Genomic DNA, 112,920 nt, shown 5'->3' on the forward strand with positions numbered 1-112,920 from the left:
CGTCGCGGCGGGGCTCCGAGCCGCCCAGGAGGAATCGCCCGCTGCGCGCGTCGACGTGCCGGTTGACGCGGAACCAGTGTTCGCCGACCTCCTCGACCCGCTGGTCCGGGCGCAGCCGCTCGAGCACGTCGGTGGGTCGCCAGCCGAGATGTCCCGCGACCTCGTCGGCTGACCCGGTGCGGCGAACGAGGTGACGCGGAGTGCCGGGCGTGACCTCGAAGTACCGTGGCGCGGCTGCCTGCCTCTCCCTGCTGATCCGTCCGATCTCGTCACGGCCGACCGGCAGGACGTGCGCCTCCCGCGGCTCCACGCCCGGCAGCCACTCGCCTTCGCCCAGGAACGTCTCCCACTGCCCGTCTCCGGCGGCGGGACACCGGATCAGCGACCGCGCGCGGCCGAGGTCGGCGACGTCGCCGAGGTCGTCGAACAGCGCGAAGCAGTAGTGGCCGTCGACCGGCTCGGCCCGCCGCCGGGCCGCGAGCAGGACGCCGACCTCCGCCGGTTCGTCGCGAGAACCCACCGGCACCTGCCGGGCGTCGGCCCTCCGGATCAGCAACTCCACCTCGGCCGCACTGGCCTCGCGGTAGTCCTCGTAGGAGTTCCAGTCCTCCGTGGTCGCGAGGTCCCGGCTCCTGGACCACACACCGTGGCCCTCGTACCTCTGCTCGTCGCCGGCGCTGACGGAGCGGAAGAGACCTTTCGCCCTGCCGATGTCCGGCATGTCGCTCTGGGCCTCGAACAACGCGTAGTAGCGGTAGTCGGCCAGATACGGCTGGAACACGCGATCACCCCCAGGTGAGAACCCGACTTTATCTCCCGAGGTGGTCGGCGCCCCGTCAGGCGTAGGGCGCCGTCAGCTGGGCGAACTCCTCCTCCGAGATGGGCAGGAGGCCCTGGCCGCCGGGCAACTCGACCGGTTGCCAGCCGTCCGGCGTCCACCGCTCGTAGGTCGACCACTCGTGACGGCCGTAGTAGGGGTTGTAGTGGCGCCGCACCACGAAGAGGACCTCGGCGAAGTCGTAGACGTCGTTCCAGTCCTCGAAGACCGCGAAGTAGTCGTTCGCGCGGAGGCCGTACTTCTCACCCAGCCTGCGTGACCGGGCCACCTTCGTGGTGAACGCCCGGTGGTGGACGAACCCGGTCTTGCTGTACTCCTGCACCCGCCAGGACGGCTCCAGGTGCCCGAGCACGTCGGCGGTCCGCCAGACGAGGTCGTCGGAGATCTCGTCGGCCGTGGCCGTGTGGCGAACGAGTTCATGGCTGTCGGGAGAGCGGTCCCAGATCTCGAAGTACCTGGTCGCCGCAGCCTCTTTGGCCCGCATGACCCGGTCGGCGTCCTCAGGGCCGATCGGCAGTGTGCGACTCACCGACGGCACGTAGCCACGCGTCCACACGCCCTTGTGCACGTACGTCTCCCACGACCCGCGGCCTTCGGCGGGGCACCGGACCAGGGCGTGTGCGCGAGCCAGGTCCTCGACATCGGCGAGGCGGTCGAACTCCGCGAAGTAGTAGTGGCCGTCCACCGGTTCCGCTCGGCGGCGTGCCTCCAGCAGCGTCAGGACGCCGGGCTCTTCCCCGTACGGCGACGACGGCTCGGGCCGCTCGGCGTCGATCCGCCGCGTCAGCAGCTCGACCTCGCCCGGCAACGACTCACGGAAGCCGTAGCGGGGGTCGTAGTCGCGGGCGTCCGCCAGGTCGTGGCTGTACGTCCAGACGCCGTGGCCCTCGTACTTCTCCTCGTGAGAGGAACCGAGTGAGCGGTGAAGCCCTTTCGCCTCGCCGATGTCCGCCATGGAGCTGTCCTCGAGGAACAGCACGTAGTAGCGGTAGCCGGCCAGATACGGCTGGAACACGCGATCACCCCCCAGATGATCACCCCACCTTATCGGGCACAACGGGCATCCGGGACGCACACTGGGCCCTCCGGCCTGGAGGCACCCCGATGACGCAGCTGCCCCAGCTCGACGCCCCGCTCTTCCTCACCGACGGCGGCGCCGAGACCACCCTCCTCTTCGACGACGGCATCGACCTGCCCGACTTCGCCGCGTTCCCCCTGCTCGACGACGCCGACGGTCACGCGGCGCTCACCCGGTACTACGAGCGCTACGCGGGCATCGCCGAACGGGACGGCGCGGGCATCGTCCTCGAGACCGCCACCTGGCGCGCCAACCCCGACTGGGCCAGCCGGCAGGGTTATGACGCGGAACGTCTCGAAGCAGTCAACCGCAAGGCCGTCGACCTGCTCCTGGACGTGCGGCAGCGGTTCGCGATCCCCGTCGTCATCAGCGGGTGCGTCGGGCCTCGCGGGGACGCCTACCGGCCCGAGTCGATCATGAGCAGGGACGAGGCGCGCGACTACCACTCCGCCCAGATCCGGATGCTCGCCGGCACCCCGGCGGACCTGGTCACCGCCATGACGCTGACGAACATCCCCGAGGCCACCGGCATCGTCGACGCCGCAAGGGAAGCGGGCGTGCCGGTCGTCATCTCGTTCACGGTCGAGACGGACGGCAGGCTGCCGAGCGGGGACTCGCTGGGCGACGCGATCGAGGCCGTCGAACGCGACACGGACGGCTACCCGGCCTACTACATGGTCAACTGCGCGCACCCGACGCACATCGCGCCGGCGCTCGATCCTCAGGCCTCCTGGGCGCCGCGGCTGAGGGGCATCCGGGCCAACGCGTCGAAGCTCAGCCACGCGGAACTCGACGAGGCCGAAGTCCTGGACCGGGGCGATCCCGACGAACTCGCGGACGACTACCGACGGCTCAAGGCGAGCTTCCCGCAGCTCACGGTGCTGGGTGGGTGCTGCGGCACCGACCACCGGCACATCGACGCGATCAGCCGGGCGTTCAGTGGTTGAGGTCGGTCCTCAACGCCGCCGCCCCGCGCAGGTAGACGTGCTTCACCGACGACCGCGGTAGATCCGTCTCGACGTGCGCCAGCAACCGGATGACGCGCGGCATCGCCCCCGGCACCGCGATCTCGGTCGCGGACAGCAGCGGCACGTCCGAGAGCCCCGCCTGGCGCGCGGCGTAGGCGGGGAACTCGGACACCAGGTCGGGTGTCGCGGTGAGCACCACGCTGATCAGGTCGTCGGCCGTCAAGGCGTTGCACGACAACACCTCCCGCACCAGCTCGGCCGTGGCCTCCAGCAGCAGGTCCCGCGAGTCCGCGTCGATCTGCGTGGCTCCCCTGATCGCTCGCACCGCCATGCGATCGACCCTAGCAGCGGTCCGAAGTGGACCTCAGTGGTCGACGACGATGTTGGGGAACTTCGCGCTCAGCCCGAGCAGGTTCACGACGTAGGCGCCCCAGCCGCCGCCGAGCAGCACCAGGCGCCGCTCCCCCAGCTCCGTCGCCGTCTCGATCAGCACGTGCAGGCCGCTCGAACCGATGAACGTCAGACCGGTGAAGTCGACGACCACGTCGCCGTCCCCCGCCGCGCGGGCGAGCGCGAGCTCCGCGCGCAGCAGGTCGCTGGTGTTCAGGTCGACCTCGCCGGTGAGCGTCACCAACGCGCCTTGGCGACGTACCTCCAACAGGCCTGACTGGGGTTCCATCGTGAGTGCCTCAAGTGTCGGGATGCAGCAGGTCGCGCACCGCCGCGAGCACACGCAGCGGGTGCACCGGTTTCGCCAGATGGGCATCGGCAACGTGAGTGGCCGGCTCGATCGCCGAAACGGCTACGACCGGCACGCCGAACGTTCGTGCCGCCGCCGCGAACCTCGTCCCCTCACCATGAGACGTCAGCAGGTCGACGATCGCCAGTGCCGGTGGACTCTGAAGTGACTCCTCCGCGGCCTCGATCGTCGTCACGAGCGCGACCTCGTAGCCCTCGGCGTGCAGGAACGCGGCCAGCGCCTGGCCGGAGAACCGGTCGCCGTCGACGAGCAACACGCGCGGGCGTCCCGGAGGCGCGGGCAGGTCCGGGACGCCCGCGCGCGACCAGACCCGCACGAGCGCGCTCACCACCGTGCCGGGCCAGGTCGGTTTGCCGGGCCGCACCTGCACCTCGTCGGCGACGCCGAACAGCAGGCGCAGCCCCAGCGGCCGGGCCGAGGTGCCCGCGGCGAGGTCGAACACGCCGTCGTCCTCGATCGTCAGCAGCACGGCGTGGTCACGCGGCTCCCACGTCACCCCGACGACGGACGCCCCGGCGCGCCGCACCGCGTTGTCCGCCGCCTCGGACACCGCGAGCAGCACGTCCCGCGCGTCGTCGCCCTGCAGTCCCGACTCCCCGGCGAGGCCCCGCACGAAGTCCCGGATCTCCGGCAACGACCCTGGTGTCGCCGGGAACCACCGGGTCCGCGGACCCATCACGCGGCGATCGGCGAGGCCGCCAGCAACGGCGTGATCAGCTCCCGCAGCATGGTCGCGTGACGTGTGCCCGCCTCGGCGTGCAACGGTTCGAGCTTCTTGCGCGTGCGGGCGGACATCATGTCGCCGGTCTGCGCGACGGCCAGCCCCGCCGTCACCGCCGCCTCGTCCGCGTCCCCTTCCACGAGGTGGTTGAGCGACAACGCGATCAACGCGAACGTCCGGCTGCGCGCCATGTCGTCGCGATACCCCGTCACGGCCTGACGCAACGCCGTGATGGCCGGCCGCGCGAACCCACGGTCGACGGTGCGTGAGAGAGAGGTGTAAATGGCGCCGGTGATGCCCGAGAGGTCGTGCACGTCGAAGAACGCGGCCCACGGCGCCGCAGCGTCGACATCCGAACGCGCGAACTCGTCGTGCGCCCGCCCCAGCATCGCCAGCGCGGGCACCCGCTGCCCCATCTCGGCGTAGCACCACGCCTGGTTCGCGGCGAGGATCGCGTTGGTGTGGTGGCTGTTCGCGACCATTCCCGCGAGCCGGAACATGCCGAGCGCCTCGGCGGGTCCACCGTGGTGCAGGTGGACCCGCCCCATCCGATAGCGGATGTTCGCCACCAGGTCCTCGTCCTGGGCGAAGTCCAGGGCGAGGAGGAAGTGGCGGTGCGCGGACCCGCCGAGACCGGCGTCGAAGGCGGTCCACCCCGCGAGGGCGTGCAGTTCCGCGATGGCAGCCCGGAAGTCGCGGCGCACGGCGGCACTGGCCGAGTGCGCGAAAGCCTTGTCACACCACGACAACAGAGCCTCCACCTGCGTTCGGCACGACCCACCGCCGTAGCGGTAGTCGACCGCGCGCAACGCCGACGTCATCGCCCTCAGGTGCCTGACGTGCACGAGCCCGACCCGGGAGTGGGGCGGCGGCAGTGAGGGTGACGCGTCGTAGTGCATGCCACGATTTTCAACGCGCGTTCGACAGGCGACCAGGGCCGAACGAACCCGCCGCACAGGGCCCTACGGTGCCAGGTCGGCCAGCAGAAGTCCGCTGCGCGGCTTCGGGGTGAAGTAGGTGCTCTTGCGCGGCATCTTGGTGCCCGCCAGCACTTCCCGCAGCGGCACGGGCGCGATCAGCAACACCGCCTCGGCCTCCACCGAAGGGTCCACGACCGCCCGCACGCACGGGCTCTCCGGGTCGAGCCCGAGCGCCTGGTCCAGCAGCAACGACTCCACCACGGCGTGGTCGATCCCCCGCCCCGCGGGCAGTTCGACCCGCAGCACCTCGTCCGCGCACCGCACCACGACCACACCCGGTTCCGGATCGACGACGTAGGGCAACGACGACACCGTCAGCCCGGCCCGTTTCCACGCCGCCACCAGATCGGAGGCGGTCAGCCCGCTGCCGACGATCGCCCGGTGGATCGGCCCGACCCGCAACCCCGGCCCGGACGTGACGAGCGCCAGCAACCCGGACAGCCCCGCCTCCCGCGCCGCCGCCACCCGGTGGTTGCCGTCCGCGACGAGCAACGGGTGCGCGCCCGCCGCCTCGACGAACGCGTCCTGCTCCGGCCCAGGCCCGACCAGCCACACCCAGTGCCGCCGCCCACCGGAGTCCACGAGCGACACCGCGGGCTCCCCGGTCATGCCGAGCACCAGGTCCGTCAGCCCGTCGTGCGGGGTGATCGGCACCAGCATGGCCGCGCTCGTCGCGATGCCCAGCGACGCCAGCACCTGCCCGCGTTCGGCGACGACGTCCGGGTAGACGTCCTCGGTGTGCTCGATCCCGTCCGGGTCGACCAGGCACAGCAGCCCGCACGCCGTCCCGTCCGGACCGTCCACCCGGTACGGCGCGACGACGTCGGTGACCTCGGTGTACGCCCTGCGGATCAGTGCCGCCAGCTCGGCGCGAGCGGCGGGCAGCGCGTCGAGCAGCCCGGTTCCCGCGGCCAGCGCGGCCGGTGTGCGGTGGGGGTGCTGGACGGCCAGCAGCGTGCCGTGCGGGGCTCTGGCGAGCGCCCCGATCACCTGGCCGGGTTCGGCGAACTCGTCGACGTCCGGGCCGGGCACGCGTTCGCGTACCACCCAGCCGCGACGCACGGGGCGTACACGAAGAGACATCCACGTATCATGATCTGTGTGAACGTAGAGATCACGCCCCTGCCGGGCATCGGGACGCGTCAGGACTTCACCATCCGCGCCGGACGCCGAGTCGGCGTGATCACGTACCGGGACGGCCGGTTCGAGCTGATCCTGTCCAAAGCGACGGATCCCGACTCCTGCGCCGCCTCGATACCCCTGTCACCGGAAGAGGCGAACACGCTCGCGGGCCTGCTCGGCGCGCCGCAGCTCGTCGCCCACCTGCGCGAGGAGACCCGGGACATCGCGGGCATCACGACGCGGCAGCTCCCGGTGACGGCGTTCGTGAACCACACCCTCGGCGAGACCGCCCTGCGCACGCGGACCGGTGCGTCCATCGTGGCAGTCGTGCGCTCCGGCAACGCTCACCCGTCGCCCGGCCCCGACTTCATCTTCGAAAACGGTGACCTCGCGGTCGTCGTCGGTACCGCGGACGGCCTCGACGCCGCCGCTGAGATCTTCCACGGCGGTTAAGCACTGTGCATGAGACGACAATTGCAATGATCCAGCTCGGCGCGGTCTTCTTCGGCCTCGGTCTGCTGGGTCGAGTGGCTCGGCGTGCCGGCATCTCCCCGATCCCGCTCTACCTGATCGGCGGGCTCGCGTTCGGCGAGGGCGGATTGATCCCGTTACACGGCATCGAGGAGTTCACCCACCTCGCCAGCGAGATCGGCGTCGTGCTGCTGCTCCTCCTGCTCGGCCTCGAGTACTCGGCCTCCGAGCTCACCACCGGGCTGAAGAAGTCCTGGATGGCGGGTGTGCTCGACCTGGTGCTCAACGCGGCACCGGGTGCGATCGCGGCGTACCTGCTCGGCTGGGGGACGGTCGGCGCGCTCGCGATGGCGGGCGTCACGTACATCTCGTCGTCGGGCATCGTGGCGAAGGTCCTGGGCGATCTGGGGCGGCTGGGTAACCGCGAGACGCCGGTCGTGCTGTCCGTGCTCGTGTTCGAGGACCTGGCGATGGCCGTGTACCTGCCGGTGCTGACGGCGGTGCTGGCGGGCGTCAGCTTCTGGGGCGGGCTCACGTCGGTCGGCATCTCGTTGCTCGCGATCACCGTCGTCCTGGTGGTGGCGTTGAAGTACGGCCGTTTCATCTCGGCCATTGTGGACAGTCCGGACCACGAGGTGTTCCTGCTCAAGCTGCTCGGTTCGGCGCTGCTCGTCGCGGGCATCGCCTCGCAGCTGCAGGTCTCGGCGGCGGTCGGCGCGTTCCTGCTCGGCATCGCGATCTCCGGGTCGACGGCCGAGAACGCGACGCGCCTGCTCGAACCGCTCCGCGACCTCTTCGCCGCGATGTTCTTCGTGGTGTTCGGCCTGAACACCGACCCGCGCTCGATCCCGCCCGTGCTCGCGATCGCGGTGGCGCTGGCCGCCGTCACGACGGCCACGAAGGTCTTCACGGGCTGGTGGGCGGCGCGTCGTCAGGGCATCGGGAAGATGGGCCGCATGCGTGCGGGGGTCGCATTGGTGGCGCGCGGAGAGTTCTCCATCGTCATCGCCGGCCTGGCCGTGGCGTCTGGTCAGGTGCACAACGACCTGGCGGCGCTCGCGACCGCGTACGTGCTGCTCATGGCGATCCTCGGGCCCATCGCGGCCAAGTACGTTGAGCCAATCGGTGAATTCTTTCAGCGCAGACGGCAAATGGCCTGAAACAACTGCCCCGATGTGACGACTCTCTAGTGAGGGCTAGACGGAGAGTAGGGGCGAAGCGTCATGACCGAACCCGCGGAAGTGGAGACCACCGGCCGATTCCTGGTACTGCTGCAGGAGGACGCCGTCGAAGAGGGGCTGGCCGAACTCGGTGCGATCGCCGGGTTCAACCCGAACACCGGTGAGATCGGCTCGGACACGCTGCAGGTGTTCCCGGAGCTCGGCGTCGCCGTGGTGTCCGGCGACCCGAACCTGCTGCGCGAGCTGAACGGCGCGGCCGACCGGCCCGGCCCGGTCCAGATCGTCGAACCGGAACGTGTCGTGCACGTGTTCCAGGACGACGCCGCACCGGCCGCGGAGGCCGAGGTGCAGGCCGTCGACGAGTCCGTGCTGACCTGGGGGCTGCAGGCGGTCGGCGCGGACGTCAGCACGGCCACCGGCAAGGGCATCAAGATCGCGGTCCTGGACACCGGCTGGGAGAAGAACCACCCGGACTTCACGGGCCGCGCGATCACCACGAAGTCGTTCATCACCGGCGAGGACGTGCAGGACGGCCACGGCCACGGCACGCACTGCATCGGCACGTCCGCGGGCCCGCGCAAGCCCGCCACCCTGCCCGGTTACGGCGTCGCGCACGAGGCCGAGATCTTCGCGGGCAAGGTCCTGTCGAACGCGGGCTCCGGCTCCGACGGCGGCATCCTCGGCGGCATCGACTGGGCGGTCTCGAACGGTTGCGCGATCATCTCGATGTCCCTGGGCGCCGACGTCCCGGTGAACACGCCGTACTCGCAGATCTACGAGACCGTCGCCCAGCGCGCCCTGGCCAAGGGCACGCTGATCATCGCCGCGGCGGGCAACGCGTCCTCGCGCCCGGCCCGCGTCGCGCCGGTGGGCCACCCGGCCCGTTGCCCCAGCATCATCGCGGTGGCGGCGATCGACGTGCTCCGCGCGATCGCGTCGTTCTCCTCGGGCTCGGCGGACAAGATCGGCCAGGTCGACGTCTGCGGACCGGGCGTCGACGTGTACTCGTCGTTCAAGCTCCCGCAGAAGTACTCCCGCCTGCGCGGCACGTCGATGGCGACGCCGCACGTGGCGGGCGTGGCGGTGCTGATCGCGGAGAAGACCGGCGCACGAGGCTACGAGCTGTGGGCACGCCTGGTCGGCACCGCACTGCGCCTCCCCCTGCCGTCCACCGACATCGGCTCCGGACTCGTCCAGGCGCCATGACCGCTTCGGTGGACCAGGTGATGGTCTCCGTGACGGACGGCAGCCTCCCGCGGGTCCTCGACGACCTGCGGGAGGCGGGCCTGGTGGTCGACACGGTCCTGACAGCGCTGGGCGTCGTGACCGGCACCGCCGAGGTCAGGGCCATCCCGGCCCTGCAGGCAGTACCCGGCGTCATAGACGTCGAACGGCAGTGGCGCGTGCAGCTCCCGCCGTACTGACGATGCCGAACGCGTGTTCGATGGAGTTGTGTCCGTGCTGGCCAGATATCGCTACCGGATCGAACCCGCTGTCGCACAGCGGGAGATGCTGGCTCGCACGTTCGGCTGTGTGCGGACGGTGTTCAACGACGCCGTCCGCTGCAGGGAAGCGGCGTACCGCACCGGGGTCGAACTGACGCCGACAGAGGTACAGCGCCGGGTGATCACCGAGGCCAAGACCCGAGGTGATCGGGCGTGGCTTGCGGAAGTGGCGAGTGTCGCCCTGGTGCAGTCGGTGCGCGACGCGCACCGGGCCTACCAGAACTACTTCGAGTCGGCCGCCGGCACGCGCCGCGGCCGGAAGGTCGGCAAGCCTCGGTTCAAGTCCCGCAAGGACAACCGTCAGTCGTTCCGGCTGACCCGCAACGGTTTCACGATCAGGCCGAGTGGACAGATCCACCTCGCCAAGATCGGCGACATGCGGGTCCGCTGGTCCCGCGAGCTACCATCCGAACCTTCATCGGTCACGATCATCCGCGAACCGGACGGCCACTACTACGCCAGTTTTGTGGTCGAGGTCGAACCGACTCCGCTGGCACCGATCGCACACGAGGCCGGCATCGACCTGGGGATCATCCGGTTGGCTGTGGTCGCGACCACAGCAGGTCACCGCATCGACATCACCAATCTTCGAAGCCTGCGCCACAAACTCCGCAAACTGCGCCGACTCGAACAGGCGAGGACTCGCCGAGCCAAAGGAAGCAAGAACCGGGAGAAGGCGCGCCGCAAGGTGGCCGCCCTGCACTGCAAGGTTGCTCGGGCCAGGCTGGACCATCACCACAAGCAGGCCCTCGGGTTGATTCGCGAGAACCAAGCGGTCTACGTCGAGGACCTGAACGTCGCGGGAATGGCCAGAAACCATCGGTTGGCGCGCGCCGTTCACGATGCCGGTTGGGCCCAGTTCGTCCAGTTGATCGAGGACAAGGCAAAAAAGTACGGCCGGACCGTCGCCAAGGTTTCACGCTGGTTGCCCACGTCGAAGACATGCTCCGACTGCGGGTACATCGCAGGCGACATGCCGCTGAACGTCCGCAACTGGATGTGCCCGACCTGTGGCGCTACGCATGATCGGGACTACAACGCGGCCCGCAACATCCTCGCCGCCGGGCGGGCGGAGAGACTAAACGCCTGCGGAGCCCAGGTAAGACCACCCGTCAGGGAACGGCACAGGGCGATGAACCAGGAAGCACCCGAACGCGACAGAGCCGAGCGGGAAACCCCGGTTCTGAAGCTGAGGAGCAAGTCAATAGGCTCTGCGCTGACCCCTTTCACGGCTGATCGAACAAGTGTTCTATGCTGTGCGCGGGGTCACGTCGTTGCGCAGAGAGGAACCTGATCGTGTCGGACACGCTCACCGAGGTGCAGGCAGTCGAGGAGACCGTCGTGGAGACGGCGGCCCCCGAGGCCGAGGCCCCGAAGCCCGTCGAGGCTCCCAAGCCCGCCGAGGCTCCGAAGGCAGAGGCCCCCAAGGCTGAGAAGCCGAAGGCCGGCCGGCCGAAGAGCACGGCGAAGAAGACTCGCACCGTGGAGCTCACGCTCACCGTCACCGGCACCGCCGAGGGCGAGTGGCAGGCCGACCTGGTCCACGGCACGCAGCGCGTCGTGTCGGGCCTGGTCATCCCGGCCATCGCGGTGGCCAAGGCGGCAAAGGAGCTGCACGAGGACATCGCCAACGGCATCGAGTCGGTGCTGGAGGCGGCGCGCGACCAGCACCGCACCCGCATGGAGGAGCTGGAGGCCGAGCTGGCCAAGGTGAAGGCCCAGCTGGCGGAGCTCTCCGAGTAGGACAGCACGACGTCGAAAGGGCGGCCCGCGTGCGGGCCGCCCTTTCGCGTGTCCTGGACTAGCGCGACGGGTCGAGCACGAGCTTCCCGGAGGTCTTGCGGGAGCGCAGGTCCTCGTGCGCCTGCCGCACCTCGCCGAGCCCGTACTCACCGCCGGGAACGGCCTTCAGCTTGCCGTCGACGACGAGCTGGAACAGTTCGGCCATGGCCCGATGCGCCAGCGTCCCGTGCTCGGCGTCCCGGACCTTCAGGGCGTGCGGCAGCCACATGCCCGCAACGGCCGTGGAGTGCACCAGCAGCGCTCCGAGGTCAACCGGCTTCGGCCTCTCCCGCGAGGCCATGCCATAAAACGCAAGCCGCCCGAACGGAGCCAGCGCGACCAGCGACTGGTCAGTGGTGGTACCTCCAGTCATGTCCAGAACGACGTCCACGCGCCGGCCACCGTTGGCTTCCTTCAGCGCGGCGGTCATGTCCTCGGAGCGGGAGTCGATCGCGACGTCCGCGCCGAGGTCGAGCGCCAGCTTCCGCTTGTCCTCGGACGACGCGGTGGCGATGACCCGCCCGGCGCCCCACAGCTTGGCCAGCTGCACGGCGATCGTCCCCACGCCACCGGCGGCGGCGTGCACGACGACCGACTCACCGGGCTCCATGTGGGTCGACTTGCGCAGCAGCAGCCAGGCGGTGGCGCCCTGGACGATCAACGACAGCGCGGTCAGGTCGTCGACGCCCTCGGGAACGTCGAAGGTCGTCAACGCAGGCGCGACGGCCTTCTGCGCGTATCCGCCGGAGTTCTTGGTCAGCGCGACGACGCGGCGCCCGTCCTCGGTCGTGCCGACGACCTCGCCGCCGGGCACCAGTGGCAGGTCCATCTTCGCGAGGTAGGAGTTCTCGGCCTGGTGCGTGTCCGCGTAGTTCAGTCCGGCACGCGAGACGTTGATCAGCACCTCCCCCTCACCGGCTACGGGGTCGGGCAGTTCCACCTGCTGAAGGACCTCGGGCCCGCCGAACTCGGTGATCTGGATGGCACGCACGATCAGTTCTCCTCAAGCGCGATGGAAACGGGGTCCAGGGAGGCGGCGCCGATGCGCGAGCCGTCGGCGTTGCGAGGCCCGGGCGGGTTGCGGAACCCGAACGGCTCCGATGGGCGACCGGCCTGCACGAACCAGGCCTCGCCCGTCCCCGAACCCTCCACAATGGACATGAAGCCGTCCACGACGTCGGTCACCGGGATGATCGGCATGCCGATCTCCTCCAGCGTCGACCGCAGCGGCACGATGATGTTGGTGTCGGCGAAGCCGGGGCACAGCGCGTTCACGCGCACGTCGGGGTAAGCGCCACCGAGCGAACGCACGAGGCCCACGACAGCGGCCTTGTTGGCGCCGTACACGGGGTCGCCGGGCATCGCCATCAATCCGGCCATCGAGGCCGTGGCGATGATCTGTCCGCCGCGCTTGCGCACCTCGGGCAACGCGTAGTGCGCGCCATAGACGACACCATCGAGGTTGATGGCCATCGCACGGCGGTACGTCTCGACGTCGAAGTCGTCGCCCAACGAGCACCCGGTGCCGATGCCGGCGTTCAAGAAGGCGATGTCGAGCCCGCCGAACTCGCGCACCGCGAGCGCGACAGCCTCGGCCGAGTCCGAAGCGACGGTCACGTCGCACCGCACGAACACGCCGCCGATCTCATCGGCAACGGCTTTGCCCTGGTCGGCGTCCACGTCAGCCACGACGACGCGCACGCCGAGCGACGCCAGACGCCGGGCGGACGCGGCGCCGATGCCGTTGGATCCGCCGGTGATGAGCGCGACCTTGCCGGTGAAGTCCACGGGCACCTGCCTCCTCGAATTGCCACATTCCGACCAGTCGGTATGGTCGTCCGCACAGACCTGGACGTCAAGCGGACTGATAGGTACGTTACTAAGCGCTTGCTTAGCTCACCACCTCTCACCGAAATCGAAGGAGGACCCGTGGCCGACAGGGTTGCGATCGTCACCGGCGCGGCTCGTGGCATCGGCGCCGCGGTCGCGCAGCGCCTCGCCGCGGACGGCCTGGCCGTCGCGTTGCTCGACCTCGACGAGCAGGGCGTGCTCGACGGCGCCGACAAGATCGTCGCGAGCGGTGGGCGCGCCATCGGCCTCAAGGTCGACGTGGCGGACGAGGAGCAGGTCAACGCCGCGGTCACGAAGGTCGCCGAGGAGCTCGGCGCACCGACGGTGCTGATCAACAACGCGGGCGTGCTGCGCGACAACCTGCTGTTCAAGATGACCGCGAGCGACTGGGACACGGTCATGAACGTGCACCTGCGCGGCGCTTTCCTGATGAGCAAGGCCGTGCAGGCGTACCAGACGAAGGAAGGCTTCGGCCGCGTCGTCAACCTGTCGAGCACGAGCGCTCTCGGCAACCGCGGCCAGGCGAACTACTCCGCCGCCAAGGCCGGTCTGCAGGGCTTCACGAAGACCCTCGCGATCGAGCTCGGCAAGTTCGGCGTCACGGTCAACGCGATCGCGCCCGGTTTCATCGCCACCGAGATGACCAAGGCGACCGCCGAGCGCATGAAGATCTCGTTCGACGACTTCCTGACCGGTGCGGCGCAGGCGATCCCGGTCGCGCGCGTCGGCCAGCCGGAGGACATCGCGCACACCGCCTCGTTCCTCGTGAGCGAGGGTGCCGGGTTCGTGTCCGGCCAGGTCATCTACGTCGCCGGCGGACCGAAGGACTGAGGGCCATGCGCGCTTTCGAGAACATCGACGAGCTGGTCGCCGCCAAGGGCGAGCACCTGGGGTTCGGCGAGTGGCACGAGGTCACGCAGGAGCAGGTCAACCTGTTCGCCGACGCGACGCTGGACCACCAGTGGATCCACATCGACGTCGAGAAGGCCGCCAAGGGCCCCTTCGGCGGACCGGTGGCGCACGGCTACCTGACGTTGTCGCTGGTGCCGTACCTGGTGCGGGACGTCTACACCGTCAAGAACATCAAGATGGGCGTGAACTACGGCAGCAACAAGGTCCGCTTCCCGCAGCCGGTGCTGGTCGGTGCCAGGGTGCGCGGCGGGGTCGAGCTGCTGGACGTCACGGACATCGCGCTGGGCAAGCAGCTCGTGACCAAGGTCGTCATCGAGATCGAGGGTAGTGACAAGCCCGCGTGCGTCGCCGAGATCGTCAGCGTGATCGTGCCCTGATCAGGGCCTGAGGCTGTGGATCAGCAGGTCCGCGTAGTGCTCGGCCAGCCGTCCGGGCGGCATGTCGCCGTCCGGGCGGTACCAGGTGCCGAGCTGGTGCAACGAGCCGAAGAAGTAGTACGTGGCCACGTCGGCGGGCACGTCGGCGCGGAACGTGCCGTCCGCCTGCCCCTCCTCGACCAGGCCGCGGAACTTCTCGTGGTAGCGCCGCCGTTCCGCCCGCACCTCCCTCTGCTTCTCCTCCGAGAGGTGGTTCATCGACCGGAAGAACACCTTCGCGGCGTCGAAGTCGTCGACGCTGGTGACGATGACGTCGATCGCGGCCTCGCGCAGCCGTTCGGTGACCGGGCCGGTGCTGGACGCGATCTTCTCCAGGTGTTCGGTCTGCAAGCGCAGCAACCGCCCGTAGATCTCGTGCAGCAGGTCGTCCTTCGACCCGAAGTAGTGGTACATAGCGCCTTTGGTGACACCGGCGTGCTCCACGATCTCCTGCACGGCGACGCGTTCGTACCCCTTGTCCGCGAACAGGCGGGTGGCGGCGTCGATCAGTCTTTCAGGCACGGTCACGTTCGGAGCGTACCTCCCGACCAAGGAGAATCCAGGCAATGATCAGCAGCTGGACCGTGGTCGTCGACCGCGGCGACCTCACCGAAACCGAAGTGCTGCACGACGAACGTCCGGAGCTTGCCGAACTGTCGGACTGCGAGGTGTTGCTCCGCGTCAGCCGGGTGGGCCTCACCGCCAACAACGTCACGTACGGCGTGATCGGCGACCTCATCGGCTACTGGCGCTTCTTCCCCGCCGGCGGCGACGGCCAGGGCGTGGTCCCGGTGTGGGGCTTCGCCGACGTCGTCGACTCCACTGTGGACGCACTGCCCGCCGGCACGCGCGTCTACGGCTACCTGCCGATGGCGAGCCACCTCGTCGTGCGCGCCCGACTGACCTCCTCCGGTTTCGTGGACACAGCCGACCACCGCGCCGACCTGCCGGCCGTCTACAACAGCTACCTGGTCACCTCGCAGGACCCGGCCTACGACGCGTCTTTGGAAGACTTGCAGGTCCTGTACCGGCCGCTGTTCCTGACGTCGTTCCTGCTGGCCGACCAACTGGTGGACAACGACTTCCACGGCGCCCGCACGGTCGTCATCTCCTCCGCTTCCAGCAAGACCGCGTTCGGCACCGCCCAGTGCCTGCGTTCCGCCGGTGTGCGGGTCGTGGGCCTGACCTCGCCCCGCAACGTGGAATTCACCGAGAGCCTCGGGCTCTACGACACCGTGCTCCCCTACGACGCTTCGGTGGACGTCGAACCTTCGGTGTACCTGGACTTCAGCGGGTCGGCCGAGGTGCGCTCGGCGCTGCACGACCGGCTGGGCTCGTCGCTGGTGAAGGACATCTCGATCGGGCTGACCCACAAGACGGCGTCGCAGGACCCGCGGTCGGAGTTCTTCTTCGCGCCGGAGCAACTGCGCAAGCGCACCGCCGACTGGGGCTCTGACGGGCTGGCTCAGCGGTTCGGTGAGGCCTGGCGGGGCTTCACGGCTCAGGCCGGTGGCTGGGTCGGCGTCGTGCACCACAGCGGGCCGGACGAGCTGGTCAACGTGTGGCAGGCGGTGCTGGCGGGAAAGACGAACCCGGACAGCGCCGACGTGATCACCTTCTGAACAGCTCCTCCATCAGCGCTTCGCCAGCAGCCCGGCCAGCAGGCCCGCGATGTTGAACGCGTCGTCGTGACCGCGGTGGTGCGTGCCGTCGATCCTCTCCCCGGCGAGCCGCACCGCCTCGGCCATCCCGACCTCCCGGGGCAACGCGTGCACCAGCGCGAACAACGTCTTGACGTTGAGGTGCCGCGGCCCGAACGGATACCGGACCCCGAAGTCCGCACACTGCCGTTCGAACATCTTCCGGTCGTAGTCACCGTAGGAGGCCCACACCCGGCGATCCGACCGGAACTCCTTGCGCAGCACCGCACAGGCCTCCGCGAACGAGACCCCGTCCGCGACCTGCGGGGCGGTCAGCGTCGTCAGCTCGGTGCAGAACGGACTGACGGTGGACCGCGAAGGCCTCACCAGCACGGAGCGCCGCTCGCCCCGGACCCCGGTCGCCACCGAGAGCGGGCAGATCCCGATCTCGATGATCTCCGAGATCTCGCCGGGCGGCGGCGTCCCCTTCCAGCACGTCGACTCCACGTCGACCACCAGGACTTCATCCAGCACGATCACGCGCTGATCGTCCCCCACGCGTCTACTGGAATACGACGACCGGCAGCACCACGATCTCCCCGGTGGCGGCGTTCCACGACTGGACCTTGCCCAGGCAGCGCGCGTTGAACTGGCCCGGCGGCAGCGTGTCGCGCAGGCTTGCGCGGTCGCACTCCACCCGCACCCGGTGCTCCCCGACGGGTGCGATCAGCACCGCCGGGTCCTGGCCCGCGGCGGCCTCGAACCGGCCGTGCAGCGACACGTAGTCGCGGATGTCGTTGAGGCGCCGGGCTTTGGACCGTCGCCACGCGTCGTCCGCGCGGATGGTGGCGGTCGTCAGGTCGACGTCGACCACGCCGTGGCCCGCGCGCAGGCCCGCCAGCACCACGCCGATCACGTCGATCTCCGTGGCCGGTTTCTCGTAGGTGTCGGTGTTCTGCTCGACCACCGAGCCGTCGACGCCGATGCCGAACTCGCTCGGGCCCACCTGGAGCTTGCCGTTCTTGGTGACGGTGATCTGCTTGACGAACTGGCGGGTGACGGCGTCGTCGTAGCGGCCGACCTTGCAGAGGTTGATCATTCGCTGGCCGTGCACGTAGAACAGCAGGCCGGGGACCTCGGGTTCCTGCTCGCGGCGGCGCATCCACTGCCACGCCAGCACGACGACCACGACCAGGGCTACGAGCGTCGCCGCCCACAGCAGGATCCAGCCCCACGAGACCGACCACCAGAGCGTTCTATCGACATCCACGGATCTCCCTCACCGCCTCCAGCAACGACTTCGCGCCCGCCTCCACGAGACGGCCGCCGCTCGCCTGCGCGACCCGGTCCAGCTCCGCCGTCGAGGCCTCGCCGAACCGGATCGGGAACACCGGTACCTCTCCCCTGCCCACGCGCAGGAACTCGTCCACCGACGGGCCCGCGTTGTTCTCGCCGTCGGTCATCAGCACGACCGCCGTCTCGCCGCGGGCCAGTTGCAACGCGCGGTCCAGCGCGGCCCAGATCGCCGTGTTGTCCTGAAGGTCGTCGGACGCCACGACGGACAGCAGCGCGTCGAGGTCCTCCTTGCCCCGCACGGTGATCGAACGCTCCTCCAGCACCGTGCCCGCGAACCGCAGGATCGTCACGGTCTCGCCGACGTAGAAGCGGTCGAAACCGTTGAGCGACGCGAACGCCTCACGCAGGCCGGCGAGCCGCGCCCCGCGCATGGACGTCGAGTAGTCCAGCACGAAGACCACCTGACGGCCGTCGCCCGCGCGATCGTGGAACAGCAGCAGCCGGTCGATCACCTCGGGGCTGTCCGGGAAGTAGAGCGCGGTGCCGAGGTCGGCGCTCAGCTTCTCGTTGCGCACCACGGAGGGTTCGACCGGACGGCGCCAGGTGCGGTCGGCGATCATCTGTTGTGCGGCGGGCGAACGCAGCCACTCGACGACGCGGTCGTAGGCGGCCCGGTGCGCGGGATCCAGCAACATCAACGGGTAGTCCGACAGGACGATGCCGTCCCGCGGGTAGACGATCTCCAGCGGCTCCTGCAACCTACCCGAAGCGTTCAGGGAGAACAGTTCCGACTCGTGCGCGACCAGTCCGTCCACATCGGACCGCCGGACGAACTCCGCGACCGGGTCCGGCACGTCGAACGCCCGTCCGGCGAGGAATCCCTGCAGGCGGTCGCAACTCACGTCCTCGGGCCGCAGCGGCGCACCGGTGCCCGCCGCCGCCGTCGCCACGCCGATCAACGCGGCCATCCCGCCACCGGACACCCGCGGATCGGCCATGCCGTAGCGGAACCGGCCCTGCGCCGCCTGGTCCGCGACGTCCGCCCACGTGGGTCGCTCGCCCAGCTCAGCCCGTTTCGGCCGCTTCACCCCGAGCACCACCGGGGACGTCATGATGCTCGACGCCAGCTCCGGTTCGGCACCGCGCAGCCGCAGGAACCGGGCGGTGGACAACCACGCCAGGTCGAACCCGGCGAGCGACGCACTGGCCTCGACGGTGCCGCGGTGCTCCACCGCGAGGTCGACCCCGGTGGCCTTCTTCAGCTCCGCCAGCACCGGGCCGAGATCGGCCAGCTCGCTACTCGCCAGCACCTTCAACCGGACCGGCGGCGGAGTGCTCGAGGTGCACGCCGTCAGCAGGAGCAGCAGCGCGAGCAGAGCCCTCATTTGCAGTCGCCGACGACGTCGAGCATGTGCTCGAAGAGTTCCGCCTTGGGCAGTTGCACCCTGCCCTTCTCACCGGCCGGCGGCTCCGGCAGCCCGCGACCGGCGATGTGGCTGCCGAAGTCCGTGCCGGTCTCCCCGTTCCACCCCAGCGAGTGGAAGCCCAGTTCGACCGCGCGCTGACGCAGTTCGGGGTCGTTCATCATCAGCTCGCCGATGCGGTCGCCCTCGGGCGTGAACGAGATCAGCTCGGGCGTGCTCTGGTGCTGCTTGTTCGGGTAGAGCAGCACGCGTTCGGTGTCGATGCTCTTCTGCCGCAACTGGTACGCGATGTACTGGTGCTCGTAGATCACCGCGATGACGGCGTGCGTGCGGCCTTCCGGCACGAAGTACTTGGGGGCCATGTCCTCACCGGCCTGGCCCTGCGCGTCGATGAACGGTTTGACCCTGCGCGCCAGTTCCTCCGCGGCCTCGACGGTCTGCGGTGGATCGTCGCCGAAGGCCGTGGCGAAGAACCCGACGAGGGTCGCGCCCGAGTAGGCCTTGCACGGGTCAGGCGACTGCACGAGCACCTTGTTGCCGTTGTTCAGGCCCAGTTCACTCCACTGGTCCTTCTGCTCGTCCCCGGACAGTTCCTTGAACGCGACCATGTCGAGGTTGTAGTAGAGCGGCTTCTCGCTGGAGTCGGACGGCGTCGCGACGTTCGCCCGCTTCAACGCCTCGGCGTACTCGCGGAACGTCGCCAGCACGACCGGGGTGAAGAACGGCCGGTACGGCACGACGTGCTTGCCGGCCCGGCGCGACTTCACGTGCTCGTTCGCCACGTGCCCGGACGGGAACACGAAGTGGTACGAGTCGAGGTCGGGTTTGTTCGCCAGGTCCCGCGACCCGATCGGCGTCACGTGCACCTGGTAGCCGCGCGCCATCAGGATGCGCTTGACCTGCTCGTCCTGGAAGAAGTCGCGCTTGGAGGCGAAGAGGGCCCGCACGACGGTGACAGACCGGAACGGGCCGGTGACGTGCCCCGAGACGAGCAACGTCACCAGCCCGAACACGAACACCGCCAGCGGCGGCACGAACCACAGCAGGAACCGTCTTCGCGGGTCGACGATCTTGAACTCGGGCTCCCGCACGGCTCCCCCTGGAGTCAGACGATCACGGCACCACCGTCGACGACGAGCGTCTCGCCGGTAACGTAACCGCCTGCGGGCGAGGCCAGGAAGAGAACGGCCGAAGCGAGCTCCTCCGGGTCACCGATTCGCCCGGATGGCAGCGTCGCCTGGATCTTCTCCAGGTACCCCGGCGGGTACTGGTCGGTCATCTCCGACTCGAAGAACCCGGGACAGATCGCGTTGACCCTGATGCCCTTGCGCCCGGTCCACTGCTGCGCGAGGTCGCGCGTCAGGCCGAGCAGACCGGCCTTCGACGCCGAGTACGCGGCCTGGGGGATGCCGCCGGTCACGAGGCCGAGGACACTGGAGATGTTGATGATCGAGCCGCCGGACTTCATGACCGAGGCGGCGGCCTGCGCCATCCAGTAGGCGCCGTTGAGGTTCACGTCCATGACGCCGCGGAACTCCTCCGGCGTCTCGCGCGACGCCGGTACGGCCGACGCGACACCGGCGTTGTTCACGAGCACCGCGACCGTGCCGAACTCGGCGGCCGCACGCGCGACCTCACGGCAGTCCTCGGGCTTCGAGACGTCGGCCTGCACGACCAGGGCGCGCTGCCCGGTGGCCTCGACGAGCGCGGCCGTGTCCTTCAGCTTGTCCGCGCGACGGGCCGCGAGCACGATGTCCGCGCCCGCTTCCGCGAGTCCCTTGGCGAACGCGACGCCGAGACCAGAGGACGCGCCCGTGACGATCGCGACCTTCCCGTCCAGCCGGAATTTGTCGAGGATTCCCACTGCTGCCAGAACCTTTCAGCTCAGTCGTTCCAGGATGATCGCCATGCCCTGACCGCCGCCGACGCACATCGTCTCGAGGCCGAACTGGGCGTCGCGGGCCTGCATGCCGTTGATCAGCGTCGTCATGATCCGCGCGCCGGTCGAGCCGAACGGGTGGCCCAGCGCGATCGCGCCGCCGTGCACGTTGAGCTTGTCGATGTCGATGCCCAGCGCACGCTGGGAACCGAGCACCTGCACGGCGAACGCCTCGTTGATCTCGACCAGGTCGATGTCCGAAATGGACAGACCGGCGTGCCCGAGGGCCTGCTTCGTGGCCTCGACCGGGCCGAGGCCCATGATCTCCGGCGAGAGGCCGGAGACACCCGTGGACACGATGCGCGCCAACGGGGTCAGCCCGAGCTCACGCGCCCGCACGTCGCTCATGATCACCACGGCGGCGGCGCCGTCGTTCAACGGGCAGCAGTTGCCGGCGGTGATCGTGCCTTCCGGCCGGAAGACCGGCTTGAGCGACGACACGGCTTCCAGGGTCACCCCGGCGCGCGGGCCGTCGTCGGTCGAGACCACCGTGCCGTCGGGCAGGGTCACCGGCGTGATCTCGCGGGCGAAGAACCCGTCCGCGATCGCCTTCTCCGCGAGGTTCTGCGACCGCACGCCGAACTCGTCCTGGTCGTGCCGCGAGATGCCCATCTGCGTCGCGACGTTCTCGGCCGTCTGACCCATCGCGATGTAGTAGTCGGGCAGCCGGCCGTCCAGGCGCGGGTCGGTCCACGGCGCGTTGGACGCGGCCGTGTCCAGGGTCCGTTGCTGCGCCTCGGCGAACAGCGGGTTGAACGACGGCGCGCCCGCGTGCATGTACCGGGAGACGCACTCGACACCGGCCGAGATGAACGCGGTGCCCTCCCCCGCCTTGATGGCGTGGAAGGCCATCCGCGCGGTCTGCACCGAGGACGCGCAGAACCGGTTGACCGTCGTGCCGGGCAGACCGTCGTGCCCGAGCTGCACGGCGACGCGGCGCGCCATGTTCTGGCCGTGCTCGTCCTGCGGCTCGGCACATCCGAGGTGCAGGTCGGTGATCTCGGACGCCGGGAGGTCGCCCAGCGCGGCCGAGATGACCTGCGCGGCCAGGTCGTCCGGCCGCAACGACGCGAGAGAACCCTTGCGGGCACGGCCGATCGGCGAACGAGCCGTGGAAACGATGACTGCTTCAGCCATGCCGATCTCCTTACAGGCCCAGGTCGCGGCCGATGAGTTCCTTCATGATCTCGTTGGACCCCGCCCAGATCTTCGTGACGCGGGCGTCCATCCACGCGCGGGCGACGCGGTACTCGGTCATGTAGCCGTAGCCACCGTGCAGCTGCACGCAGGCGTCGATGACCTCGTTCTCGATGTCGGCGCTCCAGTACTTCGCCTGCGCCGCCTCGACCGAGCTCAGTTCGCCGCGAACGTGCTGCATGGTCAGCGTGTCGATGAACGCCTGCGAGACGTCCAGCTTCGTGCGCAGCTCGGCGAGCAGGAACTTGTTGTGCTGGAACTTGCCGATCGCCTGGCCGAACGCCTTGCGCTCCTTGACGTACTCCAGCGTCTCCTCGAAGACGCCCTGCGCGTGCGCCAGGTTCGAGATGGCGCCACCGATCCGCTCCTGCGGCAGGCGTTCCATCATGTAGATGAAGCCCTGGCCCTCCTCGCCGATGACGTGCTCCTGGCTCAGGCGCACGTCGGAGAAGAAGAGCTCCGCGGTGTCGGACGGGTGCTGGCCGACCTTGTCGAGCTTGCGGCCGCGCTCGAAGCCGGGCATGCCGTTCTCGACGGCGAACAGCGTGATGCCGCGCGCGCCCTTGGACGGGTCGGTGCGGGCCGCGACGACGATCATGTCGGCGGTGTAGCCGTTGGTGATGAACGTCTTGGAGCCGTTGAGGATCCAGTCGTCACCGTCGCGCACGGCGTTGGTCTTCAGCGCGGCGAGGTCGGAGCCGCCGGACGGCTCGGTCATCGCGATGCCGGTCTTGATCTCGCCGGTGCACATGCCGGGCAGCCAGCGCTGCTTCTGCGACTCGGTGCACAGGTCGACGAGGTAGGGCGCCACGACGTCGCCGTGGATGCCGAGCGACGACGCGACCGCGGCGTTGACGCGGCACAGCTCCTCGGCGAAGACGGTGTTGAAGCGGTAGTCGTTCGCGCCGCTGCCGCCGTACTCCTCCGGGATCTCCAGACCCAGCAGGCCCTGACGCCCGGCCTCCAGCCACACGTCCCGGTCGATCACCCGCTGCTCGATGAACTTCTCGACGTTCGGGGTGATCGTGCGCTCGACGAACGCCTTCGCCGACTCCCGGAACGCGACGTGATCCTCGTTGAACAGCGTCCGCTGCACGACTAACCTCCATACTAAGCGGTTGCTTAGCGCTAAGCGCACGCTTAGCGTGCAGTACGATCCATCACCTGTCAACACGCTGGGAGCCACCCGATGACGACGACCGGACTGGACGGGTTCGCGCTGCTCGACAAGACGTGGAGCACGGTCACGCCCGAGGCCGCCCGCCGGATGCTCATCGCGGCCGTCCAGGCGTTCGCAGGCAAGGGATATCACGCCACGACGACCCGGGACATCGCCTCGTTGGCCGGAATGTCGCCCGCGGCGGTGTACATCCACTACCGGTCCAAAGAGGAACTTCTCTTCAACATCTCGCTCGTCGGCCACGAGACGTCACTGGCGCTGCTGTCGAGCATCGAGGGCGACGGGGCGGTGCAGCGGCTGAAGAACGCGGTGGCGGCGTTCGCGGGCTGGCACGCGGAGTTCCACACGACGGCGCGGGTGGTGCAGTACGAACTGGGCGCGCTCTCTCCCGAACACCACGAGCAGGTGGCGGAGCTGCGCCGGCAGATCGAGCAGCGGATGCGGTCCTACATCGCGGACGGCGTGGAGGAGGGCGCGTTCGACGTTCCCGACCTCAAGGGCGCGACCCTGGCCGTGCTGTCGCTGTGCATCGACGTCGCGCGCTGGTACCAGCCGAGCGGGAAGCGGACTCCGGACGAGATCGGCGCGATGTACGCCGACCTCGTCCTGCGGATGGTCCGGCCTAACTGACCGACTTGCGGCCGTACATCCCGGCCACGACCGAGACGCCGATCGCGGCGACCACGATCTGCACGATCAGCTCGATCCAGTCGATGCCGGGCGTGTCCTGCACGCCGAGCAGGCGCGCGATCCACGTGCCGATGAACGCGGCCACGATGCCGACGATGATCGTCAGCCAGATCGGGATGCTCTGCTTGCCCGGCGCGAACAGCCGGCCGAGCACGCCCAGGATCAGACCGATGACGAGCGCACCGATGATGCTGCCGATGCCCATGACCGCCTCCTCCGCGATGATTTCGGAACTAGGCCGAGATCATCCCTTCAGCGGACGGATCGTGCAGCACGAGGCGTAGCGCGTTCGACCGTTCGGGGTCTACCAGCGGCTGCCGGAGACCTGCGCCATCCACTGGTTGATCGTCGCGGACCAGTCCGTGCCGACGGCCTGCTGGTGCGACACGGCGAACCGGCCGTACGCGTCGCCGCCCGCGCGGAGCAGTCCGGCGCGCTTGTCGGCCTCCAGGATCACGTGCAGCTCACCCGGCGTCGTGACGAAGGTCAGCTCGACCTGCTTGACGCGGCCCGCGAACTGCGGCGGCGGGTAGAACTCGATCTCCTGGTAGAACGGCAGCTGCTGCGGCACGCCGTGGATGCGGCCCTTCTCGTTGTCCGCCTTGGTGAAGCGGAAGCCCATGTGCCCGAATGCCTGGAGCACGGCGTCCTGCGACGGCAGCGGGTGCACCCAGATCGGGTCGAGGTCACCGGGGTCGACGGCGCCGCGGACCTCCAGTTCGGTGCGCAGGCCGAGCTGCATGCCGTTGAGCTGCATGCCGCCCACGACGTTGAGCGGGCACTCGAACGGCACCGGGACCTGGAACGGCAGCGAGATGTTCTGGTGCGGCTGGGCCATGATGCGCTGGCCCACGGAGAACTTGTGGAACTCCATGTTGGTGTTGTACTCGTTGTCGCCGCTCTCGACCTCGACGCGGGTGAGCAGCGCGAGCGTGACGTGGTCGATCTCGGCCGGGTGATCGCCGCCGGCGATGCGCACCTCGCCGGACAGCACCTCGCCGGGCCTGACGTTGGGATTGGTCAGGACCGTGTCGACAGTCGGCCCGCCCACGCCGAACGCGCGCATCATCCTCTTGAACACCACTGCGGCCTCCTGAAGCCCTTGCATGTTTGCGGGGAGTCTGCCAACTGGATCGCCCGTTTGCGGCGAAGTGTTCCGTTGACGCCTCAGTACCCCGATCGGTTCCGTATGGACTTCCGTTGACTTCAGATGGCAACATGCGACCGCCGTCACATACTAAGCGGTCGCTCAGGAGGTTTCCCGTGCTTCTCGTCGCCAACCGGGGTGAGGTGGCTGTCCGCGTTCTGCGTGCGGCTGCTGACCTGGGGATTCGTACCGTGGCGGTGTACGCGGAGGACGACGCTTCCTCGCTCCACGTGACCCTCGCGGACCGGACTGTGGCGCTGCACGGGCCCTCTCCGTACCTCGACGTCGATCAACTGCTGGACGCGGCGCAGGGGTGCGTCGCGGTGCATCCGGGGTGGGGATTCCTGTCCGAGAACGCCGAGTTCGCTCGGGCGTGTTCCGCGCGCGGCCTGGCCTTCGTCGGGCCGTCCGCTGACGTTCTGGAACTGCTCGGTGACAAGCGGCGAGCACGGGACTTGGCCGCGTCACTGGGGATTCCGGTGCTGGACGCGGAACCCGGCTCGTACCCCGTGATGGTCAAGGCGGTCGCCGGGGGTGGTGGCAAGGGCATGCGCGCCGTGCTGCGCGCGGAGGACCTCGACAGCGCGGTCGAGGCGTGCCGGGCGGAGGCGCTGGCGGCGTTCGGGACCGGCGACGTCTACCTCGAACGCCTGATGCTCTCCGCCCGGCACATCGAGGTGCAGCTCGTCGGCACGACGGTGATCGGCGACCGCGACTGCTCGCTGCAGCTGCGGCACCAGAAGGTCGTGGAGATCGCGCCCGCTCCCCTGCTGGACCCGGTGCTGCGCAAGGCCCTGCACGCGGCGGCCGTGGCGATCGCGTCCGCTGTGGACTACCGGGGCGTCGGGACGGTGGAGTTCCTGGTGTCCGGGGACTCGTTCGCGTTCCTGGAGGTCAACCCGCGGCTGCAGGTCGAGCACACGGTGACCGAGATGGTGTCCGGAGTGGACCTCGTGCGCACCCAGCTGCTGCTCGCGTGGGGCGGCGACGTCGACTACACGCCCCACGACCGCGGCGCCGCCGTGCAGGCGCGCCTGAACCAGACCTCAGGTGGCGTGCTGTCGTCGTTCGCGCCGCCGTCCGGGCCTGGCGTCCGCGTCGACACGCACGGGTACGTCGGTTACCGGGTCGGCACGCGGTACGACGGCCTGCTGGCGAAGCTCGTGGTGCACGGCGAGGACCTGGACGTCGCCCTGAACCGGGCCCGGCGCGCGTTGGGCGAGTTCCGCGTCGAGGGCGTGTCCACGAACCTGGAGTTCCTGCGAGGGCTGTTGGCTCGCGACGTCGTCGGCGCCACGACCGACTTCATCGTGGAGGAACCGGTGTCGGGCATGCGGGCTCCGCTGGCCGGCACGGTCGTCGCCGTCGACGCGGACTCCGTCGTGCTGGAAGCGATGAAGATGCAGCACGTCGTGCGGGTGTCCGGCGAGGTGCTGGTGTCGGTGGGCGACACCGTGTCCGAGGGCCAGGTGCTGGCGTCCGGTGCCGGTGAGTCCGCTGAGGACGTTTCTGTCGCGGACCTCGAACACGTGCGCCCGGACCTGGCGGAAGCACTGGTGCGCCACGACTTCGAACGTCCCGACGCCGCTGCTCGGCGGCACGCCCGCGGCGGCCGGACCGCACGCGAGAACATCGCGGATCTCTGCACCGACTTCGTCGAGTACGGCGGCCTCGCGATCGCCGCACAGCGCCGACGCCGGTCTCTAGAGGACCTGATCGAACGCACACCCGCTGACGGCCTGGTGGCGGGCATCGGCGTGGTCAACGGCTCGCGGGTCGTGGCGATGTCCTACGACTACGCGGTGCTCGCCGGCACGCAGGGCCTGCGCAACCACCAGAAGAAGGACCGTCTCTTCGCGCTGGCGCGGCAGGAGAACCTGCCGGTGGTGCTGTTCGCCGAGGGTGGTGGCGGACGGCCGGGCGACACCGACCACAGCATGGTCAGCGGCCTCGACTGCGGCTCGTTCCACGCGTTCGCGCAGCTCAGCGGGCAGGTGCCGTTGATCGGCGTGGTGGCGGGGCGGTGCTTCGCGGGCAACGCGGTGCTGCTGGGCACGTGCGACGTGATCATCGCGGTCGAGGGCGCGAACATCGGCATGGGCGGCCCGGCGATGATCGAGGGTGGCGGGCTCGGGGTGTTCCGGCCGGAGGACATCGGGCCGTTGGACGTGCAGGTGCCCAACGGCGTGGTGGACATCGCGGTCGGTTCCGAAGAAGAGGCGGTGGCCGTCGCCAAGAAGTACCTCTCGTACTTCCAGGCTCCCGCAGGCGTCCCCCACGCGAGCGCGCAGCCTTCGCCCGCGCCGCTGGGGGGACCCCTGGAATCAATTATCCCAGACAGCACCGACAATTCCTGGGCCTGCGAGGACCAGCGCCTCCTCCGCCACACCATCCCCGAGAACCGCCTCCGCGCCTACGACATCCGCTCCCTCATCACGACCCTCGCCGACACCGGCAGCGTCCTCGAACTGCGCGAAGGCTTCGGCAAGGCCATCGTCACCGCCCTGGTCCGCGTCGAAGGCCGTCCGATCGCGCTGATCGCCAACGACCCCAAGGTCAACGGCGGTGCCATCGACGCCGACGCCGCGGACAAGTGCGCCCGCTTCCTCCAGCTCGCCGACGCGTTCGACATCCCGGTCGTCTCCCTCACCGACACCCCGGGGTTCATGGTCGGCCCGGACGCCGAACGCACCGCCACCGTCCGCCACCTGACCCGCATGGTCGTGACGGGCGCGAACCTCACCGTCCCCTTCGGACTCGTCGTCCTGCGCAAGGCGTACGGCCTCGGCGCCCAGGCCATGGCGGGCGGAAGCCTGAAAGTCCCGCAGTTCGCCGTCTCCTGGCCCACCGGCGAGTTCGGCCCGATGGGCCTCGAAGGCGCCATCAAACTCGGCTTCAAGAAAGAGCTCGACGCCATCGCGGACCCCGAAGAGCGCAAGCGGCGCTACGACGAGATGGTCGCGATGGCGTACGAGCACGGCAAAGCCCTCAACGTCGCCTCGGTCTTCGAGATCGACGACGTGATCGACCCGGCCGACACGCGCCGCTGGATCGCCACGGCGCTGGCCCCCTCGACTTCCCGCTCTCCCGGGAAGAAACGCCCGTTCATCGACACGTGGTGAAGGAGAATCCGTGGTCAGCGTCGCCCCTGCGGAACAGAAGACCTTACGCCGGCTGATGGCAGCCGGACTCGTCGGTTCGAGTCTCGAGTGGTACGACTTCTTCATCTACGCGACAGCCGCGGCCCTGGTGTTCCCCAAGTTGTTCTTCCCCGAGGCGACGCCGATCGTGGCGTTGCTTCTGTCGTTCAGCACGTTCTGGGCGGGCTTCATCGCACGCCCGATCGGCGGCCTGGTGTTCGGGCACGTCGGCGACAAGGTCGGCCGCAAACCGGCACTCGTCATCTGCCTCGCGCTGATGGCGGGCGCCACGTTCCTCATCGGCCTGCTGCCGACGACGGCGACCATCGGCGTCGGCGCGCCCGTGCTGCTGGTGCTGCTGCGGTTCCTGCAGGGCATCGCCGTCGGCGGGCAGTGGGGCGGCGTGGTCCTGCTGCTCACCGAGTCCGCGGGACCTCGCAAGAGGGGTTTCGCGGGCACGTTCGGGCAGGCCGGCGTGCCGATCGGTGTGCTGCTGGGCAACATCGCCTTCATCAGCGCCACGACCTCTCTCTCGCCCGAGGCGTTCGCGTCGTGGGGCTGGCGTGTGCCGTTCCTGGCGAGCGCGCTCCTCTTCCCCGTGGTGCTGTTCATTCAGCTCAAGGTCGAGGACAGCCCGGTCTTCAAGGAGATGCAGCAACGCCGTGCGGACGCACCGGCCGTGAAGCACGCACCGCTGAAGGAGGCCCTCCGGACGCACCGCAAGCCGATCCTGCTCGGGGCGGGCCTGATGTTCGCGTCCAACGCGATCTTCTACGTGTCGATCGCGGGCGTCCTGTCCTACGCGACCACCACGCTCGGCCTCAGCCGAGAGTCGGTGCTGGTCGTGAGCTTGCTGTCCTCTCTCGTGAGCATCCCGGTGATCCTCTACGCCGGGCACCTCTCGGACCGCATGGGACGCCGTCCGCTGATCATCGCGGGCACCGTCGGCCTGATCGTGTGGGCGTTCCCGTACTTCCTGCTCGTGGACACGGGCTCGCTGCTGTTGCTGTTCGTCGCGAACACGGTCGGAGGCATCGCGTCCTCTCTCGTGTACGGGCCGATCGCCGCCTACCTGGGTGAACTGTTCGAGGCGCACGTCCGGTATTCGGGTGCCTCTCTCGCGTACCAACTGGCGTCGATCCTGGTCAGCGGCGGCACGCCGTTCGTGATGACGGCTCTGCTGGGCGCGACCGGGACGTCGATGTCGGTGTCGGCGTTCTTGCTGGTCATGGGGCTGTGCACGCTCGTGTCGGTGATCAAGCTGCCGGAGACGCACCAGCCGGAACGGGCCTGATCAGAGGCTGTGAAGGCCCGGCCGGAGGGACAAATCGGGCCTTCACAGTCAAGACCTCTGCGGAACCTGGAGCCGATGCCGTACGTTGGCGCGTCGTGACCACTCTCATGGCGCGCTTGAAGCAGCGGATGCGCAGGTTCGCGCAGAAACCGGGCTCCATCGACCTCACCCCGTTCCAGGCCATGCTCGCGGACGTGGAGAAACACGCGGACGCCTTCAAGGCGTTCAGCGACGAGGAGCTGACGGCCCACGCCGAGAAGCTGCGCGGGGAGAGCACCGACACCGAACTCGTGGCGCTCACCCGGGAGGCCGCCGAGCGCGCCATCGGGCAGCGTCCGTTCGAGGTGCAGGTGCTGGGCGCGCTGGGCCTGCTGAGCGGCCTCGTCGTCGAGATGGCGACCGGTGAGGGCAAGACGCTCGCGGGCGCCATGGCCGCGGCCGGGTTCGCGATCAAGGGCAAGCGCGTCCACGTGGTCAGCGTCAACGACTACCTCGCCCAGCGCGACGCGGAGTGGATGGGCCCGCTCTACGGCCTGCTCGGCGTCTCCGTCGGCTGGATCAACGGCAGCTCGAAGGCCGAGGAGCGCCGCGAGGCCTACCAGCGCGAGGTCACGTACGCACCGGTCAGCGAGATCGGCTTCGACGTTCTGCGCGACCGGATCGTCACGAGCCCCGACGACCTGATCGTGCCCGAGCCCGAGGTCGCGCTGATCGACGAGGCCGACTCGGTGCTCGTCGACGAGGCGCGCGTGCCGCTGGTGCTCGCCGGCTCGACCAGTTCCGAGGCGGCCGACCCCGTCATCGCCGACCTGGTGAAGCGGCTGCGGCAGGAGCTGCACTACGAGATCGACGACGAGGAGCGCAACGTCTTCCTCACGGGTGCGGGCTCCGAGGCCGTCGAGCGCGCGCTCGGCGAGATCGACCTGTACTCGCAGGAGCACGTCACGTCCACGCTGTCGAAGGTCAACGTAGCGCTGCACGCGCAGGTGCTGCTGCACCGCGACGTCGACTACATCGTGCGTGACGGCAAGGTGCACCTGATCAACGACACGCGTGGCCGTGTCGCGAAGCTGCAGCGGTGGCCGGACGGCCTGCAGGCCGCGGTCGAGGCCAAGGAGAACGTCCAGACCACCGAGTCCGGCGAGATCCTCGACTCGATGACGGTGCAGGCGCTGCTCTCGCGCTACCCGACGCGCTGCGGCATGACCGGTACCGCCGTCGCCGTCGCCGAGACGCTGCGGGAGTTCTACGAGCTCGAAGTGCTCGTGATCCCGCCGAACAAGGAGAACATCCGCGAGGACGAGCACTTCCGCCTCTACGCGACGCTGGAGCAGAAGGAGGACGCGATCGTCGAGGAGATCAAGGAGGTCCACACGACGGGCCGCCCGATCCTCGTCGGCACGCTCGACGTCGCCGAGTCCGAGCGGATCTCCTCGAAGCTGCGCGCCGCCGACATCGAGTGCGTGGTGCTCAACGCGAAGAACGACGCCGAGGAAGCGACGATCATCGCGGACGCGGGCTCGTACCAGCGCATCACCGTCTCGACGCAGATGGCCGGTCGCGGTACGGACATCCGCCTCGGCGGCCACGAGGGTGAGGACCACGACCGGATCGCCGAGCTCGGCGGCCTGTACGTGATCGGCTCCGGCCGCCACTCGTCCTCCCGCCTGGACGACCAGCTGCGCGGCCGCGCGGGCCGTCAGGGCGACCCCGGCGGCTCGGTGTTCTTCTCCTCCATGCAGGACGAGCTGATCACCCAGTACGCGCCGGACGCCGAGGACCCGTCCGAAGTGGACAACGACGGCCGGGTGCACGACAAGGGCCTGCTGCACACCTTCGAGCACGCGCAGCGCGTGGCCGAGGGCGTGAACCTCGAGATCCACCGCAACACGTGGCGCTACAACAAGCTGATCGAGCACCAGCGCGACCTGCTGCTCAAGCACCGCGACGTCGTGCTGCGCGGCGACGCGGCGTACGAGAAGGTCGGCAAGAAGGAAGGCGTGTCCGACGAGGTGGCCGGCGAGGCCGCCCGCAAGATCACGCTGTTCTTCCTCGACGACCTGTGGACGCACCACCTCACGTTCCTGTCGGACCTGCGGGAGGGCATCCACCTGCGCGCGCTGGCGCGGCAGAACCCGCTGGACGAGTTCCACCGCGAGGCCATCCCGGCGTTCAACAAGATCGTGCCGGAGTCCTGGGAGCTCACCAAGGAGAAGTACGAGGCGGCCAAGATCACCGACGACGGCTACGACCTCACCGACGCCGGCGTGAAGCGCCCGAGCTCGACGTGGACGTACCTGGTGCACGACAACCCGTTCGGCTCCGGACTGGAGGAGACGATGAAGGGTCTCGTGAAGATGGTGCGCGGACAGCGCCGCTGACAGCTACATCTTCCCGGGGACGACGAGGTCGTCCGCGGGTCTGGCGGGCCGGGGCAACGTCTCGGCCCGTCTGACGTTCACGGGCGCGGTGGCGGCCGCGGTCATCTCGTCGGTCAGCTTCTTGATCTCCGCGAGGATGTCAAGGTGCTGCTGCGACGGCGGAGGTCCCACGAAGTTGGACCTGTCGTGTGCCGTCCGTTCCGCGCGCTCGGCCAGAAGCCGGATGCGGCGCAGGTGTTCGTGCTCCCCGTTGGGGAGCAGAAAGTCCGTCTGCTCCATCACCCGTGCCAGCTTTCGCGTGCACGGGTGAGCAGTCGATCCCCTAGTCGGCTGATTCCAGTTTCTGGACGAGCCAGTCGTGGAAACCGCCGATGTGGTGCTCTGAGGGCACCAGCACTCCGCCCTGCGCGTAGGCACGGGAGGCCATCGCGGGCTGACATCGCTCGCAGGCTTCGAAGTCCTGTTCGTTCACCCGGTGGAACAACTCGACCGAGCGAGAGACGTCACGGCCGGTGTCGACCACTTCCTTGGCGTAGAGCCAATCGCACTCGACGATCGTCCGATCCGCCGCCAGCGGGTACATCCGGTGCAGGATCACGTGGTCCGGCACGAGGTTGACGAACACCTGCGGTTTGATCGTGATCGCGTAGTACTTCCGGTCGCGTTCCTCTTCCAGCGCAGAGAGTTTCTCGAACCCCTCGCCGCCGTCGACGGTGAAACCCTTGATCTCGTCACCGAACTCCGCGCCGTGCCCGACGTAGTACTGCGCCGCGTAGCCGTCGGCGAACTCCGGCAGCACCTCGGTGAGCTCGGGGTGGATCGTCGCGCAGTGGTAGCACTCCATGAAGTTCTCGACGATGAGCTTCCAGTTGGCCTTGACGTCGTAGACGATTCGCCTGCCCACGGACAACTGGTCGATCTCGTAGCCGTCGATGCCGTCGAGTGAGCCCAAACGTTCTGTCACGGCACTGAGGACGTCGTCCTCGAAGCTCGGAGGATTCTCGGCCAGGTTCACCCACACGTAGCCGAGCCATTCGCGCAAGTGCACCTTCGTCAGTCCGTACGCAACGCGATCGACGTCCGGCATCGAGGTGAGATTGGGTGCGGCGATCAGGTTTCCGTCCAACGCGTAGGTCCAGGCGTGGTAAGGGCACTGGAACGCCCGTTTGACGCTGCCGGCCTCCTCGACGCAGATCCGCGCGCCGCGGTGCCGGCAGACGTTCAGGAACGCGTTGAGGCCTCCCTTGCGGTCGCGGGCGATCAGCACGCTCTCCCGGCCGACCTGCACCGTGCGGAAGTCGCCCGCGTTCGGGAGGTCACCCGACTTCACCGCGCAGAACCACATCTTCTCGAAGATGTTCGCCTGTTCGCGCGCGAAGATCGCGGGGTCGGTGTAGTAGCGGCCCTCGAGGGTCCTGATCAGGCTCCCGGTCATTCTCCGCCTCTCAAGCGAGCAGGGTCGAACAGGGCGATCGGGTGCCGCGTGGCCCCGTCGATCGTGAGGTCGGCGAGGATCTCCCCGACGACGGGCGCGAACTTGAAGCCGTGCCCCGAGAAGCCGCACGCCACGGTCACGTCGTGCTCGCGGGCGATGACGAAGTGCCGGTCCGCGGTGTTGGTGTACATGCAGGTCGCGCCGCGCTGGAACGTGCCGGCGAGGCCGGGCATCGGTGACCTGGTGGCGTTCGCCATCGCCTCGACCTCGTGGGCGTGCACCGTGCGGTCGACGGTCTCGGGTGCGCAGATCTCGCCGCCGTGGTGGAACGCGACCTTCACCGCGCCGTCGTGCTCCGGGAAGCCGTAGAAGTTCGTGCCGTCCGCGCGGTCCCAGATGTAGATCGGGAGGTCCTGGAAGTCCTCCAGCGGCGTGAAGTAGAACTGCACCTGACGTTCGATCTCAAACGGGATCTGAAGGTCCCCCAACAACTGCGGCGCCCACGGGCCTGGGCACACCACGACGTGCCCGGCCTCGTACGTGCCACGGGCCGTGGTGACCTTCCCCGCCTCCCAGTGCGTCACCGGCTCCTCGAAGCGCAGATCGGCACCGGCACGCGCGGCAAGCTCCAGGTGCGCCGCGACGGACGTCTCCGGCACGACGAAGCCCGCGCCGGGCTCGTACAGCCCGATCTCGTCGTCCGCGGGCCGCAGCACGGGAAAGCGCTTGCGGAGCTGGGACGCGTCGAGCAGTTCGTGTGTCAGACCGAACTGCTCGACGCTCGCCCGGCTACCCGTGATGGCGCCGCTGTCCTGGTCGCCGACGATGAGCCCGCCGACGCGGTGGAAGATCCGCTCGCCGCTGTCGCGCTCGATCTGGTCCCACATCTCGTGGGCCCGCAGCAGCAACGGCACGTACGCGGGGTCCTCGAAGTAGGCCTGCCTCGTGATGCGCGACCCGCCGTGGCTCGACCCGAGCGCGTGGGCGGGCGTGAACTTCTCCAGTCCCAGCACGCGCTTCCCGCGCTGGGCGAGCCGGTACGCGGCGGCACTGCCCATGCCGCCGAGCCCGATGACGATGACGTCGTAGGTCACCCGCGGAGCCTCTTCATCTCCGGGTCGAACAAGGGCTCCGGCGCCGGACGGGCCTTGACCCTCTGCCCGAAGTACTCGATCTCGACCTCGTCGTCGATCTCGCTGGGCAGCCAGGCGTAGGCGATGTTGAGTCCGGTCGTGTACCCGTAGGCGGCGCTCGTGACGTACCCGACCGGTTCTCCCTGGTGGAACACGGGTTCGCTGCCGAGCACGACGCTGTGCGGGTCGTCGATCGTGAGACAGGTGAGCTTCTTGGTCGAGGTGAGGTTGTGCAGCGACCCCTTGCCGAGGAACTCCTTGTCCTGCCGCACCGCGAACCCCAGCCCCGCCTCGAACGGGTCGTGCTCGGTCGTGACGTCCGTGCCCCACGACCGGTAGCCCTTCTCCAGGCGCAGGCTGTTGAACGCGCCGCGACCGGCCGCGATGACCCCGTGCCGCTGCCCTGCCTCCCACAGCGTGTCCCAGAGCTTCGGGCCCAGGTCCGCGGTGGTGTACAGCTCCCAGCCGAGTTCGCCCACATAGGACAGTCGCAGTGCCGTCACCGGGACGTTCTTGATGAACGCCTTCTGCGCGGTGAAGTAGCCCTTCCGCGTGTCCAGGGTGTGCGGGACGTCGTTGATCAGGTCCCGGGCTTTGGGGCCCCACAGGCCGATGCAGCACGTTCCGGCCGTGATGTCTCTGATGAAGACGTCGTCCGGCGCGTGCCGGGTGAACCAGTCGAGGTCGAGGTTGCCGTTCGCACCGACCTGGAACGTCGTCGCGCCGAGGCGTGCGATCGTCAGGTCGCTGCGCACCCCGCCCTGCTCGTCCAGCAGCAGCGTGTAGACGACCGCGCCGGGCTTGCGGTCGAGGTTGTTGGTCGTCATGCGTTGCAGGAACTCGAGCGCCCCCGGCCCGCCCACCTCCAGCCGTTTCAACGGCGTCATGTCGAACAGCGCCACCCGCTTGCGCGTCACGAGCGCCTCGGCCCCGCAGATCGGCGACCAGAACCGGCTCGCCCACTCACCGCGTCCGGGTACCTCGGCCACCTCGGGCAGATCGGCGTTGGCCTCGTACCAGTGCGGCCGCTCCCAGCCGGACGCCTCCAGGAAGAACGCGCCGAGCTCCTGCTGCCGGCGGTGGAACGGACTCGTGCGGAGCGGGCGCGGGCTCTCCATGGGCTGCAACGGGTGCAGCACGTCGTAGACCTCGACGAAGTTCTGGCAGCTCCGTTCGAGCACGTAGTCCGGTGCCAGCTGCACCTGCTCGAACCGGTTGAGGTCGCTCGAGTGCAGGTCCAGCTCGGGCTGCCCGTCGACGATCCACTCGGCCACCGACCGCGCGACACCGGCGGAGTGCGTGATCCACACGGCCTCCGCGACCCAGAAGCCCTTGAGCCCGGGGTGCTCGCCCAGCAACGGCATCCCGTCGCTGGTGAACGAGAACAAGCCGTTGAAGCCGCGGTCGACACCGGCCTCGGCCAGCGCCGGGATGAGGTTCACCGCCGACTCCCAGGACGGTTCGAAGTCCTCCTTGGTGAACGGCAGCTCCGAACCGGTGATGTCCTGCGCGGCGATCGGCATGGGCTTGTGCCCGTACGCGCCGATGCCCAGCGCCCGGCCGTGCGAACGGAAGTACAGGTCGGCTTCCTGGTGCCGCAGGATCGGCTGCCGCGCCAACGCCTCCGCGTCGGCGTTCAGGTCGCCGGTGAACGCGTACTGGTGGGCCATGGGCACGAGCGGCACGGTCAGCCCGACCATCTCACCGAGCACCGGCCCCCACATCCCGGCACACGACACGACGATGTCAGCGGCGAAGACCTCGGTCTCGGTCCGCACGCCGGTGACCCGGTCACCCGTGGTCTCGACGGCGACGACCTTCTGCCCGAACTCGAACCGCGCCCCGCGTTCGACCGCGCGCCAGGCCTGGACCTCGGCGGCCAGCACCGGCTTCGCTAGGCCGTCGCTCGGGATCAGGAACCCACCGAGCACCTGGTCGCGGTCCAGCAACGGGTGCAGCCGCGCGACCTCGTCCGCGTCGACCAGGCGGCTGTGGACACCCCACGACGTGGCCCAGCCGTGCCGGCGGCTCAGGTCCGCGAGCCGTGCCTCGGTGGTCGCGATCTCCAGGCCGCCGACCTGGTCGAAGCAGCCCAGCGCGGTGTACTTCTCGACGGTGTAGCGGGCGAACTGCGTCATGCTGCGGCAGGAGTTGGTCTGGAAGACCAGGCCGGGGGCGTGACCGCTGGACCCGCCGACCGCGAGGCCCGCCGCCTGGTCCAGCACCGTGACGTCGGTGAAGCCTCTTTCGGTGAGTTCGTCGGCCAGCGCGCACCCGACGATTCCCGCCCCCACGAGCACCACGCGAGGCACTGCACCAGGCATCAGGACACCCCTTCGCCACAGTTGCGAGTAACAGAACTCGTTCCGCTATCAGCAACAAATTGCGGCTCACGGGTCCGGCTGTCAATACCGCCGTTCGCGCGATCAGTGGCCGGGCGTCCGTGGAACCGGGCAAACGCGTGCGTTCCGTGCATGGACTCGATCACCCTGCACACGATGGCGCGCAGGTACCTGATGAGCCGCAACGTCCGCGATGCTTTGCGGGACATGAGGGTGCACCGAGTGGTCGAACTCAGGGAGCACGGCTATCCGGGCTCCCTGAGCGACCTCCTGGCCGGACCACGCCGACTGGCGCTGGGCCCCCTGGTCGGATCAGCCCGCGAAGTAACCGAGCTGCGCCGACAGGTCCGCCGCCGCCGTCGACATGGTGGACACGATCTGGCCGACCCGCTCCCGCGACAACCGGTACGACGGCCCGGACGCGCTCATCGCCGCCACCACCTCACCGCGATGCCCGCGCACCGGCACGGCGACCGCGTGCAGGCCCAGTTCCAGCTCCTCGAAACACGCCGCGTACCCCTTGGACGCGACCTCCTCCAGTTCCGAGAGCAGCCGTGACGCGTCCACGACCGTGTTCTCGGTGTAGGAGTCGAGCGGCAACGACGCGAGGCGCGCGCGCTCGTCCGACGGCAGGTACGCGAGCAGGATCTTGCCGGACGAGGTGGCGTGCAGAGGCGTGCGCTGGCCGATCCAGTTCACGGCGGAGACGGCCGCGGAGCCGCGGGCCTGGGTGATGTTGATGGCGACGCCGGCGTCGTGCACGGCGATGTTGACGGTCTCGCCGAACGAGTCGGCGAGGGTCTGGCAGACGGGTTGACCGAGCTTCGTGAGGTCCATGCGGCCGGTGGCGGCACCGGCCAGCCGGACCACCCCGAACCCGATGGCGTACTTGCCCCTCTCACCGAGCTGTTCCACCAGGCCGCGGGCCTCCAGCACGGAGACGAGTCTGGACACCGTGGACTTGTGCACACCCAGCTCACCAGCGATTTCGGTGATACCGGCCTCGCCCTGGGCCAACAGTTCGAGCACGCTGATGGCTCTGTCGACGGACTGCACCTGAGCTGCCGAGTCGGAGTTGCCCATCGCGCAACAGTAATCGACAGGCAAAACAACCTGCTGGACTATTGACGGCGGGTCTCCTGAGCCGCACATTGTGTTGCGTCATTCGGAACGTGTAGCGCGTCACGCAACGGAGGCCGACGATGATCCGCGCCTGCGCTCTCATGGACCTGCCCCCAGGGGAGGCGGTTCGCATCGTCGGCCCTCACGCGCCGATAGCCCTGTTCAACGCCGATGGGGTCGTCTACGCCATCGACGACACCTGCACCCACCAGGACGCATCCCTCAGCGAGGGCTGGCTGGAAGGCTGCTTCGTGGAGTGCCCGCTGCACGCCGCGAGCTTCGACCTCCGCACCGGCGAGCCCACCTGCCTGCCCGCGAAGAGACCCGTGAGGACCCATCCCGTCCTTGTGCAGGATGGAGAGGTCTATGTCGAGGTCGAAGTGAACAAGGACGTGGCGTGAAGACCATCGCGATCATCGGCGCATCACTCGCCGGTCTGAGGTCGGCGCAGGCACTGCGCCAGCAGGGGTTCGACGGACGGATCGTCGTCGTCGGCAACGAGGTCCACCTCCCCTATGACCGACCCCCTCTCTCGAAGGACTTCCTCCTCGGCAAGGTCGAGGCGGTACCTCTCGCGGACCAGGAGGACCTCGACGCGTTGAACGCGGAGTGGCGCCTCGGCGTGCGGGCGACCGGGTTGCTCTCCGCCGGGGAGATCTCACTCAGCGACGACTCGACGATCGAGGCCGACGGCATCGTCATCGCTACGGGTGGGCTGCCGCGCACGATTCCGGGCACGCACGTCCTGCGCACGCTGGACGACGCGATCAACCTCCGCGAGGCGTTCGGGACGGCGCAGCACGTCGGCATCATCGGCGCCGGCTTCATCGGGGCTGAGATCGCCTCCAGTGCGCGCGCCCTGGGCAAGGACGTCACCGTCGTCGAGGCGCTCCCCACGCCTCTCACGCGCGTCCTGGGCGCCGAGATGGGCGCCGCGTGTGGACACCTGCACGGCGACCACGGATCAACGTTGATCACGGGAATCAATGTTGACTCCGTCAACGTCGACGGCGGAATCAACCTCGCTGATGGACGGATCGTCAACGCCGACGTCGTCGTCGCGGGCATCGGCGCGCGCCCGGCGACGGACTGGCTCGTCGGTGGACCGGTCAACGTCGACAACGGCGTCCTGTGCGACGCGGGCGGCGTGACCAACGTGCGGAACATCGTCGCGGTCGGGGACGTCGCGAACTGCGCGGGGCACCGCGCCGAGCACTGGACGAGCGCGACCGAACAGGCACAGGTCGCCGCCCGCAACCTGCTCGCGGGCGAGACCGTCGCCACGCACACCGGCGGCGGTTACGTCTGGTCCGACCAGTACGGGGTGAGAATCCAGTTCATCGGGCGAGCGACAGACGACGTTCGCGTCGAAGATGGGTCCATCGAGGACAGGAAGTTCGTGGCGACCTATCGAGACGGTGACAACCCCGACGACGTAGTCGGCATCGTGGCCATGAGCAACGCACGACTCTTCACCCGGCTCCGCCGGAATCTGAAGTAACGGTCGTCACGGTTTACCGCCACCGGCGGCCGGATATACCCGAGTGTCCTTCGTGGACACATGATTCAGGGAGGCAGTCCGTGTCGCCGGTGCGGCAGATCATCAACCCCTTCGACCAGAGCGTCATCACCGAGGTCGAGGAGCAGACCCGCGACCAGGCCGTGGCGGCGATCGCCAGGGCGAGAACCGCCTTCGACCACGGCGACTGGCAGCACTCCAGCCCCGAGCACCGCGCCGCCGTGCTGAACCACGTCGCGGACCTCCTGGAACGCGACAAGGAGGACATCGCCCGCACCGAGACGCTCGACACCGGCAAGACGCTGGTCGAGAGCCGCATCGACGTGGACGACGTCGCCGCCGTGTTCCGCTACTACGGCAACCTCGCCGGACTGCTGCACCCGAAGATCGTCCAGGGTGTTCCCGAGAACGTCATCAGCCGCGTCGACTACGAACCCGTCGGCGTCTGCGGCCTGATCGCGCCCTGGAACTACCCGCTGCTGCAGGTGTCGTGGAAGATCGCGCCGGCCCTGCTCGCGGGCAACACGATCGTGGCCAAGCCCAGTGAGATCACTCCGCTCACGACGATCAAGCTGTTCGAGCTCCTGCGGGAGGCCGGGCTGCCCGACGGCGTCGCGAACCTCGTCCTCGGCACCGGGCCCGAGGTCGGCGCGCCCCTGTCCGAGCACCCCGACGTCGACCTGATCTCGTTCACCGGCAGCCTCGCGACCGGCCAGCGGATCATGGCGTCGGCCGCGAAGACCGTGAAGAAGGTCGCGCTCGAACTCGGCGGCAAGAACCCGAACATCGTCTTCGCGGACGCCGACATCGACGTCGCCGTCGACTACGCGCTCACCGCCGCGTTCTTCCACGCGGGCCAGGTCTGCTCGTCCGGTACGCGGCTCATCGTGCACAGCAGCGTCTACGACGACTTCGTGCACGAGGTCGCGCGCCGGGCCGACCTGATCAAGCTGGGCAACGGTTTCGACGAGGACACCGAGTCCGGGCCGCTCGTCTCCGCCGAGCACCGGGCCAAGGTCGAGAGCTACGTCGAGGTCGCCAGGCAGGAGGGCGCGACGCTCAAGGCCGGCGGCAGGCGTCCGGAGGAGGCCGAGCTGCGGAACGGTTTCTTCTTCCGCCCCACCGTCTACGCGGACTGCACCCGGGACATGAAGCTGGTCCAGGACGAGACGTTCGGCCCGATCATCACCGCCGAGCGCTTCGAGACCGAGGCCGAGGCGATCATGCTCGGCAACGACACCGAGTACGGCCTCGCCGGCGGTGTCTGGAGCCAGGACCTCGACAAGGCGCAGCGCGTCGCGAAGAAGCTCCGCCACGGCACGGTCTGGATCAACGAGTTCGGCCCGTACCTGCCGCAGGCCGAGTGGGGCGGCTTCAAGCGCTCCGGCGTGGGCCGCGAGCTCGGCACCGCGGGCCTGCACGAGTACACCGAGCCCAAGCACGTGTACCAGAACCTCAAGCCACAAGCCCAGAACTGGTTCGCACGGGGGGACGCCCAGTGACCGCATACGACTACGTGATCGTCGGTGGCGGAACGGCGGGCTGCGTGCTCGCGGCACGACTCACCGAGGACGAGAACGTCACGGTCGCGGTCATCGAGGGAGGCCCCTCCGACGTCGGTGACGAGAAGATCCTGAACCTGCGCAACTGGATCAATCTGCTCGAGACCGAGTACGACTACGACTACCCGACGGTCGAGCAGCCGCGCGGCAACTCCCACATCCGGCACAGCCGCGCGAAGGTGCTCGGCGGGTGCTCCAGCCACAACACGCTGATCTGCTTCCAGCCGCTGCCGCAGGACCTCGACGACTGGGGCCACGGCTGGACGTGGGACGCGGTCGGCCCGTACTTCGACAAGGTCCAGCTCAACATCATCCCGGTGGTGGAGAAGGACCGGAACCCGATCGCCAAGGACTTCGTGGCCGCCGCGCGGCAGGCCACGGGCGTCCCGGAGATCGACGACTTCAACGCCGCGCCGTTCCAGGACGGCGTGGGCTTCTTCTCCATCGCGTACCACCCGGAGAAGAACAACCAGCGTTCGTCGGCGTCCACGGCCTACGTGCACCCGATCCTGGAGCGCAAGAACCTCACGCTGTTCCTGAACACGTGGACGAGCAAGATCGAGTTCGACGGTGACCGCGCCATCGGCGTGCACACCGACAAGGGTTATGTCGAGGCCGACAAAGAGGTTCTGCTCTGCGCGGGCGCGATCGACACGCCACGGCTGCTGATGCTCTCGGGCATCGGTGACGCCGAGCACCTGAGCAGCATCGGCATCGAGCCGAAGCACGACCTGCCCGGCGTCGGCGAGAACCTGCTCGACCACCCGGAGTCGGTCATCGTCTGGGAGACCACGAAACCGTTGCCGGAGAACTCGGTGATGGACTCGGACGCCGGTCTGTTCATCCGGCGCGATGCCTCCGACCCGCGGCCGGACCTGATGTTCCACTTCTACCAGATCCCGTTCACCACCAACACGGAACGCCTCGGCTACCCGGCGGTGGAGCACGGGGTCTGCATGACGCCGAACATCCCGCGCCCGCACAGCAAGGGCAAGTTGTGGCTCAGGTCCAGCGACCCCGCCGAGAAGCCGGAGCTCGACTTCGGCTACTTCATGAACCCCGACGGCTACGACGAGCAGACCCTCGTCGACGGCTTCCGGATCGCCCGTCAGATCGCCGAGCAGGAGCCGCTCAAGTCGTGGCTCAAGCGGGAGATCGCGCCGGGACCGGACGTCACGAGCGACGAGGCTCTCTCGGAGTACGGCCGGCGTGCGGCCCACACCGTCTACCACCCCGCGGGCACCTGTGCCATCGGGTCCGTTGTGGACGGTGACCTGAAAGTCATCGGACTCGAAGGCCTCCGGGTCGTCGACGCGTCCGTCTTCCCCACCATGCCCACCGTGAACCCGATGGTCACGGTGCTCATGATTGGAGAACGCGCCGCGGACCTGATCAAGGAGGCGTGAGTGACGACAGCGGAAGACAGGCTCAAGGATCTCGGCTACACCTCGGAGTTCAAGCGGGACATGAGTCCCTGGGCGAACTTCTCGCTGGGCTTCACCTACCTCTCCCCCGTGGTCAGCACGTACACGTTGTTCGGCGTGGCGCTCGCCCTGGGCGGCCCGCCGATGATCTGGAGCTTCGTCGTCGCGGGCATCGGCCAGTTCCTGGTCGCGCTCATCTTCGGCGAGCTCGTGGCGCAGTACCCGGTGGCGGGCGGCGTGTACCCCTGGGCACGCCGCCTGTGGGGCAAGCGCTGGGCGTGGATGACCGGCTGGGTGTACATGATCGCCCTGCTGGTCACCATCGCGTCCGTGAGCTACGGCGCCGGCCCTTATCTGGCGACACTTCTCGGCTACACCGCGAACGTCGGCAACACGGTGCTGTGCGCGATCGCGATCATCGTGGTCTCGACGCTCATCAACTACGCCGGCACGAAGGTGCTGAGCTGGGCCGCGATCTTCGGGTTCGCCGCAGAGATCATCGGCGCGCTCGTGGTCGGCATCTGGCTGCTCGTCGACAACCGCGTGCACGGCCTGGGCGTGCTGTTCGACAGCTTCGGCGCGGCCGGCTCCGGCAGCTACCTTCCCGCGTTCTTCGCGGCCGGCATCATCGGCCTCTACCAGTACTACGGCTTCGAGGCGTGCGGTGACACCGCGGAGGAGGTCAAGGACCCCGGCCGCGTCATCCCGAAGGCCATGCGCCGCACCATCTACATCGGCGGCGCGGCGGCCACGTTCGCGTGCCTGTCGCTGCTGCTGGCGGTGCCGGACTTCGGCAAGGTCATCTCCGGCGAGGACGCCGACCCGGTCACGAACGTCCTGACGAACGCGTTCGGGCCGGTCGGCTACAAGATCGTGATCGGCGTCGTGCTGATCTCGTTCCTGTCCTGCACGATGTCGCTGCAGGCGGCGGCCAGCAGGCTCACGTACTCCTACGCCCGCGACAAGATGGTGTTCGGGCACAAGGCACTCGCGAAGTTCAACAAGAAGCGCCACATCCCGCCGTACGCGCTGGCACTCGCCGGGATCATCCCGGCGGCCATCGTGGTCGCGTCGATGCTGTCCACGAACGCGCTGGACAAGATCGTGTCGTTCGCGACGCTCGGCATCTACCTGGGCTTCCAGATGGTCGTGTTCGCGGCGCTGCGGGCGAGGCTCAAGGGCTGGACGCCGTCGGGCGAGTTCACGCTCGGCCGGTGGGGTCTGATCGTCAACGTGCTGGCGCTCGCGTACGGCGTCGCGGCGATGGTGAACATGGTGTGGCCGCGCACCCCGGACGCACCCTGGTACGACAACTACGTCGTGATCCTCAGCGGCACGCTCGTGGTCGGCATCGGCCTGGTGTACATGCTGATCGCCAAGCCGTTCGGCAACTCCGACGCGGCGGCGGGCGACGCCGTACCGGCCTCAGCTCTGCAGACGAAGTAGCCGCAGGGCGAGCTGCACCTCCAGCACGCGGTCCGGCGACTGCCAGTCGCCGAGCAGCGACGAGACCCGGTCGAGCCGTTGCGTGACCGTGTTGACGTGGAGGTGCAGCTCCGCCTTGGCGCGGCTCAGGTTCGCGCCACAGCGGAAGTAGACCTCCAGCGTGTGCACCAGTTCCGTGCCGCGCTCGGTGTCGTAGTCGAGCACCGGGCCGAGCACCGACCGCACGTAGCCCGAGACGTCGGCCCGGTCGCCCAGCAGCACGCCGACGAACCCGAGGTCGTCCATGGTCGCGGCGTCCTTCTCCCGGCCCAGCTGCCGCAACGCCTTCAGGCACCGCCGCGCCTCCTCGTAGGCCGCCGCGATCGCCACCGGTCCCGCGACCGGCCCGCACGCGCCCACCGTCGCGTCCAGCGCCTTCGCCACCTCCCGCGCGACGTGCGTGGACACCGAGGGCAGGGCCAGCACGACATCCCGGCCACGTGACCCGGCCAGTCCCCTGTGGACGGACGCGTAATGCGTCGCGCCGGAAAGGTTTCCATCGGCGACCAGCACGACGTGCGGGTCGGAGAGCTCGACACCGACCCGGCGGGCTCGCGCCAGCAGCCCGGCCGCGTCCCGCCCGTCCAGGACGTCGGTGATCAGCTCACCGCGGACCTTGTTCTCCGCCTCGGCCACGGTTCGCCGCAGCAGCAACAACAACGCCGTCACCGCCGCCGACCGCTCGAACACCCGCCGGTCCGCGTCGGTCAGGTCCGGGCGGCCCGCCAGCACGATCCCGCCCAGCAGCTCCGATCCGGCCAGCACCGCGCACACCCACTCCCCGGAGAGCAGCACGGCGCGTCCGGCGGCCCGCACGGCGGCGGGAGGCACGGTGTCGAGCACCTCGACCGGCCCGCCGAGCAACTCCCCCACCGCGGCGGCGACCTCGGCCGAGGAACCGCCGCGCAGCACCAGGTCCGTGAGCCGGTCGTGGGCCTCCTCGGCCCGTTTCATGGCTTCGTTGTGGGACTGGATCGTCGCGAACAACGACGCCGTGTCGATCGCGATGGCCGCGTGGTCGGCCAGCGACTGCAGCAGCGCGACCTCCTCGGCGGGGAACTCGCGCGTGGTCCGGTCCGCCGCGTACAGCACGCCGATGACCTTCGAGTCGAGCTTCAGCGGCACGCCCAGGATCGCCGTGAGGCCCTCGTCGTGCACCGCCGAGTCGATCGGGTTCGTGTGGTTGAACCGGGCGTCGGCGAAGTAGTCGGACGTCGCGTACGGCCTCGCGGTCTGCGCGACCAGCCCGCCGAGCCCCTCGCCGAGTCCGAGCCTGACCTTCTGGAACAACGGCGAGAACGACCCGTCCGTCACCCGCATGTAGGTGCCGGCCGGGTCGTTCATCGACAGGTAGGAGACGTCGGTGCCGAGCAGCGTCCGCGCTCTGCGCACGATCGAGCGGAGCACCGCGTCCGGATCTCGCATGCCCGCGAGCTCGGACGCGGTCTCGAACAACGCCGCCAGTTCGGCCTCACGCCGTCGTGTCACACTCCAACCCTGTCACGTTCCTCCAGATCCGCACCACGGGTCTCCCGGGCGAACGCGATCGCGACCACGGTGATCACACAGGTGATCAGGACGTAGACGGCGATCGGGAACGAGGACTTGTAGGCCTGCAGCAACGCCGTCGCGATCAGCGGGGCCAGCGCACCGGCCACGATCGACGCCAGCTGGTAGCCGACCGACGCACCCGAATAGCGGACCCTCGTCCCGAACAGCTCCGAGAAGAACGCGGCCTGCGGTCCGTACATCGCGCCGTGCAGCACCAGGCCGACCGTGGTCGCCACCGTGATCAGGACGGGATCACGGGTGTCGAGCAGCGCGAAGAACGCGAAGATCCACGCGGCCATGCCGACGGCACCGACGAGGTAGATCGACCGACGCCCGAACCGGTCGGAGAGATGACCCCACACCGGGATCGTCACCAGGTGCACGGCCGACGCGATCAAAACCGCGTTGAGCCCCACCGACTTCGACAACCCGAGCCCGGTCACGACGTACACCAGGATGAACGCCGTGATCACGTAGTACGACACGTTCTCGGCGAACCGGGCGCCCATCGCGATCAGGACCTCGCGCCAGTTGTGCTTGAGCAGCTCCAGCGCGGGCGCCTTCTCCTCCACGGGCTCCTGGGCACGCTTCGCCTGCGCCGCCAGGAAGATCGGCGACTCGGACACCGACAGCCTGATCCACAGCCCGATCACCACGAGCACACCGGAGAGCAGGAACGGGACCCGCCAGCCCCACGCGAGGAAGGCCTCGTCCGACTGCACGGCGGCAAGGATCGCGAGCACACCGGTCGCCAGCAGGTTCCCGCACGGCACACCGGCCTGCGGCCACGACGCCCAGAACCCGCGCCGCTTCGGGTCACCGTGCTCCGACACGATCAGCACGGCCCCGCCCCACTCACCACCGAGCGCGAAGCCCTGCACGAGTCGCAGCAGCGTCAGCAGCACCGGTGCCAGCACACCCACCGACGCGTACGTCGGCAGCACGCCCATCAGCATCGTCGCGCCACCCATCAGCAGCAACGACAGCACCAGCAACTTCTTGCGTCCCAGGCGATCCCCGTAGTGGCCGAAGACGAGGCCACCGAGCGGTCGTGCCAGGAAGCCGATCGCGTACGTGGTGAACGCGAGCAGCGTGCCCGTCAACGGGTCCGCGGTCGGGAAGAACAGCTTGTTGAACACCAGGGCGGCTGCCGAGCCGTAGAGGAAGAAGTCGTACCACTCGACAGTTGTCCCGATGAGCGAAGCGCCTACCACTTTTTTGATCATCGACAACTCCTCATTGAGCTGACCAGCCGCCATCGACGGCCACTGACGTTCCGGTGACAAAACTGTTGCCGCACAACCACAGCACGGCGTCCGCGACCTCGGAAGGCTCGATCAGCCGCTTCACCGCGCTGCGCTGCAGGAAGATCTGTGACGAGACGTCGGCCTCGGAGATGCCGTGCAGGCGGGCCTGGTCCGCGATCTGCTTCTCCACCAACGGGGTCCGCACGTATCCGGGTGCCACGCAGTTCGACGTCACGCCGTGCGGGGCGCCTTCCAGGGCGGCGACCTTGGAGAACCCCTCGAGGCCGTGCTTCGCGGCGACGTAAGCGGATTTGAACGCGGACGCGCGCGTCCCGTGCACGCTGGAGATGTGGACCAGGCGGCCCCAGCCGCGGTCGTACATGTGCGGCACGACGTGCTGCGTGAGCCGGAACGCCGCCCCCAGCATCAGCTCGACCATCGCCGAGAAGCGCTCGGCGGGGAACTCGTGGATGGGCGCGACGTGCTGCACGCCGGCGTTGTTGACCAGGACGTCGATCTCGTCGGGCAACGCGGCGACGGACCCGGTCAGGTCGACGACGTGACCGACGCCGCCGAGTTCCTCCGCGAGAGGGAGGACCCGGGGGTCGCGGTCGACCAGGTGGACCTTCGCGCCTTCGGCGGCCAGTGCGCGGGCGCAGGCCAGGCCGATGCCGCTCGCGGCTCCGGTGACCAGCGCGCTGTGACCCGTGACACTCGACATAGCCGGAAACGGTAGGCGTCACACGGCGTCATCGACATGTGGTGCGTCCACATAACGCCTGGTCACAAGGTGGCTTTAGCCAACATTTAGCGTCGGGTAGGCATATGTGGCGAAAAGATCGGGTATAGAGGCGTAAGCTCCCGTCACCTGAACGGGGGAAGATCAGTACGAGGGGGCTACACCCATGTCCACAACGCCTATTTACGACGACCTCCTGCGCGAGCTCGAAGGCATCGCACAGGAGGCCGGTCCGACCGCTTCGGAGCCCACGCCCGAACCGGCCAAGTCGTAAGAACTACTTCGGAGGGGCGATCAGCTCGGCCGGCACCGGCTCGTCCTTGCTGATCAGGTCGAACAGCTGCGACGCCTTCTCCTTGTTCCACTGCACGACCGACTGACCGCCGATCGTCGGAGTCCCACCGACCGGCACGGTCCCGCTCGTCGCGTCGCTCATGTTGAGCGCGACGCTCAGCAGGTGCCACAGGTGGTCGTCCTGGTTGACCGACACCGATCCCGAAGCCGCGTTCATCAGCGGAATGGCGCGGAACGGGTTCGCGAGCGTCGCCGGGCTCTTCACCTTCGCGAAGAGCGCGTTCAGGAACTTGCGCTGGTTCTGCACTCGCTGCAGGTCGGCCGTCGCGAACGCGCGGGTCCGCACGAACCCGAGCGCCTGCGGCCCGTCGAGCTCCTGGCAGCCCGCGGGCAGGTCGATGCCCGCCAGCGGGTCCTTGATCGGCTCGTCGAGGCAGAGGTCCACGCCGCCGACCGCGTCGACCATGTCGGAGAACCCGCCGAAGCCGATCTCCATGTAGTGGTCGATCCGCACGCCGGTCGCGCCCTCGACGGTCTGCACGAGCATCTGCGGGCCACCGAACGCGTAGGCCGCGTTGACCTTGTTGCGGCCGTTCTCCGGGATCGCGACGTAGGAGTCACGCGGAATCGACAGCAGCACCGGCTTGGCCGCGCTGTTGTCCGGCAGGTGCAACATCATGATGGTGTCGGTGCGCCTGCCCGCCGCGTCACCGGTGGCCAGCGCGTCCTTCTGCTCCTGCGTCAGGCCGTCCCGCGCGTCCGATCCGACGAGCAGCCACGTGGTGCCCGGCGTCTCCGCGGGCCTGCCCTCGTAGTCCGGCAGCGCGTTGATCCGCGTCAGCGTCGAGTCGACGTAGAACCCGAACCCGACGGTGCCCAGAACCAGGACGAGCAGCAGCACCAAGATGACGCGTCCGGGACGCCTCTTCTTCTTCATCGGCCGCTGCGGCGGCATGGGACGCCGCGGCTGCTGGTAGCCGTGGTGATACCCAGCGCTCATGTGTCGCCAACCCCGATCGCTTTAGTTTCGCTTTGCACCTATGGACGCCGTTCGTCCGTTCAGGTTGCGAGGAAACCTACCTGGGTGGGAGCACCAACGCCTCGAAAAGGCGTTCTGCCTCGGCCGACGGGTCGTCCGTCCAGCCCGTGTGAGCCGGCGAGGTCTGCACGATCGTGCTGCGCGGCGCCGTCAGCCACCGGAAGCGCTGCCCGATCGTCGTCCGGCTGACCGGCCCGGCCGCCGCGCTGCCGTCGCACGAGTTCGTCAGGTGCGCGAGCGCCGACTCGAGCATCTCGACGTCGAGGTGCGGGTCCAGCACCCGCAGCCGGTCACCGTCCACAAAGGTCTTGGCACACAGGAAGTCCAGCGGCGCGCAGTAGACGAGGACGCCGACGTTCATGAACTCGCCCCGCTCCTGCCGCGGCACCGCGCGCAGCAGCGCGTACTCAAACACGTGCGGCACGTGCGGCCTCCAGCGAGTCGACCCAGCCGCGGTTCGCGAGGCGGTAGGTGAAGAAGTCCTTGTAACGCTGCCGCAGTTCTACCGGATCACCCTCGAGCCACTCGTCGGGCACCAGCGCGAGCACCTCGTCGAGCAGCTCCGGCGTGACCTTCGCGGCCAGCTCGCCGTCCACTTCGGACAGCGCGCCCGCGTTCGGCAGCATCGCGTGGTCCGACGAGTCGTAGCGGTACTCCTTGGTAGCCGGACGTTCCTCGCTCCACGAGTAGTGGAAGTACAGCGCGGCGCCGTGGTCGATCAGCCACGGTTCGCGGTGCCACAACAGCATGTTCGGGTTGCGCCAGCTGCGGTCGACGTTGAGCACCAGGGCGTCGAACCAGAGCAGCCGCGTCGCGAGCTCGGCGCCGGGGTCGCGCACGACCGGGTTGAAGTCGAACGAGCCGGGCAGGTAGTCGAGGCCGAGGTTGAGGCCGCCGCTCGCGCGCAGCAGCTCCTGGACCTCCTGGTCGGGCTCCGCGCGGGCCAGCTCGGGGTCGAGGTGCACCAGGACGATCTCGGGTATCCGGAAGCCCAGCCGCCGCGCGAGCTCGCCGACGACGATCTCGGCGACCAGGACCTTCACGCCCTGCCCCGCGCCGCGGAACTTCACCACGTACATACCCAGGTCGTCGGCCTCGACCAGTCCCGGCATCGACCCGCCCTCGCGGAACGGGGTGACGTACCGGGTGGCCGTGACCTCCCTCAGAGAACTCCCTGCCACATTCACCGGCGCATGATCACACGAACGCCTGCCCGAAGCCGAGCCGAATACGGGTGCCTAGGCGCTGTCCTGCAAGTTCGTCTGGTGAGAGACGCGGGCGAGAGTCCCGGAGGCGGTGCCGCCGCAATGCCCTCATACCGGGCGTATTCGGGCGTTGCGGCGGTGCCGTCTCCGGGGCCCTCGGCCGCCGCTCTCGCCCGACGAGACTTACAGGACAGCGCCTAGGAGGCCAGCGCCGCGAAGTACGCGGCCTGACCTGCCTTGTTCGGGTGGTAGGAGTCGGCGGTCGGGCTGACCAGCCCGTGGATCCACGGCTCGTCCGCGCACACGCCGTGGTCCGCAAACGCTTCCCTCACGTCCACGTAGCGCGCACCAGCGCGTTCGGCGGCCCGTGCGACCTCGTCGGACAGCTGGTCGGCGGCGTCGTTGAGCACCTGGCGCTTGGCCCTGGACAGGGTGCGGCACCCGTCGCCGGGCGTGAACAGCCGCGGGTAGCCGACGACGACCAGCTTCGCGTGCGGCGCCGCTGCCTTGATCGTGGCGTAGGTCGTGTCGAGCCGGCCGGGCAGCTGGGAGTGGATGAAGTCCACGGCCGTGGCGGCCCTCTCCGCGCACGCCCGGTCGCCGCTGAGCGTGCAGGTCGTCAGCACGTCGACGAACCCGAGGTCGTTGCCGCCGATGGTGATCGTGACGAACGTGGTGTTCGTGGTGAGCGCCCGGAACTGGGACCTGAGCGACTTCGTGGTCGCCCCGCTGCACGCGACGAACCGGAACGACGGGAACTCCTTGCTCCGCAACGCCGGGTAGGCGTTCGAGCTGCGGCGGCACGAGCCGTCCACGTAGGAACCGGCGCCCGCACCGGACGCGTAGGAGTCGCCGAGTGCGACGTACTCCGGCGCGATCGGTGCGGGTGCCAGCAGGACAACGGCGAGGACTCCGGCCATCAGACTCATGGAGCCGGAGTACCACTGTGGACGGTCGAGCTGAAGAGCGTTAACCCAGTCGGGTGGGCAGCACGCAGACGGGGATCGCGGTCTGCAGCGCCGTGCCGGACGGGGTCAGCCCGCCCGTGGCCTTGTCGACCTTGAACGACGTGACGTTGTTCGAGTTCTGGTTGGCCGCGAACAGCAACGACCCGGTCGGGTCGAACGTGATGTGCCGCGGGTACTTGCCGCCGACCGCCGTGGTGCCGGCCAGCGTCAGCCCGGTGGCGCCGACCGTGAAGTGCGCGATGCTGTCGTGCCCGCGGTTCGACAGGTAGACGTGCCTGCCGTCGGCGGAGACCAGCACCTCGGCCGGGTAGTTCGTCGGACTCCCCGCCGGCACCGTCTTGAGCACCTGACCCGGCGTGAGGATACCGTTCGCGTACGAGCAGGTCACGATGGTCGAGTCGAGCTCGTTCGCCACGTAGGCGGTCTTGCCGTCCGGGTGGAACGCGATGTGCCGCGGTCCGGCGCCCGGCTTGACCTTCGCCTGCGAGACCTGGACCAGCTTCCCGCCGGTGAACGAGTAGACGAACACCGAGTCCGCGCCGAGGTCGACCGCCGCGGCGTACCTGCCGGCCGGGTCGAACACGATGTGGTGCGCGTGCGGGCCCTCCTGGCGTTCCTTGTTCGGCCCGGACCCCTTGTGCTGCACCTTCTGCGTGCGCGCGCCGAGGCTGCCGTCCGCGTTGACCGGGAAGACGCTCAGCGAGCCAGACGAGTAGTCGGCCGTGATCAGGTGCTTCCCGGACGGGTCGAGCGTCAGGTGGCACGGGTCCGCGCCCCCGGTCGCCTGCTTGTTGATCACCTTCAGCGTGGCCGCGTTGATCGCGGTGACCTCGCCCTTGGTGTTCTCGTTGACGGCGTAGAGGAACCTGCCGTCCCGCGACTCGATCACGAACGACGGGTTGACCACGCCGCTGATCACGCCTGTCGTCCTGAGCTGCCCGGACACGGAGTCGTAGGTGCCGATGCCGATGCCCTTGGCGCCACCGCTCCACGTCGTGTAGGCGCCGAAGAACACTCTCCGCGTGGCGGCAGCCGCCTCAGCGGTCCCTCCGGTCATCAGCAGTCCCGCTCCTACGCCCATGGCTCCGAGAAAACGTCGCCGGTCCACACCCACGTCCGCACCTCCGGTAAGACTTTGCGGCGGCGGCGCAGCCCACACTGGCCTAGACCATGACGGCCAGGCAATAGGTGCAATCAAGATTGCGTCTAGCGCAACGGGTCGTTCGAGACCAACCGGGCCTTCTCGGCCTCGAGGTCGTAGGCGGGCGCCGGGAACTTCGGGTCCATCTCGCGCATGGTCTCCAGCAGCAACCGGCTGATCGCCCAGTTCCGGTACCACTTGCGGTCCGACGGGACGGCGTACCAGGGCGTGTCCCGGCAGTTCTTCAGCGCCTGCGTGTAGGCGTCCTGGTACTTCGACCACTTCGAACGGACGTCGATGTCGGCCGGGTTGTACTTCCAGTTCTTCCTCGGGTCGTCCAGGCGCGCGAGCAGCCGTTCCTTCTGGACCTCGGGCGAGATGTGCAGGAAGCACTTGACCAGCGCGATGCCGGAGTCCGCGAGCTCCCGCTCGAAGGCGTTGATCTCCTTGTAACGGCCACGAAGCTCCGCGGCCGTGAGCAGACGTTCTACTTTGGGCACGAGGACGTCCTCGTAGTGGGAGCGGTCGAACGCGCCGATGCGCCCCTTCTCGGGCAACACCTTCTTGATGCGCCACAGGAAGTGCTGACGACGTTCGGCGGGAGTCGGTTTCTTGAACGACGCGATGCGCACACCCTGCGGGTTCACCAGGCCCATGACGTGGCTGACCACGCCGCCCTTGCCGGAGGTGTCCATGCCCTGCAGCACGAGCAGGACCGCGCGGGAGTCCTCCGCGTACAGCGCCTCCTGCAGGCCGTCCAGTTCGGCGCCGGTGGCGACCAGGTCCTCGGCCGCCTCCTTCTTGGTCTTGGGACCGATGGGCCGGCCTGCCGGGTCGAGGGTGGAGAGGTCCACCTCATCGAGTCGCAGGGCATCACGAACCGACTTCTTCGCCATCAACTGACCGTAGCGATTCACCGCCCAGTCCGCCCGCTGTGCACGAAACGTCCACTGATCGGTGAATCTACGCAACGAACTGAGGCAGTACGCAATGCTTCACGGTCGATATCGCTTGTCCTGGACCCTAGCCTTGGAGGATGACCGCCATCGCTGAGCACAACTCCGCGGGAACCACTGATTTGGCTAGCGCTGACTTCGTCGCCTTGGACGAAGAGTGGAGCACGCACAACTACCACCCGCTTCCGGTGGTCATCTCGCACGGCGAGGGCTCGTGGGTCACCGACGTCGAGGGACGCCGGTACCTGGACTTCCTGTCCGGCTACTCGTCGCTGAACTTCGGGCACCGCCACCCCGCCCTGGTGGCCGCCGCCGTCGAGCAGCTCGGCCGTGTCACGCTGACCAGCCGCGCGTTCCACCACGACCAGTTCGGCCTGTTCTGCCAGGAGCTGGCCGCCCTGACCGGCACCGAGATGGTGCTCGCGATGAACTCCGGCGCGGAGGCCGTCGAGTCCGCGATCAAGGTCGCGCGCAAGTGGGCCTACCAGGTCAAGAAGGTGCCGGAGGGCACGGCGGAGATCATCGTCGCCGGGTCCAACTTCCACGGCCGCACCACGACGATCGTGTCGTTCTCGACCGACGACACCGCGCGCAACGACTTCGGGCCGTTCACGCCCGGCTTCAAGGTCGTGAAGTACGGGGCGCTGGACGAGATCGAGTCCGCGATCTCGCCGCGGACCGCCGCCGTGCTGCTGGAGCCGATCCAGGGCGAGGCCGGCGTCGTCGTCCCGCCCGCCGGCTACCTGGCCGGGATCCGCCGCCTGTGCGACGAGAACGACGTGCTGATGATCGCCGACGAGATCCAGTCCGGGCTCGGCCGCACCGGTGAGCTGTTCGCCCTCGACCACGAGGGGGTGCGCGCCGACCTCTACACGCTCGGCAAGGCGCTGGGCGGGGGCATCCTGCCGGTGTCCGCCGTGGTCGGGTCGCGTGCGGTGCTGGGCGTGCTCAAGCCCGGTGAGCACGGGTCGACGTTCGGCGGCAACCCGCTCGCGTGCGCCGTGGGCCGTGGTGTCGTGCGGCTGCTGGCGACCGGCGAGTTCCAGCAGCGGTCGCGTGACCTGGGCGCCTACCTGCACGCGGAGTTGAACAAGCTGGTGGGCCACGGCGTGGCGGAGGTGCGCGGGCGCGGGCTGTGGGCCGGTGTCGAGATCGCGCCCGGCGGGCCGGTCGGGCGTGCCGCGTCCGAGGCGCTGGCCACGCGCGGGGTGCTCTGCAAGGAGACGCACGCGTCGACGTTGCGCGTCGCGCCGCCGTTGGTCATCACGAGGGATGAGATCGACCTGGGTGTGCGGGCGATCGCCGAGGTCGTTCGTCCCGTTTAGGGTGATTCTCATTCGTAGCTAGGTCACAAATGCGGCGGACGAGCCTCCTGGTTCGTCCGCCGCATGCATCATGACTCTTATGGGTGAACCCATTGAGTAAGCAGAGTCGTGCTGAGGCCGCTGCCGCTTTGGGCAGATGGGTCGAGCCTGAAGAGGTCTACGCCGAGGGGCGCGCGTTGCGGTCCTCAGTGGACTTCAAGGCGCACCGCACGATGTCGCTCGCCCGGAAACGCCCGTCGGTGCTGGAGTTCCTGCGCGCCACGAACGAGGGCCGGCTGGAGCACCTGGTCCCGTTGCGGATCGGGCGGATGCTCGAGAACCCGTTCGCGTTCTTCCGAGGCTCGGCCGGGCTGCAGGCCGGTGACCTCGCCGCGGGCTGCTCGACGGGACTTCACGCTCAGTTGTGCGGTGATGCACACGCAGCGAACTTCGGGCTCTACGGCACACCCGAGGGCCAGATCGTCATGGACATCAACGACTTCGACGAGACGCTGCCCGGCCCGTGGGAGTGGGACCTGAAGCGGCTCGTCGCGTCCCTCGTGCTGGCCGGACGCGTCGGTGGCGTGTCGGACAAGGGCTGCCGCGACGCCGCCGAGGACGCGGTGAGCGCCTACCGAGCGGTGATCAAGAAGCTCGCGGAGGTCCCGTTCCTGGACTCGTGGACCGCGCTGGGCGACGAGTCGACGCTGTCGAAGGTGAAGGCCGACGACCTGATCAACGACTTCTCCAAGGCCGCCGAGAAGTCGCGCAAGAACACCAGCGCGAAGTTCGCCGCGAAGTGGACCACGCACGACGGCGAGAAGTGGCGGTTCATCACTAACCCGCCGACCTTCACGGAGGCCACTCCCCCGACCGCCGCGGCCGTGATCGCCGCGCTGCCGTCCTACGTGGACACCCTGCGCGAGTCGCGGACCAACCTGATCATGCGCTACGGCGTGTCGGACGTGGCTTTCCGCGTCGTCGGCACCGGCAGCGTCGGCCTGCGCAACTACCTGATCCTGTTGCACGGCAACGGCTCCGAAGCCCTGGTGCTGCAGGCCAAGGAAGCGCGTCCCTCGGCTTTGCAGCCGTTCCTCGACGTCGAGCCGGCCAAGCACGAGGGCAAGCGGATCGTGCACGGCGCCCGGCTCGTCCAGGCGGAGACGGACATCCTGCTGGGCTGGACGACCATCGAGGGCCGCCACTTCATCGTGCGGCAGTTCCGCAACCGCAAGGGCGAGATCGACGCCACCACGCTCAAGCGCGACGACCTCGACGACTACGGCCGCTTCGCCGGCGCCCTGCTGGCCCGCGCGCACACGCGCTCGCTCGACCCGCGGCTGCTCGCCGGGTACTTCCAGAACGGCGGCGGCAACGACCTCGACGAGGCGTTCGCGAAGTACGCGTTCGACTACGCCGACCAGACCGAGGCGGACCACGAGGAACTGACGAGGCTGGTCAGGACCGGCAAGCTGCCCGCGATCACCGAGGACCGCTGACGCGCCTTCCGGCTCACTCCCGGAAGTTGACCTAGCCTGGCGGTATGAAGATCCGCCGCGCCGCCTCCCCCGACGACGTGTTCGCCGCCGCGCACCTGTTCGACGCGCCGCCGCGGCCGGACGCGACCGCTCGGTTCCTGGCGCAGGATCACAGCCACCTGCTGATCGCCTACCTCGCCGACCAGCCCGCCGGGTTCGTGTCCGGGGTGGAGACCACGCACCCGGACAAGGGCACCGAGATGTTCCTCTACGAGCTGGGCGTGGACGACGCCTTCCTCCGCCGCGGCATCGGCACGGCTCTGGTCGAGGCGCTGAAAGCCCTTGCGGTGGAACGGGGTTGCTACGCGATGTGGACCGGCACCGCCGCGGGGGACGCGGCGGCGCAGGCCACCTACAAGAAGGCGGGCGGGTCGGTCGACGACGGCGCCTTCGTCAGCTGGGACCTGGACTAGGTCCAGACCGGTTCGTCCACTTCGGACACTTTGCCGTCCGCCCGGAAGTGCAGGAACCGGTCGAACGACTTGGCGAACCACCGGTCGTGCGTGACGGCGACGACCGTGCCCTCGAAGTCGTTCAGCGCGTTCTGCAACGCCTCCGCCGACGCCAGGTCGAGGTTGTCCGTCGGTTCGTCGAGCAGCAGCAACGTCGCCCCGGACAGCTCCAGCAGCAGGACCTGGAACCGCGCCTGCTGCCCGCCGGAGAGGTTCTCGAACTTCTGGTCGCCCGCCTGGTGCAGGCCGTAGCGCTGCAGCACCGACATCGCGGCACCCCGGTCCTTGCCGGAGCGCAGGCCCTCGCCGTGCCAGAGGATGTCCACGAGCGTGCGGCCAATCCACTCCGGGTGCTCGTGCGTCTGCGCGAACAGGCCCGCCACGACCCGTGCGCCGAGCTTCCACTTACCGGTGGTGCGCACGTCGTCACCGCCGAGCAGCCGCAGGAAGTGGCTCTTGCCGGAGCCGTTGGCGCCCAGCACCGCGACCCGGTCGCCGAAGAAGATCTCCTGCGAGAACGGCCTCATCAGCCCGGTCAGCTCCAGCTGCTCGCACGTGATCGCGCGAACGCCCGTGCGACCGCCCTTGAGCCTCGGGTGCACCTTCTCGTCCTGAGGGATCTCCGGTGGCGGGCCCGCCTGCTCGTACCGTTCGAGGCGCGCGGCCATGACCCGGTACTTCTGAGCCATCACTTCGGAGGACTTGGCCAGCTGCTGGAGCGTGCGGACGAGGTCCTTGAGCCGTTCGTGCTCCTCGTTCCAGCGCCGGTGATCTTCCAGCAGCCTGTCGATGCGTTTCGCCCGGGCGCCGTGCCACGTCCCGAACGAGCCTGCGTGCGTCCAGGCGGAATGCGCCTCGACCGTGATGACGTGCGTCGCGGCGTTGGCCAGCAGCTCACGGTCGTGGCTCACGACGAGAACGGCCTTGTCGGTGGCCTTCAGCCGTTCTTCCAGCCAGCGCTTGCCGGGGACGTCGAGGTAGTTGTCGGGCTCGTCGAGCAGCAGGACCTGCTCGTGGCCGCGCAGCAGCGTTTCGAGGACCAGGCGTTTCTGCTCACCGCCGGACAGCGTGCGCACCTCGCGGAACCGGGCCCGGTCGTAGGGCAGCCCCAGGGCGGCGACGGTGACGGTGTCCCAGAGGACCTCGATGTCGTACCCGCCGGCCTCGCCATAGGTGGTGAGAGCGTTCGCGTACCGCATCTGAGCGGCTTCGTCGTCGGTGTCCATGAGCGCGAGCTCGGAGTCGTCGAGCTCCTTCGCGGCCTTGCGCAGCGCCTCGGGAGCGACGGAGAGCAGCAGGTCGCGCACCAGGGAGTCGTCGCGGACCGAGCCGATGAACTGGGGCATCACCGCCAGCCCGCCCTGCACGTGCACGCTGCCCTGCTTCGGGCTGAGCTCACCCGACAGGATTCGTTGCAGCGTCGTCTTGCCGACACCGTTCGCGCCGACGAGCGCGACCACGGTCCCGCCGCTCACCTTGAACGAGACGTCGCGGAACAGCTCCCGGCCGTCGGGCAGGACGTACGCGAGCCCGTTCGCTTCCAGATAACCCACGCCGGAGATGGTCCGGGTTCGCCCGGTCCCGGCGCCAGTCAGTTTCGGTCAGCGCAGGCGGAGCGGGTACCTGCGGAGGACCAGCACGCCGCCGGTGACGAGCAGGCACTGGAACGCGGGGCCGAACGCGCCGATCACCGTCAGCAGCACCGTGAGGCCGCCGAAGACGATCAGGAGGGCGTAGAACAACCAGGGGCGCACCTGGCGGTTCATCGTGCGGGCGAATCTCGGCTCGTCCGCGAGCAACCGCTGTTCGATCTCCTCGAGCGAGCGGCGTTCGGCTTCACTGAGCATCGGTGCCTCCGGAGGACGTCGGGACGTCATCATTCCCGCCCGCCATCCAGTGGATACTCGAACGCCGCCGGAGTCAAACCCGAGAAAGCGCGACCAACCGGCTGACAGCTCGCAGATACTTCTTGCGGTACCCGCCGCGCAGCATCTCCTCGGTGAAGAGGTCCGAGAGCGGCTGCCCCGACACGGCGACCGGGATGTCGCGGTCGTAGAGCCGGTCGCCGAACGCCACGAGCCGCAGCCCGACGCTCTGGTCCGGTGCGGGCTTGACGTCCTTGAGGTGCACCGCGGTGACGCCGTCGAGCATCCGCCCGTACTTCGACGGGTGGATGCGGGCGAGCGCCCGGCACAGGTCGTCGAAGTCGTCGAGGGTCGAGCCCTCCGTGTTAGAGGCTCTAACGATCAATTCGGTGTCTGACAGGGGTGACGGGGCATCAGGCAGGCCGCGATGGCGGTAGTCGGGGCCGTCGACGCGGACGACGTCGAACTTCGACGACATCGACTGGATCTCGCGCAGGAAGTCGGCGGCGGCGAAGCGGCCCTCGCCGAGCTTGTCCGGCAGCGTGTTCGAGGTGGCGGCGACGCAGACGCCGGCCGCCATCAGTTCCTTGATCAGGCGGGTGACGAGCATGGTGTCGCCGGGGTCGTCGAGCTCGAACTCGTCGATCGCGAGCAGCTTGTGGCCCGAGAGCCGCTTCACGGCCTCGGGGAAGGTCAGGACGCCGACCATGTTCGTCAGCTCGACGAACGTGCCGTACGCCTTCGGGCCCGGCACGGCGTGCCAGAGCGAGGCGAGCAGGTGGGTCTTGCCGACGCCGAAGCCGCCGTCGAGGTAGAGACCGAGCTTGCCCGTGTCCTCTTCCCGGGAACCGAAGAGCGACCACTTCTTCCGCTTGACGCTGACCCGCGCGGCGAACAGGCGGCCGGCCTCGACGGCGGCGGCCTGGCTCGGCTCGTCCGGGTTCGGAATGTAGGTGTCGAAACTGACGGTGTCGAACCTCGGTGGTGGCACCAGGCTCTCGATCAGTTCGTCGGCACCGATCTGGGGATCCCGGTCGGACAAGCGCATGCCCGCACCCTATCGGCGTGATGGGATGGCTCGGTGGAGATGTTGTGGCCCTCACCGGGCGTTGAGATGACCGACACAGCCCTCGCGGCGCTGTACGGCTATCCGCGGGACCGCGCGTGGGTGACCGCGAACTTCGTGTCCAGCGTGGACGGTGCGGTGTCGGTGGACGGCCGGTCCGCCGGGCTGGGGTCACCGGCCGATCGGCGGATCTACCTGCTCGGGCGCGAACTCGCCGACGTCGTGCTGGTCGGCGCCTCGACCGTGCTGACCGAGGGGTACCGGGGCGCGCGGCGCGCCCGCCCGTTGCCGATCGCCGTGGTGACGGGACGCGGATCGCTCACGCCGGACCTGCCGCTGTTCACCGACACCGCCGTGCCGCCGATCGTGATCACGACCGAGGCCGCCCGGATGCCCGCGCTGCCGGCCGAGGTGATCATCGCCGGGGAGACGGAGGTCGATCTGAACGTCGCCGTCGCCGAGCTCACGGCACGCGGGTTGCGGCACGTCGACCTCGAAGGCGGGCCGCGGTTGTTCGGGTCCATGGTGGCCGAGGGACTGGTGGACGCGCTGAACCTGACGGTCGCGCCGGTGCTCGCGGTGGGTGACTCGGCGCGGATCGCGCACGGTCCGGTGGTCCCGCCGGTGGACCTCGCGCTGGCCTCGGTGCTGCGCGCGGACGACGTGCTGTTGCTGCGGTACCAGCGGCGGAATTCCAGCTGAAGAGGCAGGATGTGCCAGTGACCCTTGCGGACCTACCCGTGACGCCACCTCTGCAGCCGATGCTCGCCACCGCGGTGGACGGGATCCCGGACGACGCGAACCTGTTCTTCGAACCGAAGTGGGACGGGTTCCGGTGCGTGGTGTTCCGCTCCGGCGACGAGGTGCTGCTGCAGTCGCGCAGCGGGAAGCCGCTCAACCGGTACTTCCCCGAGGTCGTCGCGTCGATGCTGGACGTGCTGCCCGACCGGGTGGTCGTCGACGGCGAGCTCGTGGTCGCGAAGAACGACGAGCTGGACTTCGACGCGTTGTCCGAGCGCATCCACCCGGCGGCCTCGCGGGTGACGATGCTGTCCGAGTCGACGCCGGCCACGTTCGTCGCGTTCGACCTGCTGGCGCTGGGGTCCGAGGTGCTGCTGGAGTCGCCGACGATCGCGCGGCGCGAGGCGTTGCTGGGGCTGCCGGGGCTGAACGTGACGCCCGCGACGACGTCCGTCGAGATGGCCCGCCAGTGGTTCACGCTGTTCGAGGGCGCGGGGCTGGACGGTGTGATGGGCAAGCCGTCGGACGGGCCGTACACGCCGGGCAAGCGTTCGATGATCAAGGTGAAGCACGCGCGCACGGCCGACGTGGTGCTCGCCGGGTTGCGCTGGCACAAGGACACCGAGCCCGGCACGGCCGTCGGCTCGTTGCTGCTCGGGGTCTACGACTCCGCCGACGTGTTGCACCACATCGGGGTCTGCGGGTCGTTCAAGGCGGCCGAACGCCGTGAGCTGGCGGCCGAGCTGGCGCCGCTGATCACCACGGGTGATCATCCGTGGGCGGATCCTCAGCCAGGACAACGGATTCCCGGCGAGATCAACCGGTGGCGCGGCAAGCAGGCCGAGTACGTGGCGTTGCGTCCCGAACGGGTGCTGGAGATCCACTACACCCAGACCGAGGGCGAGCAGCCGGTGCGGCTGCGGCACAACGGGCAGTTCGCGCGGTGGCGGCCGGACCGCGAGCCGTTGTCGTGCCGTTACGACCAGCTGGAGATCCCGGCCCGGTACGACGTGGCGTCGGTGTTGAAGGGTGAGCTCCGGGCCCGTTAGACGTCGGGCCTGGCCGAGCGCGTCGCACCGACCGAGGCGATCACGACGCAGCCGACGGCGACCCACTGCGCCGGTGCCAGGTGCTCGCCGAGCAGCAGCAGGCCCGCGACCGCGGCAACCGCCGGTTCCATCGACATCAGGATCCCGAACACGCGCGGCGGCATGCGGCGCAACGCCTCCAGCTCCAGCGAGTACGGGACGACCGACGACATCAGGGCGACCGCGAACCCCGCCGCGAGCACCAGCGGGTCGAGCATCGCCGTGCCGGCCGTGCCGATCCCGAACGGCAGCGCGATCACCGCCCCGACCACCATGGCGAGCGCGAGTCCCTTGCCGTCGGTCGTCTGGCTGCCGAGCTTGGCCGTCACCAGGATGTAGGCCGCCCAGCACGCGCCCGCCGCGAGCGCGAACAGCACACCTGTCCACAACAGACCGCCCTGCACCCCCGTGAGCAACACCACCCCGGTGCCCGCGAGCAACACCCACACCGCGTCGAGCCAGCGTCGTGACCCCGCGACGGCCACTGCGAGCGGCCCGAGGAACTCGATCGTGACGGCCGCGCCGAGCGGGATGCGGGCGAGCGCCGCGTAGAAGCAGAGGTTCATCGCGGCGAGCACGGCGCCGTAGACAGCGACCGTGACGAGCGTGCGGCGGTCGAGCCGCAGGGACGGCCGCCAGATCACGACGAGGACGAGCGCGGCCATGACCAGGCGCAACGTCACCGTGCCCGCCGAGCCGGCGACCGCGAACAGTTGCTTCGCGAACGCCGCGCCGACCTGCACGCTGACGATGCCCAGCAGGACGAGTGCCGTCGGCGGGATGCCCCCCGTCAGACGGGCCGCGGGGAGCCGATCGGCGTGATCCATGTCCCCCATCCTGACTCACCTTCAATTCACCTGACGCGTGCGAGGCTCAGGCTCCCGGAACGTGAACGAGAGTGAGGAAATCTGTGCGTCGCGCTGCCTTGGCCCTACTGGCAGTGAGCGTGCTGACGGCGTGCAGCGCGGGTCCCTCGAACAGGCCGGTGATCGCGGTCAGGGGCGAGGAGAACCAGCCCGTCGACCAGAGCGCGCTCGCCGGGCCGCAGCCAGTGCCCCCGCTGGGCGAGTTCAAGACGGACTCGCTCCCGTGGTCGCCGTGCAACGAGCAGATGAAGGACCGCTTCGGCACCAACGCTCCCCAGGGTGACCAGAAGTACGAATGCGCGCGCATGACCGTCGTGCTCGACCCGCCGGGACGTCCCGGACGCGGCACGCTCGGCATCGCGCTGACGCGCGTCGGCACCGGCAAGAGCGCGCTGGTCGTGGTCAACGACCCCGGCGGTGAGCCCGGCACGCTGAAGGCCGCGCGGCTCGCGGCGGCGTTGCCGAAGGAGCTCCTCAGCACGTTCACGATCATCGGCATGGACAGGCGCGGCACGGGCCGTTCGGACGGCATGTCGTGCGTGCCTCCGGCCACGCGCGCACAGCTCGTCGAGTACGACCCGGCCGAGACCGAGCAGTCGAACCTCGTGGTCGCCGCGGGCGAGGCGTCGCAGGAATGCGTCCTCGACCTGGAAGGCAGGCTGACCGCGTTCGACTCGTGGCGCGCGGCCGCCGACCTCGAACGGCTCCGCGACTACCTGGGCACCGAGCGCCTCAACGCCATCGGCCTGGGCGAGGGCTCGCGCGTCGTCACGACCTACGCCCAGCGCTACCCGAACCGCATCGGCCGCACCGTCCTCGACGGCGCCCCGGACCCGACGCTCGACCAGGTCGGCGTCCTGGAGTCGCGTGCCGTGGCGGCGGAGGCGACGTTCGACGCGTTCGCCCGCGACTGCAAGACCCGCGGCTGCGCCCTCGCCAATCCGCGCGAGGACGTGAACGCACTCCTCACCCAGCTGCGCACCGGACGCGTCCGCGGCGAGTACGTGGACCTGACCCCGGGCTCCGCCCTGAACGCGATCCTGGCGGGCCTCTCCGATCGCGGTCGGTGGCCCGCCCTGGCCGACGCCGTGGTGAAGGCCAGGGCAGGTGACGGCAGCGGCCTGTTCACCCTGCTCGACCCGCTGGTCAACGATCTGGACGAGAACCCGCCGCGCTTCGACGCGGGCCTGATCGTCGGCTGCAACGACACCGCCACCCGCATCCCACCGGATCGGGTGAAGGCACTCACCGCCGACTGGCAGTCGAAGCACAAGATGTTCGGCGCCGTGTTCGCCCGCATGCTGCTGCACTGCAACCCGTTCCCGCCGCCCAAGGCCGAGAAGGTCGACGCCCTCAAGAGCGCGCCGCCGATCGTGGTCCTGAGCACGGCCAACGACCCCTCGACCCCCGCACCCGGCACCGAGCACACGGCGCAGCGACTGCCGGGGTCGGCGTTGATCGGGTGGCAGGGCAGCGGGCACGGCGCGCTGACTCTGTCAGGGTGTGCGACCACGGCGGTGCGGGACTACCTGATCGACGCGAAGGTGCCGTCGAACGGCACCGTCTGCCCGCCCTGATCCGCAGCCGCTCACGGGTCGTGTGGTGCCCACGCGTGAAACGCGCTTCTCTCTCCGCAGCGAAGTGCCCGGCCGCAAGGTCGGCTTCGCGTGCGTGGACGCGTGCTACGGCCTCACCCACGAGCTTCGCCGGCACCTGATCTCAGCCGACGGCACATCTGACCGTCGTGAACCGCAAGCGTCTGCGGCTTGGAGGCCGCGAGGTCGGGCCGCGCTTTCGCAGGCGTCCCCCCGAGCCGGGAACCCCTACATCTCACCGTACTCAGAGGGTCTGACAGAAACAGTCCGGACATGGCACGGGGAGCCTTTCGCGTGACCACGACGCGACGAGGCTCCCCGCCCGAATCTTCGTGTCAGCAGCTCGAACAACAGCCGCAGCCGGGCCCCGTGCACCCGGAACAGCACCCACACGTACCCATCAGGGCCTCCCCGTCCTAAGCCGGACCAGCGCGGGACATCCGCGCACCCCACGGTCCGCCCCGGCACCAGCCCTGGGAACCCCTCTCACCCGAACGCGTGTGGACAACCACCGGGGCGTCGCAGCACGTGATCGCGCTATGCGCCCAGGTCGTCCAGAGCCTTCTGGGCTGCCTCCAGTTCGGCGCGCAACTGCTCCACCCGAGCGAGTTGCTGGGCACGCGCCGCGTTCAGCACGCCCTCGACGATCTCGGCCACCTCGGGCGTGAGCAGCTTCGAGGCCTGGGCCACGGCGGCCGGCGGCACCGGGGTCGGGCGGACCGCCCTGCGGGTGCCCTGCAGCACCTCGACGCTCCACTCGCCCTCGCCCGTCGTCACCAGCGTGATGGTGACCTCGGGGACCGCGGTCTTCGCGGCCTGCTTGCGCGCGGCGGGCTTGGCCGGCGGCGGCGCCTGCTCGACGGGCGCGGGCTTCGGCTTGGGGGCCGCGGGTTTCACCGGCGCCTCCGGAACGTAGGGATGAATGATCTCAGTCTCTCGCGGCGGCTCGGGTGGCGCAGGAGGCGGGGGCGCCGGCTTCTTGCGCGGCGGCGGCTTCTCGAGCGTCAACTCGGCCAGCGAGAACGACATCTCGTCCTTCGAGCCCGTCGGCCGGACCTGGATGAAATCACCCTCCGGCGGATCCGTGACGGCCAGCAGCTTCGCCGACCTGCCCTCCTCCATGCCGACCGCGGCCGCCGTGAACCACACCATCGGCTGAGAGCCTTCGTCCAACTGCGCGCGCAGATCGGCGACGTCCTCCACCGACAGCCCGCTCTTCTTCGCCATCGCGCTGCCTCCCCAATCGAACACCTGTGCCCCAGCATGCCCTACACCCCCGACAATTCTGAGCACCGGGTGGGCAACAAGATCAACAGCAGGGCGTTCAGGCTATGAGAGCGCTCTCACGCCTCCTCGGCGGGCTCGACCTCTTCCGCGCGCAGCTGGTATTCGCACCCGTACTCGACCGCGTACGACAGGTCGTACACGTGCACGATCTTGGGGCCGCCGTGCAGATGCACGTACGTCACGGTCTGCTTCGGGTCCTCGGGAGTGGACGGCAGCGAGTCGACCCTGCCGTCGAGGGGACCGCCGACGTACCGCACCACATAAGGCTGTGACATAGCGACCTCCTCTCGCGTTTCGTCCATTCTACGAGGTCGCCGACTAGATTCGTTCCCGATACAGCCGGTTGGCTCACTCACGCCCCGAACCACCGCACGGCGAGTTCGTCGAACGAGTCCCCATCAGGCATCTCACGCAAGTACATCGGCATGTTGGAGTACACGTGCAACAGCGCGTAAGCCATCACGCGCCGAGGATCCGGCACCCGCCCGTACGCCTCCACCAACGCCCGCCAACACTCGCGGTCGCCTTTCGTCACGAACAGCCCGACACTGGCGAACTCGTACTCGAACGCCCCGCGCATGGCCGGCTCGAAGTCGAACAGCCCGGACAGCACCCCGTTCCGCCGCAACAGATGCGCGCTCATCACCTCGGTGTGCAGCAACACCGTCGGCTCCCGGCCGAGATCCACCGAGCCGAGGAACGCCGGAATCCGCTCCAGCCACCGCGCCTCCAGCCCACGCTTCCGTTGCAGCTCAACACAACCCTGCCGCTGCCGATCGACGAACGCCACCCAGTCCCCCGGCCCCAGCACGGCAGGCGGCTCGATCGTGTGCAGTGCCTTCAGCATCTCGCCGACCCGCGCGCTGACCTCGACATCGGGCACCGCGGGCTCCTCACCGCGCAACCGCGACATCAGCACGTAGGCCCAGTCGTCGAGCAACCCGGTGGCGCGCAACGCGGGGGTGGGCACCGGCAGTTTGCCGTGCACCGCCTCCATCACCGCGACCTCGGTCGGCACCTCGGCGTGGTAACGCGGCGGGAACAGCTTCAGCACCAGGTCGTCGCCGATGGCGAAGACGGGCAGCGACCCCTCCTCGAACCGCACCACGTCACCGCGCAGCCCCAGCCGATCACGCAGCAGTTCGCCGTCGGGCTCCATGCCGCGATCATCACCGATCGGGATCGACGAACGCCACCTCGCCGCGCCCCCAGCACTCGACCATCGAGCGAATCGGCTTCATCCCGTCGTGTGGCTCGCAGAGGTCCAGCAGCTGCTGGACGAGCTCGGGACTCGGCCCGGCGATCGCGGCCTCGATGAACGCGACGAGCGTCAGCGGTCCCGGGTTGCGCATCGCGCGCACGGCGGTCCGGTCCGGGCGCCGGAGTTCCTCGCTCATCGCGGGCAGGACGGAGGCGGGCAGCGGCAGCACCAGGTGCCAGCGCGTCTCCAGGAGCCTGAACAGGTCGTTCGCCAGCCAGCTGTCTCCGTACGACTTGACCGCGGGTCCGGGCACGTACCCGTCCACGCCCGGCAACCGGGTGTAGACCGCGGCCTGGATCCCGTGCTCTCGCACGAACTCGGTCGCCGACATGAGACCGTGCCGCGCTTCTCCCAGTCGCACCTCGTACGTGAGCGACGGCACGCGGACCACCAGTGCGGCACCGAGCCGGAGATCACTGCCGGGCTCGGCACGGGCCAGCACCACCCTTCCGACACTGGACGTGCGCGTCCGCTTCACCCGCCGCGCCGCCTTGAGCGCGGCGAGCAGGCGTTCGTCACCCAAGCGTCCCAGCATCCAGAAAGCGTGCTCCAGCAACGACTCCGCCGTAGCCCTGCGCAGATTGTTGTGCTCCAGGAAGGACACGCAGAAGGTGGTGACCTTGGGGTCATGCCCCGCCTTCCGCAGAAGCAGGCCGACGCACACGTCACCGCCATCAGCGCGATAGCTGTCGTACAGCTGCAACGAGATCTGCGGAACGACCATGCTCTTGCCCGACGTGATCATCGGCAACAGGCGGTCGACGACCTTCTCCGCGGTCTCGTTGGCGCGCAGCACGTAGCAAGCCGTGTAGTACTCCATGAACGTCCGGTGCGTGAAGCCGAACCGCCGCTCGCCGTCCAACGACGTGTCGACCTGCGTGAGCACCCACGCCCGTTCGGCGCAGTAGTCCAGGAACTCCCGTGCCTGCTGGTGGTACGACTGCGCGCACTCCTCCTCGCGCTCGCGCAAGTGAGCGACCACAAGCCGTTCCAGTGTCTTCTCGTCCTCGTCCCCCTGCCCGTTGAGGGCGAAGAAGAAGTGCTGCGCCAGTTCCTGCACGAGGAACTTCGCCAGCTTCACCGATCGGATCACCGACGGCACCTGGCTCACGGCGTCCCACCGCACCAGCATCAGCTCGGAACACTCGCGGTAGACGTCGGCGGTGTTCTCGGGGATGTAGCCCTCGCTCTGGTAGAGCATGCACAGCAGGGAGAGCATCAGCGGGTTCGACCGGAGATCGGCCAGGTGCTCGCTGTCCCGCAGGAACGCCTCCACCCGCGCCGGCGCGTGCACCAGGCCGAACCAGGTGCGCGCGTACTGCGCGACCTGATCAGGCTCGAAGTCCGGCAACCAGTGCACGGGGAACGTCGTGGCGTCGAGCTTCGCCACCGGATAGCTCTCCTGACGGCAGGTCACCACGATGCGCGCCAACGGAAAGCGCGCCGCGAACGCCTCGATCGCCGCCACCGCCGCACGCCGCGCCTGGATGTCGCCGACCTCGTCCAGCCCGTCGAAGACCACCATGGCCTCCCCCGCGGCCAGCAGGTCCGCGACGTGACGGGGGTCCTCCACGCGCTGAGTCAGCGTGCGCAGCTCCCCGGCGATGATCGTGACGAAGTCGCCCGCCAGCTTCTGGTGCTGCTTGAGCTGCACCAGCAACGGCACCAGGGCCGCGCGGTGCAGCAACCGCCGGATGAAGGTGCTCTTGCCCGCACCGGGATTCCCCACCACGACGAACCGCCGGTCGGCCACCTCGTCCTCGCCGACCAGGCGGTCGCCGCACCGCAGCTTGCGCGGCACGTAGATCTGGTCGACGGGAAACCGGAAGTCGGCCTTCGAATGCGGCATGACCAACCGGTCGTGGGCACGAACCGTCGCGGCGCGGATCACCTCGCCCGTGGCACGCGCGGTCATCCACCTGCCGACGTCGGCGGCGAGGCCGAGACGTTCCTCGATGGGCCGCCCCGGCCCGGTGACCTTGATGCGGATCCGGTCGCGGGCGTCGACAGCGCGAAACGGCGCGTTCTGCTCGATCACACCCCACAACGACGAGGCGAGCCCGGCGGACTCCGGGCTCTCCCGCCGGACCGCCCGCTGGAACTCGCGGCGAAAAGCCTCGGCGAGCTCACCCCGGTCCACCGTCTGGTGGAACCTGCCCTCTTCGGTGTGTTCGAGCTGGCACAACAACTCCAGCAGCGAAGCGCAGTCAGGTCCCCGCACGTAGTCCTCGACGCGCCGCCGCACGAGTGCGGACATCGGCACGGACGAGTCGCGCATCCACGAGAGAGCGGTCTCGGCCAAGTCCGCCACCACGGTCGCGATCGCTGTCACACGGACAAGATCGGCATCAAACGGTCGGCTGTTACTCCTGCTTGCGGGCGCGCGAAGGCTGCACCCGCAACGGCTCGCCCGGCATCTTCGGGGTGCCTGTGGGGGTTGCATCGTAGCGACCTGCAAACTTGCAGGTGACCAGAAAGCGTTGTGGCGCAGGTTATCAGGTGAATTTTGGAACGTCTACCGGGTCCGTCTGGGTCCACAGTGGACCTTCTACACGCAGACCCAACGCAACACTCACTCCTTGACGAGAAGCACTTGGCGCACCTGCTCGCGCGTCCACACGTGGTCCGTCGCACGGATGATCTCCGCCTGCTTCATGCCGTCCCCGGACGCCTCCCGCACGGCCTTCTGCAGAGCCTCACGCTCGACGGCGAGCTGGTCCTGTGCACCGCGGTAGGCGGCGGCCCGCTCGGCGAGCACCTTCGCGTGGTCGGTCATGCCCTAATGCTGACACAACGATGTTGGCCCATCAAGTTTGCCAATTAGCTTGGCCATGCCACTTGCGAATGCCAAGTAGCTATGCCAAGCTACTTGCACCACCGACGAGGAGGCACCGATGGAGACCACCCCCAACCCCGCGAAGTGCCTCCGCTGCGGTCGCAAGCTCACCGCCGCCCGCTCGATCGCCAACGGCTACGGCCGCACCTGCAGGGCTCGGATCATCGCCAGCGCCGGCAAGACCGTCGAGCGCGCCGAGTACAAGCCCGTCCAGGTCACCAAGGCCATCGAGGTCATCGAGTTGGGCGGCATCGTCCGCAGCACCCCGGCCCTGTACCTCGCCGTCAGCTCCGACGGCAGCGCCCGGTACGAGGTCGACCAGGTGGCGCGCTCGTGCACCTGCAAGGCCGGTGCCCGCGGGCTCCGCTGCTACCACCTCGCCGCCGCCGAGATCCTCGCAGCGGCCTGAACTCCCCCATCAGCAAAACGGCCCCCGGACGGTGCGCGAACACCGCCGGAGGCCTGGACCGAACACCCTCAAGGAGGTGTCGGCCGTGAGGTCGATTATCCCGAACGCTCGCCGAGTCCGCAGGACCGGCCAGCCCACCACCCTCGCCGCCAGCATGCCGCGCCCGGTCGTCCAGACCGCGACGCGCGGCCCGCTCGGTGACGTCGAGCTCCGCACCCTCGGCGGTGCCAAGTGACCACGATGCTCAACACCCTCCGCCACAGCGGATTCCTCAGAATCGAGTTGCGTGACGACCTCGGCGTTCCCGGCGTCGTCGACCCCGACGACAAGGTCATCTACGTGGATGGGACCCAGTCGGACGACGAGATCCTCGACGTCGTGAACATGGCGATGCTCCAGTTGCTCCGCCCGAAGCTCGCCGCCGTCGACTCCGAGGCGCCGCACATCCAGCCGACCGAGGAAGTCGTCACGCCCCGACCGCAACTGCGCCTCGTGCGCGCCGGTGGTGACCGGTGACCGCAAGCGGCATCGGGGTGGCCCCCGCCATGGGGGCCAACGGCCCGGACGTACGCGAGGAAGCCCGGCAGGTCATCCGCGACCGTGCCGCCGCTGGCCTGCCCGAGTTGAGCGGCAAGCGGCTCGGCACGATGTTCGAGCGCGGCGAGCGCTGGGGACGTGACCGCATCGCCGAGGTCCGCAGGTCGGACGGCGCGGCTCAGCCCGTTGCCGTCCCCGCGCAACTCGACGAGGAGGCGGCACCCGAGGCGGCAGGGAGCGAGCCCGAGGAGACGCCCACCCCTGCCGTCGAGCCGACCGCAGAGCGCACAGAGGACGCGCCCAGCGCGCCAGGCAGGCAGCCGCGGGCGTGGCCGGTACTGCTGCTTGCTCTGCCGGCGTTCGTGGCGATCTGGGGCGGCTGGGTGGGCCTCGGCGAGCTGACCGGGTTCGGTCCCGTGAACCTGCTGCCCGGCATCGGCGACGGCTGGACGATCAACACAGCGATCACGCTCCCGATCGGTGTTGAGGCCTACGCCGCGTACGCGTTGCGCGTGTGGCTGTCGGGCATCGCCCCGACGTTGCTCGCGCGCCGGTTCGCGATGTGGTCGGCGATCGGCTCGCTCGTGCTCGGCATGGCCGGACAGGTCGCCTACCACCTGATGACCGCCGCCGGGGTCACTGAGGCCCCGTGGCCCATCACGGCGTTCGTGTCGAGCCTGCCCGTGGTCGTGCTCGGCTGCGGCGCGGCTCTCGCTCACCTGCTCGGAGCAGACCAGGAACGGTCACGCCACAAGGCGTGACGCACCAAGGAGACGACCGACCAAATCCCCGGGAAGAAATGCAGAACACCCCCGTGCTGACCACGCGGGGGTGTTCTACTGCAGGCTTCAGATCAGGTCGATCTCTACATCCTCGCCAGCGCTGATCGAGGCGGCGACCGTATCGCGAATCTCGTCGCCCTCAACGCCAATGCTCGTCAGAGCAGCATCGACCGCGGGGCGTACTTCTTCGGCTGGCCTGCCAGCGTACTCCTGAGCGACCGGTTCGAGTGCTGCCTTGATCTTCTCGCCGATCATGGCGTACATCTCGTCGAGACCGTCCTGGTTGATCTTGATGTTGAACATCTGCGGCTCCTTCGCCAGCACCGCGGGGTGGTACTGGATCCCCAAAGGAGAACACGCGGCACCGACAAAACGGCGACACGAAGCGCCGCTACCGGCGCCTGCGGGTGCGTCGACGATAGCGGCGGTGGTACTCGCGCCCGTTCGCAACCGGGCGCAACCCTGACGGCTCGGCAGCGACCGCTGCAGGGACCTCGGCGACCACCTGTAGGCGCAACCGAGCGCGGTCCCGTCGAGCCCTCTCGTACCTAGCGTGCGCGTCCTTGCATTGGCGGCAGTCACAGCCGTGCTTGACCCGTCTCGCGTTGGTACCGTGGTCCGGCAGCACGGACGGCGGCGGAAAGCCGTGCTTCTTGGCGAGTTCGGCACGGTCCTTGCGGTCGAGCCCACCCCAGATGCCGTGCGGCTCCCCGCGCCTCAGCGCACCGAGCGCGCACTCGAAGCGAACCGGGCAGGCCGCACAGATCAGCTTGCACGCCAACCGCTTCGCGTCGTTCCCCTTGCCTGCTCTGAGGTGCCAGTCGAGCTCGTCAAACGACCGGCACGCTGCGTGCTCGTGCCAGTCCGGAACCCGGTAAGGGACACGGGGTAGCTCGGCCGTTGGTGAGACAGTCATGGTGCGAGCTACCCCCGATCATTTGTGCCTGAACATTCCCGTGCGCGACGCGCGATCTACCAGATGGCGCGCTCGGCTTCCTTGCGGCTGATCTTCCGCATGTTCGGGTCGTTCACCGGAGCCTTGTCCGCGTCGAACATGAAGGGGCGGCCCGTCTCGGCGTTCTTCCAGAACTCGACCTGAGGCTCAGGATCGGCGCTCTCCGCTGCGTCGATGGCCGCCGCCAACAGCATCGGGTTTCGAGTGAGGTCAGGGTTCGCGTCTCGCGCCGCAGCCTGCGCGCGCTGCGTCGCGAGCTTCACCCAGTGGTCGACCGGCAGCGCGGGCCGAGCGAGCCTGCGACGCCCCGCGATGAGTTCGGCGCGCGTCCAGCCCAGGTGAGCCGACGTCTTGTCGGGCTGGAACGGCGAGCGGTGCTCCGTGCGGCACAACGACTGCACCTCTTCGCCCCACGCGCTCACGCGCTCGTTTCGTTCGCGGGCCAGCCTGAAGAGATCGGTGAGAGCCTTCTCGGCCTTGTCGAGGGCAGCTGCCATCGCGGGCCCGTGCTTGGCGCTGCTCTCCTCGATCTCCAGCCTGAGCGCGTTGCATGCCTTCAGCCTTTCGGCCTGCTTGTGTCGTTCGGCCTTACGCGCGACGGCCTGGGCGCGCAACCGCGCGAACCGGGACAGGCCGCGCTGCTTCTCGATCGTGTCTGCGGTGACCGACTCGTCCCCGGCCAGCACGCGCTCCTCCAGCGCAGTGACCTCGGCTTCCGCGCCGGTTGCGTCCTGCTCGGCGGCCTCGACGTCTGCGGGGGTGACGGCCTCGACCTGCTCGGCTTCTTCGATGCTCTCAACGTCCCAGCTCATGGTGGGCAGATCCTCCGGTCTACTCGTTGTGCACGAATCTGTTGTCCTGCAAGGCCTGCAGGATCTCCGGCCGCAGCCGGTTCACTTCGTCGTATGGCATGGCGGCGAGCTGACTCCGGGTGAAGATCGGGCCGTCTCCGAAGGGTGCGGGCGGGGCGTCATCGACAATCCGGCCGTCGCGGGCAGCGGCCTGAATCTCGTCGGCCTGGGCGGCCAGCTGATCGTCCGACATCGCCGCGAGTTCACCGCGGGTATAGGTGCGTAATTCAGGCGCGGTCACGCGCTGGCCTCCTGGTGGCGTGCGCGGCGTGCCTGCTCAGCCTGCACCGCGTCGGACGGGATGTGCCAATCGCGGCCCTCACGGCGGGCGCCGAGCAGCAGACCGCGGGCAGCGTGCCGGCGCACGGTGCGTGCGCTGATGCCGAGTCGTTCGGCTGCTTGGCTGCTGGTCACGCCTAAACGATCAATGCCGCGTGTCACCCGGATGTCCGCGTGCGGACACGCCTTCAGCGGAACGCGCAGGCAGCCCAGCGGCTTACGCGAGCACGCCCTCATCGAGGTCGTGAATGACGTTGCGAATCCACTGCTTCGACGGCATCGACTTGATCTCGTGCAGGTGGAACTCGTAGTGGTTCCCGCCACGCGTCATTGAGGCGCTCTCGCTGCCAGTGTCGGCACGCTGCGCCGGAGCCTGGCCGGTCGACTGCGACCGGTTCGTCATCTGGTCGATCGCGCGCGTCTCTGCGGCGGTGAACATGTGACCGTTCGCCGGGAAGATCGCGTACTCTTCGCCGCGCTCGCCGACCTTCAGCAGCTGGTTCGCCGCGAACGCGCCACCGTCCGCACGCGGAGACGGCAGCGGCAGCGGCAGGTTGCCTGGGTTCTGGTTCGGGGCGCTGTTGCCGACGATCTCGTTGAGGAAGACGTTGACCCAGCGGTCCCGCATGTTGTCGAGCTTGTTCTGGATGCCGTCGATCTTGCTAGAGGCCAGGTCCTGAGCGGAGATCTTCACTTCTTTGCCAGGCTGCAGCGTGATGACCGCGTTGTTGGCGCCGTCGATCGTGCGCGTCGCGCCGAGCGCCGAGAGCGCCGTGTCGTCCATGTTCGCGATCACCGTCTGAAGCGCCTTCGGTAGCGGGCCCTCCATCGTGGACGCGAGCTCGATCGCCTTCGCCTGCTGCGCCTTCAACGCCGCGGTCTGCGCGTCCGCGCTCTGCTGGTTTGCGAAGTGAGCCAACGCCTCCTTGCCCGCCACGATGATCAGGTTCTGTCCGGCGGCCTCGACCTGCTCCTTGGCCGAGCGCAACTCCAGCTCGGTCGCCGTGCCGGTCTTCAACGTGTCGTTGAGGTTCTTGCTTGCCTGGTCGTACGAGGTGGTCGCCATGCGCAACGCCAAGTTGCTGCCCGCGAGCGTGAGCGACAGCGACAGCTGCTCCTGCATGCGATCTACGAGCGTCTGCGTGGCACGCGCCGCGTCGTACTGGACATCCTTCAGCCGGCCTTGGGCGACCGCGAGCAGATACGACGCCGACTTCGCTTGATCCGAGTTCTTGCCGAACCGCTCGACCGCATACGAGTGATCAGCAGAAGCCTTCGACGCGTCAGCCTGGGCGCGCTGCAGCGTCGTCATCGAGTTCCGCTGCGCCGAGATTTCCTCACGGGCGTACTTCATCGTCGGGATGAACTCTCGCGCGACCGTGCCAACCCAGCTGTACGTGTTCCGCTCCAGCGCCGCAACCATCTCGCCGTTGTCGTGCAGCTTCCATTTCGCCTGCTCTGCGGCGTTACCGCCTGCCATGAGCGACGCAGTGAGCTGTTCCATCGAGCCGAACAACCCGTCGATCGCAAGATTGACACCAACGAAAGTGGCGCCCGCAATCGCACCGTAGGTGCCAAGGAACGACAGCGCCGAGCCGACGCCAGCCACGGCCCCGCGCAGCCGTCCGCCCTTCTCTCCGGCGGTCTGCATCTGATCGCCGAACCGGCCGACCCCGTCACCGACCGCACCGAAGATCGCCGCACCTGCCTTCAGGGACAGGATGGCGCCGACGACGGTGCCGAGCGCGGGCGCCAGCGGGCCCAGAACAGTCAGAATGTTCGACACCACGCCAAGCACGGACGACCCGGTCGAAGCGAGCGCGGGGAACCCGTTCTCCGCCAAGCCTTCTGCGGCGTCGGTCGTCTGGTCGAGCACCTGGCGGGCGCTTGAGAACGCGCCCGCGAAGTTGTTCGACAGCATCGCCAGAAGGCTGCCGCTCGTGCCGAGCAGATCCTCGAGTACGAGGCCGAACTCGCCCGCGTTCCGGCCCGCGCTGGGCGCACCCTCTGAGATCTCCTCGAAGAAGTCCGACAGGCCCGTTCCCGTGTGGGCGAGCAGTGCGTTCAGTCCGGCGACTGCCTGGCCGGATTCCTGCACGCTCTTGCGCATGCCAGGCAGGGCGTTCGTGGCCAGCCGCACCACGCCGTCGACGAGCATCGTCACGGCCGGACCCGAGTCGGCGGCCATCGCCTTGAGCTCGGGACGCATGCGCCGGAACCCGGCCGTCACCTGATCGGCGGCGAGTACCAGCTCGTCCCGCAGTGGTGCCGTGATGTCCTCGGCACCGTCGGCAAGTTCGCTCGCGGTGTCGGTCCAGGTGCGCACCATGTCGTCGCTGGACTTCTGCATCCCGATGGCCAAGCCCGCGAGCAGCAACGGCACACCGAGGAGACCGGCCGCGATCGCTGTGCCAGCCAGGCCACCGGCCGCACCGGCGCCGATGAGCGTGCCGGTGAACGCGAGGGCGCTGCGGTTGCCGCGCTCCGATTCGCGCGTCGCGAGCGCCTCGGCGACCGCCTTCGCCCGCGTCTTGGCCGCGGCCTCTTCGTCCTTCTTGGACTTCGCCTCGACCGCTGCTGTCGCACGCTCGGTGGCGTCGGCTTCCTGCTGCTTGAGCCGGACGGCTTCCTGCTCGAGATGCAGGGTCGTCTGAAGCTGGGTGTCATGCTTGCGCCGGGCTGCAGCGAGCGCCTCGGTGGCGCGGACGAGTTGGGTGTCGGTCGCGTTCTCTTTGCCGCGCAGCGCTTCGAGTGCGGCTTCGGCGACGCGGACCTTGCCGGCCGCGTCCTCCTCGGCTTTGCGGGAGGCCTCGATTTTGCGGGCGTTCGCGGCGGCTTTGGTGGCGGACTTCTCGCCTGCGGCGTCGAGCTTTTCCATGTTCTGGCGCGCGTCGGACGTATCCGCCGTCACCTTCGCGTAGAGCTCGCCCACCAGCAGTGCCACGGGCGTCACGATCAGCCGGGGGTGTCACCCGGACGGGGCTGCGTTCAGTCCTGCGCGCCGAGTTCGGAGGCCATGCGCAGCAGAACAGTACGTGCGGCTTCGCCTGTGGCCGCGACCGTCCACAGGCGATCAGTGAGTCTGCCGTAGAACGCCACGATGTCCGGATCGGTCAGCCGGTCTTCGGCGTGCGCAAGTTCGACGACAACCTCGTCATCGACGATCCACCAGCCGTGAAGCAGCAGGTTCGGTAGCTCGGTGAACCGCGGGATCACGCCAAACCGGACGTTCTGCAGACCAACGACCGAGACGAGCCGGTCGATCTGCTCCAGCTTCTCAGCCTTCGTGAACGGGCCCATGCCGAGCGCGGCCTCGGTCGTGAGGATCTCGATCGTCTTGTCGTCGTCGTACAGCACCTGCTGCCGCTTCATGCGCGCTCGCACCGCCGCGTCAACGTCGTCCGCTGGCACGTCGTGAAGGTCAGCCTGCGTCATGAGAATCCGCCTCGCGCAGGCCGGCGTCTGAAGCAGGCCCGGCACGGCGAGTAGGTCGACAGCGCGGATGACCGAGGACGCGCCTTCCTCGCGTGCGTCGCGGTCCTGCCGAGCGCGATGACCTGAGCGCAGTTGCCGCTGCCAGTTCGCCGCGGCGAGGCGAAGATCGCGCAGTTCGGCCTGCGCCTGGGTGATCAACTCAGGTGCGGCATCGACGGCGTGGTGCCACTGCGACATGTCGGCGTCGCTCGGGAGCTGCTTGCCGTTCTCGATCTTGCTGACCTTGGAGGGCTTCCAGCCGAGCACGGCGGCGAAGTCTTTCGCCGCCGCATAGCCGGCCTGCAACCGCAGCTGGAACAGCCTCTCGGCGAGGTCCCGCTTAGCCTTCTCGTAATCGCCCTCGGTCACGTGCCCCTCATCGACTCAGCTGCGCCGCTCGCCACTCCAGGTAGGGCACTGCGGCTGCAAGCGCCTGCTGCTGGATGGCACGGTAGTGCTCGACCTCGGCGGGATGGTCGATCACCTCCGCTGAGCTGACGCCCGTGTCGCCGAACGTCATGGCCACGGCGGTCCGGTCGTCGAACAACCAGAAGTCCACACGCGGCAACCGCAACCGCTCGGCGTCGGTCGCGGCTAGAACACGGATGTCCTCGCCCGCCTCGACGGCCAGGCCGGTGAACGACAGCTCGAACCGCAGGTAGTCGGTGAGCGGCTCGGTCAGCACCCGCACGCGGCCGACACGACGTCCAGCGGCGGTGAGCTCGGCGACCCACTCGAACCAGTCGGCCATCCACGTGTGGTCGTCTGGTTCGCCGACCAGGAACCGCCGCAGCGGCTCCTGCTCCTCGGGTTCGCTGTAGGTGCCCTGGATCTCCAGGCGCCACGCCGACTCGGCGAACGTGTCGAACAGGGCCTCGAACTCGTCGCGGTCGATGCGGCGTCGGGTCACTGGCCGTCTCGCAGCGCGTCGAGCTGGTCCTGCGGGAGGGTGCGCACGTACTGATCCAGCAGGCCTTTCGGGACCTGGACGGCGGTCTCGTGGTCGGGCAGCCCCAGCTCGCGCATCGTGGCGAGCGCTTCGTCGTCGTCGACACGCCAGCCCTGCACGACGTACGTGTCGTCTTCGGCCTTGAACAGCGTCGGGCAGCCGGTCTTGCCGGACTCGACGGCGATGAGGGTCAGCTTCACGGCGTGCTCCTTGGTCGAAATCGATTTGCAAGCGCTTCGCAACTCGCATTCAACCGGAGGTCACCGGTGCGCCGGGTGGCTCCGAACGGGTGATTACGGACCCCGTGCGGCTAGATTTCTTGTCAGTTTCTCTTCAATTTCGCAATACTTGCCCTGCGGGTGGTGTCGGGCGCTTCCCTCTGGCCGGCTGCCACCCGCAACCCACGAGAGGGGGCATCGTGAACACTGCTGGCCGCACCCTGGTTCAGGCGGTGCAGTGCGAGAACCCCGCCTGTCGCCAGGTGATCATGCGTGTCTGGAACTTCCAGGGCCGCAGGCAGTGCGAGAACGTCTCGTGCTCGTGCGACAACGCCCTCGGCGACGCCTTCCAGTTGGTTCTATCCCGACGTCAGGTCCGAACAACCGCGAGGGCGGATTCGGCAGATCGGCACGCATCCGAGTGACTGGCGAGGTCGTGCCGCTGTACAGGTGGCGGCCGGTCGGCGAGGTCGAGCACGCGTTCTCTCGCTTCCGGAACCGCCGTGGCGCCCGGTGGCTGACGGCGATGTGCCAGTTGCGCACGACGCCGTACGTCGTGGCGCAGTCTGAGATCTACGCGAAGCTTCGCGACGGCGTGGCCGGCAGGTGCTTCACCTGCCTGGCCTTGACGGACGGCCAGGTCGGCTAGGCCTTGCCCCGCTTCGCGCGACGCACCTCGGCACTCCTCGCGGCCATCTTGAGGAAGTGCGCCTTCTTCGCGCTCTCGGCGCGTCGACTGCGCTCGGCGGGGTCCATGGTGCCGTCGGGGTCGACCTGCTTCTCGAACCGGTCGAGTGACGCCTGCCGTGCGGCAGCGGTGCGCGCTGTCGGGTCGGCCGTGTTCGCCCACGAGGTGTGTGCAGCGATGCGGGCACGGAGGGAACGATCTTGCGGCGTCAACTCGGAAGCCATGCGCACCAGCGTTGCGCTTCGTCGGCGCAACGTAAAGCCCTGTGCGTGACACGGGCGCCGCATGCTAGGCGAGGTCGCGTGCTGTGGTGGCAGGTTGTTCACGCGAAGAGGCCCCGGGCGCTCATGCAGCGCCCGGGGCCTCTTCGTTGCGCCGCAACGCTTGCGGGCCTGCTCGTGTGTTCATCTGCCTGACCGTGGTGTCGTCGCTAGCCTGGCTATTCACGGGGTGATGAACATCTGACTTCCGTAACTCGCTTTCGCGGCGTGTACCTGCACTCTGATCGTCAACCTCACGGCACGCGGGGTTGCGGTCGGACCTAGGAGCCGATCGGTCTCGACGGCCACGGAGGTGATCAGCTTGTCGTCCTCAAGCAGGCAGTGCAGAGGATCTTGCCCGGAGTCAGGAGCCCATCCCCTAGGGATTTGCTGGGCACTAGGCACCGTCAGTGCATCGAAAAGCGTCTTGAGTCGGTTGTCGATATCGCCACCATCGATCAACTGACCAGCGTCCCCCGAGCGCTGCATGAGGATGTTCAAACTTGCTCGGAGGTGCAGATACGGGTGTACGACCGAGGCAAATCTGAAGCCGCCTTGGGGTACAAGGTGCTGCCCGCCGTCGTGCGCCGAAGGATCGACAAACTCCGCGACGGAACTCAACCCGGTCTTGTCCCACAGGTCTTTGATCTGGGGATGCAGGGCTAGGCGAATGACGTTCTTAGCCTCCGCGGATCCGGTCGGAGGTAGGTCACCGTCGTAGTACAACGTGAAGCGCATGGACCGCCCTCCCGTGCCGCGTTCAATCTGCGGAACCCTACAGTCCGCACGTCGGGACGACGCCAGACGATCTGACCTCCGATAAGTGACCCTTACCGGCGGCTAGAACTGCCATTCCCAACCGCCGGACGGGTTGACCGTCGGCGGACGATAGGTGATGACGCCACCCGAGTTGCGGGTGTCGAGCGGAAGTTTCCCGCGGTAAGTCGAGGCGGGCGCGAACGGGTTCGTCGGCAGCCATTCCTTCTGGTCCAGGCACATGAACGCGGCGCCGGTCACGAGGGCCGTCTCGGTGACGCCGTCGGGTCCGACGATCGCGAAATCGTGGCCCGTGATCATCCACCCCTGATCCGCCCGGTACTGCGGCGTGGTCTTCACGGTGAACGTGAGCACGACGCGGTGCCCGTGCTCAGGCTTCTCCGTGAACTGGCTGGTGCACGGCGGGTCGACCTCGATCGCGTCGAGCGTGAAGTCGGCCTGCTGAGCTCCCGATTGCTGGTCGCTGAAGCCGGCCGTCTGCCCCTTGGCCTTTACGAGCAGCCCCCGAGGTGAACGTGAGGGCGCCGCAGAACTCGCGGTCGTGGCGGTCGTTGCGGTTGTCGCTGCCGACGACGTGGCGCTCGGTGGCGCAGCGAGCGGCGGCGGGGTGCTCGAGCACGCGGTGAGGGCTGCGGCCATGACGGCCAGGGCGGCGGCGGTTCGGCGCATGACTGCATGGTCGGATCAGAACGCTGGGTCGTTACGTTCCGTAGGGGACGCCACGCACAGAACGGTGCGCACGGCTCAGGTCCTGCCGTATCTGCCTCTCGACCGCGAGACGCTGGGTGGTCCGCTCAGCCGGCAACCAGTAGATGCTCGACAGCAGCTCGCGGCGCCGAAGCCTGCGCGTCCGCGGACGCATGTCCGCCCCGACGAGATCGCACAGCATGCGGTCGAGCTCCTGCGGCTCCTTGCCCTCCGGCGACAGTGCGCGGGCGAGCCACGCGACCTGCTGACGGGTCGGGCGGTGGTCGCCCTTCTCCAGGCGCCGGATGGTCCTCGGATCACACGACAGAAGCTCGGCGAGCGCCTTCTGAGTCAGGCCACGCTCGCCTCTCAGCGCCCGTACGCGGGCCCCGAACTCATCTGCGAGGTGCCGCTTCACCTCGGGCGCGAGAGGGCCGCTCGGAGGCCAGAAAGCGGACTGGTCGCGGGTCACGTCGCGTGCGAGACCCGGACGTCCTGCGTCCGGGTTCCGGGGGCTGCTGTTTTCGATCATCGCGAGTCCTCCTGGGGGTTGTCGGTGGGCTGGTCGAGGAGGTTGTTCAGGTCGTTGTGGACCTTGAGGTGGAGGCGGAGGGGTGAGAGGGCTTCGAGTCCTGCGAGGGTCTGGGTGATGACGAGGGGTGGTTCTTCGCCGGCGGCGCGGGCTTCGCGGGCGCGTTCGTGGAGTGCGTCGGTGGCGGGGATGAGGGCGGCTTCGACGGCGAGGTCCGCGGGGGCGAGGGCTTGGGTGACGTCGAGGGGGACGTTGTAGCGGTTGGCGAGGTGGATTTGGGCGTACAGCAGCCATTCGGCGACGGATGGTTGGCTGGACGGACCCTGCTGTTCGGTCATGCGACGGGTCTCCGTTCGTGGTCGCAGAGTTCAGGCGGCGGCAGGGCTTGAGCCTGCTCGGGCGTAGTGCGGCGACCATCCGAGGTAGACGGCGCCGATGCGGCCGTGCCGGTTCTTGGCTGCAGTGACCTCGATTTCGCCGGGGTGTTCGGGGTCGTGGTGGAGCAGTAGCACGGCGTCGGCGTCGGCTTCGATCGAGCCGGATTCGCGCAGATCGGCGAGCACGGGGCGCCTGTCGGACCGTTGTTCGGAGCCGCGGTTGACCTGGGCGAGTGCAACGACAGGCAAGCCGAGTTCCTTGGCGAGGAGCTTGAGGCCGCGGGAAAAGCTGGCGACCTGTTGCTCGCGTGGTGCGCGCGGGTCGGCGGGTCGGATGAGCTGCAGGTAGTCGACGACGAGCACGCCGAGGCCGCGTGGTGTGCGGACGTGGTCGCGTGCGATCGACCGAATGCCGGCAAGGCTGAGGTTGGCTTGGTCGACGACGCGGAGCGGCCAGCCCTTCATCGTGACGCTGGCTTCACGGAGTCTGCCCCAGCAGTTCTGGGAGAGCCGGTGTTTCGTGATGCGGTCGAGTTCGACGCTGGCGATGTTGGCGAGGACCCGGTCGGTGACCTCGGTCTCGGGCATTTCGAGGGAGATGAGCAGGGCTCCCTCGCCGCGGCTTGCGGCGTGGGTGGCGATGTTGATGCCGAGGACGGACTTGCCGACGCCGGGGCGGGCGCCGATGACAGTGAGCGTGCCTGGGCGCAGGCCGCCGAGCAGGCTGTCGAGCTGGGCATCGCCGGTCGAGAGCGATGGCGGTTCGGGTGCGGCGTAGCGGGTAAGCGCGTTCGCGGCGAGGTCGTCGAGGTCGTGCACGGGCGCGTCGGTCCGAGACCGGATGGTGACGCGGTCGAGGGTCTGCCGCGCGTCCTCGACGACCTCGTCAGCGCTGGCCGTGCTGCTGCAGGCGAGTTGGGCGATGCGCTGCGAGGCCTGGAGGAGTCCGCGCCGTGTGGCTTGCTCGAGCACGCGGTCGGCGTAGTAGGCCGCGTTCGCGGCGGTCGGGCATGCGGACATGAGCGTATGCAGGAACGGGGCGCCGCCAACACGTTCAAGCTCGTTGTGCTGCTCCAACTCGGATCCGAGGGTGACAGGGTCGACGGGCTGGCCGGCCTGTTCGAGCCGCAGCGCGGCGCGGTAGATGGTCTGGTGGTGCGGCTTGTAGAAGTCCTCCGGCCGCAGCGTCTCGACGATGTCGGCGAGCGCTCGCGGGGAGAGCAGCGTGGCGCCAAGGGCCGATTGCTCGGCGCGCTCATCCCACGGTGGCAGGTCGTACTCGTCGCTCACGCTGTCCCTCTGCTCTGCTGTCGGGCGATGGCGGCACGGGCCTGACTGAGGCGCTCCTGCTTGTGTGCATCGGCGGCCTGGCGGTACCAGGCTCGGCGCTGCTCGGGCGGCCCTTCGTCGATCTCGCGCGGCGGCGCGGGTGCGGTCCAGGTGTCGAGGCCGAGGACGTCGTCGGGGTTGAGCTCGTCGTCAGGTATGGAGTCGACGGCCCGGAGGTGACGCCAGTTCGGGTCCTGTGCTGCCTTGAGGCGCAGCTGGTCGTACTGCTTGCGGAACTTCGGCATCGAGAGGATGTTCGTGCGCCAGAAAGGGTCCTGTGTCGCCCAGTCGATCAGCCGCAGGGCCTCGTCGAGGTCGCGACCGTCACGGTCGAGGAGCAGGCGGGCGTCGGTCAGCCACTTCTCGGTGACGGATGCTTTCGAGCCGTTCGCGATCACGCGGGCCCGGAGGTGGTCGCACAGCTTGGCGACCTCTGCTCGCGGCGGCTCCGCCGTCCGCAACGAAAGATCTTCTCTACTCTCCTCTTCTCTGCCACCGGTTTGCGATCCGTTTGCCATAGCCGTTGGCATGGCATTTGCCATCGTTTTGCTACCCCAGCGACGCTCAGCACCGCGGCGACCAGCCTCGCGCCGCTTCTCCGAGAGGTCGTTGACTTCGTTGGCGGACCGCTGGTGCCGCAGGTAGTCGTGAACCACGACGTAGCCGTGTTTCGGCTGCTCGCAGCGTCCACAGTCATGTTCCGGTCGGTGCCAGAGCCCCTGGGCGACAAGCTTTTCGGCGGCGGCACTGTCCACGCCGGCCAGACGGGTCACGATCGTGACCGGGAAGTGCCCGTCCGTGAAGGACTGGCCGGAGTAGCACAGGGAGACGACGTACAGCCATGACGCTGCGGGGTCGTCAAGCTCGGCAAGCTTCGGGTTGAGCGGCAGGTCGACAGACACCCGAACGTAGTTCCGGCTGTCCTCGGGCGCGGCGGCTCGTTGGCGGCTCACGCGGACCACCTCGCGTTCAGTTCAGCCTGCTCGACGGCAAGTCGCTGGCATTTGCCACCGGCTTGCCACATCTGCCGTAGGTCGGCGTCCTGCACCGGGATCCACGCGCCTAGGCCAAGCGCGCGGAGGTGGAGGATGGCGGCGGCAGTAGCCGCAGGAAGCATGGGTTCGTCCTCAGGGTGCGGGTCGAGCGGGTCGCGTCGGCCGTGCGCAAGCACCGGCAGGCGCCAAGATGCGGCGCGCCGGCAGCGCAGAGCTTCGGACGTGGTGTGGTGGTCGTCCATCACGAGCTCCAGCAGCTCGGGGAAGGCGGACCAGGCGGCGGTCAACTCGCCTGGGGTCGCTGGAGTCGGATGCGGTCAGGCTGCGGTGGTGCGGCCCTTGCGGCGGGCTGCGTGCGACTTCAGCGCGAGGCGCGTGAAGTACGCCGTGCGGGCGTTCGCGGCACGCTTGGCGCGTTCCTCGGGCGCCAGCACGCCGTCCGGGTCGACCTGCTTCTCGAACCTGGCCATCGCAGCCCGAACCGCAGGTGCGGTTCGCGCGGCGCGGTCGGGGGTGTTGGCCCACGAGATGTGGGCACCGATGCGCCCGGCGATCGAGTGCCGCCGGGACTTCGGCGCGGGTGTCGGCGTGTCTCCGGTGGCGTCTGCGGGCGCGCCTGTGGGATGCTCGTGACTGAGCACTGTGAACCTCCTAGGTTCCGGTGTAGGGCCCGCTCCGCCGCTGGTTTCTCAGGCCGTGGGGGCGTTGCGGGTGCTTCTTCTCAGAGGCCGCGTCGATTCGCAGTCGGCGCGGCTTTCTGATGTTCATTTTGCACTGCGATGTGGCACCGGAGTCGCACCGATTACCAGCTGCAGCGTCTAGCACAGAGCATCTGACCAGCGGAGACTTGCATCCATGCATGCATGCTGGTCCACTGTGGATAGTGCGCGCGGTTTGGACCAGCGAAATTGCATGAACGCACCAGCCCCACAAGGCAGCCAAAATCATTTGCTCGTGCACACGCACGGCGTGTCGCGACACGCCGTCGACTCACACACGGTCACCGCGCGAAAGCTTCTGCGTAGCCACGCGTGCACGGTGGTCGGCCGCTGAAGCGCCGTAGCGCTCCAGCATCGTGTCCGAGGACCAACCAGCTAGCCGCTTCAGGTCGCGCTCCTGGCCACCGGCGAGCAGGAAGTCGTGTGCCCAGGTGTGCCGGAACCGGTGCGGGAACGCGCCCTCGATGCCTGCGGCTTCGGCCCGCACACGCACGATCTCCCGCACTCCATCTGTGGTGAGTGGGCCGCGCTCGCCGAGGAAGAACGCAGCATCGTGCACCCACCGGTGCCCAGCGCGAGCACGAAGGTAGCGATCGAGCGCGCGAGCAGTACGCGGTCCGAAGTAGACAGGCCTGGACTTGCCGCCCTTGCCCTTGACGATGACCATCTGGTTGTCGAGGTCGAGCCCGGCGACGGTGATGCCGATCAGCTCAGAGTTGCGCACGCCGCAGTCGAGCAGCACCCGCACGACCGCCTCGTCGCGGCGGTCATAGAACCGCTTTCCTTGGCACGCCTTGATGAGTGCAGCGAGCTGGTCGTCCGTCAACACCGGAACGGGCTTCTCTGGCACCTCGGGCACTTCCAGCCCGCGCATCGGGTGCTCGTCGATCACCCCCTCGGCGACGAGCCACCCGCAGAATCTGTGCAGACCCTTCCACCGGGTGCGCACCGTGCCGGGCGCGTGCCGGTCGGCGAGATCAGCCAGCCACGCCAGCACGTTCACGCGCGTCAGGTGCTCGAGGTCGGCAGTCTGGCCAGCGGCGACAAGCCACGCGGAGAAGAACCGCACAGACTGCAAGTAGATGGTGCAGGTACGTTCGCTCTTGTTCTCGGCGCGCAGGTGGCGACGGAACGATGAACCAAGATCCAGCAGCATGTCAGCCATGTCCCAGGTTATCCGGTGAGCGTGCGATGTTGTGGAAGCCACGCGGCACCAGGAAGGGCTGTTTTCCCTGCTCTAGTGCCGTTTTCTGCTAGGCTGCACCCGCAACGGCTCCCCGGGCATCTTCGGGTAGTCCGGCGGGTACGGCATCTCCCCGCGCGGATCCGCCGCGTACCACTCCAGCAACGTCTCGATCCCGAACGCCTCGGAGTCCAGTCCGGCGTGCGGATCGCCGCGCTCCTCCAGGTACTTCGGCACGGTCAGCACGTCGAAGTCATCCGGATCCACAGTGGACAGTTCGTCCCACGGCACCGGCGTGGAGACGGTCGCGCGAGGCGTCCCGCGCACCGACCAGGCGGAGGCGATCGTGCGGTCGCGGGCGGCCTGGTTGAAGTCGATGAAGACGCGCTCGCCGCGTTCTTCCTTCCACCAGGCCGAAGTGGCCAGCGACGGCGCCCGCTTCTCGACCTCGCGGGCCAGCGCGATCACGGCGTGCCGGACGTCGACGAAGTCCCAGTCGGGCCGGATCCGCACGGCGACGTGGATGCCACGGCCGCCGGAGGTCTTGGGGTAGCCGGTCAAACCAGCGTCGGCCAGGACTTCACGCAACACCAGGGCCACCCGCGCGGCGTCGGAGAAATCCGTGCCCGGCTGGGGGTCCAGGTCGATGCGCAGCTCGTCGGGGTGGTCGACGTCGGAACGGCGGACCGGCCACGGGTGGAAGTCGAACGTGCCGAGATTGGCGGCCCACACGATCACGGCTTCCGAGGTCGGGCAGATCTCGTCGGCGGGACGGCCGGACGGGAACCGGACCTGCACCGTCTCCACGTACGAGGGCGCGCCCTTGGGCACGCGCTTCTGGTAGAACGCCTCGCCCTCGACGCCGTCGACGTACCGCTTCAGCACCACGGGGCGGTCGCGCAGCACCGTCAGCAGGAACGGCGCCACGGTGCGGTAGTACTCCACCACCTGCCGCTTGGTGATGCCCCGCGCGGGGAAGTACGGCTTGTCCGGGTTGGACACCCGCACCAGCTGGTCACCGACCTCGAGCTCGATCGCCTTGGAAGCCACGCCAGAACACTAGGGCCTGTGTCGAAGTTTGGTTCGATGAAAGTCGCGCTTGAGGTGGTTCCTGGTGGTGCGGCCGGCAGGCCCGCGTACCGGTGTTGTACGTGGGCCTGCCGGCCGTGCTGCCAGGGGCGGCCTCGGGCCCGGCTGTCGCGGACCAGACTTCGACACAGGCCCTACAGGCCGCGCACGAACGCCGCGAGCGCCAGTTCGAAGCTGTCGCGGTCCAGTTCGCGGGCCACGCCCGGCAGCAGGTGGGCCCGGTCGAGGTGCGGGTAGCGGTCGGTGTAGTCGGCGGGGTCCGAGGAGAACCCGCTCGAGAACGAGCTCAGGGCCGAGCCGAACACGATGTACATCAGGCCCGCGGCGATCATCGTGGCCTCGCGGCGTGACCAGCCCGCGTCGACCAACGCGCCGTGCAGCAGGTCGAGGCGTTGCAGTGACTCGTCGCGGCCTGCGGGGCCGTAGGCCAGGAACGGCACGATGTTCGGGTGCGTCGACAACGCCGCACGGTACGAGCGCGCGCACCTGATCAGGCCTTCGCGCCAATCCACCGAGAAGCCCGAGACGTCGACCGTCGACAGGATCGTCGAGGCGATGTCGTTCAGCAGCTGGTCCTTGGTGCGGACGTGCCCGTACAGCGACGCGGCCTGCACCCCCAGCGACGCGGCGAGCTTGCGCATGGACAGGCCGTCGAGGCCGTCGCGGTCGATGATGGCCAGGGCGACCGACCTGATGCGGTCGGGGCTCAGCAGGGGGGTGCTCGGCCGGGGCATGTGAGTTAACCTAACACTGTTCGGTTAGTCGGGAGGGCCTGTGGATCTAACGCTTTCGGACGAACACCGGCAGCTCAGGGAGCTGGCCCGGCGGTTCACCGACGACCGCATCGTGCCGCACGCCCAGCGCTGGGACCGTGACGAGGCGATCGACCGGGACCTGGTCCCCGCGCTGGGCGAGGTCGGGTTCCTCGGGCTCGGCATCGACGAGCGCTACGGCGGCAGCGGCGGCGACAACCTCGCCTACTGCCTCGTCCTCGAGGAGATCGCGAGAGGCGACAGCGCGGTCCGGGGCATCATCTCCGTCTCGCTCGGCCTGGTCGCGAAGTCGATCGCGAAGCACGGCACCGAGGAGCAGAAGCAACGCTGGCTGCCCGGTCTGACCAACGGCACACAACTGGGCTGTTTCGCCCTCACCGAACCCGGCACCGGCAGCGACGCCGGCAGCCTCGTCACCAAGGCCACGAAGACGGACGACGGTTACCGCATCAACGGCCGCAAGGTCTTCATCACCAACGGCACGTGGGCCGACGTCGCGCTCGTGTTCGCCCGCACCGGCGGACCAGGCCCGAGAGGCATCAGCGCGTTCCTGGTCCCGACGGACACCAAGGGCTTCGAGGCCACCGAGATCAAGGGCAAGCTCGGCATGCGCGGCCAGGCGACGGCCGAGATCACCCTCGACGACGTCGACGTGCCCGAGGACGCCCTGCTCAGCACCGAGGGCTTCAAGCTCGCGATGGGCTCGCTCGACAAGGGCCGCATGTCCGTCGCCGCGGGCTGCGTCGGTGCCGCACGCGGGGCTCTCGAAGCCGCGCTGAAGTACGCCAAGGAACGCGAGCAGTTCGGCAAGCCCATCGCGGGCTTCCAGCTCGTGCAGGAACTCCTCGCGGACATGGCCGTCGAGACCGACGCCGCCCGGCTCCTGACGTGGCGCGTCGCCGACCTGGCCGACCGCGGCGAACCGTTCGGCACCGAGGCCAGCATGGCCAAGCTCTACGCCAGCGAGGCCGCGGTCCGGGTCGCCAACAACGCCATCCAGGTCTTCGGCGGCTACGGCTACATCGACGAGTACCCGGTCGGCAAGTACCTGCGGGACACCCGCGTCACCACCCTCTACGAGGGCACCAGCCAGATCCAGAAACTGCTCATCGGTCGCGCCCTGACGGGCGTCAACGCGTTCGTCTGAAAGGAAAGAAATGGACTTCACGCTCGACGAGGAGCAGAAGGAGATCCGCGACTGGGTGCGGACCTTCGTGCGCAAGGAGATCGTCCCGCTCGAGCCCGAGGTGCTGCGCCGCGAACGCGCGGGACAGCCCGGCCTGACGAGGGACGAGCTGAAGGCGTTGCAGGACAAGGCCAAGCAGGCCGGGTTCTTCGGTGTCCTCACGCCGCAGGAGTTCGGCGGCATGGGCCTGGGCGCGATGATGACCGCGCTCATCGAGGCCGAACTGGGCCGCAGCTTCGTCCCGTTCCGCTTCGGCGGCTACGCGGACAACATCCTGTTCCACGGCAACGAGGAGCAGAAGCAGCGCTACCTGCTGCCGACGATCTCCGGCGAACGGGTCTCGTGCTTCGCGATCACCGAGCCCGGTGCCGGCAGTGACGCCAAGGCCATCCGCACGACCGCCGTCCGGGACGGCGACGAGTGGGTCATCAACGGCGAGAAGACGTTCATCACGCAGGGCAACGAGGCCGACTTCGTCATGGTGTTCGCCGTGACGGACAAGGAGAAGGGCGCCGACGGCGGCGTCACGTGCTTCCTCGTCGACCGCGACATGGGCTGGAAGTCCGAGCCCATCCCGACCATGGGCCAGTGGGGCCCGGCGGCACTGGTGTTCGACAACGTCCGCGTGCCGCACGAGAACATCCTCGGCGAGGAGGGCAGGGGCTTCCACCTGGCGATGCAGTGGATCGGCCAGGGCCGCTACCTGCTGCCCGCCCGTGCGCTCGGCAGCGTCGAGCGGCTGGTCGAGATGGCGATCGAGCAGGCCAAGAACCGCGTCACGTTCGGCCAGCCCATCGCCGAGTACCAGGCCATCCAGTGGATGATCGCCGACTCCGCGGTCGAGATCGAGGCGCTGCGCTGGCTCGTGCTGCACGCCGCGTGGCTCGTCGACCAGAAGAAGGACTCGCGGCAGGCGCAGTCGATCGCGAAGCTCTACGGCGGCATCAAGGCCAACGAGATCGTCGACCGCGTGCTGCAGATCCACGGCGGCATGGGCTACACCCGTGAGCTGCCGATCGAGCGCTGGTACCGCGAACTGCGGCTGCTGCGCATCTACGAGGGCACCGACGAGATCCAGCGCCGCACGATCGCCCGCAACCTGCTCAAGGGCCACGCGAACGTCCGGGGCACACTGGGCTAGCTCTATCTTGGGCTGATGCTCAGCCACGACATCCTCGGCGTCGTCGAACGACAGGTCCGCACCTGGTCGGCCGGCGACGCCGAGGTGTACGCGGCGGCGACCGGCGGCTTCTCCCCCGCGTTCGCCATCCCGTTGCTGCAGCACGGCGGCCCGCAGCTCGGCCTGACCGGCGCCGACATGACCCAGGTCCTGCACGCGGAGCAGTCGTTGTGGCTGCACGGCAAGCTCCCGCCGCAGGGCTCGACGGTCGTCACGAAGACGGTCACGAACATCTACGACAAGGGCTCCGGCGCCCTCGTCGTCAGCACGTGGGAGTCGGAGTTCGCGACCACGCGCTCATCGTGCTTCATCAAAGGCGAAGGCGGCTTCGGCGGCGAACGCGGTGAGACGCGCGAGTTCACCGTCCCCGCCAGGCGCCACGAGATCAGCTACTTCCGGACGAGCGCGGACCAGGCGTTGCGCTACCGCGAGACCGGCGACGTGAACCCGATGCACCACGACCCCGAGTTCGCGCGGCGGGCGGGCTTCGCGACACCCATCCTGCACGGGCTGTGCACGCTCGGGATCACCGTGGGCCACCTGGACTTCACCGAGTTGCACGCCCGCTTCACCGCGCCCGTGACGCCCGGTGACGAGCTGCGGATCGAGCGCTGGCCGACCGGGGAGTTCCGCACGTTCGCGAACGACCGGCAGGTTCTCATCGGAACGGTTCGGTTTTCCGAAGTGGACAGCGGCTGAAATTTCGCACGATCGTGTCATGAGTAGTGCCCTGGCAACCGTGGACTCCGGAATCGAACCGGTGCGCGTGGCGGTGGAGTCCCGTGACCTGATCAGCGCGGCCGGCGTGACGCACCTGTTGAAGAACTCACCGCGCGTGCGGGTGGTCCAGGACCGCACGGACGCGCATGTCCTGCTGGCCCTGGTGAACGAGCTGTGCGCGCAACAGGCCGCACGGCTGCGCGCCTGTGGTTCCGCCAAGATCGTGGTCATCGCCGCACGCGTGCACGACCTCACACCGTCGATCGCGGCACAGGCGGGGCTCGCGATCCCGTTGCGGCGGGCCGACGTCAACGCCGAACGCCTGATCAAGCTGCTGGTCGGCGGCCAGTCGGTGCAGGACCGCACCCCGGTGCTCAACGACCGCGACCTGCAACTGCTGAAGCTGCTGGCCGACGGCGCGACGATCGCGGAGGTCGCCGCACGGTTGTTCTGCTCCGAGCGGACCGTGAAGTACGCGCTGCACCAGCTGCTGGAACGGTTCGGGCTGCGCAACCGGGTGCACGCGGTGGCGTGGGCGCTGCGCTCCGGCCTGCTCTAAGCGACCCCGAAGACGGAGGAGAGCTGCACTCGCCTGCTGATGCCGACCTTGCGGTAGACACGGGTCAGGTGCAGCTCGACCGCCCGTTGCGTCACACCGAACCGTGCCGCGATCGCTCGATTCGTCTCGCCTTCCAGCACCAGCAAGACGATTCGCGACTCGTGCGGCGTCAGCTTGTCCCACGCCGCGCACCGCGTCGGCCGGTGCTGCCGGCCCAGAGCCGCCCTCGCCTGGTCCACCAGCTCGGCCGCCCCGGCGCGTTCGGCGTCGGCCAGCGCGGCCCGGGCGGATCCCAGGGCGAGATGCATGCGGGCACGCTGGTGCAGCAACAGCACGCAGGCCCACACCGGCGGCAACGATCCCGTGCACCCGAGGCGGACCAACATCTCCCGCGCCTCGCCAGGCCGTCCGACGTCCACACAGGACGCCACGAACGCCGCCGCGCCGAATGCCACACACCCCCGCGACGGTGACGCCTGGGCGAGGTCCCGCATCAGCCGGGCGACCTCGGCGTGGTCACCGCCGGCACGGTGCGCCCACATCTCCAGCGCGGTCAGCCAGTCCCGTTCCGCACCCGTGAGCCGAACCCTCAGCTGTGGCGCGAGATCCAGCACCAGACGTTCGGAACCTCGTCGCAGCAGGCCGAGTCCGGTGAGACCGAGCTGTGGCCCGCTCTCCGGCAGCTCCCGCAGCGCGCGTTCGGGATCCTCCGGAACGACAGGAGGAACCGCGTAGCCCAGCAGGTCCTCGTCGCACTGCCACTCGAGCACCACCGCGGCGAACCACTCCCCCGCGACGGCCCGCTGCCGGACGAGCTCGTCGGCCCGGGGCGCGATCCCGCACCGCAGGTGCAGCTCCGCCATCGCCACGGCCACGTGCTCCGCGACCTCCCCGTCCATCGGCTCGCGCAGAGCGGCCCGCAGGCACCTCACCGCCTGCTCCGGCCGCCCGGCGGCCCGATGCACCCGTGCCGCGTCGTGCAGCGCCGGCGCCACCCACGACGCCCCGACGGGTTCGGCGCAGGCCACCACGTGCTCGGCGACGACGACCGGCGGATCACAGCGCCGGTGCAGGACACGGGCGGCGGCGCCGTGCAGGACCTCCCGCGACTCGGGCGTCATCTCGTGCCGGATCGCGTGGCCCAGCGCCGGCGACCGCACGCGCATCGGTTCACCGACGGCGAGACGCGCGTCGGCGAGACGTTCGAACGCGGCCAGGGTGCGGAACGAGCCCATCCCGGCGACCTCGCACAGCACGTCCAGCGACGCACTCCCCAGCACCGCCAGCGCGCGGGCGACCGCCACCGCGTCGGCGTCCAGCACCTCCCAGCTGCGCCGCACGGCCCGCAGCAGGCGTGGCAGCCGCAACCCGGGCAGCAGCGCCGGCAGCGACCCCAGGTCCGTGACCACGTCCAGCACGTCGCTCACCACCCCGGGAGCACCGCCGCTGTACTCCAGGCACAGCGCGGCCAGCTCCGGCGGGACCTCGACGTCGAAACGCCGCCGGACCATCTCCGCGACCGCGCCGGCCCCGATCGGCCGCAACGGCACCCGCACGGCGTCCACGACCGCCAGGACGTCCGGATCACAATCCCCGGCGAGCAGCACGGCTCCCCGGAATCGCGCCAGCCGATCGGCCTCTTCCTCGCTGAGCCGTTCGACGTCGTCCACGACGAGCACGGTGTGACCGTCGACACCACTGAGCGCGCGCATTCCGCGAACCGGCCTCAACCCGCTGCGCACCGCGATTGAAGACGCAACGGACAGCAATGCACTTTTACCCATACCAGTTGCACCATGCACAACGCACGAGCGAGCGCCACCGCTGAGCGCCTCCGTCAGGACGGCGATCTCCCGCTCCCGGCCCACGAGCAAACTGCCTGCGTGGCGCTGTGCGCTGCCGACGAGGCCGGGGCGAAGTGGGGCGACCATGCCGTCCAGCAAATCGCGCGCGGCCCGGCGGGACCATGCAGAAGCACCGGCAGAAGTTCCGCAGGTCTGCCCCTTCGCACAGCATCACCGGCCGAAGCACCCACGGGAAACGCGAAAACTCTTCGACCAATCAATTGGTAATCATCAGATGGCCTCGTGAACCAATTCCGCGCCCATTACGTGATTCCTCGTGTAACCAAGACGAACACTCCAGGGAGTTCCGATGCGGGTCGCGTCACGCACAGTCCTCGACTTCGTCCGGTCCGACGGCTCCACCGCTCCGGTCGAGACCGAGCTGCTCTACCGGTCGGAAGACCCCTTCGCGGTGACGATGAGGTTCCACGTCGGGGACTCCGTCGCCACCTGGGTGATGGGCAGGGACCTGCTCACCGAGGGCATGAGCAGGAGATCGGGTGACGGAGACGTCCGGTTGCGGCCGCACTCGAGCCGGGTGCTGGTGCTCGAACTCGTGTCCGACCGCCACATGACGGTGCTCCGGGTACCGGCGGGCACGCTGCACAAGTTCCTCGACGCCACCCACCGGCTCGTGCCTCCCGGCACGGAGCGGTTCGACGCCGACGCCTTCCTGAGCACCGTCCTACGCTGAGAGGCCGAGCACTTCCGCGAGGTCGTGCTGCAGCCTGGCCATGCCCGGCGACTCGTAGCCCTCGCTCTCGGCCAGCGCCCGCACCCGGTGCCGGACGGCGGCGTCGTGATCACCCACGCGGTCGCAGAGCCCCGCGATCTCGATCAGCACGGCCACCTTGGTCTCCGGGTCGGACAGCGACTCCACGGCGCCGGCCAGCTGGTTCCGCGCCTCGGCCAACCGCCCGGCGGCGACCAGCGCGCGACCACGGGTGTGCCCGGCCATCGACAGCAGGTTCGCCGATCCCCGCCCCAGCAGTTCCTCGGCCTCCGCCACCACGCTCAGCGCCTCGTCGTGCTCACCGGCCGCGGCCAGGGCGTCGGCCAGCCGCAGCACCAGCTGGGCGGCGTTCTCCAGCGCCACGCCGCGGTCGCTGCCCCGCACCGCGCGTTCCTGCTCGACGCACGCCCGGTGCGTCCCGACGGCCTCGTCGAACCTGCCCTGCCGTTGCTGCAACACACCCAGGTACGACATCGTCAGCACCACGTTCATCGGCTCGTGCGCCTCGCGGAACAGTTCGGCGGCACGCCTGGCGTGGACCACGCCCGCCGCGGGATCTCCGTCGCGGCTCTCGATGGCGGACCGGTAGTAGTGCGCCCACGCCGTCTCCGCCAGCGAGCCGCACCGCCGCGCCACCCGCAACGCCTCACGGTGCCACCGCTTGGCCTGCGGCAGGTTCGTGTGCCGCGCCACGTAGACCCAGACGACGAAGTTGAGCTGCTGGGCCTGCTTCTCCCACTCGCCCAGCGCGCCCGCCGCGGCGACGCCCGCCGTGTAGACCTCCAGCCACAGCTCACCCGTGCCGCGGTGGTCGGAGTACCAGTGCATCGCCTTCGCCAGCGCGAGCACGCGCTCGTGCGCACCGTCGGCGACGGCCTCCCGGAACGCGCCACGCCAGTTCACCAGCTCGGCGGACAACCACCTGTCCGCACCCGCGAGGTCCGCGGCGCCCTGGTCGCCGGGCACGAACGCGGACGCGGACCGGGTCGCGGTGTCCAGCAGCCAATCGCGCGTGCGCAGACGATGTGTCTCCACGTCGGGCTCGTCGCTGTGCAGCCGCTCGCGCGCGTAGTCACGGATCAGGTCGTGGAACGAGTACCGGCCGGGCGCGTCCGGGCGCAGGAGGCTCGCGTCGACGAGGTCCTCCAGCACCGTCTCGGCGTCGTCGATCCCGGCGGCCACCGCGGCGAGCGCGACGGACGTGTCCGGGCCGTGGACCAGCGCGAGCCGGCGGAAGAGCGTGGCGGCCTCGGGCGCGAGCAGGCGGTAGGACAGTTCGAACGCGGTGCGGACCTGGACGTCACCGGTCGCGAGCACGCCGAGGCGCGCGCGTTCGTCGGACAGCTGCTCGGCGAGGTGCCGCAACGACGACGTGGTGCGGCCCGCGATGGCGAGGGCCAGCGGCACCCCGCCGCACAGCGCCGCGACCCGGTCCGCCGCCTCCAGGTCGGCCGCGATCCGGTCGGCCCCGGCGGTCGCGGCGAGCAACGCGACGGCCCCGTCGTGCCGCAGTGGGCCGAGGTCGAGCCGGTGCCGGCAGGCCAGGCCCGCCAGGACGTTGCGGCTGGTCACGACCACGAGCGAACCGGGACTGGCCGCCAGCAGCGGCCGCACCTGGGCCTCGTTCGCGGCGTTGTCGAGCACGAGCAGCACGGTCCGTTCACGCAGCATCGACCGGTAGAGCCGCAGACCGTCGGCAGCGTCGGCCGGCATCTTGGCGTCCGGCACGCCCAACGCCCTGAGCAGCCGGGTGATGGCGCGTTCCGCCGACAGCGGCGACGTGTCCATGCCACGCAGGTCGAGGTGCAGGCAGCCATCACTGAACTGGTCAGCAAACCGGTGCGCCGCGTCCACCGCGAGAGAGGTCTTCCCCACGCCCGGAGGCCCGTGCACGACCACAACGTCCAGCACGGCCGACGCTGCCGCACGCCCGATGCACGCGGCTAGCTGTTGTTGCTCTGTTTCACGGCCGATGAGCGTCTCGGCAGGAGGTGGCGCACAGTCCGTGCGTTCGGGACGTGGTTGCGCGACCTCTGACGCCCGTGCGAGCGCCACGAACTCGTCGGCCTCGCCGCCTGTCAGTCCCAGCCCGGCCACCAGCAGGTCGACGGTCTGGGCCTGCGGGGTGTGCACGCGGCCGCGTTCGAGATCGCTCAGCGTGCGGACGCCCAGACCGGTCCGCGCGGCGAGTTCCTCCTGGGTGAGAGTCGCCCGCCGCCGGTAGAACCGCAGGAACTCGCTGAAGGTCGTCGCCCGCATTCCTCATCCCCCGGCCAAGCGCTCCCGCACCTCGGCGGCGATCTCGCGCGTCGCGTCCGTGTCCCACCGTTCGCACGCCGCGAGCGAGTCTCGCAGATGGCGCTGCCACGCGCTGTGCTCGCCCCGTGACTCGGCGTTGTCCGCGAGTGCCCGCAGGATGTCGATCTCCCCGATGCCGTCGCCGATCGCGCGGAACCCGGCGAGCGCCTTGTCCAGGTCCTCGTCCGATTCGGTGAGACGGCCCGCCGCGCGATGGGCGAGGCCGCGGTGCCACAACGTCGTCGCGAGCCACGACGCCATGTGCGCGCGCCGGTAGACCTGCTCGGCCTCGGTCAGCGCCTCGACGGCCTCGTCTGGCCGGTCGATGTCTATCAGCGCGAGGCCGAGCCATCCGAGCGTGCGCCCCAGTGCGGAGAGTTCGTAGATGGTGCTGGCGTAGGCGCGTTGTTCCTTGGCTACTTCTTCGTGGGCGGTCACGGCGGCGATCGGCCGGTTCATCGACCGCCACAGCACGCCGAGCACGGACCGTGCGTAGTGCTCGTCCATCGGCTCGTGCATCGACTCGATCGCCTGTAGGCACACACGTTCGGCCTCGTCGAACTGCCCGAGTCCGCTGTGCGCCGCCGACATGATCAGCCGGATCCAGCCGAGGTGCCCGTTCTCCCCCGACTCGTCGGCGATCCGGACCGCACCGGTCAGCACCTCCAGCGCCGGACCGGGCCGGTGCGCGACGTCGAACAACGCCCAGCCGAGCTGGCCGCGCACCGCGATCTCCTGCCACGGCTCGTGCGCGGAGGCGAGGGCGAGGCGGTAGACGCGTTCCCAGACCAGGCCCGGTTCGATGGCCGCGTAGTGCGACAGGGCGATCACCGCGCGGGCCACGTCCTCGTGCAGCCCCCTGGCCTGGGCCCGTTCGACGATCTCGGGCAGGAGGTCGCGGTGTTCGTCCAGCCAGCGCCTTCCTGTTGCCACGTCGGGGAAAGCCTGTCTGCGCGCCCGGACGCGCCGCGCGTCGCCTGTCTGTCCGAAGAGGACTCCCGCCGCGACCGTGGTCTCCAGGAGCCAGGCGAGCATCCTGCGGTCCGCGTCGTCGTCGGTGGCGTCGATCAGGCCGGTGGCGAACGTCCGCACGAGGCCGTGGATCGCGTAACCGCGGTCATCGGGGTCGAGCAGGCTGACGTCGGTGAGTTCCTCCAGCGCCTGCTCGGCCTCGGCGACGCCGGTGCCGGCCAGTTCAGCGGCGAGTTCCGGGGTCACGTGCGTGCCGACGAGCAGCCCGAGGCGCCGGAACACCAGCCGCGCGGTCTCGGGCAGGTGCGCCAGCGACACCTCGAACGCGCCGCGCACGTCCAGATCTCCTGCGGTGAGCGCGGCCAGGCGGCGTTCCTCGATCTGCTCGACGAGGTGGCCGAGGGGCCAGCGCGGACGGCTGGCGAGGCGGTTGCCGGCGATCCGGAGCGCGAGCGGCGACGTCCCGCACAACCGGACGAGTTCCCGCGCGGTCCCGGGATCGGCCTCCACGCGGTGGGCCCCGACGATCGACGAGAGCAGTTCGAGCGCGCACGGTTCGGTGAGCCCGCCGAGCCGGATCCACGTCGCGCCCGCCAGCCCGGCGAGCCTGCGCTGGGACGTGACGATCGTGAGGCAGCCCGGATCCGCGCGAAGTGTGCGGACCTCCTCCTCCGTGCTCGCACCGTCGAGCACGAGCAGCAGGCGCTTGCCCACGAGCAACGAGCGGTAGAGCCGCGTCTGGCCGTGCGCGTCCTCCGGCACGTGTTCGGCGGACACGCCGAGGTCTTTGAGCAACCGTTGGAGGGGCTGTGCGGAGCCCTCCAGGTCGATGAGCACCTGCCCGTCGGGAAAGCGGCTCTCCAGCAGATGAGCGGCCCTCACGGCGAGGCTCGTCTTGCCGGTGCCCGCCGCGCCGTGGACGACGACCAGCCCGTTAGAGGTTCTAGCGATGGCGTCGAGCTCTGCGTCGCGGCCGACGAGGTCCGCCACGTACATCGGCAGCGACCAGACCGGGCCGGCCGGTGCGACGCGTCCGGTCCTCGCGAGCAGGCGCAGCTCGGTGCGGTCGGGTTCGTCGAGGTCCAGGGCGTCGACCAGGGCCTCGGTCGTGCGGCGCTGGGGAGAACGGGCGCGGCCGCGTTCCATGTCGCTGATCGCGCGGACGCTGACGCCGGACCGCTCGCTGAGCTCTTCCTGACTGAGCCCGGCGTTCTTGCGGTGCTGCACGAGCCGGGCGCCGAACGTCATGTCACCGAAGTTAGTGGTTCAAACTCGTGAGCATCTGCGCACACACCCGAGAGAGGTGCCTGCGCATCACCGTCGACGCCGTCGCCGCGTCACCATCGGCGATCGCGCGGACGAGTTCGTCGTGGTCGTCCATCGACGCGTGCTGGTGCGGCGGGTCGTCGTCCAGCGCACTGCGGAGCAACACCACGCGTTGTTGCACGAGCCGCACCTGCTCGGCGATGTACGGGCTGCGGGCGGCTTCGAGCAGCGTCTGGTGGAACGCGAGGTCCAGCCGGTACGGGAACGGCTGCCCGGCCCGGTAGTTGCGCCGGCTCTCCGCGCACACGTCCTGCAACCGCACGAGGTCGACGTCGGTCCGCCGCGACGCCGCCAGTTCCGCCGCCGCGCACTCCAGCGCCGTCCGCAGCTCGAACAACGCCTTGACGTCCTCGGGGCTGGCGGCGGGCACGAACGCGCCGCGGTGCGGGACCAGCGTCAGCAGCCCCTCGGAGGCCAGGTGCCGGATCGCCTCGCGCAGCGGCCCGCGGCTGATGCCGAGCTGCTGCGCCACCTCGACCTCGTTGACCCGCGAGCCCGGGGCGATCTCCCCGGTGAGCACCTGCTCGCGCAGCACGTCCACGGCCTGTCCGGCCAGGCTGAGGTGCAGTGGGGGTGTCACCTTCGTCTCCTGATCTGGACGGCACCGGCCGTCCTCCCGTTAAAATAGCGAACATGTCAACTGTCGACAGTTGGCAGTTTCAACCCACGGTCTGGAGGGGCGACATGGCGCACGAAGTAGTGGCTGAGGTCTGGCGGGGCGACTTCCTCGAGTCGGTGCACCACGGCACCGTCGTCGCCACCGATCCGTCCGGCAGCCCCGTCCTCTCCGTCGGCCGCCCCGGCGACGTCGCGTTCCCGCGTTCGTCGAACAAGCCGCTGCAGGCCCTCGCGATGCTGCGCGCCGGCCTCGACCTCGACGGCGAACTGCTCGCCCTGGCCTGCGCGTCCCACTCGGGCGAGGACTTCCACGTCGCCGGCGCGCTGCGGATCCTGGCCTCGGCCGGTCTCGGCGAGGACGCGCTGCAGTGCACAGCGGACCTGCCGCTCGGTGAGGAGGCCCGCGCCCGGCACCTCGCCCAGGGCCTCGCCCCCGCCCCGAAGTACATGAACTGCTCCGGCAAGCACGCCGCCATGCTCGCCACCTGCGTCGCCCACGGCTGGTCCACGCACGACTACCTGGACCCGACGCACCCGTTGCAGGTCGCGACCCGCGAGACGATCGAGGACGTGGCGGGCGAGCCCGTCGCCCAGGTCGGCGTGGACGGCTGCGGCGCCCCGATCTTCGCCATCAGCCTCACCGGCCTCGCCCGCGCGTTCGGCCGCCTGGCCAGCGCCGGCGAGGGAACCCTCGAACACCGCGTCGCCACCGCCATGAACACCTACCCGCAGTGGGTGGGCGGCACCGGCCGCGACGTCACCGTGCTGATGGACGCCCTGCCCGGCGTCATCGCGAAGGACGGCGCGGAGGGCGTCTACGCGGTGGGCCTGCCCACCGGCGAGGGCGTGGCGCTGAAGATCGCGGACGGCTCGTCGCGTGCCCGCGCGGTCGTCGTCGTCGCGGTGCTCAAGCGTCTGGGCGTGGACGTGAGCGAGCTCGAGGACCTGGCCACGGTGCCCGTTCTCGGGCACGGCCGCACGGTCGGCGCCGTCAAGCCGTCGCTCGCGGTCGCGAGTTGACCGTCACCTCGGCAGTGAACGCCCGGCACACCGGAATCCCGCTCCCCTGCCGTTAGGCTGGGAGTTATGGGCGATTCGAAGGACGAGAACGAGAAGTTCCAGGAGGAGCTGATCGGCCTCGACCCCCACGACCCCGAGACGAAGGCGTTCGCCGACCATCTCGACAAGATGCAGCGGCAACGCCCCGGCTTCACCGTCGAGGGCTACCTGGAGGGCGTGCGGGACTTCGCGGACTCCGCGAACCGCACGACGGGCCACCAGCGGCTCGTCGCCGTGTTCGTCGTGGGGCTCATCCTGCTGGGCGTGCTCCTCACGGTGTGGTTCGCGCTCGGCGACATCATCGCCATCATCTTCTGACCCAGAACTCTTCTGACCCCGAACTCTTCTGGTCGCAAACGAGAACGAACCCTTAACAGGGTCTTACGGCGCCGCACCCCACACCTCTCCCCGGGAAGCCTCAGAGGCGTACCGGAGTTATAAAGAGACATGGAACCTGTTGTCGGCGCCACCCCCAAAGTCGTGCGTTCCGAAGAGGAATGGCGCGCCCTGCTCGACCCCGCCGAGTTCGCGGTGCTGCGGCAGGCAGGCACCGAGCGTCCCTACACCGGCGAGTACACCGAGACCAAGACCGAGGGCCTCTACGAGTGCCGTGCCTGCGGAGCCGAACTCTTCCGCAGCGACACCAAGTTCGACTCGCACTGCGGCTGGCCGTCGTTCTTCTCACCGCTGGCCGGCGACTCGGTGATCCTGCGTGAGGACCGCGCCCTCGGCATGAAGCGCGTGGAGGTCCTCTGTGCCGCGTGCCACAGCCACCTCGGGCATGTTTTCGAGGGCGAGGGGTACCCCACTCCGACGGATCAGCGTTACTGCATCAACTCCGTCTCCTTGAAACTCGTTCCGTCCGAATAGGAGACTGAGCCTGGGTCCGGCCACCCAGGGCCGGACAGACCTGGGAGGCGCAATGAACTTCTCCACCGCCCTGCGGGGCACCGACGGCGAAGGCTCCGGCGGAGTCGACGGCGGCTCGTCGAGCTAGCCATAAGCCGTGAGAACGACCGGAAGTCCGGCAACCCTAAGGCTTCGTCAACAAGCCTTGTGAGGCTGTGGCGCGGACCACACCATTGACTCACCGAAGCATTTCGGGGCAGTCAGGGGGTGGGTCGCATGGAGCCTTGGGGGTTGTCCGGGCCGGAGTTCCTTCAGCTGTACTGGGTCGCGCTGGCGCTGGCGGTGCTGGTCGCGATCGTCGTCCGGGTACGCGTGCGGGCGGGTCACGGCACCCAGCCCGTGCGCTCCCTGGACATGGACGAGCTCGCCTATCTGGCGGGCGGTCCGAGGCGGGTCGTCGAAACGTCGATCGCACGCCTGCTCACCGCGGGTGAGCTCAGGACTTCACGGCGTGGCACCGTTCAGGCCACGTCCACCACGCAGTCGCTCAACAAGGTGGACCGGGCGGTCATCACGGACTGCCAGCGCTACACCAACCGCACGGTCAATCTGATGATCCCCGCCGTCGCGGGCGACAGCGTCGTCACGAGCATCGGGCAACGCCTCGAGGACATGGGGCTCCTCGTCAACCGGGCCGTGGTCAAAAGCGCGCTGCGCAAGGGATCCATCGCACTGTGGGTGCTGCTCGCGATCGGGGTGGCACGCTGGGTGAACGGCATCGCGCTGGACTTCCCCGTCGGCTGGCTCACGGTGCAGCTCGTTCTCACGGGGCTGTTGATCCTGCTCCTCACGCGAGGCGGCAAGCACGTCCGCAGCGGCAAGGGCAACAGCGTCCTCAGCACCGCTCGTACGACGAGCACCAGGGCGTCGGGCAGCGTGGACGAGGTCGTGTACGCGGGTGCGGCCGGCGCGGTTCTCTTCGGCGGACTCCTGGTCTACCCGGACCTGGCGGTGCGCAGCTCACTGCTCGCGTCCGGTTCCAGTGGCGCCTCCAGCAGTGGTAGCTACGGCTCGTGTTCGTCCAGTTCTTCTTCGTGTTCAAGCGGAAGCAGCTGTGGCGGCGGCGGCGGGGGTGGCTGCGGCGGCGGCGGAGGCGGCTGACCCAGTTCGTTCGGTCCTATTCAGGTAACAACAGGAACCCAGGGGTAGATCTCACGTCGAAGATGCACTGACACCAGTGAGGGGAGTGCTGATGTCCAAGTCTTCGGCACCGCACCGGACCACGTGGTCCGCGGAGGAGATCGGGTTCCTGGCAGGGGGACCGGGCAGGGCGGCCGAGGCCGTTCTCGCCCGGCTGCTGGACGGCGGTCTCGTGCGCGTCTCCCGACAGGGACTCGTGACCGCCGTCCACCAGAACGGTCACGGCGCCAGGACACCGCTGGAGGCGTACGTCCTCGCCGGACTGCACGGGGCCGCCCGCCCGATCCAGCAGGTGGTGCAGGTCGCCAGGGCGAGCAACGAGATGGGCGCGCTGCACGAGAGCCTGGTCGCCAGAGGGCTGGTGCAGCGCCAGTTCCTGAAGCCCCGGGGCGGCAAGACCGCGCTGCGGGTGGTGCTGTTCCTGCTGGCGTTCGTCTCGGTGTTCGTGGCTTTCGCGCTCGACGCCAGGGTGTTCGTGGTGACGGGGATGCTGCTGGTCCTCGCGATCCTGCTGCGCAATCCCGGCAGGCTCACGGCGAGCGGGAAGTCCGTGTGGATGTACGCGTTGAGGAACCCGCGCGCCAGTGCGGACTCCGTGGCGTTGTTCGGTCTGCGGCGGGGCAAGCAGCGTTCGACTTCGTCCACTCCGTACATCGCCGCCGCCAGCAGTTGCGGTGCGTACGACTGGAGCCACCACAGCTGCGGCGGCACGTCGAGCTGTGGTGGCTCCAGTTGCAGCAGCTCGAGCAGCTGCGGCAGTTCCAGTTCCAGTTGCAGCAGTTCCAGCAGTAGCTGCTCCAGCAGCAGTTCGAGCTGCTCCAGCAGTAGCAGCAGCTGCAGCAGTTCCAGCAGCTAGAGGGGGAAAGCCGATGGCAACACCGACAGCGGCGCAGGGGACGTGGCTGTCCGCGGAGGAGGCCGGTTATCTGACGGCCGGTCCCGAACGGGCCGCGGAGACCGTGCTGGCCCGGCTGGTCGACACCGGCCTGGCGCGGGTGTCGCGCGCCGGAAAGGTCTCCGCCGTGCACCAGGACGGCCGGGGCGCCACCACGTCGATCGAGGAGCGGATGCTGCGCCACACGCGGGCCGCGGTCTCGTTCGACTCGATCGTGCGATCGACCGCGGACAGCGCCGAGATGGCGGACCTGTACCGGCAGCTGCTCACCCGCGGGCTCATGCAGGTACCCCGCCGCAACGACGGTTGGTGGTTCTCCCTCGCGGTCGCGGGCGTGTCGGTCGTGCTCGGCTTCGTCGCTCCCGTGTTCTTCCTGGGCGCGCTGATCGGCCTGGGGTTCTTCGTCCGGCAGTACGGCAGGGGCCCGGTCACCAAGGCGGGCCGGGACGCGCTGAGGCACGTGACGGCCGGCGACCGGGTGCACGCGGTGGCGCTGCACGGGTTCTCCGGCAGGGTCCGCGGTCAGAACGTCACCGAGCTCTTCGACCTCCCCCGCAACGTCGTGTGGACGGTCCCACCCAAGGCCAGGGCACGGAGGCGGTCCACTTCGGACCGTCACGGCAGCGGTTCGGCGGCGAGCTGCGGCAGCGGTTCCAGCAGCAGCTGTTCGAGCAGTTCCAGTTGCGGCGGGGGCGGCTGTGGCGGCGGAGGAGGCGGCGACTGATGGTGACGACGACGCGGTTCTCCCCGGAGGAGATCGGTTACCTGGCGGGAGGGCCGACCCGGTCCGCCGAGACCGCGCTGGCGAGGTTGCTCCAGGCGGGCCTAATCCGGGTGTCGCGGTCGGGCGACGTGTCCGCGGTGCACCGCGACCGGCACGGCGCCGCCACCCCGGTCGAGGCGCGCGTCCTGGCGCACCTGGGCACCCCCGTCCGGTTCGACCTGGTCGTGAAGGCGGCGGCGGCGGACAGCGCCGAGATGCGGGCGGTGCACGACCGCCTGCGCGACCAGGGGCTGACCAGGACTCCCGGGCGCTGGTTCCGGACGAGCCCGGTCACCAGAGCGGGAAAGGCCGTGGTGAGGCGCACGCCCCCGATCGGCACCGTTCTCGCGGTGGCGTTGCACGGCTTTCACGGCACTATCGGCGGCCTGCTGGTCGGAAACCTCTTCGCGCTGCCTCACACCGCGGTCCAGTCGCTGCCTCGCAAGGGGAAGGCGGCCGCGGCCGGAACGTCCGGCGGCGCGGGGTGTGGAAGCGGCCACGTCGCCAGCGCGTGTGGTAGCAGTAGTTGTTCGTCGGGCGGCGGCGGTTGTGGCGGCGGAGGAGGAAGCTGATGGCGACACCGACGGAAGCACGGGACACGCGGGTGTCGCCGGAGCAGATCGGCCACCTGGTGGGCGGACCGCAGCGAGCTGCGGAAACCGCACTGGCCAGGCTGCTCGACGCCGGTCTGGTGCGGGTGTCCCGCGAGGGAATGGTCTCCGCCGTGCACGAGACCGATCTCGGCGTCACGACCGCGGTCGAGACGAGCATCCTCGTGAACCTGCGCAAGCCCGCCCGGTTCGACCTGGTCGTGCGGAAGGCCGCGACCAGCGCGGAGATGCGGGCGTTGCACCAGAAGTTGCGGGCCGAGAGGTTGATGCGCACTCCTCGCCCCAAGCTCGGAGCGTGGTGGGTCTTCCTGGCGATCGGGATCGTCCTGGCCCTGGCCGCCTTCCTGGAACCGTGGACGCTCCTCGGCGCGGTCGGGTTCCTGGGGTTCGCCTACTGGTCGTACGGCGCGAAACCACTTACCAGAGCGGGGAAAGCGGCGCTGGAAGGCCTGAGCGCGGACGACAGGGTTCTGACGGTCGCGAAGGAGGGTTTCCGCGGCAGGATCGGCAACCGGGCCGTCGGTGATCTCTTCGGACTGCCGCAGAGCGTGGTCAAGACGTTGCCGCGCAAGAAGAAGCCGAGGCGGGGCAAGGGTCGCGGCGCGGCGTCCGCCGGGGCGGGCTGCGGTGCCGCCGGCGGTTGCGGCAGCAGCAGTTGTGGTAGCAGCAGTTGTTCGTCGAGCGGCAGCAGTTGCGGCGGCGGCAGCGGTTGCGGTGGTGGCGGAGGAGGAGGCGACTGATGGCGGGCATCAAGGACCTGGGTGTCGGCATCGGCTGGCGCTCGGAGATCGACCTGACGGTGGAACGACTGCCCGGCGTGGACTTCGTCGAGGTCGTCGCCGAGAACCTCCACGTCGGACACCTGCCGGAGTCGGTGACGCTGCTGCTCGAACGCGGCGTCCCGGTGCTCCCCCACGCCGTGTCGCTGTCACTGGGCGGGGCGGACCCGGTCGACCTGCACCGGGTCGAGCACCTGGGCGCGGTCGCCGAGGCGGTCGGCGCGCCGATGGTCAGCGACCACGTGTGCTTCGTCCGCGCGGGCGGGCTCGACTCCGGCCACCTGATGCCGGTGCCGCGCACCAGGGACGCGCTCGACGTGCTGGTCGCGAACGTGAAGCTGGCCCAGCGGAACCTGCCCGTGCCGCTCGCGCTGGAGAACGTCGCCGCGCTGCTGGAGTGGCCGGACGGCGAGCTGTCCGAGGGCCAGTTCCTCGCCGAACTCGTCGAGCGCACCGACTGCTGGCTGCTGGTGGACGTCGCGAACCTCTACGCGAACGCCCGCAACATCGGCACGGACCCGGAGCGGTTCCTGGACGAGATCCCGCTGGAGCGCCTCGCCTACGTGCACGTGGCCGGCGGCGAGCAGAACGGCGACATCTACCACGACACGCACGCGCACGCGGTGCTGCCGGAAGTCCTGGAGGTGCTCGACGAACTGTGCTCGCGCGTCGCGCCGCCCGGAGTTCTGCTGGAACGCGACGACAACTACCCGTCCGACACCGAAATCGCGACCGAACTGGCCGCGATCCGTGCCGTCGTGGACAAGCACCGTGGATGATTTCGTGAACGAGAAAGAACTTTTGGTTGCACGCGAAAGGCTTGCCGCCAGACAGACCGAGCTGCTAAATGCACTGCTCGCGAACGGCCCGGCACCGGCGGGATTCGACGAACAACGACTGAACGTCGAACGGCGCGCCTTGCTGTCGAAACGGCGCGGGATCGTGCGCATGCTGGGCCCCGCGGTCGCCGACGAGCTCGGCGACCGCTTCCGGCCGCTCTTCGACGCCTACGCCGTCGAACACCCACGTCAGGCGGGCTCACGCGCGCGCGAGGATGCCGCATCGTTCGCGGAATGGTGTCGCGCCTCCGGTGAACTGTCAGCGAATCGCAAGGCGCGCTGGAAGTTCTGGCAGTCGAACTGACGGGCGAACGAAAAGGGGGCCAGAATCCCCCGTTCGGCCCTGTGTTACCTAGTCGTGATATCGATACGTTCAAAGGGTCGGGGGACCTTTTTCGCATTGCCTTCGCTTTGTCGCGGAAGGCCTTCCGGCCTGCGCGAACCACAGCGCGCAGAATTCGAACCACGAGGGGATTCGAATGCGCGGAAAAACCAAAGTGCTGGGCGCCGTCACGGCGCTCGCCCTGATCGCGGCACCGGCCGCCACAGCCGCGGCCGCTCCACCGGTGGGCAAGGCCCCGCAGAAGGCGGCCGACGAGGTCACCCTCGTCACCGGCGACAGGGTCCTGCTGGGGCAGGACAGGCAGGTCGTCGCGATCCAGCCCGGTGAGGGCCGCGACAGGATGGCCTTCAAGACCGCCCGCACCGCGGACGGTCACCTGATGGTCGTGCCGAAGGACGCGTTCGAGCCGCTGGCGGCGGGCAGGCTCGACACCCGGCTCTTCGACGTGACCACGTTGCTGGAGTTCGGCTACCGCGACCGCATGCCGCTGATCGTGGACGGCCGGGCGAGACTCGGTGCCCGGTCCTCGACCGACTGGTCGGCGCTGAAGTCCGGGGGCAAGGTCTGGCTGGACGGCATCCGCAAGCCGACGCTCGACCGCAGCGTCGCCCAGATCGGCGCGCCGGCCGCCCACCAGAAGGGCATCACCGGCAAGGGGATCAAGGTCGCGATCGTCGACACGGGCGTCGACGAGAAGCACCCCGACCTCGCGGGTCAGCAGATCGCCGAGAAGAACTTCACGACCGACCCCGACACCACCGACAACGTCGGCCACGGCACGCACGTCGGGTCGACCGTGGCGAGCCACGACTCGAAGTACGGCGGCGTCGCACCGGGAGCCCAGCTCATCGACGCGAAGGTCTGCGTCGAGTTCGGCTGCCAGGAGTCCTGGATCCTCGACGGCATGCGCTGGGCCGCCGAGCAGGGCGCCCAAGTGATCAACATGAGCCTCGGCGGTAGCGACACCCCCGAGGTGGACCCGCTGGAGCAGGCCGTCAACGACCTGACGGCCCAGTACGGCACGTTGTTCGTCATCGCGGCGGGCAACTCGGGTTCACCGGGTTCGGTGGGCTCTCCCAGCACCGCCGAGGCCGCGCTGTCGGTCGGCGCCGTCGACCGCGACGACAAGCTCGCCCCGTTCTCCAGCAAGGGCCCTCGCGTTGGAGACAGCGGGCTCAAGCCCGAGGTGACCGCACCGGGCGTCGACATCGTCGCCGCCAAGGCCGGAACCGCTGACCACGTCGCGTTCAGCGGCACGTCGATGGCGACCCCGCACGTGGCGGGCGCGGCGGCGTTGCTCAAGCAGCAGCACCCGGAGTGGACGCCGGCGCAGCTCAAGTCGGTGCTCGCGACCACGGCCAAGCCCGCCGAGGGCGTCAGCGCGTTCGACCAGGGCGCGGGACGCATCGACGTGGCCAAGGCGATCGGCCAGGTGCTCACCGGTGACGTCACGGTCAACCTCGGACTGCAAGAGTGGCCGCACGGCGACGACAAGCCGGTGACCAAGCCGATCACCTACACCAACCCGACGGACGCGCCGATCACGCTCGGCCTCGCGCTCAAGAGCACCGCTCCGGCGGGCCTGTTCTCGTTGGGCGCCACGACGGTCACCGTGCCGGCCAAGGGCACCGCGTCGGTCAACGTCACCGGTGACTCGCGCGCCGGCACCCAGGACGCCGCGTACGCGGGCGAGGTCGTGGCCACGTCCGGCACGCACACCGTCCGCACGCTCGTCGGCATCGACCGCGAGGTCGAGAGTTACACCCTCACGATCGACTCGATCGGCCGTGACGGCGCGGACCCGGCCGAGTCGTTCTCGCTGCTCGTCGGCCTGGACAACAGCGTGTTCAAGTTCGTCGGTGGCGCGGGGGACCTGAAGGTGCGTCTGCCCAAGGGCAGGTACTTCGTCGAGACCTCCCTGTCCAACGGCGAGCGCGGCCTGGACCTGCTCTACCAGCCGGACGCGGAACTCACCCGCGACCTGACGATCAAGCAGGACGCCCGCCAGGCCCAGCCGGTGTCGGTGAAGGCACCGGAGGAGACCGGTGACTTCACGCTCGGCATCATCAGCTTCCGCCGCTCGGTGGGCGGACAGGACCGCCTGGGGGGCTCGCTGCTGATGTTCGGCGGCTTCGACGGCGTCGCGATCGCCCAGGCGGGCGGACCGATGCCGCCCAGCGACCTGTCCTCGCTCGCGATGCTCCAGGCCAACACCACGGCCGACCCCCACACGTTCTACCGGCTCGCCTACCCGGTTCCCGGTGGTTTCCCCGTCGGGCTGAACAAGGCGCCGGCCAAGAAGGACCTGGCCAGGGTCGAGTCCACGATCGGTGGCCTGAAGCCGGACAGCCTCGCCCAGAAGGGCGAACTGCCGGTCACCGCGCTCGGGGTGAGCAGCGGCACCGCCCTCTACCCGGTGGCCGTCGGCGCCACCTCGGTCGACTACGTGTCGACCGAGGACGTGCTCTGGCAGTCAGCGGTGATGACGCGTCACGCCAACGGCGCGCAGGAACGCATCACCTCGCCGAACCGCAAGTACGCGGCGGGCAGGACCTACCGGGAACGCGAAGTCCGGCCGGTGTTCTCGCCGGGTCTGCCCGAGGCGCCGTACGGCTTCGTCGAGCGGTACGGCACGCAGCTCTACGTCGGGCCTCCGATGACGAGCGACGGCACGCACGGCACCGGTTCGTCCACTGTGGACAGCGCCAGGGCCGCCCTGTACCGCAACGGTGTGCTGCTCGGGGAGACCACCACCCCCGGTGGCCTGTTCTCGGGCGTGCCGTTGCCACAGGGTGACTTCCGCGCCGAGGTGAGCCTCGACCGGAGCTCGCAGTTCGAGTTCGGCACCAAGGTGTCCGCGGTGTGGACGTTCAAGTCCAAGGGCGTCGAGGGCAAGATCGAGTCGCCGCCGCTGTCGGTGGTGCGCTTCGACCCGAAGCTCGACGACAACGGCGCGGTACCCGCGGGCACGTTGCAGCGCATCGGATTGCTCACGCAGACGCAGGGCGACGCGGGCAAGGTGCGCGTCACCGGTGTCGAGTACTCGCACGACGACGGCAAGACGTGGCGCCGCGCGGGCGTTGTCGGCAACAGCGCGTTGGTCTACAACCCGGCGAACGCGCGGTGGACTTCGCTGAAGGCCACCGCGACGGACGCCAGGGGTGGAACCGTTGAGATCACCGTGATCCAGGCCTACAAGGTCGGATCCTGATCCCTAGGGAAGGTTGAGAACGAGCTCGGCGGCCGGGACGCGGGTGCCCGTGTAGAAGGGGATCTCCTCACGCACGTGCAGCCGCGCCTCGGTGCCGCGCAGGTGCCGCATGAGGTCGACGATGCGGTGCAGTTCGTCGGCCTCGAACGCGAGCAGCCACTCGTAGTCGCCTAGAGCGAACGACGCGACGGTGTTCGCGCGCACGTCCGGGTAGTCGCGGGCTTCCTTGCCGTGGTCCGCCAGCATCTTGCGGCGGTCGCCCTCGTCCAGCAGGTACCACTCGTAGGACCGCACGAACGGGTAGACGCAGATGTACTTGCGCGCCTCCTCCCCCGCGAGGAACGCGGGGATGTGGCTGCGGTTGAACTCCGCGGGGCGGTGCAGGGCGACCTGCGACCAGACCGGCGTGGAGACCTTGCCGAGCGGCGTGCGGCGGAAGCCCGTGTAGGCGGCCTGCACCTGCTCGATCTCCTCGGCGTGCCACCAGATCATGAAGTCCGCGTCGGCGCGCAGGCCGGCCACGTCGTAGACGCCGCGGACGACGACTCCCTTGCCCTCCAACGCGTCCAGGTAGTTCTGGGTCTCGCTGGCGGCCGCCGAGCGGTCGTCCGGAAGCCTGCCGGGTTCGACCCGGAACACCGACCACATCGTGTAGCGGATGGTGTCGTTGAGCTCGTTGTAGTTGAGGCGCGCCATAGGTCCATCTTGGCACGGGCTTCTCAACGGCGAACGCGGCCCAGCAGGTGTGCTGCGACACGGGCGGCGGCCGAGTCGGCGGTCGCGATGCAGGCCGGCACGCCCACCCCGTGCAGCGTGGCGCCCGCGACGGCGAGGCCCGGCACGTCGGCGATTCCGCGTTCGATCGTGTCGACCAGGTCGACGTGACCGACGCCGTACTGCGGCAGCCCGCCGCCCCAGCGCTGCACCACGTAGTCGATCGGCGCGGCCTTGATGCCCGTCAGCTCGTGCAGGTCGTTGCGGACGGCCTTGACCAGGTCGGCGTCGCTGCGCTGCAGGAGCGCCGTCTCGCCGTGCCGCCCGACCGAGCCGCGCAGGACGACCGGTTCGCCGTAGTGCGACCACTTGCGGCTGGAGAACGTGAACGCCTTGGCGGTGAACGGGGTGATGCGGTCGGAGTACCGCTCCCCCTCCGCGATCAGCACGCCGGAGCGCTGGGGCAGTTCGGTGCCCGGCGGCAGTGCCAGCGCGACGACGGCCATCGAGGCGACCTCGACCTTGCCGTACGCGGCCGACACCTGCGGGGCGATCTCGTGCAGCAGCTTGCGCGCGGACGGCGCCGGGACCGCGAGCACGACGCCGTCGCACTCCAGGTACTGCGGGGTGGCGGCCGAGCCGATCTCCAGGCGCCAGCCGTCGCCGAGCCACGACAGCACGCGGACCGGCAGGCCGAGCCTGATCTCGGGCCTCGCGACCTCGGCGAGCCTGTCGACCAGCGACGACACGCCGTTCGACAGGCTGGCGAACACCGGCGGCCGCGCTGAACGGGCCTGTGGTGGCGCGGGCATCATCGTCGCGGCGGCCGCGAGCAGCGAGCCGACGCCCTTGTCCAGCAGCGTCGCGATCTGCGGCATCGTGGCGCGCAGGCCCAGTTCGTCCGCGCGGCCCGCGTAGACACCGCCCAGCAACGGGCTGACCAGGCGGTCCGCGACCTCGGGGCCGAACCTGTCCTTCATCAGCGCGCCGACCGCGACGTCGCCGCCCGCGAGCTCGATCGGCGGCAGCGTCGGTTCCATCTCGACCCGCAGCGCGCCCTCGGACGACAACATGTGCCGCACCGTCTCGACGCTCGCCGGCACGCCCATGAACGTGTGCGCGGGCAGCTGGTGCGTGCGCCCCGCCGCGTGCACGGACGCCTTCGCGGCCGTCGGGTGCACGACGTGGCCGGTGAGCCCGACCTCGTCGATCAGCTCCTGCGCCTCGGGCTTGCGGTGCAGGAACGCCTCCGCGCCCACGTCGAACCGCACACCCGCGAGCTCGGTCGTGCGCAGCTTGCCGCCGATCCGGTCGGACTGCTCGATCACGGTGATCCTCGCGTCGGGCCCGAGGAGCATGCGCAACCGGTGCGCGGCGGCCAGCCCGGAGATCCCTCCCCCGACGACGGCGACGTGCGGCGCTCTTCCCTGCATTACAAGCTGTGGATCAGTTCGACGGTCCGGGTGATGATCTCCGGATCGGTGTCGGGCAGCACGCCGTGACCGAGGTTGAAGATGTGGCCCGCGGCGGCCTTGCCCTCGGCGTGGATGCGGCGCACCTCGCGTTCGACGGCCTCGAAGCCCGCGAAGAACAGCGCCGGGTCGAGGTTGCCCTGCACGACCGGCTTGGGCAGGTCGGGGTGCGCTCGCTGGAGGCGTTCGACCGCCACGTCGAGCGGGAGACGCCAGTCGACGCCGACGACGTCCGCGCCGGCCTCGCGCATCGCGGGCAGCAGCTCCCCGGTGCCGACGCCGAAGTGGATCCTCGGGACGGTGCTGATCGTCTCCAGGACGCGCTTCGAGTGCGGCAGCACGAACTCGCGGTAGTCGCGCTCGGACAACGCGCCCGCCCACGAGTCGAAGAGCTGCACGGCCTGCACACCCGCGTCGAGCTGCGCGTGCAGGAACGCCGTCGTGATGTCCGCGATCTTGGCCAGCAGCGCGTGCCAGAGCTCCGGGTTGCCGTGCATGAGCGCCTTGGTGCGCTCGTGGTTCTTGCTCGGCCCGCCCTCGACCAGGTAGGAGGCCAGCGTGAACGGCGCTCCGGCGAACCCGATCAGGGCGACTTCCCCGGGGAGTTCCTTGAGCAGCAACCCGATCGCGTCCGCGACCGGCTGGACCTGCTCGGCGTGCAGCTCGGGAAGAGCCTTCACGTCCTCGAGCGTCCGGACCGGGTTCGCGACCACGGGACCGACGCCCGCGACGATGTCGAGGTCGACACCGGCGGCCTTGAGCGGCACGACGATGTCGGAGAAGAGGATCGCGCCGTCGACGCCGTGCCGCCGGATCGGCTGCATGGTGATCTCGCAGACCATCTCCGGGTCCATGCACGCGTCGAGCATGACGGTGCCCTGGCGGAGGGCGCGGTACTCGGGGAGCGACCGTCCCGCCTGCCTCATGAACCAGACAGGGGTGTGCGACGGGGTGCCGCCACTTGCGGCCACGAGGAGGGGGACTTGAGTGCTCATATCTCTTTCATGGTCCCACGTCCCGGCGTGCCGCCGTCACTCGGCCGGATTGCGAGGCATACAGTCAGTTGTGTGACCGAGCCGGAAATCTTCCGCCGGGCGGTGGGGACGCTCAAGTCGGTTCGCCACAGGCCCGAGATCGAACTCACCGAAGTTCGCCCACCGCAGCGGCTCGCTCCGTGGGCGTACGCGCTGACGGCTGAGGTCACCGGCCCGTCGGACGAACTGTCGACCGGAAGGCTCGTGCTGCTGCACGATCCGGACGGCGACGAGGCGTGGGGCGGTGTCCTCCGCGTGGTGGCGTACGTACGTGTGGAGCTCGACCACGAGCTCGCGTCGGATCCCCTGCTGCCCGAGGTCGGGTGGTCGTGGCTGACCGAGGCGCTGGAGCAGTCCGGGGCCGGGTTCACCGCGCTGGGCGGGACCGTCACGCAGACGTCGTCGGCCCGGTTCGGCGACATCGCGGGGCCCGCGCGGACGGACGACCTGGAGTTGCGCGCGTCGTGGACCGCGCTCGACGGGGAACTCGCCGAGCACGGCACCGCTTTCTACGAGCTGATGGCGACGGCCGTGGGGCTGCCACCGGTCGGCGTCACCCTGTTCGGGCAGCGCTGACTCCTTTTTATTCGTCGGCGTCCCTGAGGACGCGCAGGACGTTCGCGCCGGCGAGCTTGGCGCAGTCGTCCTCGGACCAGCCCTTGTCGAGCAGCGCGCCGAAGAGGTTCGGGTACGTCGAGACGTCCTCGAGCCCCTCGGGGAGTGCCTGCACTCCGTCGTAGTCGCCACCGACGCCGATGTGGTCGATGCCGACGACCTCCCGCGCGTGCTCGAGGTGCGCGACCACGTCGTCGAGCGTCGCACCCGGCGCCGGGTGGTCGAGGGCCCACTTCTCGCCAAACGTCTTGCGCTGGTCCATG

Annotated in this window: 118 protein-coding genes (2 of these 118 only partly in view); 47 read left to right on the top strand and 71 right to left on the bottom strand. The window is 69.1% G+C overall.

All coding sequences use genetic code 11. The annotated features are described in order from the left end of the window. Nucleotides 1-781 carry the 5' portion of a hypothetical protein gene (locus PV646_RS33785; RefSeq protein ID WP_500346356.1) on the bottom strand. The gene continues 29 nt to the left of window position 1, outside the view, so only the first 781 of its 810 coding nucleotides appear in the window; its start codon is at nt 779-781; the stop codon falls past the left edge of the window. 55 nt (nt 782-836) lie between these two features. Then, nucleotides 837-1,853 carry a hypothetical protein gene (locus PV646_RS33790; RefSeq protein WP_500346357.1) on the bottom strand — a complete coding sequence of 339 codons (1,017 nt, stop codon included), beginning with the start codon at nt 1,851-1,853 and terminating at the stop codon, nt 837-839. Between the two features lie 89 nt (nt 1,854-1,942). Between PV646_RS33790 and PV646_RS33795 the strand changes: the two genes are divergently transcribed. Then, nucleotides 1,943-2,863, top strand: coding sequence for a homocysteine S-methyltransferase family protein (locus PV646_RS33795; RefSeq protein ID WP_500346358.1), 921 nt, complete (start codon nt 1,943-1,945; stop codon nt 2,861-2,863). Here the strand turns inward: PV646_RS33795 and aroH are convergent. The 5 genes from aroH to PV646_RS33820 form a co-directional block, all read right to left on the bottom strand. Continuing rightward, on the bottom strand, nt 2,853-3,215 hold the full coding sequence (gene aroH, locus PV646_RS33800) for a chorismate mutase (RefSeq protein ID WP_500346359.1): 363 nt from the start codon (nt 3,213-3,215) through the stop codon (nt 2,853-2,855). The two genes, PV646_RS33795 and aroH, sit on opposite strands and share 11 nt — an antisense overlap. 33 nt (nt 3,216-3,248) lie before the next feature. Beyond that, nucleotides 3,249-3,515, bottom strand: coding sequence for an STAS domain-containing protein (locus tag PV646_RS33805; RefSeq protein WP_500346360.1), 267 nt, complete (start codon nt 3,513-3,515; stop codon nt 3,249-3,251). Nucleotides 3,516-3,573: 58 nt separating this feature from the next. After that, nucleotides 3,574-4,320, bottom strand: coding sequence for an ATP-binding protein (locus PV646_RS33810; RefSeq protein WP_500346361.1), 747 nt, complete (start codon nt 4,318-4,320; stop codon nt 3,574-3,576). Continuing rightward, nucleotides 4,320-5,264, bottom strand: coding sequence for an NsdA family TPR-like regulatory protein (locus tag PV646_RS33815; protein ID WP_500346362.1), 945 nt, complete (start codon nt 5,262-5,264; stop codon nt 4,320-4,322). Before PV646_RS33815 ends, PV646_RS33810 begins: the two co-directional genes overlap by 1 nt. Before the next feature lie 63 nt (nt 5,265-5,327). Continuing rightward, nucleotides 5,328-6,428 (bottom strand): DUF1015 family protein, encoded by a 1,101-nt coding sequence (locus PV646_RS33820; protein ID WP_500346363.1) that lies wholly within the window; start codon nt 6,426-6,428, stop codon nt 5,328-5,330. A gap of 18 nt (nt 6,429-6,446) precedes the next feature. On the opposite strand from PV646_RS33820, the gene PV646_RS33825 reads away from it, so the two are divergent. The 6 genes from PV646_RS33825 to PV646_RS33850 all read left to right on the top strand — a co-directional run bounded on the left by PV646_RS33825 (nt 6,447) and on the right by PV646_RS33850 (nt 11,367). Beyond that, nucleotides 6,447-6,920: a cation:proton antiporter regulatory subunit gene (locus PV646_RS33825; RefSeq protein WP_500346364.1), complete on the top strand. Its 474-nt coding sequence runs from the start codon at nt 6,447-6,449 to the stop codon at nt 6,918-6,920. Between the two features lie 5 nt (nt 6,921-6,925). Then, a complete protein-coding gene (locus PV646_RS33830) occupies nt 6,926-8,098 on the top strand; it encodes a cation:proton antiporter (protein WP_500346365.1) in 1,173 nt (390 codons plus the stop codon). A gap of 63 nt (nt 8,099-8,161) precedes the next feature. Further along, a complete protein-coding gene (locus tag PV646_RS33835; protein ID WP_500346366.1) occupies nt 8,162-9,325 on the top strand; it encodes a S8 family peptidase in 1,164 nt (387 codons plus the stop codon). Beyond that, nucleotides 9,322-9,543, top strand: a complete 222-nt coding sequence (locus PV646_RS33840) for a hypothetical protein (protein ID WP_500346367.1) — start codon at nt 9,322-9,324, stop codon at nt 9,541-9,543. Before PV646_RS33835 ends, PV646_RS33840 begins: the two co-directional genes overlap by 4 nt. A gap of 28 nt (nt 9,544-9,571) precedes the next feature. Continuing rightward, nucleotides 9,572-10,918, top strand: coding sequence for an RNA-guided endonuclease InsQ/TnpB family protein (locus tag PV646_RS33845; protein WP_500346368.1), 1,347 nt, complete (start codon nt 9,572-9,574; stop codon nt 10,916-10,918). Nucleotides 10,919-10,920: 2 nt separating this feature from the next. Further along, on the top strand, nt 10,921-11,367 hold the full coding sequence (locus PV646_RS33850; RefSeq protein ID WP_500346369.1) for a DUF6319 family protein: 447 nt from the start codon (nt 10,921-10,923) through the stop codon (nt 11,365-11,367). A gap of 58 nt (nt 11,368-11,425) precedes the next feature. On the opposite strand, the gene PV646_RS33855 is transcribed toward PV646_RS33850, so the two are convergent. Then, nucleotides 11,426-12,397: a quinone oxidoreductase family protein gene (locus tag PV646_RS33855; protein WP_500346370.1), complete on the bottom strand. Its 972-nt coding sequence runs from the start codon at nt 12,395-12,397 to the stop codon at nt 11,426-11,428. 2 nt (nt 12,398-12,399) lie between these two features. Further along, complete coding sequence (locus PV646_RS33860; protein ID WP_500346371.1) at nt 12,400-13,200, bottom strand: SDR family NAD(P)-dependent oxidoreductase; 801 nt, start codon at nt 13,198-13,200, stop codon at nt 12,400-12,402. Nucleotides 13,201-13,335: 135 nt separating this feature from the next. On the opposite strand from PV646_RS33860, the gene PV646_RS33865 reads away from it, so the two are divergent. Together PV646_RS33865 and PV646_RS33870 are read left to right on the top strand one after the other, a co-directional pair. Continuing rightward, nucleotides 13,336-14,088, top strand: coding sequence for an SDR family oxidoreductase (locus PV646_RS33865; RefSeq protein WP_500346372.1), 753 nt, complete (start codon nt 13,336-13,338; stop codon nt 14,086-14,088). A gap of 5 nt (nt 14,089-14,093) precedes the next feature. Then, nucleotides 14,094-14,546 (top strand): MaoC family dehydratase, encoded by a 453-nt coding sequence (locus tag PV646_RS33870; protein ID WP_500346373.1) that lies wholly within the window; start codon nt 14,094-14,096, stop codon nt 14,544-14,546. On the opposite strand, the gene PV646_RS33875 is transcribed toward PV646_RS33870, so the two are convergent. Continuing rightward, nucleotides 14,547-15,113 carry a TetR/AcrR family transcriptional regulator gene (locus PV646_RS33875; protein ID WP_500346374.1) on the bottom strand — a complete coding sequence of 189 codons (567 nt, stop codon included), beginning with the start codon at nt 15,111-15,113 and terminating at the stop codon, nt 14,547-14,549. A 38-nt stretch (nt 15,114-15,151) separates the two neighbouring features. On the opposite strand from PV646_RS33875, the gene PV646_RS33880 reads away from it, so the two are divergent. Further along, entirely contained in the window at nt 15,152-16,207 is a 1,056-nt protein-coding gene (locus PV646_RS33880; RefSeq protein ID WP_500346375.1) for a DUF2855 family protein, read from the top strand. A gap of 12 nt (nt 16,208-16,219) precedes the next feature. Here the strand turns inward: PV646_RS33880 and PV646_RS33885 are convergent, their stop codons facing one another. The 7 genes from PV646_RS33885 to PV646_RS33915 are packed head-to-tail and all read right to left on the bottom strand — an operon-like array spanning nt 16,220 to nt 23,177. Then, nucleotides 16,220-16,765 carry a 3'-5' exonuclease gene (locus PV646_RS33885; protein WP_500346376.1) on the bottom strand — a complete coding sequence of 182 codons (546 nt, stop codon included), beginning with the start codon at nt 16,763-16,765 and terminating at the stop codon, nt 16,220-16,222. Nucleotides 16,766-16,787: 22 nt separating this feature from the next. Next, nucleotides 16,788-17,495 carry a hypothetical protein gene (locus PV646_RS33890; protein ID WP_500346377.1) on the bottom strand — a complete coding sequence of 236 codons (708 nt, stop codon included), beginning with the start codon at nt 17,493-17,495 and terminating at the stop codon, nt 16,788-16,790. After that, nucleotides 17,482-18,906 (bottom strand): substrate-binding domain-containing protein, encoded by a 1,425-nt coding sequence (locus PV646_RS33895; protein ID WP_500346378.1) that lies wholly within the window; start codon nt 18,904-18,906, stop codon nt 17,482-17,484. The genes PV646_RS33890 and PV646_RS33895 overlap by 14 nt, the downstream gene beginning before the upstream one ends. After that, nucleotides 18,903-20,036: a hypothetical protein gene (locus PV646_RS33900; protein ID WP_500346379.1), complete on the bottom strand. Its 1,134-nt coding sequence runs from the start codon at nt 20,034-20,036 to the stop codon at nt 18,903-18,905. The genes PV646_RS33895 and PV646_RS33900 overlap by 4 nt, the downstream gene beginning before the upstream one ends. Nucleotides 20,037-20,050: 14 nt before the next feature. Next, on the bottom strand, nt 20,051-20,809 hold the full coding sequence (locus PV646_RS33905) for an SDR family NAD(P)-dependent oxidoreductase (protein WP_382431409.1): 759 nt from the start codon (nt 20,807-20,809) through the stop codon (nt 20,051-20,053). Between the two features lie 15 nt (nt 20,810-20,824). Continuing rightward, nucleotides 20,825-22,021 (bottom strand): acetyl-CoA C-acetyltransferase, encoded by a 1,197-nt coding sequence (locus PV646_RS33910; protein WP_500346380.1) that lies wholly within the window; start codon nt 22,019-22,021, stop codon nt 20,825-20,827. A gap of 10 nt (nt 22,022-22,031) precedes the next feature. Beyond that, entirely contained in the window at nt 22,032-23,177 is a 1,146-nt protein-coding gene (locus PV646_RS33915; protein ID WP_500346381.1) for an acyl-CoA dehydrogenase family protein, read from the bottom strand. Nucleotides 23,178-23,270: 93 nt separating this feature from the next. Between PV646_RS33915 and PV646_RS33920 the strand changes: the two genes are divergently transcribed. Beyond that, a complete protein-coding gene (locus PV646_RS33920; RefSeq protein WP_500346382.1) occupies nt 23,271-23,891 on the top strand; it encodes a TetR/AcrR family transcriptional regulator in 621 nt (206 codons plus the stop codon). On the opposite strand, the gene PV646_RS33925 is transcribed toward PV646_RS33920, so the two are convergent. Together PV646_RS33925 and PV646_RS33930 are read right to left on the bottom strand one after the other, a co-directional pair. Beyond that, nucleotides 23,884-24,156, bottom strand: coding sequence for a GlsB/YeaQ/YmgE family stress response membrane protein (locus PV646_RS33925; protein WP_500346383.1), 273 nt, complete (start codon nt 24,154-24,156; stop codon nt 23,884-23,886). The genes PV646_RS33920 and PV646_RS33925 overlap by 8 nt on opposite strands. Nucleotides 24,157-24,255: 99 nt before the next feature. Next, a complete protein-coding gene (locus PV646_RS33930; protein WP_500346384.1) occupies nt 24,256-25,035 on the bottom strand; it encodes a sporulation protein in 780 nt (259 codons plus the stop codon). Between the two features lie 179 nt (nt 25,036-25,214). On the opposite strand from PV646_RS33930, the gene PV646_RS33935 reads away from it, so the two are divergent. The 3 genes from PV646_RS33935 (at nt 25,215) to secA2 (ending at nt 31,913) form a co-directional block, all read left to right on the top strand. Beyond that, the gene (locus PV646_RS33935) at nt 25,215-28,220 is read left to right on the top strand and encodes a carboxyl transferase domain-containing protein (protein ID WP_500346385.1); all 3,006 of its coding nucleotides are present in this window, start codon (nt 25,215-25,217) and stop codon (nt 28,218-28,220) included. A 55-nt stretch (nt 28,221-28,275) separates the two neighbouring features. Beyond that, a complete protein-coding gene (locus tag PV646_RS33940; RefSeq protein WP_500346386.1) occupies nt 28,276-29,532 on the top strand; it encodes an MFS transporter in 1,257 nt (418 codons plus the stop codon). 95 nt (nt 29,533-29,627) lie between these two features. Beyond that, nucleotides 29,628-31,913, top strand: coding sequence for an accessory Sec system translocase SecA2 (gene secA2 / locus PV646_RS33945; protein ID WP_500346387.1), 2,286 nt, complete (start codon nt 29,628-29,630; stop codon nt 31,911-31,913). 3 nt (nt 31,914-31,916) lie between these two features. On the opposite strand, the gene PV646_RS33950 is transcribed toward secA2, so the two are convergent. The 5 genes from PV646_RS33950 to PV646_RS33970 form a co-directional block, all read right to left on the bottom strand. Next, complete coding sequence (locus PV646_RS33950) at nt 31,917-32,195, bottom strand: hypothetical protein (RefSeq protein ID WP_500346388.1); 279 nt, start codon at nt 32,193-32,195, stop codon at nt 31,917-31,919. Nucleotides 32,196-32,235: 40 nt separating this feature from the next. Continuing rightward, nucleotides 32,236-33,348 carry an aromatic ring-hydroxylating oxygenase subunit alpha gene (locus PV646_RS33955; protein WP_500346389.1) on the bottom strand — a complete coding sequence of 371 codons (1,113 nt, stop codon included), beginning with the start codon at nt 33,346-33,348 and terminating at the stop codon, nt 32,236-32,238. Continuing rightward, nucleotides 33,345-34,442: an N-methyl-L-tryptophan oxidase gene (gene solA / locus PV646_RS33960; RefSeq protein ID WP_500346390.1), complete on the bottom strand. Its 1,098-nt coding sequence runs from the start codon at nt 34,440-34,442 to the stop codon at nt 33,345-33,347. Before solA ends, PV646_RS33955 begins: the two co-directional genes overlap by 4 nt. Further along, entirely contained in the window at nt 34,439-36,805 is a 2,367-nt protein-coding gene (locus PV646_RS33965; protein ID WP_500346391.1) for a GcvT family protein, read from the bottom strand. Before PV646_RS33965 ends, solA begins: the two co-directional genes overlap by 4 nt. A gap of 330 nt (nt 36,806-37,135) precedes the next feature. Further along, nucleotides 37,136-37,879, bottom strand: coding sequence for an IclR family transcriptional regulator (locus tag PV646_RS33970; RefSeq protein ID WP_500346518.1), 744 nt, complete (start codon nt 37,877-37,879; stop codon nt 37,136-37,138). A 146-nt stretch (nt 37,880-38,025) separates the two neighbouring features. Here PV646_RS33970 and PV646_RS33975 point away from each other — a divergent pair, with 146 nt between their 5' ends. The 5 genes from PV646_RS33975 (at nt 38,026) to PV646_RS33995 (ending at nt 43,896) form a co-directional block, all read left to right on the top strand. Continuing rightward, nucleotides 38,026-38,346: a bifunctional 3-phenylpropionate/cinnamic acid dioxygenase ferredoxin subunit gene (locus PV646_RS33975; RefSeq protein WP_500346392.1), complete on the top strand. Its 321-nt coding sequence runs from the start codon at nt 38,026-38,028 to the stop codon at nt 38,344-38,346. After that, entirely contained in the window at nt 38,343-39,446 is a 1,104-nt protein-coding gene (locus PV646_RS33980) for an NAD(P)/FAD-dependent oxidoreductase (RefSeq protein WP_500346393.1), read from the top strand. The genes PV646_RS33975 and PV646_RS33980 overlap by 4 nt, the downstream gene beginning before the upstream one ends. 80 nt (nt 39,447-39,526) lie before the next feature. After that, nucleotides 39,527-40,966 carry an aldehyde dehydrogenase family protein gene (locus tag PV646_RS33985; RefSeq protein WP_500346394.1) on the top strand — a complete coding sequence of 480 codons (1,440 nt, stop codon included), beginning with the start codon at nt 39,527-39,529 and terminating at the stop codon, nt 40,964-40,966. Beyond that, a complete protein-coding gene (locus PV646_RS33990) occupies nt 40,963-42,432 on the top strand; it encodes a GMC family oxidoreductase (protein WP_500346395.1) in 1,470 nt (489 codons plus the stop codon). Before PV646_RS33985 ends, PV646_RS33990 begins: the two co-directional genes overlap by 4 nt. Further along, nucleotides 42,433-43,896: an APC family permease gene (locus tag PV646_RS33995; RefSeq protein ID WP_500346396.1), complete on the top strand. Its 1,464-nt coding sequence runs from the start codon at nt 42,433-42,435 to the stop codon at nt 43,894-43,896. Here PV646_RS33995 and PV646_RS34000 read toward each other — a convergent pair. The 9 genes from PV646_RS34000 to PV646_RS34040 form a co-directional block, all read right to left on the bottom strand. Further along, nucleotides 43,876-45,423 carry a helix-turn-helix domain-containing protein gene (locus tag PV646_RS34000; RefSeq protein WP_500346397.1) on the bottom strand — a complete coding sequence of 516 codons (1,548 nt, stop codon included), beginning with the start codon at nt 45,421-45,423 and terminating at the stop codon, nt 43,876-43,878. The two genes, PV646_RS33995 and PV646_RS34000, sit on opposite strands and share 21 nt — an antisense overlap. Continuing rightward, complete coding sequence (locus tag PV646_RS34005; RefSeq protein WP_500346399.1) at nt 45,420-46,712, bottom strand: MFS transporter; 1,293 nt, start codon at nt 46,710-46,712, stop codon at nt 45,420-45,422. Before PV646_RS34005 ends, PV646_RS34000 begins: the two co-directional genes overlap by 4 nt. Before the next feature lie 10 nt (nt 46,713-46,722). Further along, entirely contained in the window at nt 46,723-47,454 is a 732-nt protein-coding gene (locus PV646_RS34010) for an SDR family NAD(P)-dependent oxidoreductase (RefSeq protein WP_500346400.1), read from the bottom strand. Nucleotides 47,455-47,749: 295 nt separating this feature from the next. Next, nucleotides 47,750-48,766, bottom strand: a complete 1,017-nt coding sequence (locus tag PV646_RS34015; protein WP_500346401.1) for an LCP family protein — start codon at nt 48,764-48,766, stop codon at nt 47,750-47,752. A gap of 76 nt (nt 48,767-48,842) precedes the next feature. Continuing rightward, nucleotides 48,843-49,229 carry a DUF3037 domain-containing protein gene (locus PV646_RS34020; protein WP_500346402.1) on the bottom strand — a complete coding sequence of 129 codons (387 nt, stop codon included), beginning with the start codon at nt 49,227-49,229 and terminating at the stop codon, nt 48,843-48,845. Then, entirely contained in the window at nt 49,213-49,992 is a 780-nt protein-coding gene (locus PV646_RS34025) for a HipA family kinase (RefSeq protein ID WP_500346403.1), read from the bottom strand. The genes PV646_RS34020 and PV646_RS34025 overlap by 17 nt, the downstream gene beginning before the upstream one ends. 215 nt (nt 49,993-50,207) lie before the next feature. Further along, nucleotides 50,208-50,939, bottom strand: coding sequence for an SGNH/GDSL hydrolase family protein (locus PV646_RS34030; protein ID WP_500346404.1), 732 nt, complete (start codon nt 50,937-50,939; stop codon nt 50,208-50,210). 40 nt (nt 50,940-50,979) lie between these two features. After that, complete coding sequence (locus PV646_RS34035; protein WP_500346405.1) at nt 50,980-52,035, bottom strand: lactonase family protein; 1,056 nt, start codon at nt 52,033-52,035, stop codon at nt 50,980-50,982. A 149-nt stretch (nt 52,036-52,184) separates the two neighbouring features. After that, entirely contained in the window at nt 52,185-53,015 is an 831-nt protein-coding gene (locus tag PV646_RS34040) for a PPK2 family polyphosphate kinase (RefSeq protein WP_500346406.1), read from the bottom strand. A 140-nt stretch (nt 53,016-53,155) separates the two neighbouring features. Here PV646_RS34040 and rocD point away from each other — a divergent pair, with 140 nt between their 5' ends. The 3 genes from rocD to PV646_RS34055 all read left to right on the top strand — a co-directional run bounded on the left by rocD (nt 53,156) and on the right by PV646_RS34055 (nt 56,330). Then, nucleotides 53,156-54,400, top strand: a complete 1,245-nt coding sequence (rocD, locus tag PV646_RS34045) for an ornithine--oxo-acid transaminase (RefSeq protein WP_500346407.1) — start codon at nt 53,156-53,158, stop codon at nt 54,398-54,400. Between the two features lie 92 nt (nt 54,401-54,492). Beyond that, a complete protein-coding gene (locus tag PV646_RS34050; protein ID WP_500346408.1) occupies nt 54,493-55,878 on the top strand; it encodes a DUF2252 domain-containing protein in 1,386 nt (461 codons plus the stop codon). 44 nt (nt 55,879-55,922) lie between these two features. Continuing rightward, nucleotides 55,923-56,330, top strand: a complete 408-nt coding sequence (locus tag PV646_RS34055; protein WP_500346409.1) for a GNAT family N-acetyltransferase — start codon at nt 55,923-55,925, stop codon at nt 56,328-56,330. Here PV646_RS34055 and PV646_RS34060 read toward each other — a convergent pair. The 3 genes from PV646_RS34060 to zapE form a co-directional block, all read right to left on the bottom strand. Further along, a complete protein-coding gene (locus PV646_RS34060; RefSeq protein ID WP_500346410.1) occupies nt 56,327-57,922 on the bottom strand; it encodes an ABC-F family ATP-binding cassette domain-containing protein in 1,596 nt (531 codons plus the stop codon). The genes PV646_RS34055 and PV646_RS34060 overlap by 4 nt on opposite strands. 48 nt (nt 57,923-57,970) lie before the next feature. Further along, nucleotides 57,971-58,216, bottom strand: a complete 246-nt coding sequence (locus PV646_RS34065; protein WP_500346411.1) for a DUF3040 domain-containing protein — start codon at nt 58,214-58,216, stop codon at nt 57,971-57,973. A gap of 73 nt (nt 58,217-58,289) precedes the next feature. Beyond that, nucleotides 58,290-59,282: a cell division protein ZapE gene (zapE, locus tag PV646_RS34070; protein ID WP_500346412.1), complete on the bottom strand. Its 993-nt coding sequence runs from the start codon at nt 59,280-59,282 to the stop codon at nt 58,290-58,292. 66 nt (nt 59,283-59,348) lie between these two features. Between zapE and PV646_RS34075 the strand changes: the two genes are divergently transcribed. Both PV646_RS34075 and PV646_RS34080 read left to right on the top strand, forming a co-directional pair. Continuing rightward, on the top strand, nt 59,349-60,002 hold the full coding sequence (locus PV646_RS34075) for a dihydrofolate reductase family protein (RefSeq protein WP_500346413.1): 654 nt from the start codon (nt 59,349-59,351) through the stop codon (nt 60,000-60,002). A 38-nt stretch (nt 60,003-60,040) separates the two neighbouring features. Then, a complete protein-coding gene (locus PV646_RS34080) occupies nt 60,041-61,090 on the top strand; it encodes an ATP-dependent DNA ligase (protein WP_500346414.1) in 1,050 nt (349 codons plus the stop codon). On the opposite strand, the gene PV646_RS34085 is transcribed toward PV646_RS34080, so the two are convergent. After that, a complete protein-coding gene (locus tag PV646_RS34085; RefSeq protein ID WP_500346415.1) occupies nt 61,087-61,956 on the bottom strand; it encodes an EamA family transporter in 870 nt (289 codons plus the stop codon). The two genes, PV646_RS34080 and PV646_RS34085, sit on opposite strands and share 4 nt — an antisense overlap. A gap of 113 nt (nt 61,957-62,069) precedes the next feature. Between PV646_RS34085 and PV646_RS34090 the strand changes: the two genes are divergently transcribed. Next, on the top strand, nt 62,070-63,572 hold the full coding sequence (locus PV646_RS34090; RefSeq protein WP_500346416.1) for an alpha/beta hydrolase: 1,503 nt from the start codon (nt 62,070-62,072) through the stop codon (nt 63,570-63,572). Between the two features lie 555 nt (nt 63,573-64,127). Here PV646_RS34090 and PV646_RS34095 read toward each other — a convergent pair. From PV646_RS34095 to PV646_RS34115, 5 genes are all read right to left on the bottom strand, one after another. Continuing rightward, nucleotides 64,128-64,817 carry a DUF6319 family protein gene (locus PV646_RS34095; protein ID WP_500346417.1) on the bottom strand — a complete coding sequence of 230 codons (690 nt, stop codon included), beginning with the start codon at nt 64,815-64,817 and terminating at the stop codon, nt 64,128-64,130. Between the two features lie 116 nt (nt 64,818-64,933). Next, nucleotides 64,934-65,152, bottom strand: a complete 219-nt coding sequence (locus tag PV646_RS34100) for a DUF8847 domain-containing protein (protein WP_500346418.1) — start codon at nt 65,150-65,152, stop codon at nt 64,934-64,936. Between the two features lie 77 nt (nt 65,153-65,229). Beyond that, the gene (locus PV646_RS34105) at nt 65,230-66,036 is read right to left on the bottom strand and encodes an aminoglycoside phosphotransferase family protein (RefSeq protein WP_500346419.1); all 807 of its coding nucleotides are present in this window, start codon (nt 66,034-66,036) and stop codon (nt 65,230-65,232) included. A 10-nt stretch (nt 66,037-66,046) separates the two neighbouring features. Next, nucleotides 66,047-68,470, bottom strand: a complete 2,424-nt coding sequence (locus PV646_RS34110) for an NACHT domain-containing protein (protein WP_500346420.1) — start codon at nt 68,468-68,470, stop codon at nt 66,047-66,049. A 240-nt stretch (nt 68,471-68,710) separates the two neighbouring features. After that, the gene (locus PV646_RS34115) at nt 68,711-68,914 is read right to left on the bottom strand and encodes a hypothetical protein (RefSeq protein WP_500346421.1); all 204 of its coding nucleotides are present in this window, start codon (nt 68,912-68,914) and stop codon (nt 68,711-68,713) included. A gap of 118 nt (nt 68,915-69,032) precedes the next feature. On the opposite strand from PV646_RS34115, the gene PV646_RS34120 reads away from it, so the two are divergent. The 4 genes from PV646_RS34120 (at nt 69,033) to PV646_RS34135 (ending at nt 70,681) form a co-directional block, all read left to right on the top strand. Beyond that, nucleotides 69,033-69,383: a DUF6011 domain-containing protein gene (locus PV646_RS34120; protein WP_500346422.1), complete on the top strand. Its 351-nt coding sequence runs from the start codon at nt 69,033-69,035 to the stop codon at nt 69,381-69,383. Nucleotides 69,384-69,468: 85 nt separating this feature from the next. Further along, nucleotides 69,469-69,618: a hypothetical protein gene (locus tag PV646_RS34125; protein ID WP_500346423.1), complete on the top strand. Its 150-nt coding sequence runs from the start codon at nt 69,469-69,471 to the stop codon at nt 69,616-69,618. Continuing rightward, nucleotides 69,615-69,899, top strand: a complete 285-nt coding sequence (locus tag PV646_RS34130; protein ID WP_500346424.1) for a hypothetical protein — start codon at nt 69,615-69,617, stop codon at nt 69,897-69,899. The genes PV646_RS34125 and PV646_RS34130 overlap by 4 nt, the downstream gene beginning before the upstream one ends. Continuing rightward, the gene (locus PV646_RS34135; RefSeq protein ID WP_500346425.1) at nt 69,896-70,681 is read left to right on the top strand and encodes a hypothetical protein; all 786 of its coding nucleotides are present in this window, start codon (nt 69,896-69,898) and stop codon (nt 70,679-70,681) included. Before PV646_RS34130 ends, PV646_RS34135 begins: the two co-directional genes overlap by 4 nt. An 87-nt stretch (nt 70,682-70,768) precedes the next feature. On the opposite strand, the gene PV646_RS34140 is transcribed toward PV646_RS34135, so the two are convergent. The 9 genes from PV646_RS34140 to PV646_RS34180 all read right to left on the bottom strand — a co-directional run bounded on the left by PV646_RS34140 (nt 70,769) and on the right by PV646_RS34180 (nt 77,410). Then, nucleotides 70,769-71,005, bottom strand: a complete 237-nt coding sequence (locus tag PV646_RS34140) for a hypothetical protein (RefSeq protein WP_500346426.1) — start codon at nt 71,003-71,005, stop codon at nt 70,769-70,771. 88 nt (nt 71,006-71,093) lie between these two features. Next, the gene (locus PV646_RS34145; RefSeq protein WP_500346427.1) at nt 71,094-71,618 is read right to left on the bottom strand and encodes a WhiB family transcriptional regulator; all 525 of its coding nucleotides are present in this window, start codon (nt 71,616-71,618) and stop codon (nt 71,094-71,096) included. A 56-nt stretch (nt 71,619-71,674) separates the two neighbouring features. Continuing rightward, a complete protein-coding gene (locus tag PV646_RS34150) occupies nt 71,675-72,469 on the bottom strand; it encodes a hypothetical protein (protein WP_500346428.1) in 795 nt (264 codons plus the stop codon). 19 nt (nt 72,470-72,488) lie between these two features. Then, complete coding sequence (locus tag PV646_RS34155; protein ID WP_500346429.1) at nt 72,489-72,749, bottom strand: hypothetical protein; 261 nt, start codon at nt 72,747-72,749, stop codon at nt 72,489-72,491. Then, nucleotides 72,746-72,922 carry a helix-turn-helix domain-containing protein gene (locus PV646_RS34160; protein ID WP_500346430.1) on the bottom strand — a complete coding sequence of 59 codons (177 nt, stop codon included), beginning with the start codon at nt 72,920-72,922 and terminating at the stop codon, nt 72,746-72,748. Before PV646_RS34160 ends, PV646_RS34155 begins: the two co-directional genes overlap by 4 nt. A gap of 82 nt (nt 72,923-73,004) precedes the next feature. Next, on the bottom strand, nt 73,005-75,731 hold the full coding sequence (locus PV646_RS34165) for a coiled-coil domain-containing protein (RefSeq protein WP_500346431.1): 2,727 nt from the start codon (nt 75,729-75,731) through the stop codon (nt 73,005-73,007). Between the two features lie 44 nt (nt 75,732-75,775). Then, nucleotides 75,776-76,630, bottom strand: coding sequence for a helix-turn-helix domain-containing protein (locus tag PV646_RS34170; protein WP_500346432.1), 855 nt, complete (start codon nt 76,628-76,630; stop codon nt 75,776-75,778). 7 nt (nt 76,631-76,637) lie between these two features. Continuing rightward, on the bottom strand, nt 76,638-77,171 hold the full coding sequence (locus PV646_RS34175; protein WP_500346433.1) for a DUF6879 family protein: 534 nt from the start codon (nt 77,169-77,171) through the stop codon (nt 76,638-76,640). Continuing rightward, nucleotides 77,168-77,410: a hypothetical protein gene (locus tag PV646_RS34180; protein WP_500346434.1), complete on the bottom strand. Its 243-nt coding sequence runs from the start codon at nt 77,408-77,410 to the stop codon at nt 77,168-77,170. The genes PV646_RS34175 and PV646_RS34180 overlap by 4 nt, the downstream gene beginning before the upstream one ends. Before the next feature lie 454 nt (nt 77,411-77,864). Between PV646_RS34180 and PV646_RS34185 the strand changes: the two genes are divergently transcribed. Then, the gene (locus PV646_RS34185; protein WP_500346435.1) at nt 77,865-78,077 is read left to right on the top strand and encodes a hypothetical protein; all 213 of its coding nucleotides are present in this window, start codon (nt 77,865-77,867) and stop codon (nt 78,075-78,077) included. On the opposite strand, the gene PV646_RS34190 is transcribed toward PV646_RS34185, so the two are convergent. The 12 genes from PV646_RS34190 to PV646_RS34245 form a co-directional block, all read right to left on the bottom strand. Further along, complete coding sequence (locus PV646_RS34190) at nt 78,074-78,340, bottom strand: hypothetical protein (RefSeq protein WP_500346436.1); 267 nt, start codon at nt 78,338-78,340, stop codon at nt 78,074-78,076. The genes PV646_RS34185 and PV646_RS34190 overlap by 4 nt on opposite strands. Nucleotides 78,341-78,559: 219 nt before the next feature. Further along, complete coding sequence (locus PV646_RS34195; protein WP_500346437.1) at nt 78,560-79,114, bottom strand: hypothetical protein; 555 nt, start codon at nt 79,112-79,114, stop codon at nt 78,560-78,562. Between the two features lie 102 nt (nt 79,115-79,216). Next, on the bottom strand, nt 79,217-79,822 hold the full coding sequence (locus PV646_RS34200; protein WP_500346438.1) for a hypothetical protein: 606 nt from the start codon (nt 79,820-79,822) through the stop codon (nt 79,217-79,219). A gap of 31 nt (nt 79,823-79,853) precedes the next feature. After that, nucleotides 79,854-80,372: a helix-turn-helix domain-containing protein gene (locus tag PV646_RS34205; protein WP_500346439.1), complete on the bottom strand. Its 519-nt coding sequence runs from the start codon at nt 80,370-80,372 to the stop codon at nt 79,854-79,856. Continuing rightward, nucleotides 80,369-80,710, bottom strand: a complete 342-nt coding sequence (locus tag PV646_RS34210; RefSeq protein ID WP_500346440.1) for a hypothetical protein — start codon at nt 80,708-80,710, stop codon at nt 80,369-80,371. The genes PV646_RS34205 and PV646_RS34210 overlap by 4 nt, the downstream gene beginning before the upstream one ends. 30 nt (nt 80,711-80,740) lie before the next feature. Continuing rightward, nucleotides 80,741-82,039 (bottom strand): replicative DNA helicase, encoded by a 1,299-nt coding sequence (locus PV646_RS34215; protein ID WP_500346441.1) that lies wholly within the window; start codon nt 82,037-82,039, stop codon nt 80,741-80,743. Beyond that, complete coding sequence (locus PV646_RS34220) at nt 82,036-83,031, bottom strand: phage replication protein O (RefSeq protein WP_500346442.1); 996 nt, start codon at nt 83,029-83,031, stop codon at nt 82,036-82,038. The genes PV646_RS34215 and PV646_RS34220 overlap by 4 nt, the downstream gene beginning before the upstream one ends. After that, the gene (locus tag PV646_RS34225; protein ID WP_500346443.1) at nt 83,028-83,360 is read right to left on the bottom strand and encodes a hypothetical protein; all 333 of its coding nucleotides are present in this window, start codon (nt 83,358-83,360) and stop codon (nt 83,028-83,030) included. The genes PV646_RS34220 and PV646_RS34225 overlap by 4 nt, the downstream gene beginning before the upstream one ends. A 30-nt stretch (nt 83,361-83,390) precedes the next feature. Continuing rightward, on the bottom strand, nt 83,391-83,714 hold the full coding sequence (locus PV646_RS34230) for a hypothetical protein (protein ID WP_500346444.1): 324 nt from the start codon (nt 83,712-83,714) through the stop codon (nt 83,391-83,393). 349 nt (nt 83,715-84,063) lie between these two features. After that, nucleotides 84,064-84,957 carry a tyrosine-type recombinase/integrase gene (locus PV646_RS34235; RefSeq protein ID WP_500346445.1) on the bottom strand — a complete coding sequence of 298 codons (894 nt, stop codon included), beginning with the start codon at nt 84,955-84,957 and terminating at the stop codon, nt 84,064-84,066. Between the two features lie 72 nt (nt 84,958-85,029). Beyond that, complete coding sequence (gene ligD, locus PV646_RS34240) at nt 85,030-86,025, bottom strand: non-homologous end-joining DNA ligase (protein ID WP_500346446.1); 996 nt, start codon at nt 86,023-86,025, stop codon at nt 85,030-85,032. 173 nt (nt 86,026-86,198) lie between these two features. Further along, nucleotides 86,199-86,798 (bottom strand): TetR family transcriptional regulator, encoded by a 600-nt coding sequence (locus PV646_RS34245; protein ID WP_500346447.1) that lies wholly within the window; start codon nt 86,796-86,798, stop codon nt 86,199-86,201. Nucleotides 86,799-86,838: 40 nt separating this feature from the next. Here PV646_RS34245 and PV646_RS34250 point away from each other — a divergent pair, with 40 nt between their 5' ends. Genes PV646_RS34250 through PV646_RS34265 form a run of 4 tightly spaced genes read left to right on the top strand, consistent with a single transcriptional unit; the run spans nt 86,839 to nt 90,482 of the window. Then, nucleotides 86,839-87,984: an acyl-CoA dehydrogenase family protein gene (locus tag PV646_RS34250; RefSeq protein WP_500346448.1), complete on the top strand. Its 1,146-nt coding sequence runs from the start codon at nt 86,839-86,841 to the stop codon at nt 87,982-87,984. Between the two features lie 10 nt (nt 87,985-87,994). Continuing rightward, complete coding sequence (locus PV646_RS34255; protein WP_500346449.1) at nt 87,995-89,164, top strand: acyl-CoA dehydrogenase family protein; 1,170 nt, start codon at nt 87,995-87,997, stop codon at nt 89,162-89,164. A 15-nt stretch (nt 89,165-89,179) separates the two neighbouring features. Continuing rightward, nucleotides 89,180-89,902, top strand: a complete 723-nt coding sequence (locus PV646_RS34260; protein ID WP_500346450.1) for a MaoC/PaaZ C-terminal domain-containing protein — start codon at nt 89,180-89,182, stop codon at nt 89,900-89,902. 19 nt (nt 89,903-89,921) lie between these two features. After that, complete coding sequence (locus PV646_RS34265; protein WP_500346451.1) at nt 89,922-90,482, top strand: helix-turn-helix transcriptional regulator; 561 nt, start codon at nt 89,922-89,924, stop codon at nt 90,480-90,482. Here PV646_RS34265 and PV646_RS34270 read toward each other — a convergent pair. Beyond that, nucleotides 90,479-92,194 carry a LuxR C-terminal-related transcriptional regulator gene (locus PV646_RS34270; RefSeq protein WP_500346452.1) on the bottom strand — a complete coding sequence of 572 codons (1,716 nt, stop codon included), beginning with the start codon at nt 92,192-92,194 and terminating at the stop codon, nt 90,479-90,481. The genes PV646_RS34265 and PV646_RS34270 overlap by 4 nt on opposite strands. 442 nt (nt 92,195-92,636) lie before the next feature. Here PV646_RS34270 and PV646_RS34275 point away from each other — a divergent pair, with 442 nt between their 5' ends. Further along, nucleotides 92,637-93,020 (top strand): SsgA family sporulation/cell division regulator, encoded by a 384-nt coding sequence (locus PV646_RS34275; RefSeq protein WP_500346453.1) that lies wholly within the window; start codon nt 92,637-92,639, stop codon nt 93,018-93,020. Here the strand turns inward: PV646_RS34275 and PV646_RS34280 are convergent. The 3 genes from PV646_RS34280 to PV646_RS34290 are packed head-to-tail and all read right to left on the bottom strand — an operon-like array spanning nt 93,012 to nt 98,235. Beyond that, on the bottom strand, nt 93,012-95,318 hold the full coding sequence (locus PV646_RS34280) for an ATP-binding protein (RefSeq protein WP_500346454.1): 2,307 nt from the start codon (nt 95,316-95,318) through the stop codon (nt 93,012-93,014). The two genes, PV646_RS34275 and PV646_RS34280, sit on opposite strands and share 9 nt — an antisense overlap. A gap of 3 nt (nt 95,319-95,321) precedes the next feature. Then, nucleotides 95,322-97,577 carry a helix-turn-helix domain-containing protein gene (locus PV646_RS34285; RefSeq protein ID WP_500346455.1) on the bottom strand — a complete coding sequence of 752 codons (2,256 nt, stop codon included), beginning with the start codon at nt 97,575-97,577 and terminating at the stop codon, nt 95,322-95,324. A gap of 10 nt (nt 97,578-97,587) precedes the next feature. Continuing rightward, nucleotides 97,588-98,235, bottom strand: coding sequence for a GntR family transcriptional regulator (locus PV646_RS34290; RefSeq protein ID WP_500346456.1), 648 nt, complete (start codon nt 98,233-98,235; stop codon nt 97,588-97,590). A gap of 104 nt (nt 98,236-98,339) precedes the next feature. Between PV646_RS34290 and PV646_RS34295 the strand changes: the two genes are divergently transcribed. The 11 genes from PV646_RS34295 to PV646_RS34345 all read left to right on the top strand — a co-directional run bounded on the left by PV646_RS34295 (nt 98,340) and on the right by PV646_RS34345 (nt 108,822). After that, on the top strand, nt 98,340-99,293 hold the full coding sequence (locus PV646_RS34295; protein ID WP_500346457.1) for an asparaginase: 954 nt from the start codon (nt 98,340-98,342) through the stop codon (nt 99,291-99,293). A 66-nt stretch (nt 99,294-99,359) separates the two neighbouring features. Continuing rightward, on the top strand, nt 99,360-99,650 hold the full coding sequence (locus PV646_RS34300; protein WP_500346458.1) for a hypothetical protein: 291 nt from the start codon (nt 99,360-99,362) through the stop codon (nt 99,648-99,650). 129 nt (nt 99,651-99,779) lie between these two features. Continuing rightward, the gene (gene msrB, locus PV646_RS34305) at nt 99,780-100,202 is read left to right on the top strand and encodes a peptide-methionine (R)-S-oxide reductase MsrB (RefSeq protein WP_500346459.1); all 423 of its coding nucleotides are present in this window, start codon (nt 99,780-99,782) and stop codon (nt 100,200-100,202) included. 255 nt (nt 100,203-100,457) lie between these two features. Further along, nucleotides 100,458-101,342, top strand: coding sequence for a TIGR04222 domain-containing membrane protein (locus PV646_RS34310; RefSeq protein WP_500346460.1), 885 nt, complete (start codon nt 100,458-100,460; stop codon nt 101,340-101,342). 91 nt (nt 101,343-101,433) lie between these two features. Next, nucleotides 101,434-102,237: a TIGR04222 domain-containing membrane protein gene (locus PV646_RS34315; RefSeq protein WP_500346461.1), complete on the top strand. Its 804-nt coding sequence runs from the start codon at nt 101,434-101,436 to the stop codon at nt 102,235-102,237. 13 nt (nt 102,238-102,250) lie between these two features. Next, nucleotides 102,251-103,000, top strand: a complete 750-nt coding sequence (locus PV646_RS34320; RefSeq protein WP_500346462.1) for a TIGR04222 domain-containing membrane protein — start codon at nt 102,251-102,253, stop codon at nt 102,998-103,000. After that, nucleotides 103,000-103,611, top strand: a complete 612-nt coding sequence (locus PV646_RS34325) for a TIGR04222 domain-containing membrane protein (protein WP_500346463.1) — start codon at nt 103,000-103,002, stop codon at nt 103,609-103,611. Before PV646_RS34320 ends, PV646_RS34325 begins: the two co-directional genes overlap by 1 nt. Continuing rightward, complete coding sequence (locus PV646_RS34330; RefSeq protein WP_500346464.1) at nt 103,611-104,390, top strand: TIGR04222 domain-containing membrane protein; 780 nt, start codon at nt 103,611-103,613, stop codon at nt 104,388-104,390. Before PV646_RS34325 ends, PV646_RS34330 begins: the two co-directional genes overlap by 1 nt. After that, complete coding sequence (locus PV646_RS34335; RefSeq protein WP_500346465.1) at nt 104,390-105,208, top strand: MbnB/TglH/ChrH family RiPP precursor modification enzyme; 819 nt, start codon at nt 104,390-104,392, stop codon at nt 105,206-105,208. Before PV646_RS34330 ends, PV646_RS34335 begins: the two co-directional genes overlap by 1 nt. Next, nucleotides 105,201-105,572 carry an SCO6045 C-terminal-like domain-containing protein gene (locus tag PV646_RS34340; protein ID WP_500346466.1) on the top strand — a complete coding sequence of 124 codons (372 nt, stop codon included), beginning with the start codon at nt 105,201-105,203 and terminating at the stop codon, nt 105,570-105,572. Before PV646_RS34335 ends, PV646_RS34340 begins: the two co-directional genes overlap by 8 nt. A gap of 175 nt (nt 105,573-105,747) precedes the next feature. Further along, nucleotides 105,748-108,822, top strand: a complete 3,075-nt coding sequence (locus PV646_RS34345; RefSeq protein ID WP_500346467.1) for a S8 family peptidase — start codon at nt 105,748-105,750, stop codon at nt 108,820-108,822. Between the two features lie 3 nt (nt 108,823-108,825). Here PV646_RS34345 and hemQ read toward each other — a convergent pair whose 3' ends face one another. From hemQ to hemE, 3 genes are read right to left on the bottom strand one after another with little or no spacing between them, the layout of a single operon-like run. Continuing rightward, complete coding sequence (gene hemQ, locus PV646_RS34350) at nt 108,826-109,518, bottom strand: hydrogen peroxide-dependent heme synthase (RefSeq protein WP_500346468.1); 693 nt, start codon at nt 109,516-109,518, stop codon at nt 108,826-108,828. 23 nt (nt 109,519-109,541) lie between these two features. Further along, on the bottom strand, nt 109,542-110,969 hold the full coding sequence (gene hemG, locus PV646_RS34355; RefSeq protein ID WP_500346469.1) for a protoporphyrinogen oxidase: 1,428 nt from the start codon (nt 110,967-110,969) through the stop codon (nt 109,542-109,544). Next, nucleotides 110,969-112,003 (bottom strand): uroporphyrinogen decarboxylase, encoded by a 1,035-nt coding sequence (gene hemE / locus PV646_RS34360; RefSeq protein WP_500346470.1) that lies wholly within the window; start codon nt 112,001-112,003, stop codon nt 110,969-110,971. Before hemE ends, hemG begins: the two co-directional genes overlap by 1 nt. A gap of 72 nt (nt 112,004-112,075) precedes the next feature. Here hemE and PV646_RS34365 point away from each other — a divergent pair, with 72 nt between their 5' ends. Then, the gene (locus tag PV646_RS34365) at nt 112,076-112,618 is read left to right on the top strand and encodes a DUF3000 domain-containing protein (protein WP_030479951.1); all 543 of its coding nucleotides are present in this window, start codon (nt 112,076-112,078) and stop codon (nt 112,616-112,618) included. 7 nt (nt 112,619-112,625) lie between these two features. On the opposite strand, the gene PV646_RS34370 is transcribed toward PV646_RS34365, so the two are convergent. Beyond that, nucleotides 112,626-112,920, bottom strand: the 3' portion of a protein-coding gene (locus PV646_RS34370; RefSeq protein ID WP_500346471.1) for a dipeptidase. Its footprint extends 851 nt past the window's final position; only the last 295 of its 1,146 coding nucleotides appear in the window; its start codon lies beyond the right edge, outside the window; it ends in the stop codon at nt 112,626-112,628.

This window comes from Streptomyces sp. ID05-26A, assembly GCF_033794685.1.
GTDB lineage: Bacteria > Actinomycetota > Actinomycetes > Mycobacteriales > Pseudonocardiaceae > Lentzea.

Bases quoted from the DNA above. Each gene is read 5' to 3' on its own strand.
- PV646_RS33795 (WP_500346358.1), top strand. From the start codon at position 1,943: ATGACGCAGCTGCCCCAGCTCGACGCCCCGCTCTTCCTCACCGACGGC.
- aroH (WP_500346359.1), bottom strand. From the start codon at position 3,215: ATGGCGGTGCGAGCGATCAGGGGAGCCACGCAGATCGACGCGGACTCG.
- PV646_RS33810 (WP_500346361.1), bottom strand. From the start codon at position 4,320: ATGGGTCCGCGGACCCGGTGGTTCCCGGCGACACCAGGGTCGTTGCCG.
- PV646_RS33815 (WP_500346362.1), bottom strand. From the start codon at position 5,264: ATGCACTACGACGCGTCACCCTCACTGCCGCCGCCCCACTCCCGGGTC.
- PV646_RS33820 (WP_500346363.1), bottom strand. From the start codon at position 6,428: ATGTCTCTTCGTGTACGCCCCGTGCGTCGCGGCTGGGTGGTACGCGAA.
- PV646_RS33835 (WP_500346366.1), top strand. From the start codon at position 8,162: ATGACCGAACCCGCGGAAGTGGAGACCACCGGCCGATTCCTGGTACTG.
- PV646_RS33840 (WP_500346367.1), top strand. From the start codon at position 9,322: ATGACCGCTTCGGTGGACCAGGTGATGGTCTCCGTGACGGACGGCAGC.
- PV646_RS33870 (WP_500346373.1), top strand. From the start codon at position 14,094: ATGCGCGCTTTCGAGAACATCGACGAGCTGGTCGCCGCCAAGGGCGAG.
- PV646_RS33880 (WP_500346375.1), top strand. From the start codon at position 15,152: ATGATCAGCAGCTGGACCGTGGTCGTCGACCGCGGCGACCTCACCGAA.
- PV646_RS33895 (WP_500346378.1), bottom strand. From the start codon at position 18,906: ATGAGGGCTCTGCTCGCGCTGCTGCTCCTGCTGACGGCGTGCACCTCG.
- PV646_RS33910 (WP_500346380.1), bottom strand. From the start codon at position 22,021: ATGGCTGAAGCAGTCATCGTTTCCACGGCTCGTTCGCCGATCGGCCGT.
- PV646_RS33920 (WP_500346382.1), top strand. From the start codon at position 23,271: ATGACGACGACCGGACTGGACGGGTTCGCGCTGCTCGACAAGACGTGG.
- PV646_RS33925 (WP_500346383.1), bottom strand. From the start codon at position 24,156: ATGGGCATCGGCAGCATCATCGGTGCGCTCGTCATCGGTCTGATCCTG.
- PV646_RS33940 (WP_500346386.1), top strand. From the start codon at position 28,276: ATGGCAGCCGGACTCGTCGGTTCGAGTCTCGAGTGGTACGACTTCTTC.
- PV646_RS33955 (WP_500346389.1), bottom strand. From the start codon at position 33,348: ATGACCGGGAGCCTGATCAGGACCCTCGAGGGCCGCTACTACACCGAC.
- PV646_RS33965 (WP_500346391.1), bottom strand. From the start codon at position 36,805: ATGCCTGGTGCAGTGCCTCGCGTGGTGCTCGTGGGGGCGGGAATCGTC.
- PV646_RS33975 (WP_500346392.1), top strand. From the start codon at position 38,026: ATGATCCGCGCCTGCGCTCTCATGGACCTGCCCCCAGGGGAGGCGGTT.
- PV646_RS34005 (WP_500346399.1), bottom strand. From the start codon at position 46,712: ATGATCAAAAAAGTGGTAGGCGCTTCGCTCATCGGGACAACTGTCGAG.
- PV646_RS34010 (WP_500346400.1), bottom strand. From the start codon at position 47,454: ATGTCGAGTGTCACGGGTCACAGCGCGCTGGTCACCGGAGCCGCGAGC.
- PV646_RS34015 (WP_500346401.1), bottom strand. From the start codon at position 48,766: ATGAGCGCTGGGTATCACCACGGCTACCAGCAGCCGCGGCGTCCCATG.
- PV646_RS34030 (WP_500346404.1), bottom strand. From the start codon at position 50,939: ATGAGTCTGATGGCCGGAGTCCTCGCCGTTGTCCTGCTGGCACCCGCA.
- PV646_RS34035 (WP_500346405.1), bottom strand. From the start codon at position 52,035: ATGACCGGAGGGACCGCTGAGGCGGCTGCCGCCACGCGGAGAGTGTTC.
- PV646_RS34040 (WP_500346406.1), bottom strand. From the start codon at position 53,015: ATGGCGAAGAAGTCGGTTCGTGATGCCCTGCGACTCGATGAGGTGGAC.
- rocD (WP_500346407.1), top strand. From the start codon at position 53,156: ATGACCGCCATCGCTGAGCACAACTCCGCGGGAACCACTGATTTGGCT.
- PV646_RS34055 (WP_500346409.1), top strand. From the start codon at position 55,923: ATGAAGATCCGCCGCGCCGCCTCCCCCGACGACGTGTTCGCCGCCGCG.
- PV646_RS34065 (WP_500346411.1), bottom strand. From the start codon at position 58,216: ATGCTCAGTGAAGCCGAACGCCGCTCGCTCGAGGAGATCGAACAGCGG.
- zapE (WP_500346412.1), bottom strand. From the start codon at position 59,282: ATGCGCTTGTCCGACCGGGATCCCCAGATCGGTGCCGACGAACTGATC.
- PV646_RS34075 (WP_500346413.1), top strand. From the start codon at position 59,349: ATGACCGACACAGCCCTCGCGGCGCTGTACGGCTATCCGCGGGACCGC.
- PV646_RS34085 (WP_500346415.1), bottom strand. From the start codon at position 61,956: ATGGATCACGCCGATCGGCTCCCCGCGGCCCGTCTGACGGGGGGCATC.
- PV646_RS34095 (WP_500346417.1), bottom strand. From the start codon at position 64,817: ATGGCGAAGAAGAGCGGGCTGTCGGTGGAGGACGTCGCCGATCTGCGC.
- PV646_RS34100 (WP_500346418.1), bottom strand. From the start codon at position 65,152: ATGTCACAGCCTTATGTGGTGCGGTACGTCGGCGGTCCCCTCGACGGC.
- PV646_RS34105 (WP_500346419.1), bottom strand. From the start codon at position 66,036: ATGGAGCCCGACGGCGAACTGCTGCGTGATCGGCTGGGGCTGCGCGGT.
- PV646_RS34115 (WP_500346421.1), bottom strand. From the start codon at position 68,914: ATGACCGACCACGCGAAGGTGCTCGCCGAGCGGGCCGCCGCCTACCGC.
- PV646_RS34120 (WP_500346422.1), top strand. From the start codon at position 69,033: ATGGAGACCACCCCCAACCCCGCGAAGTGCCTCCGCTGCGGTCGCAAG.
- PV646_RS34140 (WP_500346426.1), bottom strand. From the start codon at position 71,005: ATGTTCAACATCAAGATCAACCAGGACGGTCTCGACGAGATGTACGCC.
- PV646_RS34145 (WP_500346427.1), bottom strand. From the start codon at position 71,618: ATGACTGTCTCACCAACGGCCGAGCTACCCCGTGTCCCTTACCGGGTT.
- PV646_RS34150 (WP_500346428.1), bottom strand. From the start codon at position 72,469: ATGAGCTGGGACGTTGAGAGCATCGAAGAAGCCGAGCAGGTCGAGGCC.
- PV646_RS34190 (WP_500346436.1), bottom strand. From the start codon at position 78,340: ATGGCTTCCGAGTTGACGCCGCAAGATCGTTCCCTCCGTGCCCGCATC.
- PV646_RS34195 (WP_500346437.1), bottom strand. From the start codon at position 79,114: ATGCGCTTCACGTTGTACTACGACGGTGACCTACCTCCGACCGGATCC.
- PV646_RS34200 (WP_500346438.1), bottom strand. From the start codon at position 79,822: ATGCGCCGAACCGCCGCCGCCCTGGCCGTCATGGCCGCAGCCCTCACC.
- PV646_RS34205 (WP_500346439.1), bottom strand. From the start codon at position 80,372: ATGATCGAAAACAGCAGCCCCCGGAACCCGGACGCAGGACGTCCGGGT.
- PV646_RS34210 (WP_500346440.1), bottom strand. From the start codon at position 80,710: ATGACCGAACAGCAGGGTCCGTCCAGCCAACCATCCGTCGCCGAATGG.
- PV646_RS34235 (WP_500346445.1), bottom strand. From the start codon at position 84,957: ATGGCTGACATGCTGCTGGATCTTGGTTCATCGTTCCGTCGCCACCTG.
- PV646_RS34245 (WP_500346447.1), bottom strand. From the start codon at position 86,798: ATGCCCCGGCCGAGCACCCCCCTGCTGAGCCCCGACCGCATCAGGTCG.
- PV646_RS34255 (WP_500346449.1), top strand. From the start codon at position 87,995: ATGGACTTCACGCTCGACGAGGAGCAGAAGGAGATCCGCGACTGGGTG.
- PV646_RS34260 (WP_500346450.1), top strand. From the start codon at position 89,180: ATGCTCAGCCACGACATCCTCGGCGTCGTCGAACGACAGGTCCGCACC.
- PV646_RS34265 (WP_500346451.1), top strand. From the start codon at position 89,922: ATGAGTAGTGCCCTGGCAACCGTGGACTCCGGAATCGAACCGGTGCGC.
- PV646_RS34270 (WP_500346452.1), bottom strand. From the start codon at position 92,194: ATGCGCGCGCTCAGTGGTGTCGACGGTCACACCGTGCTCGTCGTGGAC.
- PV646_RS34275 (WP_500346453.1), top strand. From the start codon at position 92,637: ATGCGGGTCGCGTCACGCACAGTCCTCGACTTCGTCCGGTCCGACGGC.
- PV646_RS34280 (WP_500346454.1), bottom strand. From the start codon at position 95,318: ATGCGGGCGACGACCTTCAGCGAGTTCCTGCGGTTCTACCGGCGGCGG.
- PV646_RS34285 (WP_500346455.1), bottom strand. From the start codon at position 97,577: ATGACGTTCGGCGCCCGGCTCGTGCAGCACCGCAAGAACGCCGGGCTC.
- PV646_RS34295 (WP_500346457.1), top strand. From the start codon at position 98,340: ATGGCGCACGAAGTAGTGGCTGAGGTCTGGCGGGGCGACTTCCTCGAG.
- PV646_RS34300 (WP_500346458.1), top strand. From the start codon at position 99,360: ATGGGCGATTCGAAGGACGAGAACGAGAAGTTCCAGGAGGAGCTGATC.
- msrB (WP_500346459.1), top strand. From the start codon at position 99,780: ATGGAACCTGTTGTCGGCGCCACCCCCAAAGTCGTGCGTTCCGAAGAG.
- PV646_RS34310 (WP_500346460.1), top strand. From the start codon at position 100,458: ATGGAGCCTTGGGGGTTGTCCGGGCCGGAGTTCCTTCAGCTGTACTGG.
- PV646_RS34315 (WP_500346461.1), top strand. From the start codon at position 101,434: ATGTCCAAGTCTTCGGCACCGCACCGGACCACGTGGTCCGCGGAGGAG.
- PV646_RS34320 (WP_500346462.1), top strand. From the start codon at position 102,251: ATGGCAACACCGACAGCGGCGCAGGGGACGTGGCTGTCCGCGGAGGAG.
- PV646_RS34325 (WP_500346463.1), top strand. From the start codon at position 103,000: ATGGTGACGACGACGCGGTTCTCCCCGGAGGAGATCGGTTACCTGGCG.
- PV646_RS34330 (WP_500346464.1), top strand. From the start codon at position 103,611: ATGGCGACACCGACGGAAGCACGGGACACGCGGGTGTCGCCGGAGCAG.
- PV646_RS34335 (WP_500346465.1), top strand. From the start codon at position 104,390: ATGGCGGGCATCAAGGACCTGGGTGTCGGCATCGGCTGGCGCTCGGAG.
- PV646_RS34345 (WP_500346467.1), top strand. From the start codon at position 105,748: ATGCGCGGAAAAACCAAAGTGCTGGGCGCCGTCACGGCGCTCGCCCTG.
- hemQ (WP_500346468.1), bottom strand. From the start codon at position 109,518: ATGGCGCGCCTCAACTACAACGAGCTCAACGACACCATCCGCTACACG.
- hemG (WP_500346469.1), bottom strand. From the start codon at position 110,969: ATGCAGGGAAGAGCGCCGCACGTCGCCGTCGTCGGGGGAGGGATCTCC.
- hemE (WP_500346470.1), bottom strand. From the start codon at position 112,003: ATGAGCACTCAAGTCCCCCTCCTCGTGGCCGCAAGTGGCGGCACCCCG.